Source organism: Paenibacillus marchantiae, assembly GCF_028771845.1.
Classification (GTDB): domain Bacteria; phylum Bacillota; class Bacilli; order Paenibacillales; family Paenibacillaceae; genus Paenibacillus; species Paenibacillus marchantiae.
In genome coordinates this window covers 5,190,434-5,305,776 of record NZ_CP118270.1, presented here as the reverse complement: position 1 = coordinate 5,305,776, position 115,343 = coordinate 5,190,434, and the positions used below count along the sequence as shown (strand labels likewise).

General features: G+C 44.3%; 97 protein-coding genes (1 of these 97 cut by a window edge). 69 read left to right on the top strand and 28 right to left on the bottom strand.

Annotated features, from left to right (window positions below; translation table 11 throughout):
- The first annotated feature begins 104 nt into the window (after positions 1 to 104).
- A complete protein-coding gene (locus PTQ21_RS23755) occupies positions 105 to 446 on the top strand; it encodes a class I SAM-dependent methyltransferase (protein ID WP_338020292.1) in 342 nt (113 codons plus the stop codon).
- Complete coding sequence (locus PTQ21_RS23750; protein WP_274570596.1) at positions 428 to 754, top strand: hypothetical protein; 327 nt, start codon at positions 428 to 430, stop codon at positions 752 to 754. Before PTQ21_RS23755 ends, PTQ21_RS23750 begins: the two co-directional genes overlap by 19 nt.
- Positions 755 to 832: 78 nt before the next feature.
- Here PTQ21_RS23750 and PTQ21_RS23745 read toward each other — a convergent pair whose 3' ends face one another.
- The 4 genes from PTQ21_RS23745 to PTQ21_RS23730 are packed head-to-tail and all read right to left on the bottom strand — an operon-like array spanning position 833 to position 3,120.
- Positions 833 to 1,579, bottom strand: a complete 747-nt coding sequence (locus tag PTQ21_RS23745) for an SDR family oxidoreductase (protein WP_063562763.1) — start codon at positions 1,577 to 1,579, stop codon at positions 833 to 835.
- 38 nt (positions 1,580 to 1,617) lie between these two features.
- Positions 1,618 to 2,013: a cupin domain-containing protein gene (locus PTQ21_RS23740; protein WP_274567387.1), complete on the bottom strand. Its 396-nt coding sequence runs from the start codon at positions 2,011 to 2,013 to the stop codon at positions 1,618 to 1,620.
- A 21-nt stretch (positions 2,014 to 2,034) separates the two neighbouring features.
- A complete protein-coding gene (locus tag PTQ21_RS23735) occupies positions 2,035 to 2,352 on the bottom strand; it encodes a carboxymuconolactone decarboxylase family protein (RefSeq protein WP_063562761.1) in 318 nt (105 codons plus the stop codon).
- A 36-nt stretch (positions 2,353 to 2,388) separates the two neighbouring features.
- Positions 2,389 to 3,120 (bottom strand): RibD family protein, encoded by a 732-nt coding sequence (locus PTQ21_RS23730; RefSeq protein ID WP_274567385.1) that lies wholly within the window; start codon positions 3,118 to 3,120, stop codon positions 2,389 to 2,391.
- A 404-nt stretch (positions 3,121 to 3,524) separates the two neighbouring features.
- Here PTQ21_RS23730 and PTQ21_RS23725 point away from each other — a divergent pair, with 404 nt between their 5' ends.
- Together PTQ21_RS23725 and PTQ21_RS23720 are read left to right on the top strand one after the other, a co-directional pair.
- Complete coding sequence (locus PTQ21_RS23725) at positions 3,525 to 4,040, top strand: spermidine/spermine N(1)-acetyltransferase (RefSeq protein ID WP_274567383.1); 516 nt, start codon at positions 3,525 to 3,527, stop codon at positions 4,038 to 4,040.
- A 166-nt stretch (positions 4,041 to 4,206) separates the two neighbouring features.
- On the top strand, positions 4,207 to 5,340 hold the full coding sequence (locus PTQ21_RS23720) for a serine hydrolase domain-containing protein (RefSeq protein WP_072733242.1): 1,134 nt from the start codon (positions 4,207 to 4,209) through the stop codon (positions 5,338 to 5,340).
- A 131-nt stretch (positions 5,341 to 5,471) separates the two neighbouring features.
- On the opposite strand, the gene PTQ21_RS23715 is transcribed toward PTQ21_RS23720, so the two are convergent.
- Together PTQ21_RS23715 and PTQ21_RS23710 are read right to left on the bottom strand one after the other, a co-directional pair.
- On the bottom strand, positions 5,472 to 6,437 hold the full coding sequence (locus PTQ21_RS23715) for a DMT family transporter (RefSeq protein WP_197521381.1): 966 nt from the start codon (positions 6,435 to 6,437) through the stop codon (positions 5,472 to 5,474).
- A 391-nt stretch (positions 6,438 to 6,828) separates the two neighbouring features.
- On the bottom strand, positions 6,829 to 7,140 hold the full coding sequence (locus tag PTQ21_RS23710) for a YbjQ family protein (protein WP_274567381.1): 312 nt from the start codon (positions 7,138 to 7,140) through the stop codon (positions 6,829 to 6,831).
- A 154-nt stretch (positions 7,141 to 7,294) separates the two neighbouring features.
- On the opposite strand from PTQ21_RS23710, the gene PTQ21_RS23705 reads away from it, so the two are divergent.
- The 3 genes from PTQ21_RS23705 to ppsA all read left to right on the top strand — a co-directional run bounded on the left by PTQ21_RS23705 (position 7,295) and on the right by ppsA (position 12,756).
- Positions 7,295 to 8,047, top strand: coding sequence for a response regulator transcription factor (locus PTQ21_RS23705; protein ID WP_274567379.1), 753 nt, complete (start codon positions 7,295 to 7,297; stop codon positions 8,045 to 8,047).
- On the top strand, positions 8,044 to 9,783 hold the full coding sequence (locus PTQ21_RS23700; protein WP_063562756.1) for a HAMP domain-containing sensor histidine kinase: 1,740 nt from the start codon (positions 8,044 to 8,046) through the stop codon (positions 9,781 to 9,783). Before PTQ21_RS23705 ends, PTQ21_RS23700 begins: the two co-directional genes overlap by 4 nt.
- Positions 9,784 to 10,140: 357 nt before the next feature.
- The gene (ppsA, locus tag PTQ21_RS23695; protein ID WP_274567378.1) at positions 10,141 to 12,756 is read left to right on the top strand and encodes a phosphoenolpyruvate synthase; all 2,616 of its coding nucleotides are present in this window, start codon (positions 10,141 to 10,143) and stop codon (positions 12,754 to 12,756) included.
- Between the two features lie 101 nt (positions 12,757 to 12,857).
- Here ppsA and PTQ21_RS23690 read toward each other — a convergent pair whose 3' ends face one another.
- The gene (locus PTQ21_RS23690) at positions 12,858 to 13,283 is read right to left on the bottom strand and encodes a MaoC family dehydratase (RefSeq protein WP_063562754.1); all 426 of its coding nucleotides are present in this window, start codon (positions 13,281 to 13,283) and stop codon (positions 12,858 to 12,860) included.
- A 211-nt stretch (positions 13,284 to 13,494) separates the two neighbouring features.
- Here PTQ21_RS23690 and PTQ21_RS23685 point away from each other — a divergent pair, with 211 nt between their 5' ends.
- The 9 genes from PTQ21_RS23685 to PTQ21_RS23645 all read left to right on the top strand — a co-directional run bounded on the left by PTQ21_RS23685 (position 13,495) and on the right by PTQ21_RS23645 (position 21,461).
- Positions 13,495 to 14,484: a LacI family DNA-binding transcriptional regulator gene (locus PTQ21_RS23685; RefSeq protein ID WP_072733238.1), complete on the top strand. Its 990-nt coding sequence runs from the start codon at positions 13,495 to 13,497 to the stop codon at positions 14,482 to 14,484.
- Positions 14,477 to 15,358: a ribokinase gene (gene rbsK, locus PTQ21_RS23680; protein WP_072733237.1), complete on the top strand. Its 882-nt coding sequence runs from the start codon at positions 14,477 to 14,479 to the stop codon at positions 15,356 to 15,358. Before PTQ21_RS23685 ends, rbsK begins: the two co-directional genes overlap by 8 nt.
- Entirely contained in the window at positions 15,355 to 15,756 is a 402-nt protein-coding gene (gene rbsD, locus PTQ21_RS23675; RefSeq protein WP_072733236.1) for a D-ribose pyranase, read from the top strand. Before rbsK ends, rbsD begins: the two co-directional genes overlap by 4 nt.
- Positions 15,757 to 15,771: 15 nt before the next feature.
- Positions 15,772 to 17,253, top strand: a complete 1,482-nt coding sequence (locus PTQ21_RS23670) for a sugar ABC transporter ATP-binding protein (RefSeq protein WP_063562750.1) — start codon at positions 15,772 to 15,774, stop codon at positions 17,251 to 17,253.
- 1 nt (position 17,254) lies between these two features.
- A complete protein-coding gene (locus tag PTQ21_RS23665; RefSeq protein ID WP_063562749.1) occupies positions 17,255 to 18,226 on the top strand; it encodes an ABC transporter permease subunit in 972 nt (323 codons plus the stop codon).
- Positions 18,227 to 18,240: 14 nt separating this feature from the next.
- A complete protein-coding gene (rbsB, locus tag PTQ21_RS23660) occupies positions 18,241 to 19,170 on the top strand; it encodes a ribose ABC transporter substrate-binding protein RbsB (protein ID WP_063562748.1) in 930 nt (309 codons plus the stop codon).
- Between the two features lie 186 nt (positions 19,171 to 19,356).
- Positions 19,357 to 19,722, top strand: coding sequence for a hypothetical protein (locus PTQ21_RS23655; RefSeq protein ID WP_274567375.1), 366 nt, complete (start codon positions 19,357 to 19,359; stop codon positions 19,720 to 19,722).
- 101 nt (positions 19,723 to 19,823) lie between these two features.
- Positions 19,824 to 20,396, top strand: a complete 573-nt coding sequence (locus tag PTQ21_RS23650) for a TetR/AcrR family transcriptional regulator (RefSeq protein WP_269056581.1) — start codon at positions 19,824 to 19,826, stop codon at positions 20,394 to 20,396.
- A gap of 309 nt (positions 20,397 to 20,705) precedes the next feature.
- Positions 20,706 to 21,461 carry an SDR family NAD(P)-dependent oxidoreductase gene (locus tag PTQ21_RS23645; RefSeq protein ID WP_072733233.1) on the top strand — a complete coding sequence of 252 codons (756 nt, stop codon included), beginning with the start codon at positions 20,706 to 20,708 and terminating at the stop codon, positions 21,459 to 21,461.
- Positions 21,462 to 21,556: 95 nt separating this feature from the next.
- On the opposite strand, the gene PTQ21_RS23640 is transcribed toward PTQ21_RS23645, so the two are convergent.
- From PTQ21_RS23640 to PTQ21_RS23620, 5 genes are all read right to left on the bottom strand, one after another.
- Complete coding sequence (locus PTQ21_RS23640; protein ID WP_274567373.1) at positions 21,557 to 23,272, bottom strand: extracellular solute-binding protein; 1,716 nt, start codon at positions 23,270 to 23,272, stop codon at positions 21,557 to 21,559.
- The gene (locus tag PTQ21_RS23635; RefSeq protein WP_274567372.1) at positions 23,266 to 24,999 is read right to left on the bottom strand and encodes a sensor histidine kinase; all 1,734 of its coding nucleotides are present in this window, start codon (positions 24,997 to 24,999) and stop codon (positions 23,266 to 23,268) included. Before PTQ21_RS23635 ends, PTQ21_RS23640 begins: the two co-directional genes overlap by 7 nt.
- An 18-nt stretch (positions 25,000 to 25,017) precedes the next feature.
- Positions 25,018 to 26,655, bottom strand: coding sequence for a response regulator (locus tag PTQ21_RS23630; protein WP_063562743.1), 1,638 nt, complete (start codon positions 26,653 to 26,655; stop codon positions 25,018 to 25,020).
- An 83-nt stretch (positions 26,656 to 26,738) separates the two neighbouring features.
- Entirely contained in the window at positions 26,739 to 26,975 is a 237-nt protein-coding gene (locus PTQ21_RS23625) for a hypothetical protein (RefSeq protein ID WP_274567371.1), read from the bottom strand.
- Between the two features lie 13 nt (positions 26,976 to 26,988).
- Positions 26,989 to 28,527 (bottom strand): glycoside hydrolase family 31 protein, encoded by a 1,539-nt coding sequence (locus PTQ21_RS23620; RefSeq protein ID WP_274567370.1) that lies wholly within the window; start codon positions 28,525 to 28,527, stop codon positions 26,989 to 26,991.
- Positions 28,528 to 28,839: 312 nt separating this feature from the next.
- On the opposite strand from PTQ21_RS23620, the gene PTQ21_RS23615 reads away from it, so the two are divergent.
- The 10 genes from PTQ21_RS23615 (at position 28,840) to PTQ21_RS23570 (ending at position 43,615) form a co-directional block, all read left to right on the top strand.
- Complete coding sequence (locus PTQ21_RS23615; RefSeq protein WP_274567369.1) at positions 28,840 to 30,129, top strand: ABC transporter substrate-binding protein; 1,290 nt, start codon at positions 28,840 to 28,842, stop codon at positions 30,127 to 30,129.
- Between the two features lie 75 nt (positions 30,130 to 30,204).
- Entirely contained in the window at positions 30,205 to 31,074 is an 870-nt protein-coding gene (locus PTQ21_RS23610; protein ID WP_090806989.1) for a carbohydrate ABC transporter permease, read from the top strand.
- Positions 31,075 to 31,086: 12 nt separating this feature from the next.
- Positions 31,087 to 31,923, top strand: coding sequence for a carbohydrate ABC transporter permease (locus PTQ21_RS23605; protein WP_063562739.1), 837 nt, complete (start codon positions 31,087 to 31,089; stop codon positions 31,921 to 31,923).
- Positions 31,924 to 32,125: 202 nt separating this feature from the next.
- Positions 32,126 to 34,036 carry a DUF4832 domain-containing protein gene (locus PTQ21_RS23600; protein ID WP_274567367.1) on the top strand — a complete coding sequence of 637 codons (1,911 nt, stop codon included), beginning with the start codon at positions 32,126 to 32,128 and terminating at the stop codon, positions 34,034 to 34,036.
- A 267-nt stretch (positions 34,037 to 34,303) separates the two neighbouring features.
- Positions 34,304 to 36,526, top strand: a complete 2,223-nt coding sequence (locus PTQ21_RS23595; protein WP_274567365.1) for a helix-turn-helix domain-containing protein — start codon at positions 34,304 to 34,306, stop codon at positions 36,524 to 36,526.
- 235 nt (positions 36,527 to 36,761) lie between these two features.
- Positions 36,762 to 37,748 carry an ABC transporter permease gene (locus PTQ21_RS23590; protein ID WP_420800384.1) on the top strand — a complete coding sequence of 329 codons (987 nt, stop codon included), beginning with the start codon at positions 36,762 to 36,764 and terminating at the stop codon, positions 37,746 to 37,748.
- Between the two features lie 29 nt (positions 37,749 to 37,777).
- Positions 37,778 to 38,677, top strand: a complete 900-nt coding sequence (locus tag PTQ21_RS23585; protein ID WP_063562736.1) for a carbohydrate ABC transporter permease — start codon at positions 37,778 to 37,780, stop codon at positions 38,675 to 38,677.
- A gap of 109 nt (positions 38,678 to 38,786) precedes the next feature.
- Positions 38,787 to 40,478 (top strand): ABC transporter substrate-binding protein, encoded by a 1,692-nt coding sequence (locus PTQ21_RS23580; RefSeq protein ID WP_274567363.1) that lies wholly within the window; start codon positions 38,787 to 38,789, stop codon positions 40,476 to 40,478.
- A gap of 112 nt (positions 40,479 to 40,590) precedes the next feature.
- Positions 40,591 to 42,303, top strand: a complete 1,713-nt coding sequence (locus tag PTQ21_RS23575; protein WP_274567361.1) for a DUF4091 domain-containing protein — start codon at positions 40,591 to 40,593, stop codon at positions 42,301 to 42,303.
- A 40-nt stretch (positions 42,304 to 42,343) separates the two neighbouring features.
- Positions 42,344 to 43,615: an alpha-L-fucosidase gene (locus tag PTQ21_RS23570; protein WP_274567360.1), complete on the top strand. Its 1,272-nt coding sequence runs from the start codon at positions 42,344 to 42,346 to the stop codon at positions 43,613 to 43,615.
- A 95-nt stretch (positions 43,616 to 43,710) separates the two neighbouring features.
- On the opposite strand, the gene PTQ21_RS23565 is transcribed toward PTQ21_RS23570, so the two are convergent.
- The 3 genes from PTQ21_RS23565 to PTQ21_RS23555 all read right to left on the bottom strand — a co-directional run bounded on the left by PTQ21_RS23565 (position 43,711) and on the right by PTQ21_RS23555 (position 47,563).
- Positions 43,711 to 45,915: an MMPL family transporter gene (locus PTQ21_RS23565; protein ID WP_274567359.1), complete on the bottom strand. Its 2,205-nt coding sequence runs from the start codon at positions 45,913 to 45,915 to the stop codon at positions 43,711 to 43,713.
- 143 nt (positions 45,916 to 46,058) lie between these two features.
- Complete coding sequence (locus PTQ21_RS23560) at positions 46,059 to 46,679, bottom strand: TetR/AcrR family transcriptional regulator (RefSeq protein ID WP_063562732.1); 621 nt, start codon at positions 46,677 to 46,679, stop codon at positions 46,059 to 46,061.
- Between the two features lie 278 nt (positions 46,680 to 46,957).
- Positions 46,958 to 47,563, bottom strand: a complete 606-nt coding sequence (locus tag PTQ21_RS23555; protein ID WP_063562731.1) for a TetR/AcrR family transcriptional regulator — start codon at positions 47,561 to 47,563, stop codon at positions 46,958 to 46,960.
- Positions 47,564 to 47,739: 176 nt separating this feature from the next.
- Between PTQ21_RS23555 and PTQ21_RS23550 the strand changes: the two genes are divergently transcribed.
- From PTQ21_RS23550 to PTQ21_RS23525, 6 genes are all read left to right on the top strand, one after another.
- Positions 47,740 to 48,477, top strand: a complete 738-nt coding sequence (locus PTQ21_RS23550; RefSeq protein ID WP_063562730.1) for an SDR family NAD(P)-dependent oxidoreductase — start codon at positions 47,740 to 47,742, stop codon at positions 48,475 to 48,477.
- A 179-nt stretch (positions 48,478 to 48,656) separates the two neighbouring features.
- Positions 48,657 to 51,236, top strand: coding sequence for a glycosyl hydrolase (locus PTQ21_RS23545; RefSeq protein ID WP_274570558.1), 2,580 nt, complete (start codon positions 48,657 to 48,659; stop codon positions 51,234 to 51,236).
- Between the two features lie 160 nt (positions 51,237 to 51,396).
- Positions 51,397 to 51,834, top strand: coding sequence for a ribonuclease (locus PTQ21_RS23540; protein WP_274567358.1), 438 nt, complete (start codon positions 51,397 to 51,399; stop codon positions 51,832 to 51,834).
- 15 nt (positions 51,835 to 51,849) lie between these two features.
- Complete coding sequence (locus tag PTQ21_RS23535) at positions 51,850 to 52,125, top strand: barstar family protein (RefSeq protein WP_274567357.1); 276 nt, start codon at positions 51,850 to 51,852, stop codon at positions 52,123 to 52,125.
- Positions 52,126 to 52,623: 498 nt separating this feature from the next.
- On the top strand, positions 52,624 to 53,799 hold the full coding sequence (locus tag PTQ21_RS23530) for an FAD-dependent oxidoreductase (RefSeq protein ID WP_274567356.1): 1,176 nt from the start codon (positions 52,624 to 52,626) through the stop codon (positions 53,797 to 53,799).
- Positions 53,800 to 53,885: 86 nt separating this feature from the next.
- Positions 53,886 to 55,100 (top strand): GNAT family N-acetyltransferase, encoded by a 1,215-nt coding sequence (locus PTQ21_RS23525; protein WP_274567355.1) that lies wholly within the window; start codon positions 53,886 to 53,888, stop codon positions 55,098 to 55,100.
- A 197-nt stretch (positions 55,101 to 55,297) separates the two neighbouring features.
- Here PTQ21_RS23525 and dapA read toward each other — a convergent pair whose 3' ends face one another.
- Positions 55,298 to 56,194: a 4-hydroxy-tetrahydrodipicolinate synthase gene (dapA, locus tag PTQ21_RS23520; RefSeq protein ID WP_274567354.1), complete on the bottom strand. Its 897-nt coding sequence runs from the start codon at positions 56,192 to 56,194 to the stop codon at positions 55,298 to 55,300.
- A 111-nt stretch (positions 56,195 to 56,305) separates the two neighbouring features.
- Here dapA and PTQ21_RS23515 point away from each other — a divergent pair, with 111 nt between their 5' ends.
- Positions 56,306 to 57,178 carry a LysR family transcriptional regulator gene (locus PTQ21_RS23515; RefSeq protein WP_063562717.1) on the top strand — a complete coding sequence of 291 codons (873 nt, stop codon included), beginning with the start codon at positions 56,306 to 56,308 and terminating at the stop codon, positions 57,176 to 57,178.
- 326 nt (positions 57,179 to 57,504) lie between these two features.
- Positions 57,505 to 58,218 carry a phosphotransferase family protein gene (locus PTQ21_RS23510; RefSeq protein WP_274567352.1) on the top strand — a complete coding sequence of 238 codons (714 nt, stop codon included), beginning with the start codon at positions 57,505 to 57,507 and terminating at the stop codon, positions 58,216 to 58,218.
- 17 nt (positions 58,219 to 58,235) lie between these two features.
- Here PTQ21_RS23510 and PTQ21_RS23505 read toward each other — a convergent pair whose 3' ends face one another.
- Both PTQ21_RS23505 and PTQ21_RS23500 read right to left on the bottom strand, forming a co-directional pair.
- Positions 58,236 to 59,159, bottom strand: coding sequence for an alpha/beta hydrolase family protein (locus tag PTQ21_RS23505; RefSeq protein WP_063562715.1), 924 nt, complete (start codon positions 59,157 to 59,159; stop codon positions 58,236 to 58,238).
- 15 nt (positions 59,160 to 59,174) lie between these two features.
- The gene (locus tag PTQ21_RS23500) at positions 59,175 to 60,287 is read right to left on the bottom strand and encodes a helix-turn-helix domain-containing protein (protein ID WP_274567351.1); all 1,113 of its coding nucleotides are present in this window, start codon (positions 60,285 to 60,287) and stop codon (positions 59,175 to 59,177) included.
- A gap of 528 nt (positions 60,288 to 60,815) precedes the next feature.
- Here PTQ21_RS23500 and PTQ21_RS23495 point away from each other — a divergent pair.
- From PTQ21_RS23495 to PTQ21_RS23480, 4 genes are all read left to right on the top strand, one after another.
- Positions 60,816 to 61,085, top strand: a complete 270-nt coding sequence (locus PTQ21_RS23495; protein WP_079693852.1) for a CD3324 family protein — start codon at positions 60,816 to 60,818, stop codon at positions 61,083 to 61,085.
- A gap of 232 nt (positions 61,086 to 61,317) precedes the next feature.
- Positions 61,318 to 62,289 carry an alpha/beta hydrolase gene (locus PTQ21_RS23490; protein WP_063562712.1) on the top strand — a complete coding sequence of 324 codons (972 nt, stop codon included), beginning with the start codon at positions 61,318 to 61,320 and terminating at the stop codon, positions 62,287 to 62,289.
- Between the two features lie 327 nt (positions 62,290 to 62,616).
- Complete coding sequence (locus PTQ21_RS23485) at positions 62,617 to 63,924, top strand: NtaA/DmoA family FMN-dependent monooxygenase (protein WP_079693850.1); 1,308 nt, start codon at positions 62,617 to 62,619, stop codon at positions 63,922 to 63,924.
- Positions 63,925 to 63,956: 32 nt separating this feature from the next.
- Complete coding sequence (locus tag PTQ21_RS23480; RefSeq protein WP_079693849.1) at positions 63,957 to 64,904, top strand: ABC transporter substrate-binding protein; 948 nt, start codon at positions 63,957 to 63,959, stop codon at positions 64,902 to 64,904.
- 113 nt (positions 64,905 to 65,017) lie between these two features.
- Here the strand turns inward: PTQ21_RS23480 and PTQ21_RS23475 are convergent, their stop codons facing one another.
- A complete protein-coding gene (locus PTQ21_RS23475; protein ID WP_079693848.1) occupies positions 65,018 to 65,851 on the bottom strand; it encodes an AraC family transcriptional regulator in 834 nt (277 codons plus the stop codon).
- A 228-nt stretch (positions 65,852 to 66,079) separates the two neighbouring features.
- On the opposite strand from PTQ21_RS23475, the gene PTQ21_RS23470 reads away from it, so the two are divergent.
- The 10 genes from PTQ21_RS23470 (at position 66,080) to PTQ21_RS23425 (ending at position 85,523) form a co-directional block, all read left to right on the top strand.
- A complete protein-coding gene (locus PTQ21_RS23470) occupies positions 66,080 to 67,438 on the top strand; it encodes a carbohydrate ABC transporter substrate-binding protein (protein WP_079693847.1) in 1,359 nt (452 codons plus the stop codon).
- Between the two features lie 94 nt (positions 67,439 to 67,532).
- The gene (locus PTQ21_RS23465; RefSeq protein ID WP_079693846.1) at positions 67,533 to 68,426 is read left to right on the top strand and encodes a carbohydrate ABC transporter permease; all 894 of its coding nucleotides are present in this window, start codon (positions 67,533 to 67,535) and stop codon (positions 68,424 to 68,426) included.
- Between the two features lie 11 nt (positions 68,427 to 68,437).
- Positions 68,438 to 69,331, top strand: coding sequence for a carbohydrate ABC transporter permease (locus PTQ21_RS23460; RefSeq protein WP_079693845.1), 894 nt, complete (start codon positions 68,438 to 68,440; stop codon positions 69,329 to 69,331).
- Positions 69,332 to 69,337: 6 nt separating this feature from the next.
- Positions 69,338 to 69,520, top strand: a complete 183-nt coding sequence (locus PTQ21_RS23455; RefSeq protein ID WP_256863549.1) for a DUF6903 family protein — start codon at positions 69,338 to 69,340, stop codon at positions 69,518 to 69,520.
- A gap of 14 nt (positions 69,521 to 69,534) precedes the next feature.
- Positions 69,535 to 71,709 (top strand): 1,3-beta-galactosyl-N-acetylhexosamine phosphorylase, encoded by a 2,175-nt coding sequence (gene gnpA / locus PTQ21_RS23450; RefSeq protein ID WP_079693844.1) that lies wholly within the window; start codon positions 69,535 to 69,537, stop codon positions 71,707 to 71,709.
- A gap of 35 nt (positions 71,710 to 71,744) precedes the next feature.
- Positions 71,745 to 78,992 (top strand): endo-alpha-N-acetylgalactosaminidase family protein, encoded by a 7,248-nt coding sequence (locus PTQ21_RS23445; RefSeq protein WP_079693843.1) that lies wholly within the window; start codon positions 71,745 to 71,747, stop codon positions 78,990 to 78,992.
- 98 nt (positions 78,993 to 79,090) lie between these two features.
- On the top strand, positions 79,091 to 80,017 hold the full coding sequence (locus PTQ21_RS23440; protein WP_063562703.1) for an AraC family transcriptional regulator: 927 nt from the start codon (positions 79,091 to 79,093) through the stop codon (positions 80,015 to 80,017).
- Between the two features lie 95 nt (positions 80,018 to 80,112).
- Positions 80,113 to 82,017: a class I mannose-6-phosphate isomerase gene (locus tag PTQ21_RS23435; protein WP_097115714.1), complete on the top strand. Its 1,905-nt coding sequence runs from the start codon at positions 80,113 to 80,115 to the stop codon at positions 82,015 to 82,017.
- Complete coding sequence (locus PTQ21_RS23430; protein ID WP_072733202.1) at positions 82,014 to 82,982, top strand: ROK family protein; 969 nt, start codon at positions 82,014 to 82,016, stop codon at positions 82,980 to 82,982. The genes PTQ21_RS23435 and PTQ21_RS23430 overlap by 4 nt, the downstream gene beginning before the upstream one ends.
- 24 nt (positions 82,983 to 83,006) lie before the next feature.
- Complete coding sequence (locus PTQ21_RS23425) at positions 83,007 to 85,523, top strand: glycoside hydrolase family 38 N-terminal domain-containing protein (RefSeq protein WP_274567345.1); 2,517 nt, start codon at positions 83,007 to 83,009, stop codon at positions 85,521 to 85,523.
- 202 nt (positions 85,524 to 85,725) lie between these two features.
- Here PTQ21_RS23425 and PTQ21_RS23420 read toward each other — a convergent pair whose 3' ends face one another.
- Positions 85,726 to 86,490: a hypothetical protein gene (locus PTQ21_RS23420; RefSeq protein WP_072733200.1), complete on the bottom strand. Its 765-nt coding sequence runs from the start codon at positions 86,488 to 86,490 to the stop codon at positions 85,726 to 85,728.
- Between the two features lie 161 nt (positions 86,491 to 86,651).
- Here PTQ21_RS23420 and PTQ21_RS23415 point away from each other — a divergent pair, with 161 nt between their 5' ends.
- Both PTQ21_RS23415 and PTQ21_RS23410 read left to right on the top strand, forming a co-directional pair.
- Positions 86,652 to 87,368, top strand: coding sequence for a response regulator transcription factor (locus PTQ21_RS23415; protein WP_274567343.1), 717 nt, complete (start codon positions 86,652 to 86,654; stop codon positions 87,366 to 87,368).
- Between the two features lies 1 nt (position 87,369).
- Complete coding sequence (locus PTQ21_RS23410; protein WP_274567341.1) at positions 87,370 to 88,833, top strand: sensor histidine kinase; 1,464 nt, start codon at positions 87,370 to 87,372, stop codon at positions 88,831 to 88,833.
- A 226-nt stretch (positions 88,834 to 89,059) separates the two neighbouring features.
- Here PTQ21_RS23410 and PTQ21_RS23405 read toward each other — a convergent pair whose 3' ends face one another.
- Positions 89,060 to 89,920 (bottom strand): AraC family transcriptional regulator, encoded by an 861-nt coding sequence (locus PTQ21_RS23405; protein ID WP_274567340.1) that lies wholly within the window; start codon positions 89,918 to 89,920, stop codon positions 89,060 to 89,062.
- A 127-nt stretch (positions 89,921 to 90,047) separates the two neighbouring features.
- Here PTQ21_RS23405 and PTQ21_RS23400 point away from each other — a divergent pair, with 127 nt between their 5' ends.
- The 7 genes from PTQ21_RS23400 (at position 90,048) to PTQ21_RS23370 (ending at position 98,368) form a co-directional block, all read left to right on the top strand.
- A complete protein-coding gene (locus PTQ21_RS23400; RefSeq protein ID WP_274567339.1) occupies positions 90,048 to 92,513 on the top strand; it encodes a beta-mannosidase in 2,466 nt (821 codons plus the stop codon).
- A gap of 109 nt (positions 92,514 to 92,622) precedes the next feature.
- Positions 92,623 to 93,516, top strand: coding sequence for an ABC transporter permease (locus PTQ21_RS23395; RefSeq protein WP_274567338.1), 894 nt, complete (start codon positions 92,623 to 92,625; stop codon positions 93,514 to 93,516).
- A gap of 1 nt (position 93,517) precedes the next feature.
- Entirely contained in the window at positions 93,518 to 94,414 is an 897-nt protein-coding gene (locus PTQ21_RS23390; protein WP_063562693.1) for a carbohydrate ABC transporter permease, read from the top strand.
- 76 nt (positions 94,415 to 94,490) lie between these two features.
- Positions 94,491 to 96,125 carry a type 2 periplasmic-binding domain-containing protein gene (locus PTQ21_RS23385; RefSeq protein ID WP_175382285.1) on the top strand — a complete coding sequence of 545 codons (1,635 nt, stop codon included), beginning with the start codon at positions 94,491 to 94,493 and terminating at the stop codon, positions 96,123 to 96,125.
- 170 nt (positions 96,126 to 96,295) lie between these two features.
- A complete protein-coding gene (locus PTQ21_RS23380; RefSeq protein WP_274567337.1) occupies positions 96,296 to 97,246 on the top strand; it encodes an LLM class oxidoreductase in 951 nt (316 codons plus the stop codon).
- A 66-nt stretch (positions 97,247 to 97,312) separates the two neighbouring features.
- Positions 97,313 to 97,534: a DUF896 domain-containing protein gene (locus PTQ21_RS23375; RefSeq protein WP_063562690.1), complete on the top strand. Its 222-nt coding sequence runs from the start codon at positions 97,313 to 97,315 to the stop codon at positions 97,532 to 97,534.
- Positions 97,535 to 97,729: 195 nt separating this feature from the next.
- On the top strand, positions 97,730 to 98,368 hold the full coding sequence (locus PTQ21_RS23370) for a sugar O-acetyltransferase (protein WP_090950996.1): 639 nt from the start codon (positions 97,730 to 97,732) through the stop codon (positions 98,366 to 98,368).
- A 97-nt stretch (positions 98,369 to 98,465) separates the two neighbouring features.
- Here the strand turns inward: PTQ21_RS23370 and PTQ21_RS23365 are convergent, their stop codons facing one another.
- Positions 98,466 to 99,818 (bottom strand): MATE family efflux transporter, encoded by a 1,353-nt coding sequence (locus tag PTQ21_RS23365; RefSeq protein ID WP_072733192.1) that lies wholly within the window; start codon positions 99,816 to 99,818, stop codon positions 98,466 to 98,468.
- Between the two features lie 171 nt (positions 99,819 to 99,989).
- Between PTQ21_RS23365 and PTQ21_RS23360 the strand changes: the two genes are divergently transcribed.
- The 5 genes from PTQ21_RS23360 (at position 99,990) to PTQ21_RS23340 (ending at position 104,848) form a co-directional block, all read left to right on the top strand.
- Positions 99,990 to 100,670, top strand: a complete 681-nt coding sequence (locus PTQ21_RS23360) for a TetR/AcrR family transcriptional regulator (RefSeq protein WP_090806932.1) — start codon at positions 99,990 to 99,992, stop codon at positions 100,668 to 100,670.
- A 277-nt stretch (positions 100,671 to 100,947) separates the two neighbouring features.
- The gene (locus PTQ21_RS23355) at positions 100,948 to 101,838 is read left to right on the top strand and encodes an AraC family transcriptional regulator (RefSeq protein ID WP_274567330.1); all 891 of its coding nucleotides are present in this window, start codon (positions 100,948 to 100,950) and stop codon (positions 101,836 to 101,838) included.
- 157 nt (positions 101,839 to 101,995) lie between these two features.
- Positions 101,996 to 103,060: a Gfo/Idh/MocA family protein gene (locus PTQ21_RS23350; protein ID WP_064637404.1), complete on the top strand. Its 1,065-nt coding sequence runs from the start codon at positions 101,996 to 101,998 to the stop codon at positions 103,058 to 103,060.
- 328 nt (positions 103,061 to 103,388) lie between these two features.
- Positions 103,389 to 103,883 (top strand): RNA polymerase sigma factor, encoded by a 495-nt coding sequence (locus tag PTQ21_RS23345; protein WP_274567329.1) that lies wholly within the window; start codon positions 103,389 to 103,391, stop codon positions 103,881 to 103,883.
- A complete protein-coding gene (locus PTQ21_RS23340; RefSeq protein ID WP_274567328.1) occupies positions 103,880 to 104,848 on the top strand; it encodes a hypothetical protein in 969 nt (322 codons plus the stop codon). Before PTQ21_RS23345 ends, PTQ21_RS23340 begins: the two co-directional genes overlap by 4 nt.
- Positions 104,849 to 105,019: 171 nt before the next feature.
- Here the strand turns inward: PTQ21_RS23340 and PTQ21_RS23335 are convergent, their stop codons facing one another.
- A complete protein-coding gene (locus tag PTQ21_RS23335) occupies positions 105,020 to 105,901 on the bottom strand; it encodes a LysR family transcriptional regulator (protein WP_274567327.1) in 882 nt (293 codons plus the stop codon).
- 186 nt (positions 105,902 to 106,087) lie between these two features.
- Between PTQ21_RS23335 and PTQ21_RS23330 the strand changes: the two genes are divergently transcribed.
- Entirely contained in the window at positions 106,088 to 107,071 is a 984-nt protein-coding gene (locus PTQ21_RS23330; protein ID WP_274570557.1) for an aldo/keto reductase, read from the top strand.
- Positions 107,072 to 107,097: 26 nt separating this feature from the next.
- Here PTQ21_RS23330 and PTQ21_RS23325 read toward each other — a convergent pair whose 3' ends face one another.
- Both PTQ21_RS23325 and PTQ21_RS23320 read right to left on the bottom strand, forming a co-directional pair.
- Positions 107,098 to 107,679: a YdeI/OmpD-associated family protein gene (locus PTQ21_RS23325; RefSeq protein ID WP_274567326.1), complete on the bottom strand. Its 582-nt coding sequence runs from the start codon at positions 107,677 to 107,679 to the stop codon at positions 107,098 to 107,100.
- On the bottom strand, positions 107,669 to 108,133 hold the full coding sequence (locus tag PTQ21_RS23320; RefSeq protein ID WP_063562677.1) for a VOC family protein: 465 nt from the start codon (positions 108,131 to 108,133) through the stop codon (positions 107,669 to 107,671). The genes PTQ21_RS23325 and PTQ21_RS23320 overlap by 11 nt, the downstream gene beginning before the upstream one ends.
- Before the next feature lie 109 nt (positions 108,134 to 108,242).
- Between PTQ21_RS23320 and PTQ21_RS23315 the strand changes: the two genes are divergently transcribed.
- Both PTQ21_RS23315 and PTQ21_RS23310 read left to right on the top strand, forming a co-directional pair.
- Positions 108,243 to 109,154, top strand: coding sequence for a helix-turn-helix transcriptional regulator (locus tag PTQ21_RS23315; RefSeq protein WP_072733185.1), 912 nt, complete (start codon positions 108,243 to 108,245; stop codon positions 109,152 to 109,154).
- An 81-nt stretch (positions 109,155 to 109,235) separates the two neighbouring features.
- Positions 109,236 to 109,751, top strand: coding sequence for an AAA family ATPase (locus tag PTQ21_RS23310; RefSeq protein WP_274567325.1), 516 nt, complete (start codon positions 109,236 to 109,238; stop codon positions 109,749 to 109,751).
- A gap of 59 nt (positions 109,752 to 109,810) precedes the next feature.
- On the opposite strand, the gene PTQ21_RS23305 is transcribed toward PTQ21_RS23310, so the two are convergent.
- Positions 109,811 to 110,695, bottom strand: a complete 885-nt coding sequence (locus PTQ21_RS23305) for a LysR family transcriptional regulator (RefSeq protein WP_063562674.1) — start codon at positions 110,693 to 110,695, stop codon at positions 109,811 to 109,813.
- Positions 110,696 to 110,856: 161 nt separating this feature from the next.
- Here PTQ21_RS23305 and PTQ21_RS23300 point away from each other — a divergent pair, with 161 nt between their 5' ends.
- Positions 110,857 to 111,600 carry an acetoacetate decarboxylase gene (locus PTQ21_RS23300; RefSeq protein WP_274567324.1) on the top strand — a complete coding sequence of 248 codons (744 nt, stop codon included), beginning with the start codon at positions 110,857 to 110,859 and terminating at the stop codon, positions 111,598 to 111,600.
- A 44-nt stretch (positions 111,601 to 111,644) separates the two neighbouring features.
- Positions 111,645 to 112,676 (top strand): ketopantoate reductase family protein, encoded by a 1,032-nt coding sequence (locus tag PTQ21_RS23295; protein ID WP_063562672.1) that lies wholly within the window; start codon positions 111,645 to 111,647, stop codon positions 112,674 to 112,676.
- Between the two features lie 188 nt (positions 112,677 to 112,864).
- On the opposite strand, the gene PTQ21_RS23290 is transcribed toward PTQ21_RS23295, so the two are convergent.
- The gene (locus tag PTQ21_RS23290) at positions 112,865 to 113,827 is read right to left on the bottom strand and encodes a helix-turn-helix transcriptional regulator (RefSeq protein ID WP_090806915.1); all 963 of its coding nucleotides are present in this window, start codon (positions 113,825 to 113,827) and stop codon (positions 112,865 to 112,867) included.
- Between the two features lie 106 nt (positions 113,828 to 113,933).
- Here PTQ21_RS23290 and PTQ21_RS23285 point away from each other — a divergent pair, with 106 nt between their 5' ends.
- Positions 113,934 to 114,413 carry a GyrI-like domain-containing protein gene (locus PTQ21_RS23285; RefSeq protein ID WP_063562670.1) on the top strand — a complete coding sequence of 160 codons (480 nt, stop codon included), beginning with the start codon at positions 113,934 to 113,936 and terminating at the stop codon, positions 114,411 to 114,413.
- A gap of 18 nt (positions 114,414 to 114,431) precedes the next feature.
- Positions 114,432 to 114,896, top strand: coding sequence for a hypothetical protein (locus tag PTQ21_RS23280; protein ID WP_064637420.1), 465 nt, complete (start codon positions 114,432 to 114,434; stop codon positions 114,894 to 114,896).
- 87 nt (positions 114,897 to 114,983) lie between these two features.
- Here PTQ21_RS23280 and PTQ21_RS23275 read toward each other — a convergent pair whose 3' ends face one another.
- On the bottom strand, positions 114,984 to 115,343 hold the 3' end of the coding sequence (locus PTQ21_RS23275; RefSeq protein ID WP_274567322.1) for a LysR family transcriptional regulator. 516 nt of this gene lie beyond the right edge of the window; 360 of the gene's 876 nt are visible here — the last part of the coding sequence; its start codon lies beyond the right edge, outside the window; the stop codon is at positions 114,984 to 114,986.

The following is a 115,343-nucleotide window of genomic DNA, read 5'->3' as shown; positions in this document are numbered from 1 at the left end:
AAGTATGGTAATGTAATGAGCATGAAATATGACCATTTGAGGGGGATTGGAATCAATCCATTTTACAGCAAGCGCAAATTCTCGACCAAGTCATCCAATCCAAGTTGACTCATTCTACTACCCAGACCCTTTCACTTTTGGATTGTTCATGTGGTATAGGTACACAAGCAATCGGACTGGCGAAATACGGGTATAACGTAAGTGCGACTGACGTAAGTCCTGATTCCGTAAAAAGAGCTGAGAAAGAAGCCGCATCTCGCGGAGTTAACATAAACTTTGGGGTAGCCGACTTTCGCTCGTTGGATACAGATCTAACGGGAGTTTTTGATATCGTTCTATCCGCAGACAATGCTATTCCACATCACTTACAGACGGAGATTTACATAAGGCCTTTCAAAATATATATACAAAGCTTAATCGGAATGGCTTGTTCATTGCTACTATAAGAGACTATGATGCATTGGTAAAAGAGAGACCATCAACCACGCAGCCGCGTGTTTTAGATAAGGGGAAGAGGGTTGTTTTTCAGGTATGGGACTGGGCCGAAGATGGGAAAACGTATACGACAAACCAATTTATTGTGCAAGAAATGAATGGTGAATGGAAAACAAAACATAATAGCACACCGTACAGAGCATTGTTGCGAGAAGAGATGAACAACGTATTAAGGGCGACTGGTTTTATGGATGTAGAGTGGCATTTCCCTGCGGACACAGGTTATTACCAGCCTATGGTGACAGCTCGAAAATTGTAAGTGTATACTATAAAAAAGGAACGAAGCAGCCTCGATAAGAAGCTTGCATTCGTTCCTTTTTTGAGTAAATCAATACCATTAACCGACTTGAACCGTTGGGCGAATGATCATTTCGTTAATTGCGACATCCGATGGTTGCTCAATTGCAAATGCGATTGCACGTGCGATGTTATCGGCATCAATAGCGGATTTGTAGAACTCATCTAAACCTGCTTTGGACTCAGGATCACTTGTCGTTTCCACTAACTCGCTGGTGACAGCGCCTGGAGAAATATTGGTGACTCTGATATTGGTGCCGCTCATGGCTTCTTCCTGACGCAACCCTTCGGAGATTGCTGTAACGGCATGCTTTGTTCCACAGTATACAGTTCCACCCGGATATATGTTATGTCCAGCAACAGAGGAAAGGTTCAAAATATGACCTGATTTCTGTTCTCTCATGGACGGAAGAACCGCTGCAATAGCATAGAGGACACCTTTAATGTTTACATCGATCATGTTGTCCCATTCATCAATTTTTTTCTTGAAAAGAAAGGCTTGAGGCATGATTCCTGCATTGTTGATTAGAACATCGATTTTACCAAATTCGCTTAGTGCATACTTAGCCAAGTCTTCCATTTGAGTTTGCGAAGTCACATCTGTTGGTTTGATAATAGCGTGACCGCCATTGTTCTGAATTTCTTTTTGTAATTGTACTAAACGCTCTTCCCGACGAGCTGCTAATACCAGTTTGGCACCTTTTGAAGCAAGAACTTTCGCGGTAGCTTCTCCAATTCCACTGGATGCTCCCGTAAGAATTATAACTTTACCCTCAATATTAGACATATTCAGTTCATTCCTTTCATTTGGATCAGATTCTTTCCTTAGAGCGCGTTGTACCACTCATCATTCACAGGTTCTAACCATTCGGTTTGTCCAGGTGTCATAGCCAAATGCACAAACCAACTATCGGCTGTTGCCCCATGCCAGTGCTTCGCGTTAGGAGGAATATTTACAACATCTCCGGTTTTAAGCAATCGTGCGGGTTTACCTTCTTCCTGGTACCAGCCTTCACCACCTGTAACAAGTAACACTTGACCTACAGCATGCGAATGCCAATTATTGCGTGCTCCTGGCGCGAAAGTGACATTTCCAATGCTAGTGTTAAGTGGAGTTTCATCTGTAAAGACCATCTCCAGATACGCATCTCCAATAAAATTGGCTTCTACTTTCTTTCCGAGTGGGAAGATGGTGCTGTTACTCAAATGTTCGTTTGTCATAATGGTTCCCTACTTTCTTTTTTATTTATAAATATCTTTTGCAATATTGAACGCAGACCATGCCTTCGGCCAGCCCACATAGAAGGAAAGATGAGTAATCATTTCAGACACTTCATTACGAGTTACTCCATTTTCCTTTGCTTTGTGAAGGTGTGGGGTTAATTGTTCGAAATTTCCACCGGCAATAAGTGCAGAGACGGTAATCATACTGCGATCACGACTAGATAATTCTTCTACTCTTGACCATACCTGGCCAAACAGAATATCATCATTCAACTCTGCAAATTTCGGGGCAAACTCACCTAATATATCTCTTCCAGCAGTTTGTTTTTTTTCCATAGCTATGTGATCCTCCATTCGTAATTCGGTTGAGAGTTATTTAGAATTTCCTTCTACTCGATAAGTCATCCACAATCCGTTATGTTCCATTTGTTCGACTCTTATCAATTCAAAATGAACGGGGAAGGTTTCTTTGGAACTTGAACCCTTCTCAAAGATGGTCAAAGCCGGAGAGCTTGCCTCTGCAAAAGGAACGAATACGAGACTTAACTCATCGATCAAACCTTCATTCAGGAAAGAACCATTTAAGACACCGCCGCCTTCAAGCAATAATCGATCGATGGAGAACAATGCTTTCAGTTTTTTTACAACCGTCACAACATTAAGCTCTTTCGTTCCACCAAAGATATAAGAGATGCCCAATTCCTGTAGATATGCGAGATAAGCATCGGGCACTTGTTCAGTCAGCACCTCAATAATGTGATCCTTTGTTCTGTTGCCATTCTCGTCGGATATATAGTTATGGGTCCAAGCCAATTTGCCGTGTGGATCTACGGCGATGGCATAAGTTCCAATGTCTTGTTGCGCAACATAATCCGTTCGAGGAATCGGGGACTGCTTCTCTTGATTGGGTGGAGGAATATATTCATGTGCAAAATGTTCTTGCATCGTGACTCGTCCGCACATCCAAGCATTACACTCGTAGCGGTCATGGATACGTTCATACTCTTTAATGAAGTAGGTTGACCGATCATCTTCCAGAAAATCGCCGATAATTTTGCCATCTATTGAACTAAGCATATGACAAATCGTATAGGGTCTGTCCATCGTAGCATCTCCTTTCGACATGAATGGATTGCAGGGGGAAAAGTGAATATTATTCATTACTGTAGTATTACTTTGACGTGTGATTAAAATTTACATTAATACAATAATGAACATCTATCTATTATTATATAAGAGAGAATCGTATAATCAATTGTTAGATTCATTAAATTTGTTCATTAATAAACATAGAGGTGTGGATTGTAAATAAACGTCAAGATAGTATGAACAAAAAAACGCTTTTGGGAGTTGCCTTGTATTTCAACCTGTTTCGTCTCACTTAATTTATGTTGCAAACTCTACAAAATTAGAGTAGATTAAGAACATAATGAATGTTGTATTTGCAACAAAAAAACTGAAGTGTTTTCAAATAAGTAATTGATTCATAGAAGGAGAGATACATCAGAATGACAGTGGAAATTAGAGCATGCAGTCCCGAGGATTTACTAAAACTACAAGAAATAAGTATAGAAACATTCAACGATACATTCAAAGATCAGAATTCCCCTGACAATATGAGAGCTTATCTGGAAAGAGCATTTAACGCTAAACAGTTGGAAGATGAACTGTCCAATAGCTGCTCAGACATCTTTTTCGTCTACTACAATGAGGAACTTGCCGGATATCTAAAGGTGAATCGTGATGGCGCCCAATCCGAACAAATGAGTGATGCTTCACTAGAAATTGAGAGAATTTATATCAGGAAAAAATTCCAAAAGCATGGACTGGGTAAATATCTGCTAAATAAAGCGATGGAGACCGCATTGGAGCACAAAAAGAAGGAAGTCTGGCTTGGCGTATGGGAAAAGAATGACAATGCCATTGCTTTTTACAAGAAGATGGGGTTTGTCCAGACTGGCTCTCACTCTTTTTACATGGGGGACGAGGAACAAATCGATTTTATCATGGTCAAGACACTCTAGTAATCGTACCGATCCTAAAAAATGTACAGATTGTTTAAACGTTGCTTATTATTAGATATGGTCAATGCATGTGAATGGTCGTATATTAATACTATGTGGGCCATGTGCATGAACACAGATCCACTATGTGTATTGATAACGATTCTACATAGAAGGACGGGGAAATATGGACTTTAAACCGCTTGCTTCATTTATTGATCGCATCACATCATGGAGAATTCCGTGGGCAGAGGTCCTTGTGATGCATCAAAATGATACCGTTTTCCGTTACCGGAATGGTTACGCTAATCTGGAGGAGCAAACGCCCATCGGCGATGGGGCGATCTTCAATCTCTACTCCATGACGAAAATTATGACCTGTGTGGCAGCGCTTCAACTTGTAGAGAGAGGGCAATTGCTGCTGAGCGATCCGTTATCTGACTATCTGCCGGAATATGCCGAGATGACGGTGAAGAAAACATTATCGAGCGGCGAGGTCAGATTGGAAAAAGCGACAAAGGCGATTACAGTACGTGACTTGTTTACGATGACTGCCGGGTTCTCCTATGATGTTGGCTCGCCAAGCATTCAGGAAGCTGTGAAGAACACGAACGGAACATTACCGACAAGAGAATTTGCGAAAGCGCTCGCCAAGGAACCACTTCTGTTTGAGCCAGGTACGCATTGGAACTATAGCATGTGTCACGATGTGCTCGGAGCCTTGGTGGAGGTTGTGAGTGGCAGACGCTTTGGTACGTATCTGCAAGAGGAAATTACCGGACCGCTAGGTATGAACGATACGGCATTCGATCTGAACGATGAACAGCAGACCCGTCTGATTCCCCAGTATGCTTACAATGATGAGCTTGAAAAAGCCGTACGCATGGACGGAAACGGATTCCGGGTAGGCACGGATTTGGAGAGCGGCGGTGCCGGGTTGTTGTCCACCGTTAGCGATTATGCACTGTTCCTGAACGCTCTGACTGGACGCGGGACCAGTCCGCAAGGCGTGCGCATTCTGTCACATGCTTCAATTGAGCTGATGCGCACAGACCATCTGAACGATCTGACCCGTGATGATTACTCCTGGGATCATATGGGAGGGTATAGTTATGGACTGGGTGTGCGCACGCATATCTCCAAAGCGGGCAGCGGTTCGTTAAGCCCACTTGGTGAATTTGGATGGAGTGGTGCTGCCGGCTGCATGGCCATCATTGATCCAGATTCTGAACTCACGGTCATGTATGCGCAGCATCTGCTGAACAATCAGGAGCCTTATGTTCATCGCCGCTTGCGTAATGTCGTTTACTCCTGTTTGTAATGCGGGAGTGGAATCTGACGAGGCATTTGCTTAATTCAACGACTTGATGTTGAGTATTCGTACAATTGGAAACAAACAGGGACGCGAGCAATGTCGCGCCCCTGTTATTATTTTTTCCTTTTCTTTTTGAACTAAGGTTCCAGGGTATTTGAGAACTTTCGAGAGGTTACGCGATTAACCATATAAATACCGATGGATACAAAGAGCAATGCAATTAGGTTTTTGAATTCCAAAATCGTTTCTCCCAAAAACAACGCCGATAGCAATGCACCAAAGACAGGGATAAGGAAGTTATACACAGATACTTTCCCCACTTTGTTGTATTTCAGAAGTAGATTCCATAAGCAGAATGCAGCTGATGAAAGTAAAACTAAATAAATCAAGATACCCGTTGATTCGAGTGTAAAATGTGTAACCCGGCCGCCAAGCAGGAGTCCCAGTATGGTGAGTGCCAGTCCGCCGACAAACAAGCTAACTCCAGTAATAACGAGGACGTCGATGGAGCCTGTCAAGTGCTTTGCGTAGATGGCCGTAATGGAAAAAATAAGAGCCGCCATAATAACGAAACCTTCACCTGTGAGAGAGAAGGAGAATTCCAGCAGATTGGAGTGGAAATTCACAATAATTACGCCAATAAATCCTAGCAAACAGCCGACTATTTTATTTTTGCTCAGTTTATCATTTTTATATAAAAAATGAGCTAGAACAACACTGAAAAAGGTCGTTGTCGCATTCATAATCGAACCTTTGACACCTGTCGTATTGGCTACACCCACATAAAAAAACATATACTGCAGACCCGTTTGGAACATGCCAAGCAATATTAAGCTTGAAAATTGTCGTCCAGACAGTTCAAATTTCCGTTTACTAATGACACGAAACAGGAATAGGAGCAGTAATCCTGCTAAAATAAATCGATAACCTGCAAATACAAATTTGGATGGAATATCTTCTGCCAGGATGTCAAAAGCACTATATCCAAGCTTAATAAACGGGTAGGCACTCCCCCATAACAAGCAACATAAACTTGCAACTAGTGTCACAAATAAAGGATCACTAAACTTGTTCGGGTTCTCCAATGCTTTTATTTCATTCACTTTCAATCTTCTCCTCGCATGATATGTAAATGTGTACGGGCTGATCGCACCTCACTGACCATATCACAAACTGCGAGTAGCTGTAACAAAAAAATGAAATCCCGTTTCATAACAAGACTAAGAGATATAATTAACGTTGTGAAAAATGATTGAGGGGACGAGAGTTACCCCTTTGTCTACGATCGCTGAGGATTGACTGAACTGGGTTGACTCGCCATTTAATGATACGGATATCACTTTTTCTGCTGCATGAACGGAGGGAAGCCCTGAGGTAAGTAAACATAAGGACAGAATTGAAGCCGTGATTTTTTTCATTTGCATGTAAGCTCCTTATTGTGAATTGATAAAGCGTGAGGATTATTTTGGGACAGCGCGATAATGCCGTTGAAGTTTAGATAATAACTGCCGTTCCGCTGACTGCGACCACGAGCATACCTTGACGAACAACTTCGTAGTTCAGATCCACACCGATTACGGCATTGGCTCCCATCTGTGCGGCTTGCTCGGTCATTTCTTCAAAGGCAGCATCTCTTGCTTCTCTTAGCTTGTTCTCATAGGTACGAGAACGACCGCCTACAAGATCTCTAAATGAAGCGAGAAAGTCTCTCCCGACATTGGCAGCGATGATGACCTCACCGGTTACAACGCCGATATACTGTCTAACCGGGGAACCTTCAATTACTGCTGTTGTTGTAATAATCAAATGTTTTCCTCCTAAAATAAAATAGATTTGTCGCGAATCAGATTTTTCATTTCCTATGCTAACAGCGTTACTGAAACAGAGCCTAAACGAGTTGCTGAACAATCGTTTAAGTTTGCCCAAGCCGTTTAGGTTCTGTTAATGTGAGTATGCTACTATGAAATGGGTGAAAACGATGACCAATCAAACGGATATTAAAATTGCAATTGTCGACGACGAACCCTCGATTGTCACCATGCTGCAAATGGTGCTTCGCAGGGCTGGGTTTCATCAGCTGTACGATGCTTCCACCTGTGCGGAAGCTCTCGATCTGGTACAGCGCGTTGCCCCGGATATTGTCCTGCTCGATATCACGCTCCCGGACGGGAGTGGTCTGGAGCTTTGTTCCAAGCTCCGTGAATACGGAAATCCGCATATTTTGTTTCTGACGGCTAAGGCATCCGATCTCGATGTGCTGAGAGGATTCGCCATGGGCGGGGACGATTATATTACCAAACCCTTCAATCCTTTGGAGGTAGCTGCAAGAATTCAGGCGCGCATACGCCGTTTGGAGCCTGAAGCTCCAACTGTGAGTCAGGTGAAACGCCCTGAACCAGGGGTTTACCGATTCGGACGCTTCACCGTGAATGAGGCGGAGGGCGAGTTAAGCGTGGAGGGACAGCCTGTCCCTTGTCCTGCACAGGTTTTCCATCTGCTACTGCATTTCTGCAAGTTTCCGGGAGTCGTATTTTCCAAAACACAGCTCTACGATCAGGTGTGGGGGATCAACGGACAGGGAGATGACTCGACGGTAATGGTACATATTCGGCGCATACGAGAGAAGATCGAGATCGATCCAGGAAATCCAAAGCTGCTGCTGACCGTACGCGGGCTCGGCTACAAGCTGTCAAAGGAGTTTCAGGAGCAATGAAGATACAACAGCGCATGACATTTCACTTCACGTATCAATTGATCTTTTATGCCCTGATCATTCTGGCGATTACTCTCATTGCTTGCATTATATTCTTTCAAAACACGACCAATAGTGAGTTGCGCCGGAACTTTCCGGTGGGTGCCTTACAACTGATTGCTCAAGAAGCTTCTTCAAAAGACGGGACCATTCAAATCTCCCCCAAGTGGGATAAGCTCATTGAGGAAAAAGGAATGTGGATGCAGGTTGTAAATGCCGAAGGAGGGGTCATTTACGAAGTAAATACAGATACGCATGATGGGCTGTCGCCATCATACTCAATCGCCCAACTGCTCGATATTCAGGAGACACGGACACTTGGGACGTATGCTGTTCAAACTCATCTGAACTTTGCCTTTAATGTGCCGGTTCTGTATATCCTTGGCTACCAAAGTTCTGACCTTAATCAGCTCAAGGCCTGGTTCGACGAATACGGGCAGCAAGGCATGGTATCTAGCGAAAAGCTTTCCTTTCTGGATCAGCGACTGCGTGAAACCGGTAGTTATCTCCAGGTAATTAATTCCACGGGTCATACCGAACAAGCCATCGGTGATGGAACGTATTTGCAGAAGGGGTACCGTCCACTGGACATTCTGGCAATCCAGCAATCGCCCAGCAACTATGATACCAATATAGTCGCCCATCGGGACCAGCGTAGTGGAATGACCTGGATTCTTTATACGCCCAATCCAGCGGGTGGCCCTTTGAAACATCCAGCGATGGATACGGCAACGCGCAGACTTATGTGGTTTGCAGGTCTAGCTCTTCTCTTGGCAGTACCCTTATCGATTTGGCATGGCTACCGTTACGGTCAGCCGCTGATTTTGTTCGCAGGCTGGTTCGAACGTATGGGGCGGGGGCAGTACGATCAGGTACTTACCGCCAAGGACAAACGCAAGATATTCCGCTCCAATGGCACGATGCGAAACCGATACAGGCTCTATAAGGAAGTCATTGAATCCTTCTACCAAATGGCTGATCAATTGGCCCAAACCGAGAAGGAGCGCGAGCGGCTGGAGAAAGATCAAAGAGAATGGATGTCAGGAATTTCACATGATCTGCGCACACCTCTGTCCACCATTCAAGGGTATGGATATATGCTGGAGAGTTTACCGGAACAATGGAGCCGAGAAGAGATGCGTACCATGGGGGCGACGATCCGGGAAAAAGGGGATTATATGCTTGAGCTGATCTCTGACTTTTCCATGATTCATCAGCTTAAGCAGGGCGATTCGATTATGGAGATTCGGAAAATCGATTTGGTTGAACTGGTGCGCTGCTCCGTGCTGAAGTATGTCAATGACGCTACGCTGTCTGAATACCAGTTTCACTATGTTGGGGAGGAGCGTCCCTTGTGGGTACAGGCTGATGAAACCTGGCTGCTGCGGTTAATGGATAACTTGCTGTCCAACGCCGTGAAGCATAACCCGCCAGGCGTTAACGTCACCGTCTCCATCGGCAGAATGAACAATAAGGCATGTATACGCGTATTTGATAATGGGAAAGGGATGGATGAGGAAACGCTGCAGCATTTGTTCAATCGTTATTATCGGGGAACAAATACAGAGGAATCGACGGCAGGTTCTGGACTAGGGATGAGTATCGCCAAAACGATCGTGGAAGCACACGGCGGAGAAATTCATGTACAATCCAAAGTGCGGCAAGGTACGAAAATTGAGATCTTGTTACCCTGTTGAAATGTTTACTGTCTTAAAAAGGCGATTACTGAAAAAAAGCAGCCCAACCTCATTTGAGGGCAGGTTGCTTTTTCTGTTGGCTTCAACATCTGTGGTACATAACATGTTCACGACAGTGATCTGGTTGAGGAGAGCCATGTTTCTATAGGGATTAATATTATTTGAATCAAAAAAGAACCTGGGTAATTATCCCAAGTTCTTCGATATTGTATATAAACAAACACAATGATATAATCAGATTACATTTCTTTTGACATCGAAGACATAAATATCTTATCTTATATTTAAATCTTATCATGGCGGTAAACTCTTTGTCAAATGTTTTTTTCTCAATTTATTGGTTAGGGGAGATTCGGAATGAGTTCTTTGGTTATCGGGTTTCAGGAAATGGAAAAATTGCAGCTTGCACTCGTTGGTGGAAAAGGATTAAATCTAGCGAAGTTATCAAAGATTGAAGGAATTTACGTCCCTGAAGGATTTTGTGTTACAACCGTTGGATATCAGAAAGCCATTGAACAAAATGAAATGTATCATGCTTTACTGGATCAATTAACCTTGTTGAAAGTAGAAGAACGAGAGCAAATTGGTGAAATCAGCAGGAAGATCAGGGAACTTATTCTGGGCGTAGACATTCCAGTCGATGTTGAAAAAGAAGTTGCTCATTTTCTCTCCACATTTGGAGAGGGCCATGCGTATGCAGTGCGTTCCAGTGCGACCGCTGAAGATTTACCACATGCCTCTTTTGCGGGTCAACAAGACACCTACTTAAATATCATTGGGAAAGAATCAATTATGCATCATATCAGCAAATGTTGGGCTTCCCTGTTTACCGATCGCGCGGTAATTTACCGTATGCAAAATGGATTTGACCATGGTCAGGTTTATTTGTCCGTTATCATTCAAAAGATGGTATTCCCAACGGCTTCAGGGATTTTATTTACGGCTGATCCGATCACATCCAACCGGAAATTGCTTTCCATCGACGCCAGCTTTGGACTTGGTGAGGCGCTGGTGTCCGGCTTGGTATCTGCTGATTGTTATAAAGTACGGGAAGGTGAAATTGTCGATAAGAGGATAGCCGTCAAAACGTTGGGTATCTATGGACGGAAAGAAGGTGGAACGTATACACATCAGATCGATCCCGTGCTGCAAAAGACGCAAACACTTACCGATCAACAAATTTTAGAACTGGCACGCATAGGAAGACAGATCGAAGCTCATTTTGGTTTCCCGCAAGATATTGAATGGTGTTTGGCGGATGATATGTTTTATATTGTCCAAAGTCGGCCAATCACAACGTTATACCCGATCCCTGAAGCGAGTGACCAAGAAAATCATGTGTACCTATCTGTGGGTCATCAACAAATGATGACTGATCCCATGAAACCGCTGGGCTTATCTTTCTTTCTTTTAACGACTCCGGCACCCATGCGTATAGCTGGTGGAAGATTGTTTGTTGATATTACGCCTAGGCTAGCTTCGCCTGTCATGAGAGAAAACTTCATAAATACCATGGGACAATCCGATCCGCTCCTTAAGGACGCACTTACAACTGTAATAGAGCGCGGGAATTTCATAAAATCGTTACCTGTTGATCATCCAGCACCAACTCCGCGTAATCACCATAAACAGAGCGTATCTGATGGTTTTCAAGCACATATTGAAAATGAATCGACTATCGTCTCTGATTTGATTAAGAGCAATCAAGCCTCAGTAGAAGAGCTAAAACGTAACATCCAAAACAAGTCTGGATTGGATTTGTTTGATTTTATCCTTGAAGATCTGAAAGAATTGAAGAGATTTCTATCTGACCCACGAAGTTCAAATGTATTTATGACTGCCATGAATGCTTCAGCATGGATCAATGAAAACATGAAAGAGTGGTTGGGTGAGAAAAATGCAGCAGATACGCTGTCTCAATCTGTACCTAACAATATCACTTCGGAAATGGGTCTGGCATTACTGGATGTTGCAGATGTGATTCGTCCGTATCCTGAAGTCATTGCTTATTTACAGCAAGTGAAAGAGGATGACTTTATGGATGAACTGGTTAAGGTTGAGGGTGGACAGGAAACAAGGGAAGCGATCCAGGATTATCTGGACAAATACGGAATGCGATGTGCCGGAGAAATCGATCTGACCAGAACCCGTTGGATTGAAAAACCCATTACACTTGTACCGTTGATTCTGGGTAACATCAGAAACTTTAAGCCTAATGCAAGCAAACGAAAATTTGAGCAGGGACGACAGGAAGCATTGAAGAAAGAACAGGAAATATTGGATCGATTGAAGCTATTGCCTGATGGTGAACAAAAAGCCAAGGAAACGAAACGAATGATTGACCTAGTTCGCAACTTCATCGGTTATCGGGAATATCCCAAATACGGCATGATCAATCGTTACTTCGTATATAAAAAGGCTTTATTGAAAGAAGCCGAACGACTTGCACAAGCCGGTGTTATTGCCGAAAAAGAGGATATATACCTTCTCACTTTTGAAGAACTTCGTGAAGTTGTACGCACCAATAAACTGGATGAGAAGATCATTACCCAACGGAAAGACGATTATAAAATCTATGAAAAGCTAACTCCACCTCGCGTGCTCACGTCTGATGGTGAAATCATTACAGGTCAGTATAAACGTGAAAATATGCCAGCCGAAGCCATTGTCGGCCTGCCTGTTTCTTCCGGAGTGATAGAGGGCCGTGCACGTGTCATCTTCAATATTGAAGATGCTGATCTGGAAGATGGAGATATACTAGTGACTCCCTATACTGATCCGAGCTGGACACCATTATTTGTTTCTATAAAAGGCCTAGTTACCGAAGTGGGTGGACTGATGACCCATGGAGCTGTGATTGCGCGTGAATATGGCTTGCCAGCCATTGTCGGAGTGGAGAAGGCAACTCATCGAATAAAAGATGGGCAGCGAATTCGGGTACATGGAACAGAAGGATATATCGAAATATTGTAAATGATACACGAATTGAGATTGTACAGCAGTGATCGCGCATCAGACCTGATGTGCGATCGTTTTTGTTTTCAAAGTCAACAACGGAAACGAATTGTACAAATTCAGTTGCTAATCAGAGCACTTAATTCTGCCTGAAAAACCTTCTCATTATTTTGATTAAAAGTAGTGAGCAGCACGGTAACAATTCCACCCCTGCTTCTTCTTGGAGCCAATTCAATCACTTCGGATAGAACATTGATTTCATCATCTGGAAACACAGGTTTGATAAACTTTATGTTATTCATGCCGGTTCCTGCGATAACATCTTCTCCATATATCCCGAGTTCCACCCAAAGTTTGAAGGACGTGCTCATCGTCTGCATACCCGAAGCAATGAGGCTGCCGAAGCGTCCTTCTTTGGCTTTTGCCTCATCTATATGCATATATTGAGGGTCATATATTTTTGCAAAATCAATAATATCTTTCTTTGACAATTGAATAGACTCTGTTCTATAGGTCTCGCCTATAACATACTCGTTAAATTTCAATGATGTACACCTCCAATATCTACTCTAATGGATAAGTTGAATTCAAGGCAAGTAGTCATTTTATGAAGATGCTAGGGCATAATAAAGCAAGTGTAATCAGGTCTCTTTCTGGTGACTTGGATAAATTTCCAGTAACAAAAGGATTGTCAAACTTAATAAAATATGATATTTTCATATCTGTAACCGGTTACACACATAGGAGTGAACGTTCATGACAACAATAAAAGATGTAGCTAAATTCGCTGGCGTTTCAGTTGCCACTGTATCAAGGGTCATTAATGAAAGAGGTTATGTTCATGCGGACACTCGTAAGAAAGTGGAGGAGGCGGTCAAGCAGCTTAACTTCTCTCCCAATGAGGTGGCCCGCTCTTTATACAAGCGTAAGTCCAAATTGATTGGCCTGCTGTTACCCGATATTGCAAACCCTTACTTTCCGCAGCTTGCACGCGGCGTAGAGGACCGGATGCAGGAGCAGGATTTCAGATTGATTTTCGGAAATAGTGATGAGGATGAACAGAAGGAAAAGGATTACATCCAGACTTTTATCCAGAATAATGTAGTCGGCGTAATCTCTTCAACGAATTACCCTCATTCTTCAATATATGAGAACTTGAAAATTCCCGTGGTGTTTCTTGACAGAACACCTCTGGACAGTCCCTCCGTATTTGCGGATGGCAGAGAGGGTGGACGTCTGGCTGCACGGGAGATCATCAAGCGTGGAAGTCGCCGAATTACGGTTATGCAGGGGCCGGCACATATCAAACCTGCACAGGATCGTTTTGAAGGCGCAATCGAGAGCATACGTCAAGCTGGTCTGGATTACCGCGTAATCCAAACGACATCCTTTTCCTTTAACGATGTTGGCTTATGGGCGGATGAGCTTTTTAGCAAGTACGGCGATACAGACGGAGTCATTGCAAGTAATGACATCGCAGCTATGGCGGTACTGCACGAGGCATTGCGAATCGGTAAAAAAGTTCCGGAGGATATGCAAATTATCGGCTTCGACGATATCCCGATGAGCAGCCTGCTATCACCAGCATTGTCGACCATTCGCCAACCGGCCTATGAGATGGGAAGGGAAGCAGCCGGTTTGCTTATCAAACTGGTGGAACAAGCTCCAATCGAAAACAAACACATACAGCTCCCGGTCAGTTTCATTGAACGGGGCACAACAAGAAAGGTGAATTCAGATGGCTAAAATATGCGTAATTGGCAGCAGCTCCATGGATTTAGTTGTTACTTCTGCAAGGCGGCCGGGGGCGGGTGAAACCGTCCTTGGCGACAGCTTCAAAACAGTTCCTGGCGGCAAAGGAGCAAATCAGGCAGTTGCTGCCGCAAGGCTGGGGGCCGATGTTTCCATGATCGGCCGGGTGGGTGATGATGCTTTTGGTACAGCCATTTTAAATAATTTCAAAGCAAATGGTGTAAATACGCAGAATGTGAAACCGGTTACACATATGGAGAGCGGTACGGCTCATATCGTGCTGGCTGAAGGTGATAATAGTATTGTGGTTGTTGAAGCGGCAAATCGAGAAGTTACACCGGCTTATGTCGATGAAGCGGCAGAAGTGATCCAACGTGCAGATATTGTACTGATTCAGCAGGAAATTCCGGAGGAAACCGTTGTTCGTGTCAGCGAGATTTGCGCCCAAAGCGGAACGCCCCTGTTGTTGAATCCTGCACCTGCAAGGAAAGTACCGGATGAGGTCATTGACAAAGCTGCTTATATCACGCCGAACGAGCATGAGGCCGAGATATTGTTTCAGGGCATGACTCCGGCAGAAGCGCTGCGCAAATATCCAAACAAATTGTTTATTACGGAGGGCAGCAACGGAGTTCGATATTTTGACGGCGAACAGGAAATCGTTGTACCTACTTATAAGGTGGAACCAGTGGATACAACCGGAGCGGGTGATACGTTTAACGCCGCATTTGCGGTGGCTTTGGCTGAAGGCAAACCGCTACAAGACAGCATTAGATTCGCCAACCGGGCTGCATCGCTATCCGTGACCAAGTTTGGGGCACAAGGAGGCATGCCGACACGGGGTGAAGTGGAGGAAAGCCTGAAATGAAGAAGCTGGGAATATTGAACAGTCACATTTCGAAGGTGTTGTCTGATTTGGGTCACACGGACATGATTGTCATCGCGGATGCTGGCCTTCCGGTTCCAGAAGGGGTCCCCAAAATCGATTTGTCCTTGAAACTGGGAACACCGAGTTTTCAAGAGATCGTGGAGCTTATTGCGGACGATATGGTCGTTGAGAAAGTGATTTTGGCAACAGAAATCAAGGCAGGGAATCCAGAAGCTATGCAGTTTATTACCGAGAAATTTGGCGATGAAGCCATTGACGTTTCCATTAATCATGAACAATTCAAGGCGTTGACCCGGAATGCCAAAGTGGTCATTCGTACGGGCGAAGCTACGCCGTATGCCAATTGCATTTTACAATCGGGCGTCATTTTCGGTTAAAAGGGGGACGGTATCATGCATATTCAGATGCAAGACATATATAAAGCTTTTGGCACCAACCAAGTGCTAAGCGGGGTGGATTTCGAACTAAAGGAAGGCGAGGTTCATGCCCTGATGGGAGAGAACGGGGCTGGAAAATCCACGCTAATGAACATTTTGATCGGTCTTCATGGGCGGGATCAGGGAACCATCTCCATTGACGGCAAAGAAACCTATTTTGCCAATCCGAAGGAAGCTGAGAAGATGGGGCTTGCTTTTATCCACCAAGAGTTAAACGTTTGGCCGGAAATGACGGTGCTTGATAATCTCTTCATAGGTAAGGAAATAACTTCGTCTTTTGGATTGCTGAATTCAAGACAAATGAAAGCGCTTGCCACTAAGCAGTTTGCCAAGCTTTCCGTACAGATTCCGCTGGATCGTCCTGCCGGGGAATGTTCTGTCGGTCAGCAGCAAATGATTGAAATTGCCAAAGCACTGATGACCGACGCCAAAGTAATCATCATGGATGAGCCCACGGCGGCGCTTACGGAGCGGGAGATTCAGAAGTTGTTCGGCGTAATCACTTCGCTTAAGGAAAATGGCGTTTCCATCGTATATATCTCGCACCGGATGGAGGAGATTTTCACCATTTGCGACCGGATTACGATCATGCGTGACGGTAAAACGGTAGATACCAAGGCGATCCCGGAGACCAGTTTTGACGAAGTTGTGCGGAAGATGGTCGGACGGGAACTTACGGAACGATATCCGGCACGCAATCCTTCGTATGGTGAAGTGGTCCTGGAAGTAAGGAACGCAAGCAGCAAAGGATTGTTCCAAAATATCAACTTTACGGTGAGAGCAGGCGAGATCCTCGGGTTCTCCGGGCTGATGGGTTCGGGACGGACAGAGATCATGCGGTCGATTTTCGGTTTGGAGCCTCTGGACGGTGGCGAAATTATGATTCGAGGCAAAAAGGCTCATATTCGGAAGCCTGCCGACGCGGTTAAACATGGAATTGGATTTATTACCGAAGACCGGAAGGATGAAGGTTTGGTATTAGATTTCTCCATTCGTGAGAATATGGCCTTACCTAATCTGTTCAGCTTCTCAAGTAAGGGGTTCATCTCGACCCAGAAAGAACAGGAATTCGTCGATACGCTCATCAAACGTTTGCAAATTAAGACACAATCATCCGAAACAGCGGTACGAAACCTGTCAGGGGGCAACCAACAGAAGGTGGTTATCGCCAAATGGGTCGGCATTGGCCCAAGTGTGCTCATCCTGGATGAGCCGACACGCGGTGTGGATGTTGGAGCCAAGCGAGAGATTTATCAGTTGATGAACGAGCTGACTGACCGCGGAGTTGCCATCATTATGGTATCTTCCGAACTGCCTGAAGTGCTTGGCATGAGCGATCGAATCGCGGTTGTGCATGAGGGACGCATTAGTGGTGAACTGGCAAAAGAAGAGGCAACACAGGAAAACATTATGACATTGGCTACAGGGGGACAATGATATGACAACTTTGCAGGAAAACCAACCCGCCAAAAGCGGTTTCCGCTTGACGAATCTAACACAGAAATTAGGTCCGTTGCTTGGACTGATCATTCTGATTATCATCGTATCGGTATTAAATCCAAGCTTTTTGGAACCGCTTAACATATTAAATCTATTGCGTCAGGTTTCGATTAACGCGCTGATTGCCTTTGGCATGACATTTGTCATTCTGACAGGCGGCATCGACTTGTCGGTGGGCTCCATTCTGGCTTTATCTAGCGCCTTTGTAGCCAATATGATGCTATCTGGCCTGGATCCGATTCTGTCGATCATTATCGGGGTTGCGCTCGGCGGTGTCATGGGTATGGTGAACGGACTCATGATAACAAAAGGCAAGATGGCTCCATTTATTGCTACATTGGCGACGATGACGGTGTTCCGTGGATTGACGCTGGTATATACGAACGGTAATCCGATTACCGGATTGGGCGATAGCCTGCTGTTCCAACTGTTCGGTCGTGGTTATATGCTAGGCATACCGGTTCCAGCAATCACAATGCTCATTACTTTCGTAATTCTGTGGACGATTTTGCACAAAACTTCTTTCGGCCGTAAAACGTACGCGCTTGGTGGCAATGAGAAAGCGTCTATTATCTCAGGTATTAAAGTGCATCGTGTGAAAATCATGATTTACTCCCTGGTAGGTATGCTGTCAGCGCTGGCAGGCGCGATCCTGACTTCCCGTCTGAATTCTGCGCAGCCAACGGCAGGTACTTCATATGAACTGGACGCCATTGCAGCTGTTGTTCTGGGTGGAACAAGCCTATCAGGTGGTAGAGGACGGATCGTCGGTACATTGATTGGGGTCCTGATTATCGGCGTGTTGAACAATGGTTTGAACCTGCTCGGAGTGAACTCGTTTTATCAAATGGTTGTAAAAGGTGTCGTTATTGCCATCGCTGTCCTGCTGGACCGCAAGAAAACGGCTTAAGGAGAGAAGCGAATATGAAAAAACTAACCATATTGCTTGTAAGCGTAATGATGATCGTTCTTGCAGGATGCTCTTTGGAGCCTCCGGGTTGGGCTAAGCCCGACTCTGCCGGAAGCAATGGACAGAAAAAAATCGGCCTGTCAGTTTCTACGTTGAATAATCCCTTCTTTGTTTCCCTCAAGGACGGAGTCGTTGCAGAAGCCAAAAAACAAGGAATTCAGGTCATCGTGGTTGATGCTCAAAATGATTCAGCCAAACAAACCAATGATGTGGACGACCTGATTCAACAGGGCGTGGATGCTCTGCTGATTAACCCTGCGGATTCGGCGGCAATCTCAACGGCTGTTCAATCGGCCAATAGCGTGGGTATTCCAGTAATTACATTGGACCGTTCCGCAGACAAAGGCGACGTGGCAGCATTGGTCGCATCCGATAACGTCAAAGGTGGACAAATGGCGGCGGAATATTTCGTAAAACAGCTTGGCGAGGGAGCAAAAGTGATTGAACTTGAGGGTGTACCCGGAGCTTCCGCAACAAGAGAGCGGGGGAAAGGTTTCCACGAGATTGCTGACCAAAAACTTAATGTGGTTGCGAAGCAATCTGCCGATTTTGATCGCTCCAAAGGTTTGAATGTAATGGAGAATCTGCTGCAGGGCAATCCTGACGTGCAGGCTGTATTTGCCCATAATGACGAGATGGCATTGGGGGCGATCGAAGCGATCCAAAGTTCTGGTAAAGACATTCCCGTGATTGGATTTGACGGCAATGATGATGCGATCAAATCCATTAAGGACGGAAAGTTGACAGCAACAGTAGCTCAGCAGCCAGTACTGATTGGCCAGCTGGCGGTGCAAGCTGCTCTGGATGTACTGGGCGGCAAGCAGGTAGAAAAATCAATCCCTGCTGAATTGAAGCTGTTGACCAAGGAAAACGCAAACGATTAATTCAACAAGTACGTCCCGTTCTGGACAAAATGTCTAGGGCGGGATTTTTAATTTATCCATCTGCTACGGTGAAAAAGACAGTTAACATTGAAACCTGCGGTAGTTTTTGCCCGTTATATTATTGATCGCACCTCGCGGGAAATGTAAATTAGTTGTATGCATGAGAAAAGGAGAGGTTAGCACTACATGGAAAATGTATCAGAGGAAGAACAATTGCTATCCATTCAAGCTTTCCAATCGACCATACGCAAATCCGAAAACGCCTTGACTAATTTGACTCAGAAAGGGAATAACACTACTTTATTAAAGAAACGACTTAACGCCTTATACGTCGGTTTGGCTATGCTGGAAATGGCCTGGAATCAAAAAGCTCATCAGTACACCAACGAAGAGTTAGCAGGAGCTCGAAATGTTCTGATTGGATTATTCCCATCACTTGAGAACAGTTATAATAAGTCCAAAGCGGGCAGCCCTCAAAAGACGCTTTTAAGAAGAAGAATCAAGGCATTCGAATTAGCTGTTCAAGCCATGGATGATTATGCAAATAAATAAATCTTCTTTTGCGCATGTCATCCCTGTAATCTATGCACTTGTTCATTTTCAGTTTGCCGATGGTTCACTTCAATGTATAATGATTATTCGAGGTGATGAGGATGGCAAGATCCAAAGAATTTGAAGTTAATGAAGTATTAGATAAAGCCATACAATTGTTCTGGTCCCAAGGATATGAGAAAACTTCAATGCAGGATTTGGTTGGATTTATGGGCATTCACCGCAGAAGTATCTATGATACATTTGGGGATAAGCATGCTCTCTTTATGAAAGCTCTTGAACGATATGAAACGAAGCAGACCAACAAAATGAGCTTTCTGATTGATACACAAAAACCAATCAAAGAGATCATTCGAGCATTGTTTGAGTCAACAATAAGAAATGAAGGACAACCTTTAGGGTGTTTTCTTGTAAACTCAGGCGTAGAACTGGGCGTATTGGATCCTGAAGTTGCATCTTTGGTTAATGAGAGTTACTTGCGAACAGAGGAATTCTTGAGAAACCTTGTTCTGGAAGGCCAGCAAAAGGGTGAAATCAAGGCTGACATTGATCCTGTAGTTATTTCTCATTATTTGATGAATGCATGGGTGGGCATACGTACGTTGGTTAAGACCACTACGGATCAGCAAAAATTAACAAATATTATGGATATGACATTATCCGTTTTAGATTGAAAGTGGAGTTACACCTTGGATGGCAAAGAGGGAGTTGTCTCCACAAAGGCTGATTTGTTTTAGTGATACAGGTTCTTATTCTGTTAACGTTATAAAGAACTTGTATCGCATGTCTGGCAAAACTCAGTAGTTCCATGTTCAAACATCATTATATAGTAGTCAGAAAATAATTCTTTACTGTTCGTTCTAGAAATGATATTCTAAATAGCAAGTTAGATCTAACTTTTTTTGCAATATCAAGAACGATCGTTCTAAAATTATTTTGAAAGCTTATCTATATAAAATACATGTTGATAAGGAGAAAATAGGATGAAATATACTGTTATTACGGGTGCAAGTTCAGGGATTGGATATGAGACAGCATTGGCATTTGCTGCACGTGGCAAAAACTTAATCCTGGTCGCTAGAAGAGTGGACAAATTAGAAGAACTCAAATCAGCAATTCAGAATATTGATGCTACAGTAGATGTTATTGTTCATACAAGTGATCTTTCGGATACAAGACAGGCATACACACTTTATAACACGTTGAAGAAATACCAAATTGAGACTTGGATTAACAATGCGGGGCTCGGTGAAGGTTCTTTTGTAGCAGAACAGAATTTGGAGAAAGTTGAAACGATGCTGCGTGTGAACATTGAGTCCCTAACGATCCTTTCCACACTGTATGTGCGAGATTACGCAGATGTAGAGGGAACTCAGTTAATTAACGTTGCATCCGCACTTGGATATGCCATCGCTGTTGGGAGTGTTGCGTATTCGGCATCGAAATATTACGTGAGTGCCTTCACAGAAGGGCTTGCCAAAGAACTTGAAATAAAAGGGGCAAAATTAAAAGCAAAAGTACTGGCTCCAGCAATTACGGAAACGGAATTCGTGAAGAAATCATTAGACACAGAAGAATTTGATTACAAAGCAAACATGTCTAAATACCACACTGCCAAAGAAATGGCAGGCTTCATGTTAGATCTATATGATAACAACGAAGTCGTAGGGATTGTAGACCTGAACTACAATTTCAATCTGAGAAGCCCAATCTATCCCATCATTTCAGAGCTGCATTAATTTAATATTTCATCAAACATGGCGTACAACTTACATTGTGCGCCATGTTTTTATCTGATCCTTTCAATTTTTAGATAACCCACAGAAAACAACGATTATTGATTGATTTTTTCCAGCGATTTGTACCAGTTGTTCACCTCTTCAGTGATCTTATCGCCACCTAGCTTGTGCCATCTAGCGACGACGAGATCGAAGCTTGACAACGGCTCCTGCCCGTATACGATTTTGAGCATCGCGTCATGCAGTAACTCGTCAAGGGCGTCACCGATCTTTTCCATCGTAGGCGTAGGTGCACCTGTGAAGGCATCTGTCTTGTAGACGGAGGGATTGCTTTCAACGATTTGCCAGCCCTTCAGCTCTTGAGGTGTACGGAGCAGCTTGTTTTTGATGTCATATGAGGTCTGATCGGATACACCGCTGTTGATGCGAGCAATCGATTCACTGAGCAGGTTAGGGACAGAGGGGAGAGACAGGCTTAAGAGATACTTCTGGGGGTCTGCAAAACCGCCCGGAACCTGGCTTTCCAGAAATGTCACCTTGCCATCCTCATAGCCGTAGTCGTAGCCTTCAGCGATACCCCAGCGATACGGTGAGCCAGCAGGAGGATCAATGAAGTTGTCATAAACAAAGTTCATATAGTTGAAAAAAATCTCAGGATTCGCCATATCTGCATTGATAGCAATTGCGCCATACTCTGGCGGCGTGCCACGCGTACCGGATAAACCGCTCGGTCCGACGGGGATCGGGTATGCCTCGAACCGGGCGTCCGGTACGTTCGCAGTTACGTTCCCTAGCGGCCATCCGGCCGCCCACAGCGGCGCCACAATCATGCCTGTCTTGCCAAGCTTCCATGATTCCGTCGCTTGGACCTCATCGAGAATCTCAGCATCCTTTGGTATGTAGCCTCGCTCCATCCAGCGTTTTAACGTCGTTAGACCTTGCCGAACACTTGGTTGGACCGAACCGTAAGACAGCATCCCGTCCGGGTCTGTGCTCCAGATATCCGGCATCTCCCCATAAGCCCCAAATACAAATCCCGCATCCGACATCCAGGTGAAAAACGAATTTTTCAAGCTGATGCTAAGTCCATAGGTGTCGTCTTTACCATTGCCGTCCGGGTCTAGATGAACGAACGCATCCATGACGGACTCCATCTCTTCGAGGGTGGTGGGCGCCTTCAGACCAAGCTTATCAAGCCAATCCTGACGAATGTACAATACCTCGTTCGAATTCATCTTGCCGTCGAGGATTGGTATCGCCATTTTTTTGCCGTTGATCATGTACCGCTCCCACGACTCGGGTGCCTGCGCCATGGCTGCCTTCCACGTGGGTGAGGCATACTGCTCGAACAACTCTCCTACGTCCCTGAAGGCACCGGAGCGCAGCAGCGGATACATATTTTGTCCACCCTTGAATGTGACGATGTCGGGAAGGGACTGACCGGTCGCGATCAAGGTGTTCAGTTTATTGATGTAGACATCCTCATCACCAGTCGTCGTCCAGAGGTAATTGACCTTGATGCCAAGCTTGTCCTCAAACAGTCGGCTCAGTACGTTGTTTTGCAGATCCTCACCGTTTTTGAACTCGATGTCCGGGTACAGATGCCCAACGGTCGTCAAGACGACGGGAGACTCATATTTTCCACCGATGAACGAAGGGGCAGGCCTGACAGAAGTGTTTTCTTTCTTCAGTAGTTGGGAGGGTGTCGTTGGATCTTCCCAAAAGATAAACGAGAAAATCATAACGACTAGAAACAAGATGATCGCGAGGCCAAACAGACCTGTCTGCCTCAACCATTTCCAGATTAACATATCTCTGTTACCTCCTGTTCACGGACCACTTTCCAGCGCAGCGTCACCTGAAGTCCACCCAGTTCTCCATTAGCCAGCTCCATATCGGCCTCTGAGCCGAGCATCGCTCTCATCCGCTCATATACATTGTGAAGCGCCCACGCAGTATTGGCGTCCGCGCCGTAGTAGATTGCATTACGAAGCGTGTCGAGTCGACCGGGCTCGACACCACAGCCGTTATCCGCCACAATAAGCTCACAATATTCACCGTTGGAATAGCCACGAATTCGGATGTCACCAACCATGCGCAGCGCCTCAATGCCGTGCAGAATGGCATTTTCCGCGAGCGGTTGTAGAAGCAGTCGCGGCACCTGTATATCGAGGAGCTGCTCTTCGACATCAATGGTGAAAACGAAGCGGTCCATCTGAAGGCTCTGGATCGTCAGGTATAACCGGACGAGCTCAAGCTCATCCCGCACCGTTGTATACGTGTTCTCGAACTTGATCGTTTGCCGGAAATAACGGCTTAAGCTTATAGACATGTCAATGACGGCCTGCTTCTCATCAAGCTCGGTCATACTCTTGATAAATGCAAGCGAGTTGTACAGGAAGTGCGGCTGGATCTGGGATTGGAGCTGCCGAAGCTTTGCTTCTTTGGAGCGTATCTGTTCTATGTAAACCCTTTCAATTAATTCTTTGATCTCTTTGGACATTTCGTTGAAGCGCTCAAACAAATACATGAATTCGTCATTGCTCTCTTGGTGGAGCTTGATGGAATATTGACCGGATGTGATTTTCCTCACGCCCCAGAGCAGTTTACGTATCGGAATCTGCACGTCCCGGTATAACAGCAGGGCGAGCAGGATACTGAACAGAAGTAGGAAAACGCTAGAGAAGTAGTAGAGACGCTGGTTGGCATAGATCGGATTGAGCACCTCACTGATCGGGGTATAGTCGGCGATGTACCAATCTTTAAAGTTACTCAGAGCAGTGAAATTAACGAGGTATTGCTCACCGTTCAGTTTAATAAGTCGGTTACCACTCAGTTCTTTACCAACTTCAAGTCGGCTTGTCAATTCACGGATGAAAGGAAGCTTCCCTGTGTCGCTTGCAAGCACATCCCCGGCCGTAGACAACAAGATTGTGCTGTTGTCGTTCGTTCCCTTGGCGCGGTCCAAGTAGGCGAGTACATTTTTGGTGTCGATCTTGGCCCTGACGACATAAGACACTTCCTCCGGATCAAAGCGGAAGGTGTACGGATGCGCCAAATAATACGTCAAATACGTGCCATCGCCCGTCTGCTCATACTGCCAGAACGGACGGAAGTGCGTCTCCAGGTACAGTTCGCTTAACTTTGACGAAGAGGACGTGGAGGAGAAAGATGAACTATCCTCATCGTAAATCACCATAAATTCGGCGTTCCAGTTGTTCAGGGCATGCAACAGGTTCAACTTGTCCGATACCCGCAGTTTCAACTTGTTCAGCTCAAAATCTCCTTCCAGAAAGGAAGGAGTCGCAAGCAATCGCACATCTTTGTCGAGTACGAGAAAATCGCTAAAGGACGATACTTTGGACAGATTGTTGTCGATGTCTCCGGCCAGGAAAGTAAGCTCATTCAATTTCACTCTTTGAATTTCCTGCTTGATGAGCCGCACGCTGGAGCGATTGGTCAGGTAGTACAGAAGCAGGGTAGAGACGAGCAGTAGAAAGATGACAAGTACAATTTTTGTGAAAATGGTTAGTTTCATTATAATGTCCCCGTTCGGTCAGGAGGATTGATGACGGAAGTCTTGCGGTGTCAGTCCACAATGCTCTTTGAACAACTTGATGAAGTACTGCGGCTTATGGTAGCCGATTGCCGTCGCAACGTCGCTAACCTTGAGTTCTGGTTGCTCGATAAGGATTTCCCGCGCGCGCTGCATGCGCACTTTGTACAAATATTCGCTAATATTTTCGCTTGCCTTGCTTTTGAACAGAGCGGACAGATACGCGGGATGCAGGCCGACGTGATCCGCTGCCGTCTGCAGCGTGGCGTCCGCGAGATGCGCTGTGATGAACTGCTGGACCTTACGGATGAGCGCTACTTGCTCATTGTTCCATTCGCTTTTGGTCATCTCCCGCAATCGCTCGAGCGTGAGTACTATCCAATCCTGAAGCTGGTACATATGGCGGAAACGGTTGGCTTCAGAGGCCTTTTCCAGCTCTGGAGGGATGATCTCAAGCAGGCTGAGTCCGTTTTTGTGGGCAAAAAAGCTGAAGGCGCCCATCGCGTGATAATAGAGCTCAAGGAGCGTTTCCCGTGAATCCATTCGTTTGTTTGTCACCTCAAGGAAAATGGCGTCCCACTTGGCAGAGATCGCCTCCCACTGGTAAATTTCGAACAACTGGATCAACGTGGGTGACTCGTAAAGACTATGGACTCGGTAGGGCTTTTCCGGCACTAAGGCGTCCTGCAGGCGGATTAAGAGGTCCGTCTCACCGCCAAGATGGCGGGTGAGTATAGCCAGTGCGTCCTGGTAAGTTTCACGCAGGCCATGAGCCATGACCTGCCAGTGGCTCACGACGATTGAAATGCTGCTTTTGAGAAAGTGTCTGACGTGCTGCTGCAGCCTGGCCGCCAAATGTTCGAGGGATCGCTGCCGATTAAGCTCCGGCTCCTTCTCCCGCGCTAGCCATGACTCTTCCCGTACCTTGAGAACGAAGACTTCATGCTCGTACGCATCACGCCCGTGCCAGACATGAAACAATTCCGAGAAGGTTTCCTCAGCGATATTTGCGACGGCCGAGGAGAGCAGGGACTGGTCCTTCCAGTTCAACTCCTCAGCAGACGATTCAATGCGTAGGAGGCATATTGCAGTTTCGTCGCTCGGACAGAACGGCAGCCGATAATAAGCCATTTTTTCTTCGAGAAGTTTGGGAGCAAGCTTCCTACCTTGAAGCAGATCCATAAGCAGCTTTTCTCGAAACAATGGCATATGTTCGCTGAGCATGCTCATTGCCTTCACCTGTTTTCCCCGTTCGTCCCATTCCAGATGAAGCGCTTCCGTAAGTTGGCGCAGCATGTCGGCCAGCTCTCTTTGGTCGACTGGCTTGAGCAGATAACCATCCACCTGTTGTCTGATCGCCTCCTGTGCGTAGTCCCATTCGCCGTAGCCGGATAGCAGGATGCTTTTGAAGTGTTTGTCGTATTTTTTTATATGCTCGATCAGCTCCAGGCCGGAGATCCCGGGCATTCGAATATCGGTGATGATAATATCGACGGGATAGCTCTTGCAATGTTCGAGTGCCTCTTCGCCAGAGAAAGCCTTGTGAACCTTGCCAATGCCGAGCGCTTCCCACGGCATGGTGCGTTCGAGACTGTCCACGAGATGAGCATGATCATCAACAATTAGTAGCTCATACATGCTTAAATCCCCCAGTCAGTTTTCGCTTGTTACGGTTGACGTATCTTCAACCTTTTTATTATCTGAGCAGAACTGTTCCTTTGTCAATTGCAGGCTGAAGACGCCAGAATCGTTGCCTTGAATTCGCTCATCTCGACGACTAATCCCTGCCTCAGCCTTGACGCCTCGGCAGCGAATGCCATCAGATGATTGTCAAGCGAGGCCTGAGCGGAGGCGACTGCTACGAATTCGGCCTCGTCCGAATGGGCGAGTACATAGGGAACATAGCTAGGCAGCCCTCTGGCGCTTGCTCCAATCAGGGCAAGATTTATTTTTTTCATGGAGATATACTTCCTATTGGATTTTGCGATACCAAGGCAGACGTGAGAGGGGCGCATCAACTTGAAGTTCGATTGGCCCGTTGATGATCTTCCCATCCTCGTCCTGCCATTGACCCTCAGGAAAAATCACGTTTCTGGATGTCAGTCCCTTGACGACGACTGGCGCAACGAGCAGATTCTGTCCGAGGAGAAACTGGTCATTTACGAGCTCGTAGCCGCCGCCGGGATATTCGAACTCCAAGCTGCGCAGTATCGGTAAACCGTCTGCAGCGGCTTGGCGAGCAAGCGCCAGAAGTTCGGGACCAAGCTCGGATCTTAGCTGTACAGCGTCAAGGCACCAGGTTAGCTCCTCACCTTTCAGCACGCGCCAGGGTGCCATGGAAAACTGCATCACAGGGAACAGTGCGGCACACTGGGTGTACCTTACGAACAACTCGCTGTCAAAGTGAAATTCCGGGGAGTTGATATCGCCGTCCATACCGCCGCCGATCATATCGGGGCAGTTAAATGCGTAACCAAGCAGTCCCTGAGCAATCGCGTTGGGTATGAGTCCGCTGAGCCCAGTGGCGTCCCAGGTATGTGTCTTGTCCCGCTGGCGCTGGATGAGTCCCTGGCCACCGAGTTTCCAACACATCCGCAACTCAACCAGCGAGTAGCCAACTCCGAGATTAGCATATGCTTCGCAGTCTTCAAGCTGACGCAGGGGACGAGTCCATGCAACGGGCTGGGTCGTGTCCGCTCCGCCCGGCAAGAACGGCTCGCCGGCGTCAAGCTTAAAACCATCAACACCGTAATCAGTGATCAGACGATCCATCTGCCGCTTGAACCAGGCCGCACCTTCCTCCTTCGTATAATCCACAACTGCGCTGTACCCATTCCACCAATGTCGGATGATTGGCGCGTTGTCCACGCCTATTAGAAGCAGATCACCCGCCCGCAATTCCTTAAACATGGTGCAGTCCGCACTTACGTATGGGCACATCCAGAGCATCACCTTGAAACCCATGCCATGAAGCGTATCGATCATCTCCCGGGGATTCGGGAACCTGTGCTTGTCAAAGTCCCACATGCCATAATCCATCATCCAATTGTCGTCGATAATGAGGACGCCGGGCGGTAGCCCGTTCGCTAGAATTGATTCTGCATAACGGATAATTCTGTCCTGCGTGGGGTTATAGAACATCTCGACCCAGGTACAGTACTGCGGGGCTGTGAAGACGAGAGCGTCGGGCATTTGCTTGGAAGGAGGGAAGTGTGTGCCAGCAGCATGACGGTATGCTCCCTGCAGTGAGCTATGTTCCTCTTCCACGACGACTTCACCTGCGTTATCAAAGACCGAGAGTCCATTCCCGTCCACATGGAAAGCAAACGGTTCCTCGCTCCAAATATATCTGCCTTTATTGGAGAGCAGCAAAGGCGAGGCCTGATTGTCATCCGTCACACGCAAATCCCTCGTATATGTTGTCTGGCCAAACGGCATGGAGCTGCCATCGTTGATCACACCGCCCCACCAGTACTCACCGGGCAACCGGGTGATTGAGATATTATTCATGGGAGAATTCTCCTTTGGAATTGCGGACAAAATCTTGTGGATGATTTGCCCCAATCGTTTGAATTTAGGTACGGGTTTTATTATGCAGAGATCATCCGCAGTTGGGAAGGGGATCTTAAAAATGTGGTTTGAATCTTAAAATCTGGGCATTTAAACTGGATTTTTCCTGATTTATGATGAGAACGTCAAGAGCTCACGACGATCGACTGACGGAAAAAACGCGCATTTTTTTCGTCCTCCAGCTTTTGGAGCATGATTGCTGGACATAAGAGTACAACTTCATTTTTAAGAAAAGTCGAGGGGAGTTTGACGATGAATATAAGAAAAAAAATGGCAGCAGGGATCGCCAGCTTACTTCTTGTCTCGTTGATGGTGGGCTGTAATAGTTCTAACGACGGGGGCGGGGCTACCGACGGTGGTGCCCAGAAGAACGTTACGATCTCTTATACGATCTGGGACAAAAACCAGCAGCCGGCAATGGAGGCGATCGCCGATGCGTTCACTGAGCAGCACCCGAATATCAAGGTGAAAGTTGATGCTATTCCTTGGGGCGAATATTGGACGAAGATGTCCGCCGCAGCGCCAGCGGGAATGCTGCCTGATGTATTCTGGATGCATGGCGGTCAGTTTATGAAGTACGCAGAAGGCCAGTTCCTCGAGCCGATCACGGACAAAGTGCAGGCCAATGAAATCGATCTGAACAACTACGCGTCCAACCTCGTCTCCATCTATACGATGGACGGTCAAAACTACGGTATTCCAAAGGACTTCGATACCATTGGTCTGGCCTACAACAAGGAGCTGTTCGATCAGGCGAACATTCCTTATCCAGACGATACATGGGATTATGCCAAGCTTGCTGAAGTCGCCAAACAGCTAAGTCAGCCAGACAAGGGCATTTACGGTTTTGGCGCAAAGCTGGACACCCAAGCCGGCTACTGGAACGACATGTTAGCGAACGGTGGTTTTATTTTAAATGACGACATGACCAAATCCGGCTACGACGAGTTGGCTTCGATTGAGGCACTAAAGGCCCGTTACCAGATGATTCTTGACAAGGCTTCGCCGACGCACCAGCAGATGACCGACACGGATTCGGTCGAAATGTTCAAGTCCGGCAAGCTCGCGATGATTTTCGACGGGTCCTGGGACAACGGCAATCTGGCGAGTAGTGAAATTATCAAAGGAAAGTACGATTGGGCACCCCTGCCGAAGGGGAAGGTCAAGCGTGGCAATATCATTAATGGCATCGGCAACGTCATGTCCACTAAGGGTAAGCACAAGGATGAAGCATGGCAGTTCCTGAAATTCCTCGGCTCCAAGGAGGCCGCTGAGATCACGGCAGAGATGGGTGCCGCGATTCCGGCGTTCAATAACACGCAAGACGCATGGGTGAAGAACAATCCCGATTTGAACCTGCAGGTATTCATTGATCAGGCGGGGGACGCGACTCCGTACCCGAGCGGTTCAAAATCGTACCCAGTCTGGTTCTCGAAAGAAGCAGAAATCATGTCACAGGCATGGGGCGGCGCCATTTCAATCGAAGAAGGCGCCAAGAAAGTGGCGGAAATGATGAATCAGGCGATTGAGGGCGCAAAGTAAGCGCCCTACGTCAGGCAAAATTGTCGATGGTATTCCGGTTAACGGAATACCTATGGCACAAATGAGGTGAAGGCAATGCATTCGAAAAGCAGATATATATGGGCTTATATGATGATCGCTCCGACATTGATCGGAACGCTCATTTTCTGGAGCTGGCCAGCAGTCTATTCCATCTATCTGAGCTTCCTGAAGTCCGAAAACTTCGGCCTTGTCAACCACTGGGTCGGTTGGGCCAACTACGAGAGATTATTTATGGATGAAGAGTTCTGGCAAAATCTACGTAATACGATACTTTATGTTGTGCTGTTTGTACCTACGACGATTATACTTTCGACGTTCTTCGCCGTACTGCTGAACGCTAAGATCAAGGGCCAGGCTGTCTACCGGGTCATTTATTTTCTACCGCAGGTTACGATGGCGGCCGCGGCTGCTATGGTGTGGGTCATTATTTTCGCTCAGGATTACGGACTACTAAACTCTGTACTCGGCACACACATCGCGTGGATCTCTGACAAGCGGTTCGCCATGTATGCTCTTGTCATGGTCGGTGTTTGGGGAGCGATTGGCTTTAACATGTTGCTGATCCTAGCTGGGCTTCAAGGCATTCCACGTACTCTGTATGAGGCGGCTGAGATTGATGGCGCTGTCGGCTTTCGCAAGTTTCGTTCCATTACGCTCCCGCTATTAACACCAACACTATTTTTTACGTCGATCGTGCTTGTGATCGGTGCCACACAAATTTTTGACAGTATCTATCTGATTATCGGTAAAACGAACGTTGCGCTACCGGCCGTGCGTTCTCTTGTATACGCTTATTACCAAAATTCATTTATCTATTACGATCAGAACTATGGAGCAGCGATTGTCAACATTTTGCTGGTGATCAACCTGGTTTTGACGGGTATCCAGTTCATGCTGCAAAAAAAATGGGTGATTTACGATTGAGGAGGTACAAAAGTGAGCAGAGTTGTCTCTTCGAAGCATAGAAGCAACCTTATTATTCATTTGGTTCTGATCGCTGGCGCAGCCGTCATGGTGCTTCCATTTCTCTGGATGATTCTTACGTCGCTCAAGACGACGACGGAGGCGACCCAGATTCCGATTACGATATTACCTGCCGAGCCGAGCTTGCGAGGCTATGTAGACGCCCTTAGGCAGTCGGCCTTCTTGCATTATTATGCGAATACGCTGATGGCTGCGTTCATGAAAACATTATTCCCTGTCGTCTTCAGCGCGATGGCGGCCTTTGCATTTGCACGCATTCGCTTTCCGGGTAGAGGTCTGTGTTTTTTTCTGATCATTTCGGTCATGATGATTCCCAACCCGGTGTTCTATACCCCGCAATATTTGATGATGAGCAAACTAGGATTGGTGAATACGACGACCGCACTTTGGATCACTTCGCTCGTCAGCCCATTTGCTACCTTTTTGCTGCGCCAGTTTTTCCTCGGAATCTCCAAAGAATTGGAGGAGGCGGCAGTGCTCGACGGATGCAATCCGTTCCAAATCTTTCGCTACATCATGCTGCCGCTTGTCAAGTCAGCACTGGTTGCAGTCGTCATCATCCAACTACTCTGGTCATGGAATGAACTACAGTGGCCACTTATCATCAACAGCTCACCGGAAAAATTAACGCTGTCGGCAGGCCTTGCCACACTTGTCTCCATGTTCGGTACGGATTATCCTGTATTGATGGCTGGGGCGTTCATGGCCGTTATTCCGATGCTCATACTGTTTTTTATTTTCCAACGGCGGTTTATTGAGGGTGTCGCCTTCAGTGCCAGTAAGGGATGATTTTTTGAATTACGCCGATGTAATCTGGAAAATGGATTGAGCGTACCACCACGTTTACTAAGCTTTTTGCATCAAGTAGAGACGAGGTGTGTTCTCGTTCATGCTTGGAGTTCCGAGCTGGAGAGGGGGTGAGTGAGACTGGCGAGCAAGTTCGTTGCCATATTTAATAGTTAATCTCATGCGAACAGGAGTGAAAGATGCAATGTCGAATGCAAGAATCGCAAGGCTAGGATTGATGATGGTCGTCTTTTGTCTACTTGGCTCGATAATGTTTATGAACTTCAAGCCCAACCATGCCTATGCGTCAGGGGAGTGGCAAGCCCAAACCTATGACCCGAACAAAGCAGGGCTGGAGCTAAATCCACTGAAGGGATTTTTACCCTTCTCCAAGCTTCCCTCGGAAAGTGTTGATCCGAACAACAGTTTTCCGCACAGCATGGAATGGTTCTACGTTTCACTTCGTGACCTGATGACGGATTGGAACACATACAACTGGGCACCGCTGGATGCCTATCTAAATGATATCGCTAGTCGGGGCAACCAGGCGGCTTTTCGTGTCTACGTTGACTACCCGGGGCGTACAAGCGGTATTCCGCAGTTTCTAATTAATGGCGGGCTTATGACCCGAGATTATGATCAGAACGGCAATCATGATACATCCACTCACAGTCTGGCCCCCGACTGGAACGACGCAAATCTGAATCAGGCTTTGCGACAGTTCGTCACCGCACTTGGGGCCCGCTATGATGGCGATCCTCGGATTGGCTTCCTGACAACAGGATTATACGGATTTTGGGGAGAGTGGCATACATGGCCCTACAATACAGACCCAACGAATTGGGAGATGAACCAGAGTAACCGTGACGGACTGCTTTCGGCATTCAAGAGCGCATTCCAGAAGACCCAGGTACTGGCCAGGTATCCTTATTCGGCGAGTACAGCAGATTTGAAAAACGCTTTCGGCTACCATGATGATTCTTTTTCGTACGAAACGTTGTTCGCAAATGACTGGGGATTCTGGAGTTTGATTACGCAGAACGGCCTGCAGAACATCTGGAAGACTCATCCGATTGGTGGCGAATTATACCCACCCCTCCAGCAGGATACGAGTTTTTGGCAGCACTGGCCCAACCAAAACGGTGAAGACTTCCAGACCTCAGTCGAAACGACACACGCCTCTTGGCTAATGTACGATCGTGTGTACAAAAATTCTTTGCCTGACGAGACGGCTAAGCTTAATGCGCTGCGAGCTCATAAAATGCTTGGTTATACGCTGTACAATTCATCGGTGCAGCTGAGTGATTCATCGGCGTCCTCACTGCAAGTCAACGTCAAACTCCAGAACAAGGGCGTTGCTCCGTTTTACTACAATTGGGAGGTCGAGTTCGGCGTACTGAATTCCTCCGATACATGGGTTAAGTCGCTTGGCACGAAATCGTGGAATCTGAAAAGCATCTTGCCTGGAGACACGGACTATTCCTTCTCGTATAGTGCGAATCACAACCTTCCCGCAGGGGATTACAGGTTAGTCATGCGGATTGTCAATCCACTCACCGGCGGCAAGACCATTCGTTTTGCGAACACGCGTCAGGACGCGAACCTAAATGGCTGGCTAACACTGTCCGGTTTCCACGTTTCTGGGAGTGCTACGACTTCTACTTTACTGGCTGACCCGCCCGTGACGCCAGTCACACCTCCGAATTCAGGTGTTAGCGCCTATGAGGCAGAGGCAGCGGGAAACACGTTAGCAGGTTCAGCGGTCATTACGAACTGCACGACTTGCTCAGGTGGGGCAAAGGTGGGTTATTTAGGCAACGGTAGCGGCACGCTGAAGTTTAATAGTGTAACAGTGCCGTCAGCAGGCAACTACAAATTGACGATCCAGTACTTGAATGGTGAAGCGAGCCGCTCCGCCATATTAAGTGTAAATGGAGCGGCTGGTACATCGCTCAGCTTCCCAAGTTCCGGCGCTTGGACAACAGTGGCTTCACAGGAGACGACAGTACATCTGCAGGCGGGGTCCAATACGTTGCTGTTCTCACAGCCCACGGGTTATGCCCCAGATATCGACCGCATCTTAGTGAGTGTGAACCCTACCGGTTCGGGAGGGTAAAGAAGGTCAGCCATCCCTTCCAGTTAGACAGTTAAGAGAATGACTCTTACTGTTGAGTGAAGTGAACCCCTTAGAATGGACATTGGAAAAACCCCTGGGTTTGGCCGATGAAATTCTAGGGGGTGCATTTTTGTATGGCTAAAAAAGAGGCGATTAATCTACATACTGTTGAGGGGTGGACATGCCGTATTGTATGGACGTCTTCAGATGTAAGCGTGTACAATATGTAAATATATATCATTCCGTTTAAAAAATTGGGGGCTGGATATGAGGAAAACGTTATTTAATCGATTGCTGTTTTCTTATATGCCGATTTTTATTGTCGTGATCACGTTTACGTTTTTTGTTTTTTTTCAGATATTAAGCGAACAAAGCCGTAAGGAGGCGCTTAACGCCAACAAAATGCTATCATTACAGGCGATGCGTCTGATCGATACTTCCCTGAAGGCGATAGACAATATGATAATGTCGGAAACCATAAATAATAAGCAGTTGATTGATTTCTTCAATAATGAAGAGAAGAATAACATTTTCATCAACATAAGCGCAGTTAAAAAAATGCAGGATATGATATCCTATTACCCCATGATTGATTCGATCTATTTTGTGCGTTATGAAGATAATTTCGTGCTTAGTAATGCGACAAGTGATCAACTTAGCAACTACAGAGACGAGCCATTTATTAAAAAGGCTATGGATCCGCTCGCACCCAAGCAATGGTCGGGCATAAGAACCTTCGAGCAGTTTTCTACAAAAGGGAGTAAGCCTGTCGTTAGTTTGGTACGGGGAGCGCCATTTATTACAGGCAAGAAAGGCATGATCGTCGTCAATGTGGCAACTGATTCGTTGCAGAACAGTATTGCTGACCTATACGATTCAAAAACAAGCTTTATCGGAATTCGGGACGCCGCGGGAAACGATTTGTTTAGTGACTTGCATTCTAAAGAGCAATCAAAGATTTTCTCCAATTATGTATCGAGCTATACCGGATGGTCCTACCAAAGCGGACTCATAAATGGAAAGTTGTTCCATGTAATCTCTTCATTATATAATGTCTGGTTTATCATCGGTATCGTGACGATCGGGGGTGGTTTTGTATGGCTGCTCTATGTTACCAGACGCAATTCAAGACCGCTGGAACAGATTGTGGCGCGAATCCGCGGTTACCGTCTACCTTTGTCCAAGGAGTTGGGAGATGAATTTTCCTTCATCGAATCGGCCTTGTCCAATATTATTGAGCAATCGAATCAGTATCAGCAAAAGCACGATGAAGATCTGCATCTGCGAAAAAGGTACTTGTTCCACCAACTCATTGAAGGGGACATGGGTTTAACCCATGAGGAATGGATAGGAGAAACAAACAGTCTTCAGCTTCCATACTCGTTTAATAAACAAGTCGTACTTGTGATCGAAATGGATAAATACAGTGATTTTTGCTGCCAATACTCCCGCAGAGACCAAAACCTTCTTAAATTCGCGCTACGCAGTGTTATTCAAGAGCTTGCTCCAAAATATGAGCTCGCGCTTTGGTCCGAGTGGACTTCGGCATTTCAGCTAAGCGTCATGGTAATTATGAACAGCGAGGAGGAAGCAAGTACTTCCATAACACTCAAACTTTTCGAGAGCGTTCGTGTGTGGGTACAGGAAAATCTGAAGTTTACGGTAACGGTAGGTATCGGTGAGCAGGTTGAAGAGCTTTCCAGCGTCGCAAATTCTTATAAAGAGGCGCTTAGGGCGCTTAAATATAAAATAGTGTTAGGAGAAAACAGGCTCATTACTAGCGAACACATCGCAAATCACGGTCAGGTTGAGGTGTTCTCACAATTAAACGTAATTCGATCCATCATCCAGTCGTTCAGACTTCTTGAGGACGAATGGAAGACGAAGTATGACAAGCTCATGAATGAAATGAAGCTAGGATTGTTAACGAAAGATGAAATTACAAATCTGATGAACTATTTTATTTACTATTTGGGATTGGAAATCTCCGGGATGACAAAAGAGGTCCAAGAAATATGGATGCGAGATGGGTTACCAAGGCTCAGTAAAATCATAGATGAGTGCCATTCACTCGAGCAAATGCGGGAAGAATCTTTGAGCGTGTTGAACAGCTTTTTCACAGATTTGAAGGAAGCGCAAAACAGGCGTCTGCATGCAGCTACCATTCGAGATATGCGGAAAATGATCGAAGAGGAGTATGCCAATCCGAACATGTCGCTTGAATATCTCAGTTCAATCTTTAACATTAATGGGAAATATGTAAGCAAGCTGTTCAGGGAAGAGACCGGACAGAAATTCGTCGACTTCTTGATTGACATCCGCCTGCAGGCCGCAAAGCGCTTGCTCACGGAAACACAAGGTTCCATGCAGGAGGTAGCTGAGAAGGTAGGTTATACAAGCGCGATCTCATTCAGCCGTGTGTTTAAGAAAGTGGTAGGCTACTCCCCAAGCGAATTCCGCGAAGAAGCAGCACGCAGACAGATCGGTTGAATTTGGTTAACTGGTTGAAAATGGTTTGCTACGCCTGCTTACCCAGCAGTTTCATAATGTATTTCATGCAGCAGCTCCGGCTAAACACCGGAGCTGCTGCGCATTTTCAGGCCATGCGAAGACGGTTAAGTTAACGATTATTGTTTCTTGCTGCACCTCGTTATCCTACTTTACTATGTAGAATGTAAGCGCAAACAATCAGATCGAACGAAAGGAGAAGGAGCATATGTCAAGCATGCAAAAGAGAATCAGGAAACCCGAAACTTCAATGCAAGGCCAGCCACATGAACCGGCATTGCCTGACAGCAAATCATCATTACGCTTCATTGGGAAAAAAATGAAGCGTCACTGGCAGTTATACTTGGTCGTATTTCTGCCGGTGCTGTATTTGGTCATTTTCAAGTATATACCTATGTCTGGCGTTGTCATTGCTTTCAAAGAGTACAACGTCATCCAAGGTATTTGGGGTAGCCCATGGGTCGGACTGAAATATTTCGAACAATTTTTTGAATCACCGAACTTTTGGCTGTATTTGAAGAACACGCTTGGCATTAATATGTACGGTTTGCTTGTTGGTTTTCCTGCTCCGATTCTATTGGCACTTGCATTAAATGAAATTCGTAACGGTTTTTTCAAAAGCAGTGTACAAATGATCACCTACGCGCCTTACTTTATTTCAACCGTTATCATGGTTTCTATTCTCATCGTAACTTTGTCGCCAAGTGTTGGGATTATTAGCAAGTTCACACAACTACTAGGCATTGAAAATACAAATTTCATGGGAATTCCGAGCTTGTTCAAATCGATTTATGTCTGGTCGGATGTATGGCAATTTTCAGGTTATGGTGCGATTATCTACATTGCAGCTTTGGCAGGAGTCAATCCTGAACTATATGAATCGGCAAAAGTGGATGGTGCGTCCCGGATGCAGAAAATTATTAATATTGACTTACCGAGCCTTATCCCTGTATCCGTCATTCTGCTCATATTGAATTTAGGGAATTTCATGAAAGTTGGCTTCGAAAAAGTATATTTGATGCAAAATCCCCTAAACATCAGCACTTCTGAAGTCATTTCTACCTATGTGTATAAGGTGGGACTGCTCAGCTCCAGCTTCAGCTTTTCGACTGCAATCGGTTTCTTCAACTCGATCATCAATCTGATTCTTCTTGTGAGCGTTAACTACATTGCCAAGAAATTATCCAATTCGAGTTTATGGTAGCAGCAAATCAGCAGAAAGGAGGAACAAATATGTTCAAAGCGTCAAGGATTCGGGAATCGTATGGTGATCGTTTGTTTCTACTCGGTGTCTATGCTTTTTTGAGCGTAGTGACGATTGTCGTCCTTTTTCCGCTCATCTTTATCATTTCATCATCGTTTAGCTCACCGCAAGCCGTCGTATCCGGCAAGGTGTGGCTGTTACCCGTCGACTTTACGCTGGAAGGCTATAAAGCGGTGTTTCGAAATCCACAAATCGTTTTCGGTTACTTGAACTCGCTCTATTATACAGTCATAGGTACAGCAGTCAACGTTGCTTTGACTGTTATGCTTGCTTATCCGCTCGCCAGAAAAACGTTCTACGGCCGTAATTTCATCATGGTCCTTCTAGTCATCACGATGATGTTCGAAGGAGGGCTTATCCCCTTATATCTCGTAGTAAAAAACCTTCATATCCTCGATACACGTTGGGCGATGATTTTGCCAGGAGCCATGGCGGTGTTTCAAGTGATTGTCGCTCGGACCTTTTTTCAGACCACGATTCCCGAGGAAATTGCGGAAGCTGCCGAACTCGATGGCTGTAGTGACATCCGGTTCATTACCAGTATGGTAATTCCGCTCTCCAAACCCATTTTGGCTGTGCTGACGTTGATGTATGCTGTGGGCCACTGGAATGCTTACTTCGATGCATTGATTTTCCTGAAATCTCCAGATTTGTTCCCGTTACAGATCGTGTTGCGTAACATTCTTATTCTAAACTCGATCGATCCGACTATGGTGACCAATGTTGATCAGATGTTGGCGCAGCAAGGATTGAAGGACTTGCTTAAATATTCACTTATCGTTGTCGCAAGTGCACCTGTCCTGATCATTTATCCGTTCGTGCAGAAGCACTTTGTTAAAGGTGTCATGATCGGTTCATTAAAAGGATAGTGACGGGGAGGTAGCTCAACCAGCATTTAAAGGAGGTGAGGGGTTGAAGACCAGATAGAATGCTTCCGTAATTGAAATTAATGTTCGATAAATGGGAGGGGTCATAACTATGAAAACATGGAAAAAGTCATTCTCTTGCGTCCTCGGAGCTGCACTCTGTTTATCACTCGTCTTGAGCGCCTGTAGCGGGGATTCGAGCACAACTACGAATACACCTTCTGCTAGTGCACCAGAAGCAAGCGACGTGTTTACGCCCGTTGGAGAATATCCGATTGTCAATACGCCCATGACGATCAAAATGTTTGCTCCGCAGTACGCCGTCATAGAGAATATGGAAACCAATACATTCACGAAATACCTCCAGGACAAGACGAATATTCAAATAAAATGGGATCTCGTACCCGAAAAAGCGCTAAACGACCGCAAACAATTGATGCTGGCAAGCGGTGATTATCCTGAAGTAATTTTGCATGGGAGCTTAACCAAAGAAGAGCAGATGAAGTACGGCAAAGAGGGTGTGTTTATTCCACTGAACGACTTGATTGATAAATATGCGCCTAACTTCAAAAAAGCAATGGCTGAACTGCCGTACCTGGAAAGCTCTATCACTTCACCGGACGGCAACATTTATGCTCTTCCGCAAGTGAACGAGTGTTATCACTGCAACTATGCACAGAAGCTATGGATCAATCAGTCTTGGCTGGAGAAGCTTGGGTTAAAAATGCCGTCAACAACGGACGAGTTTTATGAAGTACTAAAAGCTTTTAAAGAAAATGATCCGAACGGTAATGGTATAAAAGACGAAATTCCGCTTACCGGCGCTGACGACATGTGGGCAGGGAACGTCGCTTCCTTCTTGATGAATTCGTTTATCATCGACGATCAGGTGGACAAAGACAACGGGACTTTTCTCCAGGTAAAGGACGGCAAAGTGGATTTCGTCGCCAATAAGGAAGAATGGAAGCAGGGATTATTGTACCTGAACAAGCTCTATACGGAAGGCCTGATCGATCCAGCATCATTCACACAGAACTCCGATGCCATCCAGCAGTTGGGCAACCGTCAAGACGCGAATGTGATTGGCAGCATTACAACCGCTCTAATCAGTTACGCCCACAGCCCCGATGACAAACACCCGCGCCATAAAGAGTATGTCACCGTGCCTCCCCTTAAAGGACCGAACGGTGTGCAGCAAGAAGGATACTTTGCGGGAGTAAGTGTGTCGCAAATGGCTATTACGAACAAAGCGACCGATGAACAGAAAATCGCCGCAATCCGTTTGGCCGACTATTTATATACAGAAGAAGCCATTGTGAATCAAGAGCATGGTCCAGAAGGTGAAGGATGGCGCAAAGCAGAGGAAGGCGAGCTGGGTATGGACGGCAAACCGGCAACTTATGCAATTATTTCTGATGGTGAAACCAAAATTACGTATAACGATCGCTGGGATCAGCTTGGACCGTCCCTCCGCACATACCAGTATCGTGACTCATGGGCAGCTCTGCAGGATCCGCTTGCTGAAGGCGCTTACGAGGTTCGTCTGAAGCGTGAATCAGCCAAATATGAGCCGTTCCAATCGAAGGAGAATTATCCGTCCAGCGTATTCATAGCATTGGAAGACACTCAGGTTGCGGCTCAACTAAAAACATCAATCCGAGATTACGTCAAGTCAAACATGGCTCAGTTTATTACGGGCAGCAAGGACATCGAGAAAGAATGGGATTCTTATGTAAAAGGTCTGGATGGTCTGCAACTTGGTCAGTATATAGAAATTTACCAGAAGGCAATTGATACGAAATAATTCGAAATTTCCCCTAAATAATTCTACCTTCAAGTCTGACCTGGAGGAGGACCTGGAGGATTTCAGATTAGACTCGGAGGTGCAGTTTAAAGTGAACTGTGGTTTGCAAAACATGTTCTATAAGTATATGTGGTCGTCCAATTGGTGGAATCAGGGACGTGAAGACACGCAGGTGAAACACTTGGAACTTCGCTGCTGTAAAAATGACAGCGCCGCCTTCCAGGCATTGGTCAGCTCAGATCAAGAGGATATGCTCGTTACGATTAACCGGGATGCATTGTTATGGAAGGGCGGGCCGATCAAAATCGTGCGCTGTGAGGTGGAGACGGATGCTCCCTGCAAGATCGATCTTCAGCTTATCGGGTTGATAGAGGACGATAATCGCGTTATGACTTCAGATGTTCTGCTGGATGAACCCTACCAATGGCTTAGGAAGCGTCAGATCCAACCTTTGTGGGTGGAGCTTCATGCCGATGATTCCGTTGTAAGCGGTCAATATGAAGGCAAGCTGAAATTCTACACGCATACGATGTTCGAGGATGAGGTTTTGGAGAAAGAACTGACGTTTCGTTTAACGATCAGTGAACAAGTGCTGCCAGAGCCTCAAAATTATACTTTCGTTTTGGACTTGTGGCAGCATAACTGTAATATTGCAAGAAAATATGATGTTTCCTATTGGTCCGATGAACATTTTACGCTTCTTGATTCGTATCTTCACAGCTTGTCTCAGCTCGGACAAAAGGCGTTGACGCTTGTTGTTTCAGAGGAGCCATGGAGCGGACAACGATCATTTATCGATGCTGAGCCATCCGACTTGAATGAATACAGTATCGTTCAAATCGTGAGACGGAGCGACGGTCGATTTGACTATGATTTTACGCACTTGGATCGGTATGTTGAGATAGGAGAGAAGCACGGAATATGCAAAGAAATAGAAGTATTCGGCTTGATCAATATTTGGAAGCATGAGGATGAAGGGTTTGGGGGAGTTGTGGATGATTACCCCGATGCCATTCGCGTCCGCTATTATGATGAAGAAACCGGGAGCTATAAGTTTATCCGAAATAAATCAGATCTTAGCGCTTATGTAGTGGCATTAGAGCAGCATTTTATCTCGAAAAAGTGGATTGACCGCGTTCGTGTTGTTGCGGATGAACCGGCTGATATCTGCTTATTTGAGGAAAGTTTAGCATGCTTACGCGAGATGGCGCCATCATTCCGCTATAAAGCAGCAATCAATCATACCGAATTTATTCGTAAACATATTAAAGGAATCGTTGATTATGTGCCTGTCCTTGACTGTGCTGCAGAGGAATTTGAACAGCTAGAGCAATTAAGAAAGGACGTGAAGGGGACATTTACGTTTTACGTTTGCTGCTCGCCAGAGAAACCCAACACGTTCCTCAGTTCGCCGTCAATTGAGTCTCGGGTGATCCCTTGGCTCGCAGAAAAGCTGAAATTGGATGGCTTTCTACGGTGGAATTATACCGTGTGGCCCGACAAACCTCTGGAGAGGCTTTCCTATCGTCCTATGATTTGGAAGGCTGGGGATACCAATTTCGTTTACCCGGGAAAAAGGGGCAAACCGCTGCTTTCACTGCGTTATAAGTGGCTGCAGCGAGGCATCCATGATTATGAATATATGCAGATAGCAAAGCAGAATGGACAGGAAGAGCAGGTTGAAAAGATTCTCCAGCGAGTATTTCGATTCAATCATCCGAGAGAGCTTGCACCCTCCTCTGGCAAAACGGCCATGCAATTATACAGTTTTAATATCGAGGACTACGATCGACTATATGAGATTGAGAACGGACAAACAGAATGAACAGCTGTATTAAACAATGGGGTGAGAAAGGTGTGATCATATGAATTTTGTTCAAAAATTAACGCCATCAGCCAAACAACTTGCTTTTCAAAAATGGGAATTTGGATTGTTTCTTCATTTCGGACTTCGCACCTTTTATGAAGGATATGTCGATTTCGATGAAAGGCAGATGGATCCGGCTGCTTTCAATCCTGTTGACTTAGACTGTGAGCAGTGGATCCGGTCGGCCAAAGAAGCCGGAATGAACTATGCTGTGTTAACTGCGAAGCACCATGACGGCTTTTCCAATTGGCCTTCCGACTACAGTCGATTTAGTGTGGCGGCTTCTCAGTGGAAGGGTGGGCAAGGGGATGTCATACGCGAATTTGTTGATGCTTGCCGAAAATATGATATGAAACCAGGCTTGTACTATTCACCGTATGATGGTTCAGCTGACTTTTACACCCAAGATGCGAAGGCCTACGACGATTATTTCGTCAATCAAATCACAGAGTTGCTCACGCAATATGGCGACATCGATATTCTGTGGTTTGACGGTTGTGGCTCTGAGGCACATTCATATGATTGGAAACGTATTATTGATGAAATTCGCCGCTTGCAGCCTCATATTTTAATTTTTAATATGGGTGACCCCGACTTTCGGTGGGTTGGGAATGAGGATGGTATTGCACCTATTCCATGCTGGAATGAAGTTGACTCAACGGAGTTTTCAATTATGACGGAAAAGAAAGAGCAATTGCTTGAACACCTATGGCTGCCAGCGGAATGTGACGTCCAAATAAGGGGAGATTGGTTTTATAGCGATAGCAATGAACTTACCCTGAAAAGTACGGAAGAACTTATGGGCATTTATTATCATTCCGTTGGCCGGGGTGCAAACCTGCTCCTGAATATTGGACCGAATCGCAACGGTCTGCTTCCGGAGAAAGATGTAGAGAGACTGTTGGAATTCGGTTCGGAAATTCGCCGTTTCGAACGTCCATTTGCAACAATTGAGCAATGCAGAAGATCTGAAAAATCGTGGGTTTACGAGACAGAGGTGCCCCAGTTAATCGACCACGTTATCATCCAAGAGGATCTTACATCTGGTGAAAATATACGAAGCTTCAAGATTGACATCATTACTCAAAAGTCAAGACGACCTGTGACCATTTATGAAGGGCAGCATATAGGTCATAAGGCAATTATTCGTATCCCTGCGATCAAAATTCGGGGTGTTATTGTTGAAATCACCGAAAGTGACCAAGAGGCAGTACTTCAGGAACTAAGCTTCCATCATGTTGGTGGCGGAACTCCAGATCCATTAAGCTAAATTAATATGAAAAAAAATAAGAAACAGTAACCAGAACGTGGTCGCTGTTTCTTATTTTTCATCCAAAGGAATTCAAATCTAAATAATTTGCCGCATCAAGACTTGTGATGTTCGTTATCTTTAGCATTGAGTGAAGCAATCAGTTTCTCGCCTTCGACATCAAGGTTTGGCAGAATACGGTCCAGCCATTTCGGAAGCGCCCACGCTTTATTCCCGAAAATAGCCATGATGGCCGGGACCAATCCCATTCGAATAATGAAGGCATCGATCAAGATTCCTACAGCTAACGTAAATCCAATTTGTTTGATCATGACATCATCCGTGAAAATAAACCCTGCAAAAACAGAAACCATAATTACAGCGGCTCCAACTACGACACGACTCACTTGTTTGTACCCGTGAACGACGGATTCAGTCCCCCGATGACCATGAACATACGATTCCCGCATGGAGCTGACAAGGAAAACCTGATAATCCATTGCGAGTCCATAAAGGATACCCGTAACAATGATCGGCATAAAGCTTAGCAGCGGACCACCTGTATCGAAGCCGAAGAGAGAGTGGAGCCAGCCCCACTGAAACACAGCTGTCGTGATTCCGAACGTAGCAAGAATACTAAGAAGAAAGCCGATGGTTGCTTTGATTGGCACGATGATTGAACGAAATACCAAGAGTAGAATGATAAGGGACAACAGAATAATAATTCCTACATATACAGGGAATACCTCTGCCAGCTTAGTCGACATATCGATATTTACGGCAGTGAATCCGGTAACTCCAAGTTTAACGTCATACGTCTGTGCAATACTCGACTCAGAAGAACGTAAATCATTTACCAGGTTTTTGGTGGTTTTATCATTAGGGCCAGTTTCAGGAATCAGACTAAAAATAGCCATATCCTCAGTCATGCCTAAAGGTGAAACCTGCGCAACATTCTTTTGACTTTGAAGCTCTTTCACAAGATTACCTACGAGTTCTGGAGAGACCTGCGTTGAAGAATCCTTGGGCTCAGCGACCAGAATAAGTGGTCCGTTAAAGCCTTCTCCAAAGCCTTCAGAAATTGCTTCATAACTTTGTCTTGCAGCCGTGTCCAGATTCGCTGAAGCAGCTCCAGGAATGCCCATCTCCATTTTTGTAATCGGAATTGATGCGACACCAAGAAGTACGATGATGGCGACAATTGTGGCCCAACGATACTTGATAACGAATTTAACCCATCTGTCAGCTACGCCACGACCAGCCGCTTTGTTAGATTTTGCGCTTTTCTCACGAGCTTTAGGCGAACAGATACGCTCACCCACCAACCCGAGCAGCGCCGGTAAAAGGGTTAAGGCAACGAATACGTTGATGAGCACGGTTGCAGCAGCTACCAACGCCATTGTCGATAAGAACGTAAGACCGATTACTAGCATACCGCATAGAGCTACGATAACCGTCAAACCTGCAAAAAATACAGCACTGCCCGATGTACCAATTGCTCTGGCAGCAGCTTCTTGTGCACTCAAACGTTGATCGATAATCATCCGGCGTTGACGATTTACAATGAATAGAGCGTAATCGATTCCAACTGCTAGTCCAACCATAAGAGCCAAAACCGAAGTGACACTAGGCATTTCAATGAATTTGGAAATGGAGAATGCTCCGCCCACTCCGATGCCGACACCAAGAAGTGCAGTTACAAGAGGCAGTCCTGCCGCTACAACGGACCCAAGTGTGGCCAGCAAAACAACCGCGGCAATAACAAGTCCAACGATTTCGGCGGATCCTACACCGATGGATACGGTTTTTAGTGTTTCGCCTGGGAGGACAGTAATATTGGTTCCTTTCTCAACAGTCATGACGGAATCTATTACGGAGTCAAAAACATCCTGCGTGATAGCAGACTGCTCAATGGTAAACTGAAATTGGAACAAAGCGATTCTGCCGTCGGGAGAGAGAAGAACACCCGGCACAGGAACACCATCCACCATCAGAGGACCATAGGAGGGAGTAGCCACTGTTGCAGACTGCTCTGTATTAGAAGCCTGAGCCATCTCAGCAGTTGAGCCGCTGGCTTCAGCAGCATAATCTGCAGGGTTAATCACATCTTTTATCCCGTAAACATCATTAACACCCTTTGTGATTGCTGCCAATCGTTCTGGCGTATCTAGACGCTCGTTTGGAGGTGCTTCAAACACAACACTCCCTTGACCGCCTGAGGCCGCAGGTAATTCTTTGGCTAACTGGTCCAGAACTTTTTGAGATTCTGTGCCTTCAATCTTCATTTCAGAACTGATATGCACACCATTCACACTGATCATCGAGACGACAATTCCTAAAATTAAAATCCATCCGAGTATAAAGTACCCCGGTTTGCGAAAAGCGGTTTTCCCCACTCTATATAATAATGTAGACATATCTTTGTTTTACACTCCCTCTATGGTGAATATGGATTGCTACTGTATTAGAATCCTTTGCGCAAGTGACCAAACATGTTTTCTAAAAACTCATCGAACGATACAGCCCCAGTTCTTTGGTGGTCACTTATGTTTTGTCCTGGTAACAGCACATTAAGTCTTCCGTCAATTAATGGAAGAATGGTTCCGTAGGCCGCGTTAATAAGTAGATAAGTATATACCTCGTCATCATTCCCGTTTGATAAGTCTAATAATGTCTCTTGAGCAGTCGTCTGCATTTGGTGTACTACTCCAAGGAAATGCGGTTCGAGAACAGGATATTTTTGGGAAAGTAACAGAAGTTCACGCAATCTTCCTATAAGGTCTGCTGTAAGCTGCATCTGGATTAGTTGATACAAAATGTCAAGCAAAGAGGCATTTGGTGGAATTTTGGTGATCAAATTCTCAAACTCAGTTGTGTTATTAACTGAAGTAGCTCCAATGGCTACTGCTTCTTCCTTGCATGTGAAATAGTTTGCGAAAGTTCTTCTGGAATAACCGGCTTTTTGCACGATATCTTCGACAACAAAACCGTCCAACCCATGTTCAAGTGCTAGTTCAAATGCTGTAGTCGCTAGCGCTTTTTCAGTAGCTTCTTTTTTTAAATGTCGCAGGGTTTGCTTGGCCATCAGATGCGTACACCTCCACATGCATGCTTCTGGAGAAAATAACTCTCTCGATAGTAGATTGTTTTCATTTGGTATTCACTCAACTCCTTAGTATTTACTCGAAATTATCATAACTTTAATTTGCTCATTGTGCAAATTTACTCAAGAGGCAAATTTATAGATAAGCAGATTGAGAAATAATCATTCAATAAATTCCATAAGAAAAAGAGGGGGAAAGACAAAAAAAGACAAAGAGTGGAGGATACGATTCCTCTTCTTTGTCTCTAAATGCAATTTAACTAATTGTCCCCCACATAATGAAAAGAATGAATATGTGTTTTTGATAGTTCGATTACGTTCTTGATAAACATATCACGTGATTCACGAAAATCGCTTAATATCCAATTGTTCAATATTCCAAAAAAACCGTAAGCCGTATAGTACTTAAAATACTCCATGTTAACGGGGGAATCGTTGATCGTCTCGAAGATAAACTGCTCCTCATAGATTTTCAGGATAGTCTGAGGAAAACCTGTATGCAGACCAGGTAACGTATCATCATATCGAATCAATTCGAAGAAGTCTCGGTTTTCATAGATATAATCGATGATTTGAAAAGATTCAAAATTAAGCTTGTTGGTGTAGACCTTTTGGCCATGCGAATATGGCTTGCCTACGGCGAGTCTCAAACCTTCGAGCTTCGTATTCAACAATTCTTCGGCGAGCACGAATTTATCTTGGTAGTGTAAGTAAAAAGTACTGCGATTATAACCTGCCTGATCAACGATGTCTTTGACAGAGATGGCATGATAGCCTTTTTTCTTAATGAGTTGGATCAGAGCGCTTTTAAGATGCTCTTCTGTTCGATTGCGCTGTTGAGATTTCATAATTTGTTCATCATTCATACATAAAACTCCTATAAAAATAGACATTGTTTTACCAAGTGTCTATGTAGTAGACATATCATCGTATCTTAATGATTGGATTGTTACAATTTTAAGCATACAATTATGTTTGTAAACGTCATATAGCACATATGCAAATAGGTGCTATTCAAAATAGTATACTGGAGGATTTAATCATGGGCAAACTTCAAGACAAAGTGGCAATTATTACGGGAGGGGCATCCGGAATCGGCGCAGCGACAGCACGCTTATTCGTTTCAGAAGGAGCCAAAGTGGTCTTGGTGGACCTGAATGAAGAAAAAGGTAAGGCGTTTGAGCAAGAACTGAAAGCGCTTAAAGCTGACGCTCTGTTTATTAAAGCGAACATCACGAGTGAGCAAGAGGTTGCTGAGATTTTCAAAAAAACCGTAGAGGTTTTCGGTAAAGTGGATATCGTATTTAACAATGCAGGAATCGGGCGTGTTCATCCTTCGCATGAGCTTGAATATGCTGAATGGCGCAATACGGTGAATGTAGATCTGGACGGCGTATTCTTGGTCGCGCGTGAAGCAATCCGAGAAATGCTCAAAATTGGCGGAGGGACTATCGTCAACACGGCTTCCATGTACGGATGGGTTGGTTCACCTGGTTCTGCAGCCTACAATGCAGCAAAAGGTGGCGTTGTGAATCTGACTCGTTCACTCGCGCTGGAGTATGCTGAGAAAAATATTCGGGTGAACGCACTTTGCCCAGGCTTCATCGATACACCGATTATTCCAGAAGAGAGCAAACAGGCTCTTTCTTCGGCAACACCAATGAAGCGGCTTGGTCAAGCAGATGAAATGGCCAAAGCCGTACTGTTCCTAGCTAGCGACGATTCATCCTATATGACAGGAAATAGTCTAATCGTGGATGGTGGATACACCGCCCAATAAGAGGATTAAATTTTCCGAAAATGAATGGATGAACATATTGAAAGCCGCAAATTGCGGCTTTTTTTCGTCCATATATTTGCAAAACTTGATACATATGCTATGTTTACAATGAAAGCGCCATCATGAGTAAACAGAGGGATCATTCTTTATCATATTTTAAAAAGGGAAGGAAGATGATGATGATGATTTTGCTCAAAAAGACAGGCGTATTAATGCTGGCATTGACTCTGCTTCTTGGATTGATGACAGTACCCGTTCATGCAGATTCCCCACTTTTTACGATCGAAAGCGAAAACGCTTTACTTTCCTCCGATCTTCAAGTGACGACAGAAATTTACGGACAACCCAAGCCCGGATTTTCTGGAAGTGGATTTGTCTGGATGCAGAATTCCGGCACGATAACCTTCACTGTGACTGTCCCCGAAACAGGCATGTATGCAATTTCTACCCGATACATGCAGGAGCTTAGTGCCGACGGCCGACTTCAATATCTATCCGTTAATGGTGTTACCAAGGGCTCATATATGCTGCCATACACAACAACATGGTCTGATTTCAATTTTGGTTATCAGAAGCTGAATCAGGGAAGCAACACGATTCAACTGAAGGCTGGTTGGGGCTTCGCTTATTTCGACACCTTCACTGTGGACTATGCCAATCTTGATCCCCTGGATGTTCAGCCTGTCCTTACTGATTCTCAAGCCACACCGGAAACACAACTTCTGATGAATTATTTAACGGAGGTTTATGGCAATCATATTATCTCAGGTCAACAGGAGATATACGGTGGTGGAAACGATGGCAATACGGAGTTGGAGTTTGATTGGATTCATAATTTAACCGGAAAGTATCCGGCTATCCGCGGATTTGATTTTATGAACTATAATCCGCTCTACGGATGGGAAGACGGCACAACCGATCGAATGATCGATTGGGTGAATAACCGGGATGGAATTGCGACAGCTTCCTGGCATATTAATGTACCCCGAAATTTCACGACCTACCAGCTTGGTGACCATGTGGATTGGAAAGAGGCTACTTATAAACCAACAGAAACCAATTTTAATACAGCCAACGCCGTAATTCCTGGTACGAAAGAATATCAATACGTAATGAGTACGATTGATGATCTGGCGGAACAACTGTTGATTCTGCAAGATAACAATGTGCCCGTTCTTTTCCGTCCTTATCATGAGGCGGAGGGCAACGGTGGGTTAAATGGAGAAGGCGCATGGTTCTGGTGGGCTTCCGCAGGTGCAGATGTGTACAAACAACTGTGGGATATGCTCTACACTGAACTTACAGAGACCTACGGTTTGCACAACTTGATTTGGACTTACAACAGCTACGTATATAACACTTCTCCTGCATGGTACCCTGGTGACGATCGGGTAGATATTGTCGGCTATGATAAATACAATACGATCTACAACCGCACTGACGGGTTGTCCGGCGTACCGAATGAGGATGCCATTACCTCGATCTTCTATCAACTGGTTGATTTAACGGGCGGCAAGAAAATGGTGGCCATGACGGAGAATGATACCGTCCCAAGTGTACAAAATCTGACAGAGGAAAAATCAGGATGGCTCTACTTCTGCCCATGGTACGGCGAGCATCTCATGAGTTCAGCCTTTAATTATCCGGCAACTCTGAAAACGCTTTATCAAAGCGATTATGTCATTACGCTGAATGAACTGCCTAATTTGAAGGTTAACAATCCAACATCAAACGCGTCCCTCACACCTACAACCGTTGAATTTGACAAACATACGCCCAATCCAAGCGACAAGGCCATAACCGTGAACTTTAACGGTAATACGTTAACCGGTCTACGGATAGGTACCTCTGCATTGACTGCTAATCAGGATTATACGTTAAGCGGAAGTACGTTACTGCTGAAAAAAGAATTCTTAGCCGGACTGCCGGTTGGCGAACATTCCATCGTTTTTGATTTTAATCAAGGGCAAGATCCTGTATTAAAAGTTAAAATTGTTGATTCAACACCAAGCACAAGCGCTGTAATTTCGCCCGTGAATGCAACATTTGATAAAGCAGCGAATCTAGCACAGGATGTTTCCTTGACTCTTACCTTAAACGGAAGACAGCTTACAAGCATAACGAATGGGAATTATACGCTTGTATCGGGCCAGGATTATACGGCATTAAGCAATGCCATCGTTCTGCGCAAATCCTACCTTTCCACGCTGCCGCTAAGCCAAAATACGATAACGTTTCATTTTAACGGAGGAAATAACGCTGTTCTTACAGTAAACGTAGTGGATAGCAGTATTTCTGTACCCTCTGGGAATTTGACGATCCAAGCCTTTAACGGTAATACAAGCGCGTCCACCAACGGAATCTCACCTAAATTCAAAGTGGTCAATACCGGTAATTCGGCGATTCAGTTAAGTGATGTAAAGCTCCGGTATTACTATACGATCGACGGGGAAGAAGCACAGAGTTTTTGGTCTGACTGGGCCAGTATCGGAAGTGCAAATGTAACCAGCAAATTCGTTAAATTGGCAACGCCAGTTGCCGGAGCGGATTATGTTTTGGAAGTTGGTTTTACGAGTTCTGCCGGAACGCTTAATGCCGGACAAAGCGCAGAAATTCAAGCACGTTTCTCCAAAAATAACTGGTCCAATTACAACCAGGCTAACGATTACTCGTTTAAGGCATCGAGTACTCAGTTCGCAAACCATGAACAGGTTACCGGCTATATCAACGGTCAACTGGTTTGGGGAATTGAGCCGTAAGCAGGCAAGCATAATAAAGGTTGGAGCGGGGATATCCCTACTCCAGCCTTTTTCTGTTGGGATGGCTGAAAGCCGCGAGAAACGAATATAAAGAGGAGTATACGAAAGGAACATGTTATGATAGGGAGGATGCTAATTTTTCAGAAGGAGATCAAAATCAATGGTTGTAAAAAAGTGGTTAGGTGGTTTACTTTTTATTCTGGCGACCATCCTGTTTACAGGCTGCTCACTCGAAACGGTTTCATTAAATGGCTCATCTCAAGAGAATGCAACTCTAACGCCATTTGATGAAGTAGCCAAGTATATTTCGGAGCATAATGAACTCCCGGAAAATTATATAACCAAGAAAGAAGCTAGAGAATTAGGATGGGAGCCTAGCAAAGGTAATTTGGAAAAAGTGGCTCCAGGCAAAAGCATTGGCGGTGACGTATTTCAAAATCGAGAAGGGCTGTTGCCCAAGAAAAAAGGAAGGACTTGGTACGAAGCAGATATTAACTATTCGGGAGGAACGCGGGGCAGTGATCGGATTTTATACTCCAATGATGGATTAATCTATAAAACAACCGATCATTATCGTACGTTCGAGCAAATCGAATAGAGAAAGGGTGATCATATGAAGACAGTAGTCATCAATGGAAAGGACATTCATGGAAAAGAAGAGTTACATGATGTCCTTCAGACCAGTCTTGAGTTAGGTCAAACGTATGGGCGGAATTTGGACGCATTATGGGATTGCCTAACTGGATTTCTTCCTATGCCACTTACCATTCAGTGGATTGATTTTGAGGCAAGTCGGAAGTCTCTTGGAGAGTACGCAGATCAGTTGCTGGACCTGATGCATGAAGCGGAAGAAGAAATGGAAGGATTTACATTGGACTTAAAAAATTAATTACTTGGTGCGAGGCAATAAGATGGACCCATTGAAAGTCGCTATTTTAGCGGCTTTTTTTTGTTTTGTTGGTACGAAATCTTGTCCCAAATGAGAAGATCAACACATGTCTGGATTTTTTATAAGCAGAAGACATAATGTGTTTAAACGGATTGTGAATAGCATTTTTGTTCATGTAATTTAGTTAACTAGTTTACAATAAAACAGATTATAATATGAAATATTTTATGAGCACATGAGTAGCATTTAAATTGGATAAAGGAACCAAAGCGATAATTTATCAGCTTCAGGTCAAATGAATAGACAAAATGGTTCGTTTCGCTTAATTCTAGCATGATTTTTAAAACAAACGTTAGTATTCTAAGATATAGACATTATCACGTTAACATTTGACAATGATAATCTTTATCAATTATTATTGTTTACAGGTAAATAATAATACGTTTGACGGCATTTTATTTATCTTAACTATTAATATGATTGAAGGGAGATTTTCTTATGTCAAATAAAAATGCCCGTATTGCTATCATTGGTGGAGGTCCTTCTGGATTAACGCTTGCTCGAATTCTGCAGCAAAATGGAATGAAAGCTACTGTATATGAGCGTGAACCATCCTCCAACTCTCGTCAACAAGGCGGCACACTTGATATGCATCCTGAGTCAGGTCAATATGCATTGGAGGTAGCTGGACTGATAAAAGAATTCGAAGTGAATGCTCGTTATGAAGGCCAAGACTTAAGGCTTCTGGATAAAACCGGAAAAGTCTATTGGGACGAAATATCAGGTCCCGAAGATAACCATAGACCTGAGATAGATCGTGGCGTACTTCGCAAATTGTTATTGGATTCTATTGAACCAAACACAATAAAATGGGGCCATCATCTAAAAAGTATAAATTCACTAGACAACGGTCAGCTTGAGTTGCATTTTGAGAATGAGCATACAGAACTTGTAGATCTTGTTGTTGGTGCTGACGGTGCCTTTTCAAGAGTTCGCGAGTTTCTCTCGGATGTGCAGCCGATCTACACAGGAATAAGCGCGGTTGAGATGGGGATATCAAATGTTGATGAAATTCACCCAGATTTAGCTGAATTCAACGGGAAAGGGAGTATGTTTGCATTCCAAGATCAAAAAGCGATTATGGCTCAGCTTAATGGTGACGGCCGCATCCGAGTTTATTTGGCTTTCAGGATTGAAAAAGAATGGCTGGATAATTGCGGTATTAAATTTGAACAACCAACAATGGCAAAAGAATCTCTGCTCCAATTATTATCCGATTGGAGTGATGACTTGAAAAATTACATTCGTTATTCTGATGGCGAGATGTTGCCTCGTAGAATCTATATGTTGCCAATCGACTACAGCTGGACGCATAAGGACGGGGTCACTCTCATAGGAGATTCTGCGCATTTAATGTCTCCATTTGCAGGAAAAGGAGCGAATATTGCCATGCTTGATGCAGCTGAGTTAGGCTTATCTCTTGCTAATCACAGCGATCTAAAAACGGCTTTAGAGCACTACGAGAAAAAAATGTTTGCATATAGCTCTAAAGCAACACTGGAGTCTGATATGAATCTTAAGCTCAGCTTCTCACATAATGCAGCACATAAGTTTCTGGATATTATCCTTAGAGATTCGACAGGGAAACTTAGAGAGGTAAAAACAAGATCTTAATAATTATCTTGATCTAGATCAGAGCCAGCATTATTCTGCAGCAATTGGTAAATAATATAATTTAAAACCAAGGGAGAATAACTGGCATGCATCGTAAGCAAAATTTAAAAATGAAAAAAGTAGACTTATCACATTTAGAACAATATAGTCAACTGTTACGCTATGTATTTCAAGTTACTCATAATGATCTTCACAAACATGGCTGGAAAGAAAGCGAAATTCTCCATGAAAAATCACCTGTCTTACAACAAGCAGATGTACTTGGATGGTTCGATGGAGAAAAACTGATTTCTCAGGTATCCATATATCCATTTGAAGTTCGGATATTTAACGAAACATACGCTATGGGTGGCGTCACTGGTGTGGGGACTTTTCCGGAATATTCGGGTCAAGGCTTAATGAATAAACTGCTGCTGCAAGCTCTCACCAATATGCGTGAACAGCAACAATCCATTTCTTACTTGTATCCTTACTCCATACCGTATTATCGCCGTAAAGGGTGGGAGATCATTTCTGATAAAATCGTGTTTGAGGTTCAAGACTTCCAATTACCCAAAAACAAACCTGTTCCTGGTGATGTGGCACGTGTAGAACCCGACAGCGAAGATGTGAAGGTGGCTTATGAACGCTTTTCAATGCAAACCCATGGAGCCATGCTGCGGAAAGAACTGGCGTGGAGTGAGTATTGGCGATGGGATTCAGATGATTTAACTGCAGCTGTCTATTATGGAGAAGACGGTCAACCGGAGGGCTACATTTTATATTGGATTGAAGAAGAAGTGTTCCACGTCAAAGATATGATCTTCATTCATGAAGAGGCACGAAGTGGACTGTGGAATTTCATTAGTGCGCATTTTTCAATGATATCTAAAGTGGTAGGCAATATTCATACCGATGAACAGCTTGCCTTTTTGCTGGAAGATGCGGATATTAAGGAAACCATTTCACCTTACTTTATGGCACGGATCGTGGACATTGAGCAATTTATCTCAAAATATCCGTTCAAACCCGCAGCGATGGATAGAGAGTGGACGTTTACGTTGCAAGATCCGTTGCTGTCTTGGAATCAAGGCACATTTACTCTACAGATTGAACCGAATGGAAGCGGAAGAGTAATTCGGAGTCAAAGTCGACGTAGTGAAGATAGCATAAGTATCCAAACCATGACGACCATGTTGTTAGGTTATAAGCGTCCTGAGTATTTGCATAAGATTGGCCGTATTAAATGTGATCCAGAAACGCTTGATTTGTTAGAAGATGCTATTGAGCAGCAGGCGCCTTACTTTTCGGATTACTTTTAATATTCAAAGTAATGATCAGCATTCCCTGATGAATGATGAATTGGCAATATCTCGTTCTCCGTCTGGAGACCTCTGTTTAAAATTAAAACAACCAGTATAGATGTTATCCATACTGGTTGTTTTTTGATTTTCATTCCATGATGTCTCAATAAATCAGACTGGATATATACATAAATCGTAGCAAGATATGCGCTTGTTTAAGAAGGTATGACCATCTCTGCGAGTGTATCCGACAACCTTTGTTTTGCTTTTTCCGATGCGGCAGTCAGCGGCAGACGCAGTTTTGCAGAAGCAATCAGCTGTTGCTGAGCCAGCCACCATTTGATCGAGGCTGGAGCAGGCTCTGCAAACACGTCACTAATCAGCGGTTGCAGTTGCTTAAAGCTGTCTCTTGATGCATTCACGTCACCAGATACAAAGCGTTGATACACGTCCACATACCTTTGGGTATGAATATTGGCAGAGGCCACCATCCCGCCTGCGGCACCTTGACATAGCATCGCATGGAAATACGCATCCTCGCCGCAAAGTACAGGCTTCGTCTCATATTGGGTTAGCGCCAGCAGCAGATCCAAACCGCCAGTGCTGTCCTTCAGGCCAATAACCCCATCCAGATCCATGACTTTTCTCATTGTATCCAAGGTCATGCGACTACCGGTTCGAGCCGGAATCTCATAGACTAGAATCGGCAATCCTGTCCGGGACGCGTTGGAAAAATGCTCAAGAATTCCTTCTTGCGTCGGTCTGTTGTAATAAGGAGTGACCACCAGAGCAGCATCTGCTCCTAATTCAGCGGCCATTTCGGTCCGATGAACCGTCGAATAGGTATCATTGGTTCCTGTTCCCACGACGAGGGGAATGGTTTTGTTCAGACTTATCAAAATCTCTTTCGTTACTTCCACCATCTGCTTTACTTCATCCCAGGAGACAGTCGGAGATTCTCCTGTCGTGCCGTTTACGACCAATCCCTGAATGTCGTGTTTGGCAAGATGGGTAACATATTTGCGATACGATTCAATGTCGAGTTTGTGGTCATCCGTAAAAGGGGCAATTACCGGTATATAAATTCCTTGAACATGTTGTTCGTTCATCATAATCAACTACCTCTTCCCGTTATATTGAAACTAATGTAACATAGGAACCAGCATCACAGTTACCTATAACAAATGATAGTTGTCATCAATATTTTCGATGAGGTGAGCAAGTTGGATTTAATCTATCTTCAGACGTTTAGAGAAGTCGCAATTCGCGAGAGCTTCACCAGAGCTGCAGAGGTGCTGGGTTATGCACAATCCAGTGTTACTACGCAAATTCAGAAGCTGGAAAAAGCATATCAAGTCAAACTGTTTGAACGCTATAGCAATAACAAGATTCGTCTGACTTCTGCCGGGGAAGAGCTGTTCAAGCTTGCCGGACAGATGTTGGAATTGTTTGAGCAGTCCAAGGAAAAAATGGCGAAGCAGGGTGGTGGCTCCTTAACGATCGGTACGATGGACTCTATCGCTTCTTACTTTTTACCTCCATATATGCAAGCCACCCGTAAGGAATACCCGGATCTGAACATACGACTGCATACGAATCGTGAGGGGTTAATTTTGCATCAGGTCAGGGAAGGTGAAGCCGATATTGGACTTATTCTCGCAGATGATTCGAGCGATCCGGCTTTGCAGTGGATTACCATTCGCCAAGAACCGCTTTTGCTGATCGTCCATCCGCAGCATCCGCTGATCGCCAAAACGCAGATTGAATTGAATGATCTAAAGGATATGGAATGGATCATGCCTGAAGATACCTGTAATTACAGGCAGCTGCTTGAAAGAGTGCTTCGCGCAAATTCAATCCCTTATCGGATCGGTCTGGAACTTGGCAATCCGGAAGCGATCAAAAGAAGTATTAAGTCAGGTGAGGGTATTTCGATTCTGCCGCAAATGGCTGTAATGGAAGAAATCGAGCGGGGGGAGCTGAAAGCCTTACCCCTTGAACATGCAGAGCTTCAACTCGAAATTCAACTCGTTCTTCATCCGAAAAAGTGGGTATCCAACGCACTGCACGATTTTATGGAAAGCTTGAAAAAGTAAAGAATTGATCGCTGTTTAGCAGCATTATATCCGCTTTTTCTGTAATTTCTTTAGCCAACTGCAGGATAAATATGTTAATATAAGATCCCATAAAATCAGCGAGCCACATCAAAAGGGCTCGCTGATTTATATTTGAACGCAAATAAAGGAGGCGCTACATGAGTTCCATTCTAAACGTTATAGAAAAGCTGAAATTGAATGTCTTGAATATTGAAAATGTTCCGGAATCATTTAGTTCTGATGTATATAAACTTACTCTTCGTAGTGGAGAAGACGTATATGTTAAGATTCCATATAACAAGGATAAGCTATTTCGCTAATTTCAGATGCTTGAAATATTGAAGGACGTCATACCTGTTCCTAAGGTATTGGACATTTGGTATGGGGATGAAAGTAATACTGGAGCATTGCTTCTCTCTGCAATTCAAGGGGTGCCTTGTTCAGAAAATATGGATGAAAAGCTATCTTTTCAAATGGGTGTATATCATGCAATGCTTCATGAGGTAAAAACTCCAGGATATGGATACCATTCAACCGATGGATTTAATATTCTTGACCAAAATAATTGGAGACTACATATCAAAAATAATTTTGAAAAGTGGAAAGAGCCCTGCAAAGAGCTCCTCGAACCAGCATTGTATGAACGATGTATTCTTCATTTTGATGGCGTGTTCTCTGCTTTACCTGATCCTGACGGACCCTGTTTGGTACATATGGATTTTCGACCTGGAAATATATTGGTGAATGGTAACAAGGTTACTGGCATTATTGATTTTGAGAGTGCTCGGGGTGGCTCCTCTGAAATAGACTTTACTAAAATCAATAGATATATTTGGGAAGTAAACCCGAGAACGAAGTCCCCGTACTTCGAAGGTTATCAAACCATTCGGAACATGTTAAATCTCGAAATCGTATTGCCGTTTTATAATTTCTATGATGCTTTCAGTGCCGTTGTTTGGTGTAAAAACAGAGGAGTTGAAAGAAATCAATCGTTCCTTCAGGAAAGTATAGAAGTATTGAAGAAATCAGTCAGTTACTGATTATTGATGGCTTTTTCCTAAATTGAATGAATCCATTCGGAAATGTCATTGATCACGTTCTTATCTACATGTTGTGCAACTTTGTACTCTTTTTTCATTTTTAATATTTCTCCATAAACAGCTGGCATAAATAAATGATTTAAGTTGGGATAAAGTTTAAACGTTACGTTTGGTTTTTCACCCAATAGGTCTTTGTAAACCTTAAAATCTTTGTCTACGGATACATGGAAATCTTGATCTCCTTGCAAAATGAGTACGGGTTTATCTAATACGTTAAGGTAATTAATGGAGGGATGTTCTCCCATCTCTTTGAAGTAGAAGGCTCTAGAATATTTCCCCAAAACCACAGTTGATTTCGCTTCTTCATCACTTAATTTATAAATTTTATCAAACTTAGCTGATAGTGCTGCTATTTGTTTCTTCGCAATCATTTTCAAAAACTTATTTAATGAGTCTAAAACATCGTTGTTTTGATCCATTAGAATCTCTTCTAACTTGCGTGGAGACCCACCCATAATAATGATCCCAGCAAAATGTCCACCTTCTGCATCAATTCGTGGAGCTAACATCCCGCCTAAACTATGACCTATAATGAATATTTGGTTGGTATCAATACGTGGGTCTTTGCGCAATAAATCTGCTGCGAGGATAGCATCTTCAATCGTTTCTTCTTTAACGGATAAGCCGGTATCGTTTTTCATTTCTTTTCCATAGACGAATGTTCTTTTGTCATATCGCAGCACGGCGATTCCTTTGTCTGACAACCCTTCGGCGAGGTCTTTAAAAGGGAAGTTATTCCCCACCTTTTCATCCATATCTGCAGGGCCAGAGCCATGTACTAGTACCACTGCCGGAACTTTTGATGAGCAATCCTCCGGCAGTGACAAAATTCCATTTAGAGGATAATTCGTTTCTTTGCCAATGATTAGTTTTTCGTTCATTCCCATAACCTCCAATTAACATGTTTCTTCTAAAAAATGATTCATTTTCTGAACTAGTCGTTGATATTCGGGAACTTCACATAAAGAATCGAATGCTGGATTCATCAGCACATCCCTCATCATGCTATTCTTTATAACCTGCTCGCTGCGGGGAGCGGCGACGTCGAAATCTTTCAGCCACGGATCAATCAGATCAAAAAAGGAATCTCCATGAAGCTCAAAAGGAAAGAATCCTTCCATGCAGGTTTCCACATATTTTTCAAGTAGTTCAATCGATTTTTCGGGTGATTTGTTCACGCAATATAGATGAGCGCCTAGTGCGTAAAGCAGAATGACATTGTTGGGATTTAGCCGTTTCATATCAAAAATCCGTGCAAAATCGGACGCTCTCATAAAAGCTGCTTCGGCTTTTTCGATATTATTAATATTTAGTTGTAGGACGTTCAGTAGCCCTTGAAAGACTGCCATTACGTGTTGATACAGTTCAGCCTGCAAGGTTTCTTTGGCTTTGCCGATGTTGCCCATAAGCTGATATGCCTGTGAAATTAACACACCCTTTGGCATCACGGGCCGGACAGTCTCCCCAAGTAAATCGAAGACCCGCTGCGGGCTCCTTAACGCCAAACAACAAACCGATTGATACAAAATCGCATCGTTGGAAAGGTGCATATCGCCACTTTCGCCCTGAATCCGTTCACACAGGGTCACGCTTTCGTTAAGAAGAGTCTCTTTTTGCTCTTGTGTTCTCGCCAGCGTGAAGTGATTGGTGTACAGCTTAACCATTTGCAATAAAAGCGGAAAGCAGGCGTAATATTTTTTGATGATCGCCGTACATTCAGCGATTACCTCATCAAAAGGAAGGGCAGCAAAATCATTGGCCAGTCGGGTGTAAAGCTTTGCGATGTCCGACTGCTCCATTTGCGGGGAATAACCCATCAATTCATCAATGCTAATATTAAAATAGGCCGCAAGCCGTGGCAGAAATGTGATGTCAGGATAGCTTTGTCCCGTTTCCCACTTGGAAACAGACGCTTTGGAAACACCGATAAATGCAGCAACCGCATCCTGTGTTAATCCTTTTTCTCTGCGTTTTGCTACAAGGATCGATGCTAAATTAATTTCGTTCATCAACGTCACCTCTGCTTATGATTATACGGTTTATAAAATAAACTCCCAAGCGACTTGTCGTTGACTTGTGTTAAAAAAATCAACCATTGGGAAACTTGATAGGTAAGGGTATCTTTGACGTTACTTAATCCGTCCATACAAATGGCGATTACTCAGTATTATCAAAAAATTCAGAAGCCGCAACCAAGTTATGGTTTAGTCCACACAATCCTCCAAATGCGAAGGAGTTTATTACATTCGACATCGATACACGTAAGGTTAAGTTAATCAAATATATCCATAGGAGCGACTAACTATTGTTCATGAGATGGTCCGAAGTAATTAGAAATATGCTATACTGGCAACGTAAAAGGGAGGTGCTTTACTGATGGAGAATCTGTTAAGATTGTCTGTGACTTGCTTCACTTGTGCAAAGCCAGTATTGGAGAAGCGTTACTTTGCATGGGGTTAAATCTTTTCTAACGCTAAATAAGCTTATCTAATATTTTGGCTTTGCACCTTATTTTCAGAAATAAGGAGTGAAGCAGAGTGAAATATACAAACGCTAAAAAAATATTGCCCGAAAAGTTAATAATAATGATTCAAGAGTATGTCCAGGGAGAGACGATTTACATCCCAAAACAGGAAAAGGAATATAATCATTGGGGAAGTTTGAGTGGCGGAAGGCAATGGTTAGATCACCGAAATGCCACTATTAGACAAGCCTTTAAGAGTAATAGCAGCATTGAGCAACTTGCTAAGGACTACTTTCTCTCTGTTGAAACCATTAAGAAAATTGTTTATTCCAAAAATAAGTAGTACACGGCACTGATGAAGAAATTCATCAGTGTTTTTTATGTCAAAAACGATTCTAACTTATTGTTTTCATTTAAATAGCTTATTGCACTCTTTACAATAGGATTAGGCAGAAGAGGAGTCGATACAGTGAGAGAAATGTAACTTTTGATCTGGATTCAAATCGGGAATACTGGACCATTGGAGAGAGCAGTACTTCATTGGACATAATTAAGAGAGCGAGGAAACAGTAAATATGAATGAACCAAAAAGCAGAAGCAGACATCTGATCGATCAGGAGATAATAAGTGCAATTGATTTAATACCAGCCACCGATCTTTCCGCTGCCACACTAATGGAAGCACGGAAAAGTCAAACAAAAATGATGCAGCAAATCGATGTAACGCAGCTGTTTCCAGTCACATTCGAAGAAAGGGCGGTTCCAAGTTATTTTGGTGGTCCTGATATTCGTATCGAAATTATTAAACCCCTCCAACCAAAGAACAGTAAGATGCCGTTATATTATTCGATTCATGGTGGGGGAATGGTTATGGGCAGTCCGGTCGGTGAACGCCAAAGCAATGCGGCACTGGCTGTGCAACATGGTTTTTGCTGTGTATCTGTTTACTATCGGCTAGCGCCAGAACATATTCAGCCAAGTCAATTACAGGATTGTTATTCCGGCCTGAAATGGTGCATCGAGCATGCCGAGGAATTAGGGATAGATACCGAAAAAGTCGCTCTTGCAGGCAGCAGCGCCGGTAGTGGATTAGCAGCGGGGTTAGCCCTGTACATTCGCGACCAGAAGGAATTCGACATCCATCATCTAAGACTGCGCAGCCCAATGCTCGATGACCGTACAAGTATTTTGCCAGACCATCCTTATGCCGGCGAGTTTGTTTGGACCAAAAAAAGCAATTATTTCGGCTGGAAATCTGTCTTAGGTCACGAACCCGGACAAGAGGAAACAAGTGAATATTACGTGCCAGCGCGTGCAAAATCTCTTGCCGGTTTACCTCCCACTTATATGAGCATAGGCAGCATTGATTTGTTCATAGATGAAACCTTATTATTTGCCAAACAACTTGCCTTTGACGGTGTTTTGATCGAATTGCAAGTACTTCCTGGATATCATCATTTGGCGCCAATGTTTCCGAATGCACATTTTTCTCAAATAGGTGCCACCTCTAGTGAGTATGCCTTGTTGAAAGCTCTGGAGTTACTTTGATTATAAGACTAATTTAGAGGTCGAATCGGAACCGAGACAATAGGGTGGAAGCAGTACAAATGACACAAGTTAGAGTGTTGAAAGATAAAGTCGCATTGATGCGGCTTTTTTTGTTTTGTCGTGGGGCAAGAACCAGACCTTTTGCCGTCCAACCATAGTTTAGATAATTGTGCATATCGAATTTGTAACTTGTGTATTTAAATTTGCTTGAATCCTTGCTAAACTTTGTTTTGATAATGAGAATCATTATTATTTGGTGGGGGCAAAATTTGTCCGGAGGGCTTTCTAGAGCAAAACAATGATAAGAAATAAGAAAGGTTGGTAGAAATGACTTCAAACAGACAACTATGTATTGGATTGTCCTTAAATGCAACATGGAATAAAGGTGACGGTTGGCGGCACCCGGATAGCGGAGTAGAGCAGACAGGAACCATTGACTATTATATTCATTGGGCAAAAATGGCGGAGAACTCTAAGCTCGATTTTCTTTTCAGAGCTGATTATCTGTATATTAGCCCGCAGATGTTAGGCGATTCTTCCAATTTCGGCAGCACAGATCCTACTTTGTTTTTTGCAGCAATAGCTCGTGAAACCAACCGCATCGGACTCGTTACGACCATTTCTACCACGTTTAATCCGCCTTATGTTGTTGCCCGGCAGCTTCAGTCCTTAAACTGGCTAAGTAATGGGCGTGCCGGGTGGAATATTGTCACTTCTATTGAAGGCGCCGATAATTTCGGGAATTCGCCAATGCCATCACCGGAAGAACGGTATGCAAAGGCAATAGAATTTACGGAAGTGGTATGCAAGCTTTGGGATAGTTTTCCGAATGAGGCTATTGTTATTGACCGTGAGTCAGGCATGTTTTCAGATAAGGAAAAAGTGACTGCTATTCATCATTCCGGTGAATTTTTCAATGTAAAAGGGCCACTCACTTTACCTTCTCATCCATCGGGAACCATTCCTCTGTTTCAAGCTGGTGCTTCGGATATTGGACGGAATTTTGCTTCTTCCGTAGCGGATGCTATTTTTGCGGCAATGCCGGATCTTGAATCGGGCGTGGAATTGCGAAGTGATTTGAGAAAAAGAGCTGTAGAACATGGGCGCGATCCGAACACGATTAAAGTTTTGCCGGGGTTATTTTTTTTCCTGGCCGATACGCACGAAGAAGCGCTTGAATTACATAAGGCTGCTCATGCCCATTTAAGTCTTGAGCGCAGACACGGATCTTTGAAATCGTTGATGGGTCTTGATTTAAGCAGTTTCCCCTTAGATCAACGCGTAACCGAGGATATGCTGCCTGATCCTGATCAGGCTGTTCGCAGTCGCACACATGCTGAGCTGTTGCGCCGTTATATTACAAAATATCAGCCTACAGTAAAAGATATCCTGAATCGGCCTGAGGTTGTCGGATCTGCCCATTGGGTATCTGTGGGAACAGTCGAGACTGTAATGAATGATATTATTGAGCGGGTTGAGGCTGGTGCTATTGATGGATTCATCGCCCTGCCAGGCGGTTCAGAAAAATCGATGGAAATATTTTTTGAAAAGCTGATTCCAAAGTTAGTTGAAAGAGGTCTGTTCAGAAGTGAATATACCGGGGAAACGTTGCGAGATCATTTAGGAAATTCATAAAACACTGCATACACAGTAATTGGGGAGGACATATGAAAAGACTAACTGGATTGATTTTAACTGTAATTTTACTTGCAGGGGGGATACTGGCTGGTTGCTCCGAAACGCCCGTTGCAGTTACTCCTGAGGCCAGCAAGATCGAGGGTGAAGGATGGCCAAGAACCATTGAGGATGCCAGCGATAATGGGGTGATGCTTGAGAAACGACCAGAGCGTATAGCGGTGCTGCATCCATTATACTTAGATTACTTTTTTGCTCTGGATACACCTCCAATCGCATCAATAAGCGCTTCGGAAGCGATGGAGAAGTTTGCAACTTTACAGCCTTACGCCGGGTCTACTGATATTATTGATTTGGGTAGCGACTCAGCGAATTTGGAAAAGATTATTGAGGCCCAGCCTGATGTGATTGTAACCTTTAAGGGGTCTGTGGATACCATCTATGATGAGTTGAACAAGATTGCTCCAGTCATCTTAATCGACTACACCGATACCTGGGAAAAAACAACGATGCTCCTCGCTGAGGTTGTTGGAAAAGAAGAGCTCGCAGAACAATTGATTAAGGAAACCCAAGAAATGATAGCACAAACGAAAGAACATTTAGGTACTCTTGAGGATAAGACCTTTGCCTTGTTACGGGTTGATGGAAAAGCTAATTTTATTGCTCAAGGATCTAAAAATACAATGTACTACAATCAAACTGCAGGCTTTGGATTATTGGCACCGAAGGGATATCCTGAGGGTGGCGAGGCGCTTACGCTGGAGGGACTATACGACATGAATCCCGATTATATTATTGTCCAGCATGATATTGATGTCGCAAAGGCAGCCGTTAAGGAAAAGGAAACTTCGAAGGTGTGGAACTCACTGGAGGCAGTAAAAAATAACCATGTTGTTATCTTTGATAATTCCCTCAATAGTGCGAGTATTCTGGCTGTTCGTTTGGCTTCAGAGTATTTCCTGAAATTAGCTGAACAATAATTCATAATACAAGAAGTCCGATTGCTGATACTGAGCGCAATCGGACTTTTTTGCTCTAGGGAGACAAGCATATAGTTGCATTAGAAGTTACCTAGTTGGCGATTAATTTGAGCTCATTTTTTTGTCTGAAGACGATAACCGCTTGGAGTTAGGCCACAGCACCGGCGGAAATTTTGTGAGAAGTAGCTTTGAGAGGAAAAACCAGTGGATTCCGCAACTTGAGCAATGGAAAGATCTGTGGTTTCTAGTAGCTCCTTGCTCGCACGAATCCTGACCTCATTGAGATAATTAATAGGTGACATACCGTAATATTTAGCAAAAGTATGTGCCAGATAATATTTGCTGATATGCGCCTTTTCTGCCAGAGAGTGGAGCGAGATTTCCTCCGCATAGTTCGAGTCAATATGTCGCTTAATCCGACTGCATATCTTGTCAGCCCTTTGCGTGGTTACAACAGAGAAGGGATGACCAGATCTTCGCATTAAACTAATGATTACAATCTCAAGTAAGTTTTGACAGACGTCCTCATAGTTCTCATTCTTGTTTTCGGTTTCCGAGAGCATAGCGTTGAAATACAACAAGAGTTCATTCCTCTGTTTTGAATAATTGATAATTTCATGATTACGGGTTCCACTTTGCTTTCCAAAATCAAAACTCATCCCCTCAACCCCAAGCACTACATACTCCAAAGGGTCACTCCCAATGGATACTTCGGTATGCTCTACGTTCGGGTTCACGATGACAAGATCGTCCTGCTGCACCGAAAAAATCTCATCCTCTACGATGAAATTCCCTCGTCCACTTCGGACATAAAACAGCTCCGCGAAGTTATGAGAATGACGAATGCTGAACCAATCTCCTTCATAAATGGAAGTGCTAACATAGATTAGCTTTGCGGGAATCTCTCCACGTCCCTTTCCGGGAAGCCAATAGCGTACATTTCCCATCTGCAGTCCGTCCTTTCCTCAATCTCATTTAGTGAACTACAGTTAAACCAATTTCAACGTTTTATGTTGTGAAAAAATTGTTAATTTATAAATTTATTATATTAGCAAGATATATAAAATCAACGACAACATGTATGTAGATATAAAGAGGCCGTTAAGATAAATTAAAAGGGCGAGAAAGAATGTAAGCGGTTACGTATGATCACTAAATATAGGGGGAATGGATTTATGAAAAAAATTCTTAGCCTTGCGATCACGGCAGCATTGACTCTTAGCTTGGCAGCCTGCGGCAGCTCTTCTGAAAATGGCTCTAATTCAACAAAGGATTCAACCGGCACGAACTCGGCAACATCTACGGAACAACGTACTCTTAAGCTAGCTGCTTTGGAAACCGCTTACGGGGCTGATGTATGGAAAGAAATTACGGCTGCCTTCGAAAGCGCCAACCCTGGCGTGAAAGTCGAAACGACGATTGACAAAAATATTGAAGATGTCATTGGACCCGGCATGAAATCTGGTGAGTTTCCTGATGTTATCCATTTGGCAACGGGCCAGCCGAAGGGCTTGACTGAAACCTTTGTCAAAGATAATAACCTAACTGACCTTTCAGATGTGCTGTCCATGACCATACCCGGCGAAAGTGTAACCGTCAAGGATAAGCTGATTCCAGGCTTCACTGATACAACGATCACGAATCCGTATAACGATGGAAAGACCTATCTCATGCCTATGTTCTACAGCCCTACCGGTTTGTTTTATAACGAGGGTTTATTTGAACAAAAAGGTTGGAAAGTTCCTACGACTTGGGACGAAATGTGGGCTCTAGGTGATCAAGCTAAAGCCGAGGGTATTTCACTATTTGCTTATCCGACGTCAGGTTACTTTGACTCTTTCTTCTATGCTTTGCTCAACGAGGTGGGCAGCGCGGATTTCTTCACTAAAGTGACGCATTACAACGAAGGCATTTGGCAAACCCCAGAAGCTCAACAAACGGTTGAACTGATCGGTAAACTGGCTACTTACACCGAAAAAACGGTTCCCGCAAATGCCAACAAAGATAACTTTACCAAAAACCAACAACTGATTCTGGACAATAAAGCACTCTTCATGCCTAACGGTACTTGGGTCGTTGGCGAAATGAGCAAAGCTCCGCGAGCAGAAGGCTTCAAATGGGGCTTCACAGCTCTTCCGGCAATAAAAGACGGTGGCGACCGTTATTCGTATACCTTCTTCGAACAAATTTGGATTCCTGCCAAAGCGGAAAACGCAGATCTGGCAAAACAATTTATTGCTTATCTTTATTCCGATGAGGCAGCAGCCATTTTTGCAAAGGTTGGCGCGATTCAACCGATCAAAGGTATGTCCGACAAATTGGATGGAGACAACATGCTTTTCTACAGCATCTATGACAATGGGGCAAAGGCTGCTATGGGTGCATTTGCAACAACAGACCCTGTCGAAGGGGTGAATATATCGGATGCAGTGTTTGCTTCCATTGACTCCCTTGTCACAGGTGCTAAAACACAGCAACAGTGGGTTGAGGGAATCATTAAAGCAAGCGACGCCTTGCGGGGAGCATTGAAATAATAAAGAGGCCGAGGGCCTTGAGAATGTATCAGGATCATGGCGGGCGACCTGGGCTGACCACCATGATCTGACCTTTGGGAGGAGAGAGAAAGCCATGGATATGAAAAAAGGAAGAGGACGTTTTATCTTCTTCTGTCTAGCACCCGCCGTCCTCCTTTTTGCAATTTTCTTACTTATTCCTACGATCGATGTCTTTCGGATGTCATTGTACAAGTGGGGCGGCTATACCGATAACAAAACCTTCGTAGGTTTGCAGAATTTCAATAGACTGTTTCATAGCGATAAGTTTTATCAGACCTTTCAAAATAGTGTTCTGCTCATTGTTCTGGTTACAATCGTGACCTTTGCTCTGGCACTTCTGTTTGCATCGATGCTCACACGTGAAAAACTCAAAGGGCAAAATGTTTTACGCGTAATCTTCTATATTCCTAACATTCTGTCTGTGGTTGTCATCAGTGCAATCTTCTCAGCAATTTACGATCCGAACAGTGGGCTTTTGAATTCATTGTTAAAGCTATTTCGAGGGTTACAAGCAGAGCCTGTCCTATGGCTAGGAGATCAGAAAATGGTTATTTTTAGTCTTGCAGGCGCTATGATCTGGCAGGCCATCGGCTATTACATGGTGATGTATATGGCTAGTATGGCCAACATTCCAGAGAGCTTATATGAATCGGCAGGACTTGAGGGGGCAGGGCGAATGGCTCAGTTTTTCCAGATAACCATTCCGTTAATCTGGACGAACATACGGACGACGCTCACCTTTTTCATCATCAGTACGATTAACATGAGTTTCTTGTTCGTGATGACGATGACAAGCGGCGGTCCAGACGGTGCCACCGAAGTGTTCCTCAGTTATATGTATAAAGAAGCTTATACTAATTCCTCTTATGGCTATGGGATGGCCATCGGTGTAATTGTGTTCCTGTTCTCGTTTGCGCTTGCTGGGATACTAAACGCAGTTACCAGACGAGAGCATTTGGAATTTTAGGAGGGAATAAGATGAATACAAACAACCGCTCACGGAGAGGTGTTAGCGACAAATTATATAAAGGCTTCATTTACGTGATACTGATCGCTTTAGCTATTCTCATCCTCATCCCTGTTCTATGGGCATTCATGGCCTCCATCAAACAAGACAGTGAGTTTTACGGCAGTCCCTGGGCACTACCAGCCGGGATGCATTTACAGAACTTTGCTGATGCATGGCTCAAGGCAAAAATGGGTTCTTTTATGCTCAATTCCGTATTGGTGACGGTAATCGCACTGGTGCTTCTACTTATTGTGGCATTGCCTGCGTCCTATGTACTTTCTCGTTTTAAATTTAGAGGGAACGGATTCTGGAATATGATGTTTATGGCGGGTTTGTTTATTAATGTAAACTATATCATTGTTCCTATCTTTCTGATGCTTAATAACGGCGACAAGATGCTCCGCGGCATACTGGGACACCCTTTTTTGCTGAACAACCTGTTTGTTCTCGCGGTGGTTTATGCTGCGATGGCACTGCCATTTACGATCTATCTCATGTCGGGATATTTTAAATCGCTGCCCAAAGAATTTGAGGAAGCGGCCTCGGTGGACGGTGCTGGCTATTTTCGTACTATGGTGCAAGTCATTATGCCTATGGCCAAACCCAGTATCGTAACGGTTATTCTGTTCAATTTCCTGTCCTACTGGAACGAATATATTATCTCTATGACGCTCCTAACCAAACCGACCCTGAAGACATTACCTGTCGGCTTAATGAACCTGATGGCGGCGCAAAAATCCGCAGTTCAGTATGGTCAGATGTATGCAGGTCTGGTGCTGGTCATGCTTCCAACCTTGATTATATATATTCTGGTACAAAAAAAGCTAACCCAAGGTATGACGATGGGCGGGCTGAAAGGATAAGGTGCGATGATGGAAGACTCTACAAAGAATTATTTGCGTAATTTGTTGATGCTGATTGTTTTTATCGTCGGTATCGGATTGGTCATTGTCGGCCAAAAGAACATTGGAGCTCCCGGACTAGGTCTCATGTTGCTTGGGCTCGCTATGCTGATCGGTCTGCTATGGCTATATAACCGAAAATATAAATAGAGGAGTTTTCAACCATGAGTACAAAAAGAGGACGTGTAACGATCCCTACTGATTTAGACGTTATTCCGCAAACCCTGGAGATCATGAAACGCTGGGGAGCCGACGCTGTACGTGATTGTGATGGAACTGACTTTCCCGCCGAACTGCGGGATATCGATGCCAAGGTCTATTCCACTTATTATACAACCCGTAAGGATAACGTATGGGCTAATGCCAACCCTGAAGAGATTCAACAAATGTATTTGATGACTCCCATTCATACGGCTGAAGGCCAAAGCATTTCCATTTCCCTTATGAAGGGGATTTATCCCGACATGCTCAAAGTGAATTGTCGCGACGATATTCAGCGCTGGTGGGAAGTCATCGATCGTACAACCGGAGAGGTCGTTCCGACCGAACAATGGAGCTATGACGACAAAATCGGCGATGTCACCATCACAACCCAGCCGTTCCATGACTATACCGTTAGTTTTTTGGCTTATATTATGTGGGATCCGGTTCATATGTACAATGCGGTCACCAATGAATGGAAAGATGTCGAGCATCAAATTACCTTTGATGTTCGTCAACCGAAGACTCGTAAGTATACGATGGAGCGAATTCGCAAGTTTATCGAAGATCATCCTTATGTCAATGTGATTCGCTATACAACCTTCTTCCACCAATTCACCTTGGTTTTTGATGAGCTCGCTCGTGAAAAATATGTGGACTGGTACGGCTATTCAGCCTCAGTTAGCCCTTATATCCTCGAACAGTTTGAGGAAGAGATCGGGTACAGGTTCAGACCTGAATTTATTATCGACCAAGGATACTACAATAACACCTATCGAATACCTACGAAAGAGTTCCGTGATTTTCAAGCATTCCAGCGTCGGGAAGTGGCGAGCCTTGCCAAAGAAATGGTCGATATTACCCACGAATGTGGTAAGGAGGCCATGATGTTCCTGGGTGATCATTGGATCGGCACAGAGCCTTTCATGGAGGAATTTGCATCAATCGGTCTGGATGCCGTAGTTGGCAGTGTAGGAAACGGTTCAACACTAAGGCTGATCAGCGATATCCCGGGCGTGCAATATACGGAAGGCCGTTTCTTACCTTACTTTTTCCCGGATACCTTTCATACAGGCGGGGACCCCGTAAAGGAAGCCAAAGTAAATTGGGTCACCGCGCGACGTGCGATTCTCCGCAAACCGATCGATCGGATCGGCTACGGCGGATATCTTAAGCTAGCCCTTGATTTTCCCGAGTTTATTGATTATGTAGAAAGCGTTACGGATGAGTTCCGTACGCTCTATGACAATGTACAGGGAACCTCGCCGTATTGCGTCAAGTCAGTAGCCGTGCTCAACTGTTGGGGCAAAATGCGGGCCTGGGGGAACCATATGGTCCATCATGCACTTTATTACAAGCAAAATTACAGTTATGCCGGTATTATTGAAGCTCTCTCTGGTGCACCTTTCGAAGTGAGCTTCATCAGCTTCGACGATATCAAAGAAAATCCTTCCGTTTTAGATGATATTGACGTCATATTAAACGTCGGAGATGCAGATACGGCCTATACGGGTGGAGAATGGTGGCTGGATACGGATATTGTTACCGCCGTAAAAAGGTTTGTTTATGAAGGCGGTGGATTTATCGGTGTTGGCGAACCCACAGCGCATCAGGCGAATGGGCGCTTTTTCCAACTGGCCAACATCCTCGGTGTAGAGGAAGAACGTGGCTTTACGCTGGGTTATGATAAATATAACTGGGATGAGCATGAACATTTCATTACGGCAGATTGTAAAATCAATCCGGATGGAAGCAAGGAAATCAACTTTGGAGAAGGCAAAAAAAATATTTTTGCCCTTGAAGATACTACGATTCTCCGTCAAACGGACAAGGAAGTTCAACTTGCGGTGAACGAATTCGGCGACGGGCGAAGCGTATATATAAGCGGTTTACCATATTGCTTCGAGAATAGCCGCTTGCTGTACCGTGCGATCCTCTGGAGCGCCCACAGCGATCAGGAGCTGAACAGCTGGTTCAGTGAGAACTATAATGTTGAGGTTCATGCTTATGTGGAAAAGGACAAATTCTGCGTCGTGAATAATACGTATGAGCCACAGGAAACAGTCGTTTACCGCGGTGATGGCTCCAGCTTCTCACTGAAGCTGGATGCAAATGAGATCAAGTGGTACGAAATATAAAAAATCCAGCATTCTATTGTAGGAGGAATGATTTGATGCGGAAAAAAAATAATAAAATGATATTCAAATTATGGATTTGGATGATGGTTTTATTGGTTGCTTCAAGTCAGTTGATGGTACTCCCTAGCAATACTGCTTATGCTATTTCAGGAGAATTTGGTGAATTGCCAATTGAGCCACAGGAAAAAACGATCGAGAGCATCCCCCCGATTAAGGTTGAAACATACGTTGATGAGCAGCCATCAATTCCATCGGTAATACAGGCAGTATACAGTGACAGCACTACCGCAGAAGTCATGGTGAGCTGGGATCCAATTGAATCTTCTGACTATGCGCAGGTAGGGACATTTACCGTAAAGGGATCTGTAGAGGGAACGAGTATTAAAGCTGAAGTTGCAATCACGGTGTTTGAAAAGAGTAAGGAAACAACAGGAAATGTAGATATAGATACATTCTTGGCAGAATTAAAAAATAATGTTCCAAGTAATCAAGAGGTTGTTTCTTATATGAATAACTATCAGTCTATGGAACCGGAAGCCATGACTTTCGTCAAAGGAAATGGAAATACTTCAGTAAACAATGGATTGACAGTAACGATTAACAATCTGGGTGGCAGTGGAGCTATAGCAACATGGGATAAGGCTCCTTGGCTCTCCGGCGGAGTCATAGATACAACGATGCGGTATACCAGCACAAATCAAAGCAATATTGGATTTGTTCTAGGATCTAATGATAGTAACCAAGGCATAGCTATTCGTTATGATGCCGGCACAACCTGGGTTATTCAGAGTCCGGATGGTACAAGTAAGTGGGAAACATTTGACGGACCAGAACTAAAAATGGACACAGATTATCACATTCAGATCGGCTTTAATGGTATGAAGCTTCTGATCATTGTAGACGACGTGACTTATTACAATAAGAATACTGATTTATTGAGTTCGTTGTCTGGATTAGGTCAAGTCGGGCTGTATAAGCGCTATGCTACAGGAGAGATTGCCATCAAGAGTGTGAGAATTGAAGGTGTGGGCACGAGGGAGAAGCCTTCAAACATTGTTAATTATGTTCAAGATTATGAAGACCCCAATTATACACCCCATTGGTCGGGGCTGAAAGCAACGGTCGTGACGGATATTACGGGCAATAAAGTTCTCTCCCTTAAAAAAGGATCTAGCGAACGAGGTGTGGATCTGGATTCGCCACGAATTCAACAAGGAACTCTTTCATTAGATTTCAAACTGGTAAATCCGGACAAATTGGTTAGCGGACAAGGATTTGCTTTTGGTTTCAGAATGAATGATTCAGCAAGTATTTTCAATGAACTCGGGGTTGATCCGAGCAGTTGGATACCGGAGTCCAATACGGGCTGGGGAGATAAGCAAGAGATTCCTTATCCGATTCAAGGGCGTTGGAACAATCTCATGTTTAATTTTAATGGTAAGAAAATAACGGTTTTTTTGAATAAAAAGCGGATTGGCGACATTACGTTTGAACAGTATTCTGAAGCAGCTGGGCGTTTCGGACTTCGCATTAGAAGCACTGTAGAGCTACAAATCGACAATGTACAATATACGAATGAGATCATTGAACCCAAACAAATTGCACAATACAGTAATGATTTTGAGGATGGAATTAAAGGTACTTGGACTGGTGCTGATTCTACTATTATTACAGAAGGCAGTAATCGGGTATTGAGACTATCCAATATCAAAGACAATGTAATGAACTTGGATGCACCGTCCTTGCAAAGCGCCACATATATGTTGAATGTGAAGCCAGCAACATCGGATATCGGATTTGTTATAGGCGATGGTGCTATTGTGAAATATGAAGGCACGAAATGGGTATTGTTGAATAAGGATGGGACCAGCACTGACTTTGTCATTTCTGATGCGATGGAATTCAATCCTTTACCTAATACCTGGAACAAAGTTGGACTTCAATACTCTGATCATTCTGTGATCTTAAGTATTAATGGCGCTACATTGCAAGCAAACTTACCGACAGGGCAGCAACTCGGGGAAGGGTCTTTTGGGGTAGTTGCGCAGAATTACATTTATATTGATAATGTTGTTTTTACTGAAGAATTCCTTGATATGAATACGTCTTCATCCCATGTTGGCAAGCTGAGATATGAAGAGTACTATGAAGGTGATTCAATCGTAAATTGGGAAGGCTTCAAGGATACGCCGCAAGTTTCTAGTGGATATTTGCAAGGGATGTTGGATGCTGGAACGGCTGCTATCAATAAGGATGTAACACCAGTAGCCAACGGCATATATCAAGTGAAAATGCAGTCGGATGGAGCTACTGGGATTACACTTGGAAATATCGTGATTTACGAAGAAAGTCCGGGGAATTGGAAATACAAGCTGGAAGGCAGTAATGATGCCTTTGCGATTGGTGCTACTACTGCACTTGCTTCTGGCAAAGATTACACGCTACGTGTAGAAATGATCGAGAACGAGCTAGGCCTTTACGTGAATGGAATTAGGGCTGGCAGTGTGAATGTAACTGGATATACACCAGGTTCATTTGGCATCTACAATTCTGTGACCCATGCGATTCAAGCCAAGATAGACGCGATCACTGCAGAAGAGGTTCGGGTGTATGCACCAGATTATAATGCGCAGAACTGGGGTCCTCTTGATAACAGTAAACCAGAGGTTCTCGCCAATGGAGACAGCCAAATCCGATTGAACATGCCAGGGGTTTCATTAGCCGTGGATAAGGATAGCCCTAAATTCGCTGATCAGGCAATCATTTTTGAATTTAACACCAATGTTTCCGCTGGAGCAGATGGTGGCCGTTATGGTTTTATCGTGAGAGGTTCGGCAGCTGACAAATATGTAGGTGTCGTTCATGATATTAATGGGAAGTGGAAGGTCACAACAAGTAACGGGAATGAGATAGCCTTTCCCAATACGTATCAGATAAAGGCCAATACAAATTATCATATTGAGCTTCGTTTGGTGGGAACAACGGTTAGTCTCAACATTACGGGTCCTGATGGCGTAGCAACAGATATGGGTTCGATATCTGAAGAATCGATGGCTGTTGTGCCGGGTTGGTTTGGTCTTCGTTCATGGTATGGAACCAAACAAATGACGGTGAGAAACCTCAAAATGGTCGAACTTGAGTCGCTACCTAAGCTGAAACTGGCGCAAGAGACAGATACGATTGAGAATGATGGTATGACCGTTACTGTATATAAAGATTTTCCAGGCATTGTAGAGTATCAAGTGAATCATCACACGCTACAGGCCGACGTGGAGCAAACGAATAGCGTGAAGATTAATAATAAGGATTATGTACCGCGTACAGTATCGAAGAAAGACAGTGCTAGCACATATCAGTACACGATGACGTTTGATGAGATCGGCGTTGTGATTGATGGACATCTCGAGGCAAAGGCGAACAATGTAGTGCGATTTGAAATTGATAAAATTTCCGACGGCCCGGATTTCTTAGTGCGTTCGATTCAAATGAACAACGCTCTGATCCATGTGAATAGTTCAATGAAAGATGCATCGTATGCATGGAGTAAGTCAAACGGGGAGTGGCACGGAGTCTCAGAGGAACTGGTTGACGATATGTCTCTTATGAAGCAAAGCGGTACGACCGGTGTAACGATGGTTATGGTGAGTGGAGATGGCTTGGCAACATCGGCAGAGGACAACGTCATGAGTGGTGGCAATAAATTGATAATCACCACAGAGAAAAAACCGCTTGTCAATAAAATAACGGTGAAGCCAGGCAGTTGGACGTATCGACATCTTCAAAGTAGTGAGACTGAAGAGTTGCCATGGTATGAAGTGGTCGTCACTGGGGAACGCAATAACGACGAAAAGACAGATTGGCAAGATGCGGCTGTTGCTTACCGAACGGAAATTTACAATGAGCCATTTGGCGCACAGGATATGAAGAACAATATGATGTACATTGCTTTCAACTTTGCGAGTCAAGCCAATGATCCGTTCTTGAACAGTTTGGATACGGGGAAAGTTCTGTACAATTTTACAGACGGTTTTGGACAGATGATTCTGCATAAGGGGTATCAGGCGGAAGGGCATGATGATGATATTCCTTCCTACTCTAATATTGGTGTACGACAAGGTGGATTGGATGATTTCAATTATTTGATCGATGAGGGGGATAAGTACAACCTTCACGTCGGCGTACATTTGAATGCAACCGAATATCATCTCGATGCCAACGAACTGGATTACTCCAATTTAACTGGGGCTACAGCTAATGGACCGAAGACAGATAAGCTCTCCAAAGGTTGGGATTGGATCGATACGGCTTATTATGTAGATCAAACGAAGGATGTCCTGAGTGGTGAACTGAAATCACGGTTAACCAATCTATATAATCTCACGAAGGACGCCAACGACCCTAATGATCCTGCGTTAGATTTCTATTATGTAGACGTGTATACCGGCAATGACTACAATGCCTATAAATTGTTGCAATATGCCAATGGTCTTGGAGTCAAAGTAGGAACAGAATTCTCAGGTCCGATTGAACCAGGTGTGGATTTCGTTCACTGGGGTCCGGATTTAGGATATCCCAATAAAGGGAACAAGAGTATCCTTTCTAGAATGGTGAAGAACAATCTCGATATTTTTGTAGGGAATGCTTTATTTAAAGGACAAAAAATCCCTGGTGTGACCACTTGGGGCGATTCTAAGCCAGACGTACAGCAGGGTGTAACAGTATTCTTCAATGAAGTATTGCCGACGAAGTATATACAGCATTTCGGTGTACTGAAATATGAAGAGGACCAAGTAACTTTTGATAATAATGTCGTCTCTAAGAGAAATAAATCCACTGGTATGATTGAGCTTACCAAGAATGGCAAGCTGATCTCTTCTTGGAAAGATACCGGAACGACTACCGATGAATCAGTGCGCCATACAGGTGAGGCTAACTCGTTAATTCCATGGGTTTGGGATATCAAAGCTAATCAAATCTTGGGTGTTAACGATGGTGCGAAGCTGTACCATTGGAACACAACAGGTAACTCTACCACTTGGCAGTTGACGGATGAATTTAAAGATGTGAAACAGTTTAATATGTACGAATTGACCCAACAAGGTAAAGTTCTGGTGGATACGCTGGTCGCTCGGAATGAATCTCTTACGATTACGAAGGCAAAGAAAAATACGCCTTATGTATTGTATCCAGCAACTGCTGATGCCCTGACTTTGGTGCCTAATGCAGGGAATTGGGGAGAAGGCAGTTTGATCAAGGATTTTGCCTTCAATTCAGAGAAGTTCAATGTTCCAGGTTCATGGACAGTCGATGATCCAGCAAACATTACAATCAAGACTGTTCAAGGGGATACAGAATACGATATCACTAAAGAAATGAACAAATCGAATTGGAACAGATACGCAGAGGTCGGTAGTAATTCAGGTGTAATCTCACAGGAGATTACCGGATTGCAGCCTGGTCAGGATTACACCGTCGGAGTGTGGACACAGACTGAAAAGGGGAGGGAATCCTCGCTTCAGGTCACGATTAATGGTCAAACCTATTCCAATCATGTGACAGGTCAGGATGGCATCCATAAATCATCCTTCAAGTACGTGGACACCAAATGGCAAAGAATGAATGTTGAATTCAAGGTTCCAGCAGGCATTAATTCCGCGACAGTTAAGCTTGTAGCTGATCCGGGAGCGGGTACTGTTCAATTTGATGATGTGCGAATTTGGAAACATACAACTGTAGAGAAAGACCCTACGAATAAGAGCTATGTTGTATATGAGGATTTTGAAAATGTGTACGAAGGCTGGGGTCCTTTTGAGTACGGTGGTGGGGATAGGCAAATTCATATTGCAACCGATCAAAGTAATAAACAGGATAACAATCCCGTTGTATCCGCATCTGAGAACAAGGTTGGTCCTGTAATGACCTGGGTTCTGGATGGTGAGAATTCGTTGAAAGTTAATGAAACCGATGTTGGTAAATTAATAAAAACGAATGAATCCAGCGTGAAAATGGAACCAAACACAGAATATGACTTAGGCTTTATTTACACCTTAGAAAAGTATGCTGGTTATGAGGTTTCTGTACAATCACGCTCCACTGGTGAAATTGTGCTGAAGGAAACACTGAGCACGCTACCTAATCCGGGTAATAAAGCGGGTGAAGATGGGGGTTATATTCGCTTCCAGAAAAAATTCACAACAGGTGCTCAAAACGATTACCAAGTTATTTTCAAAATGGTATCCAAAGGCGCTGGAGGCCCTACTTCTGATTACGCCTTCATTCTGGATGATTTCTACATTAAATCAGAATCGGAAGTTAATATCGTATCTATTGAGAATGTACAGGTTGAAACGGAAGCTGGTTCTACACCGATATTGCCTTCGCAAGTGACTGTGACATTGAGTAATGATACGACTGAGAATGCTACCGTTGTATGGGAAGCGATTGATCCTTCCCTTTATGCACAGGCAGGTACTTTTCAGGTGAAAGGCGCGGTCAATGGGACGGACATTAAAGCGATTGCGACTGTCAAAGTAAAGGCGAAAGACAACAGCAATCCGGGTACAAATCCAGGAACAGGATCAAACCCAGACACCGGATCAAATCCAAGCACTGGTACGAAACCCGATACCAAGCCTAATCCTGGTACAGGAACAAATAATGGGTCTGATCAGGATAACCAAACTGGAGCTAAGCCGGATACGGGTAACACCAAACCCAAAGCATTTCTCGATACGGTTGGACACTGGGCAAGCAAGGAAATTGAAGCTCTTGTGAGCAAAGGGATTATCAAGGGCATGAATGATCAGAAATTTGCTCCAGATCTGACGATAAACCGTTCTGAAATTGCAGCGATGTTAACCCGAGCATTTGGTCTTAAGGCTGAAGGGTCATCATCATTTAAAGATGTAACCGAAGATAAGTGGTATAAGGATGATGTTCGTGCTGTGGCGGATGCAGGTTTGTTTAAGGGGTATGCGGGTAATTTATTTGAACCTATGAAACCCTTAAACCGTGAAGAGATGGCCGTTATAATAGTAAGAACCCTTGAGATGAAAGGGAGGTTGCCAGAAGTCTCCGATACAACGCAAATGGTACTGTCTAAATACAAAGATGCGGATAAGGCTGGAATCTGGTCCAGGGAAGCATTAGCGATTTGCATTGAGCTTGAACTCATTCAAGGAACACCAGATCACAAGCTTAATCCGAAACGTAATCTGACCCGGGCTGAGGCAGCAGTTTTATTTAGCAGATTATTAACGTATTGTGAAAAGAGCATCATCTGATTTACCTAGTTGAAAAATATTCAAAGAGGCAGACCGACTTCCGGTTTGCCTTTTTGCCATGCAAACGTATAATGAGAGCTTGAAGGGAGAGGAACGCCATGACCATCGAAGCCAGCTTCCGCCGGGCCAATCAAATATGCAATCGTTATATTACAAAAGTGGAGCAAACAGGGCTTTCATTGTCCATTTTGTATTGGGGATTCATGCCCGATCATTTCGACAATGCCTTCCACCGGCATTCCTTTTTTGAGGCTTGTTATGTGGTAGACGGTGAAGGAAGCTACATAGAACAAAACCAGCATTATGCTTTAAATAAAGGAACAGCATTTCTATCTCTTCCGGGCGTATGGCATCAAATCCGCAGCCAGACCGGATTGACGCTTTCTTATGTGGCTTTCGAACTGGATGAGACCCACACAGATGCTTATTATACTGAATCCTTCCGTCGCCTTGCCGAGCTTGGACAAAGCGTAGCCCAGCAAGCGGACCTTACGCCAACTGGCCATTTATGGCAAGCGCTCATTACTTCTTTCGACCAGCCTGGGGCAACCCTTCCTCTTGCTGTAAAGCAAATTTCCGCTTCTCTGTTGTTATCGATAGCAGATTTGCACGTTCCGACTCGAACAGACTCGGCTGACACGGGAGAGCAGCCCGTGGAACCAAATACGTTGTTCCGACAGGCCAAACGGTACATTGATGATAATCTGATCAATGAGCTTACGCTTATGACGGTGTCAAGGCACCTCCACATTTCATCCCGTCACCTGACCCGATTGTTTCAGGAAAATCTGGGGCAGTCCTTCGTTCATTACATTCAGGAACGGCGCGTGCGGCAAGCCGCTGGGCTGTTGTTAAATGAACAGACACCAATTAAAGATATCGCCATCCAGTGCGGGTTCCAATCCGTGCATTATTTTACCCGGATATTCACCCGCGAGCTTGGTGTTTCCCCGGCCAAATTCCGACGCAATCAGTTTGCCGAAGGCCGCTCTGGCAAAATGCATTACCCACCCCGAATGTCCTGATTGTACAAAAACACAGCTTGATCGTTTAAAGACAGCACCTCCAACTCCCTATACAATGATGAACATAAATCGATATAGAGTTGGAGGTTTTAAACATGCCCCGAATAGCCCCTTTGGCCTTTCAAACCAACCCAATTAATTTCATTCAGCTTCAGCCCGACCAAGAGGCAGAACCGGGGATCTGGAATGCGTATGAAGAATGGCTTGATCTAATTTGGCCCGAATGTGTACAGAATGATTTGCTTCCTTTTTATATGGTCATTGACGGTACGCATGGTGCCGCATTCAGCGAATGTCTGGAAATACTTCGGTCGCGCTGCCACCTAGAGAGCAGGGCTTTAATTGAGATTGACAGCGCTGATTATTTAAAGTCTTCTGCAGATTTGCTTCAGCAGTTTCACCCTTATCTGACGGATAACCGTGCTTTTGGCGTTGTAGCCTCGGACGTCAGCGTTAAGGATTATTTCCGACCACGTGCACAGTCGGTCTGGCTCAGTGATGTAGACGATCAACTTCGGCTTTATCATTCCGCTGAACATGCAGAGGCCCAGTCGCCGAACGTAGATCAGTTAGCCCCCATCGTTGTGACCTTTGGGCCTGGCTCTGGTTTCCTTTCTACAGCATCAGGTTTAACGAACGTTTCTCTATTTTGCGACTTATCGAGAGAAGCACAGCAGAAACTGCATCAGCAGGGGATGGGGTCTCTGGGGTTAGGTCCTTGCCTGGATACGGTCGAAACCTATAAACAGGCCTTGTTTCTGGAGTGGCCCGTCTGGGAGGAATATCGCAAACGCCACTTGTATGACTTTGACTACTACGTGGATACGAACAACCGGGAACGACCCATTTTGGTCACCGTTCCTATGCTGCGCCGACTTTTGGCTTCAACAGCCCAGCAGCCTTTTCGAGTAAAGCCGTTTTTTGCACCGGGGATTTGGGGCGGACAGTATTTAAAAGAACTATGCGACCTACCTAAGGATTGGAATAACTGCGCATGGGGGTTTGAACCTATCGCACCGGAAAACACGATATTAATCGGTTATCGGGATTTTATAGTGGAGCTTCCTTTCCCGCTATTACTGTCTGCTCATCCAGAAGCAATTATGGGCGAGCGCAATGTGCAACTGTTTGGCGACTATTTTCCGATCCGGTTTGATTATCTCGATACGATTGACGGGGATCATCTGTCTTTGCAGGTCCACCCCCAGCAGGCTTACATCGAGCAGAGCTTCAACGAAACGATGACGCAGCAGGAATCCTATTACATTATGGAACAGAAGGAAGGCACCAAACCTTTTGTGGGACTGGGTTTCACAGAGGGTACAACCGGGGAGGAGCTGCTTCAGGCGGTTGAATCGGCCCACACCTTGGGACAACCGCTGAAGATCCCAGAATATGTGAATATTTGGGATGCGAATAAGGGTGACCTGTTTCTGATCCCGCCGGGAGCCGTACATTTTTCGGGCAAAAACAATCTGGTGCTGGAGATCTCTTCGACAACCTGGTGGTTTACCTTCAAAATATACGACCATTTGCGGCTAGACAGAGACGGGCGGCCGCGTCCGATCAACGGCGATCATGCCAGAGCCAACATGCAGGAACAGTTTGACACGGAATACGTTCAGAAGCAGTTGATAGCGGTTCCAAAGGAAAGCCGGGTACAGGGAGACAGCAAGGAAGAGCTGCTGGGCGAACGGGAGGATCTGCTTTTTCAGATCAAAAGATTAAAACTGGACGGAGAGTGGATCGACGACACGGCTGGAGAGTTTGTTATGTTCAACCTCGTAGAAGGCGATCGTGTGCGGCTGACTCCGCTGGATGATGAGGCAGCGGCTGTGGAGTGGGGGTACGCGGAAGCGTATATCGTTCCTGCCTCCGTCGGAGGTTTCCGTCTGGAGTCTCTGGGTGACCGATCGTGCACTCTGATCCGGGCACAGGTTTCCCCAGACTGGAACACGCCTCTGCTTCCGCATCACTGGAAATCTGGTGAACCTTTATGAACCCTGACGTAACGATTGCCATTGATGCCGGGGGGACCTTTTTGAAGGGTGCCGTTGTACTGAGTGACGGGAATCTTCTACCACAACTTTATGTCAAAAGGTCATCGCACTCCGACAGTAGCGCGTATGAAATCGCCTCCAATCTGGCTGGCGTGATCCAGGAGCTTGCCGCGGCATACGTCGCCTACATGGAGAGGCTAAGTACCGATAAAGGGACCCGGGGCACTTTTGCCAATTTTCACATCGGTTTTGCTTTCCCCGGCCCTTTTGAATACGACACAGGCGTTTCCCGTATCCAGGGATTGAATAAATACGAGCAGCTTTATGAATTCAATCTAAAAACACTGCTGCGGTGTGAATTAACGGCGCTTGCAGCGGAGCCCACTGCTCCTACATGGATGACCCAGCTTGCCGCCGCAGATATTCGTTTTGGCAATGATGCTGCCCTGTTCGCTCTGGGGGTCAGCAGGCTTTTTCCACAGGACAGATTGCTTTGCCTTACATTGGGAACGGGTCTTGGCTCCGCTTTCGTTGAGAACCGGTCCATTGTCAGTGGAAAATGGGGAATTCCCGACTCAGGCATGTTGTATGCCGAGCAATACAACGGAGGAACCGTGGATGATCTGTTCGGAAGCCGAGGGATTTTGGCCTTGGCAGATAGCCATGATGCTCGAAGGCAGGGAGAGGACGTGTACCATCTGGCCATAGCGGCCAGACAGGGAAATTCCTCCGCCATCCGTGTATGGCAGCTTTACGGCCAGCGGCTTGGGGAAATGTTGCGTCCGTACGTGGCAGAGTTTCGCCCCGCTCGTCTGATCCTGGGGGGACAAATTGCCGAAACCCATGATCTATTTGGCGGCGCGCTTTCGGAAGCGCTCTTGCCCGAGAAGATTTCTCAGCATAATGAGAAACAAATGCAAGAGCATGTGTTCCACGGGATTTTCCAACTCGTAAAAGGTACCTAATCCACCAATAAAGGAGAAAAAAAGATGACACTCGAACAACAAATCAAACAGGCCGCCATCCCGACGCTTAAACGGAAATGGAAAATATATGTCATTCACCATTCCCATACTGACATTGGTTATACTGACCGGCAGGAGAAGATTGAACAATATCATATCGATTTTATCCGTCAGGCGCTGCGTATTGTTAATGATGCCCATAACGGTGTAAACCCCGAGTGGAAAGGGTTCCGTTGGACCTGTGAGACCTTCTGGGCTGTGGAGCAATTCCTGAAGCAGGCTCGAGACGAGGAAAAAGTTGCATTTGCTGATGCCGTGCGGCGCGGCGATATCGAGCTCTCCGGCACGTATTTGAATATGACTGAGCTGCCCGACCTACAGTTGTTGAACAAAATACACAGCAAAGCTCAGACATATGCCAAATCTATCGGTCACCCAATAGACAGTGCGATGACGGCGGATATCAATGGCTACAGCTGGGGATATGCCGATAGCCTGCTAAATAACGGAATCGGACATTTATTCAGCTGTATACATACTCATCACGGCATGTATGCGCTGGGCCGCAAGCAGTCCCCTTTCTGGTGGGAAGCTCCAAGTGGGGAACGCCTGCTGGTCTGGAATGGAGACCACTACATGCTTGGCAACGAGCTTGGTTTCTGTCCTGGTGCGCTTGGCAAATACATGATTCGTGATGAATTCGGCCACAGACTTGTGGAAACAGCGAACATTCATAATCAAATCGCCAATATTCGCATCCACCGGTACTTGGCCCAGCTTGAGGCGGAGCAGTATCCATACGATTTCGTGCCGATGATGCTGTCCGGATTGCCCACAGACAACGGATCGCCCAATAGCGCAATCATGGAATGGATCGATGCATGGAACCGTCAAAACGGCGAGGGGATTTCCGTGGAGATGAGTACGTTGAGTGGCTTTTTTGCCCGCTTGAAGGAGGAAGGGACGGATGGTCTGCCTGTGCATAAAGGGGATTGGCCTGACTGGTGGTCGGACGGTGTAAGCTCCACACCGATGCACACTCAGATTTACCGTGACGCACAGCGGACACTTCGCAAGGTGGAAAAGCTCGACCCTGAACAGAAAAGTGTTAGTCTCCAGGAAATCGAGGCTGTAGAGCAGGCGCTTACTCTTTATGCCGAACACACTTGGGGGTATCACTCCTCTGTTTATGAACCGTGGCACAAAAATGTGCAGATGCTTGAGGTTCGCAAGACAGCTAACGCTGCAGAGGCAAGCAAGCTTGCTTACCGCGCGCTAGATCAGGTGCTGCTTGCCGATAATGCCGCCACCTTGTACCCGGGGCGTCCTTATCGCTTCAAGGTAACGAATCTCTCGGAGCGGGAGGTAACCGAGTTGGTTCAGTTGAAGCTTGAAGGATGGGAACCGGATGAGCTATTAAACGGAGTAGAAGTAATCCGTGAGGACACGGGACAGGTGCTGATCCAGCAGTCAAGCCACCCGCAGACGATTATTGCGGAGCTTAAACTCCAAGGCATGGAGAGCTGCATACTGATTCTGCGCCCACTCCTGGCAGCGCAGAAGAGTCATTCTTCCTTAACGTCAACCTCCAATTCAAAGCTGATCGGCGCTGACCAGGTGTACGATATGGAGGATATGTATTCCTTAACGACAGGCGGACAGCAAGCGCCGATCTCCGTTTGCCAAACTGGGCTGGAGTCCCCTTTTGTACGCTTGACTTGGTCGAAAGAGCGCGGCATTGTGTCGTGGATCGATAAGGAGACAGGACGCGAACTGTTGAAAGCGGATGATCTGTATGGGGCATTTACACCCATCTATGAGGTGACCAATCCGGCGAACCCTGCGGATGCATCTCAGGTATGGAGCGTCCGTTCCAAAATGGGACGCAACCGTAAAGGCTTGAACGTGGAGCGTTCGGTTGGTCAGCTTATCTCCGTGCGAGCGGTGGATAATGGACCGCTGTATGCTACCGTTGAGCTTGGTTATCAGCTCAAGGGTATCGCCTATTTTTCACTACACTTGCGGATCTATACCCGTCAAAACCGGATGGATATTTCGGCGCGGTTCCATAAAGAGAGCATCTGGAATCCGGAGAACGTTTATCTGGCCCTGCCGTTCAACCCGGGAGGCACTGGGCCGGTTACCCTGTTTGCCGACAAGCCAGGAGGCCTCGTTCGCCCCTGGAAGGATCAGATTCCGGGAACTTGCCTGGATTATTCCGCTGTACAGTCGGGCATTGCCTGGCGGGATCATGACCGCAGTCTGCTGCTTGCTGTCCCGGACACACCTCTCGTGCAATGGGGAACGCTGGATTACGGGACCAGAAAGGTCCACACCCAGCAAACGCCTGACGCTCAACCGGAAGCCTATGCCTGGCTGATGACGAATTATTGGGAAACGAATTTCAAAGCGACCTTGGGCGGCTTCTATGAGTTTCAATATCATATTTCGGCTGGCAGCAGACTTTCAGCTGAAGATATGGCCGCAGCTCTGCAGGCGTTGAACGAGCCATTTGTAGTTACCCGGGTTAACGAAAAATAAACCGAAGAGCAAAAGCCCTGACTCATTTAAGATCAGGGCAGGCATTAGATAACACGTAGCAGATATAGCTTATAGCCAACAAAACAACAACCAGCAGGCTTCCATGTGGAGGCTTGCTGGTTGTTGGCGTTCGGTCTTTTAGTTCGTGTAAGATTTGGCGTTTTTGCTTAATGATGTAGTTAAAGCTGAAATGTATTTAAACCTACTCTTGAGCTGCCTCTAGCTCAGTAATTTGCGCTTTGTATTGCTTCAGAAGGTCGGCAAGGGAAGTCTTGATTGCCGCTTCGTCCTTTGCTGTTACAGCATTATTCAAATTACTTTGTGCTAAGAAGAATGCACTGGCAGCTGTAGTACCGCTAAATTGAAGACTTTCAGCATTTGCTATAACCGCGCTTGTTGTTCCGGTTGATTTTTCGTCAAGATTCAGAGGGCTGACGGCAATTGCCACTCCAGATTCTGCATTCTCAACTAATCCTTTCAGATCCGAACTGCTTGTGGTAATGGAGAAAGACAAGGTGTTCTTATTTTCGGAATTAGGTAATTTTTCGGCTTTTACACTCTCAACTGGGGTAAGTTTGCCTTCCTCAACCTTTAAGGCCTGCATTTCTTTGATCTCACCTGGTTTGGCGTTCTCGGAAACTTTCTTCCATTCGTCAGAGTCTACGTCAACAGCAACCAAAGTGGCCATTACTTGGGATGTATAGTTTTGTGAAAGCAGTTTATTGTAACGGGCTAGCGTTTTTTCCCATTCGCTTACTGTTTCTGGCGCGTACTTTTTGGCCTGCTCCACCGGATTAGCCAATGTAAAGGTCGCAATGGCGGATTTAGCTTCTTTCAAGGTAGCAGTTCCATTTGTAACAGCATTTGCGTTAGCGGCGCTGTCGGCATTCGCGACAATCGGTGCGGAGATCGCAGTGAGCAGCAGGGCGGACAGGGCAACATTTCTGAATTTAAAACTGTAGTTCATTTCGTAACACTCCTTATGGTTTGGTTTGTCTTACAGTTATCAATTTACCGAAGGAGTGTGGCACAATATTGGTGTAATTGTGGAAAAACAATGGCAAAGCTCTTCCCATATATATACCTTTGGTATACTCACTATAGAGAAAAGTACAGGAGGCCCCGTTCATGAATAACGATTACCTCATCGCGGTTGTAGATGATGACGAGAATATACGCACACTGATTCAAGCTTATTTGCACAAAGAGAACTATCGAACGATAGGCCTTGCTAATGCCGAGGATGCCTGGTCTTTATATAGAATAAGTCCGCCGAGCATGTGGGTGATGGATATTATGCTGCCCGGAATGGATGGCTATGAATTGTGCAAACGCATCCGTAGTGAAGGAGAGGTACCCATTATTATGATCTCGGCGAAGGATAATGAGGTGGACAAAATACTTGGCCTTGAGCTAGGCAGTGACGATTATCTAGTGAAGCCTTTCAGCCCCCGTGAGCTGGTAGCCCGCATCAAGCGGCAGCTGGAACGTTGGATTAGACTTACCGGTGCGGAAGAAAGAGCTGTTGTAAGCGAAGCTGCGACGCCAAGAATCGATACCGGTGATCTTCAATTAATGTTGGAAGAGAGGCGGGCCATATGGAGAGGGGAAGAAGTGGAGCTGACCAGCAAAGAATTCACCATGCTCAAGGTACTGGCTGAACATCCGAATCGTGCGTTTACGAGGGACGAGCTGCTCAGTTTTGTCTGGGGAGAAGATTATTTTGGCAGTGACCGTGCCGTGGATCATTTAATTAAGCGGATTCGCAAAAAAATTGAGGAACTTCCCGTCGAGTCGGTGTGGGGACACGGGTATCGTATGCGTACAGATCGGAGTGAAGTTTAATATGAAACTTGTTCATCAAATTAACCTTGCATTCGGATTGTCACTGGTTCTGATCCTCTCCGTCACGGCCGTTTTACTTCATTATGTGCTGCTGGATCATTTCATTGGGACAGAGAAGAATGATCTCAAGACGTTAAGTGCGGCGATGTCCGCTTCTATAACGAAAGCAGGGGATATCACAATGAGTCCTGTACTTTCCACTGGAGCTGCGATCACGATGCCTAATTCGAATATTACGGGTATGCAGTCCGTCCAGTTGGTAACGGGAGAAGTTACGAGTGCTCCTTCAACACTCATTCCTGCGGATGTTGAAGCCTTTGTCACTGATTTTAACGGAAATGTGCTGTCAGGGACTTTGTCTGTGAGTGGTACAACCGGAATGGCGAGCAGTAACACATTGACTGAAGCTGTACCAGCAAACTTGTCGAAATACACAGCGGTCACTTCGTCCAGCATCAAGGATCTGTGGAAGGGAACGGATGGGCGTTATGTGATGGATGTCAGTCCCATCCCCCAAGGAACCCTGACTCTGTTGACGCCCATGAGCAAGATCAAAGCAATTGAACAGGCGCTTCTGGGGCGTCTCATCCTGGTGATCTGTATCGTTGGAGCCATTATGTTCCTGCTCAGTTTGTTTATTACGAAAAAGCTGATTCAGCCATTGATGAATCTGAAGCAGGAACTTAAGAAGGTCAAACAACGTCATTTCACGGATGTGCAGCTGGTCAAGGCTGGCGGTGAGATTGGAGCTGTGGCACAGACGGTATACGAGATGGCTGGCGAACTGAACAGGTTCAATGAGGTGCAGAAGCAGTTTTTCCAGAATGCTTCTCATGAGCTGAAGACCCCTCTGATGTCCATTGCAGGCTATGCGGAGGGCATTCGAGATGGAATCTTTGAAGGTGAGAACGTTCGTAAAGGGTTGGACGTGATCCTGGGGGAGAGCGGTAGATTAGGCAAGATTGTGACCGAAATGACGCTGCTTGCGAAGCTGGATAGTGAAGAGGATATCTTCAAACCTTCCAAGGTCAGTCTGAACGAATTGTTGACGGAAACATCCGAACGTGTCAATCCGCTGCTTGTAAAGAAAGGACTTACACTCCATATCGCTTGTCCGGAGAATAAAGAGCTGTTCATCATGGCTGATCAGGATAAACTGCTGCAGGCACTGCTCAACGTCGTGACGAATGCCGCAAGATACGCCAAAGAAGAAATTCACATCACTGCGAGCTTGGAAAAAGGGAAGATCGCGCTATCCGTTTCGGATGACGGTCCCGGCTTTCCGCAGGAGCTGCTGCCCACCTTATTCCACCGTTTTGTCAAAGGAAAAGACGGTGAGTCCGGACTGGGCCTGGCGATTGCCCGGGCCATTGTTGAACGCTGCGGCGGGCTGATTCAGGCCACCAACCATAAGGAGGGAGGAGCTGTAATTTCGTTCGGCTTCCCTGCGGCCCAGCGTGTCTGAAAGAAAAAGACGACAACTATATCCTTCTAGCTGCACCAAACCTCAAAGTGAGAGAAATAGAGGAGATGCTCGAAGGGGTTCGTGTCGCCAATCGCCAATATAAATACTCCGCTTAATTTGCTTTGTGTTTACTCTGCTCTCCCTGCATATAGGGAGAGATTTTTTGAGTTTTGGGTACGGATATGATGGCATGCTGCAGATATCACCATATGGATGCTTTGGATCCTTATGTCAGCAGCGATTCCTTATTCATTGTCGCGTTTTTACGGAAATCTAGCGGAGCTTGATTATAGTATTTTTTGAACTGATGGTAGAAGTGGCTGACGTTCTCAAATCCCGCTTCCAGTGCAATCTCAAGCACGCGAAGCTCAGTCGTGAGCAGCAAGTTTTTGGCTACATTCAGCCGAAGCTGATTAATATACTCTGTTGGTGTTTGATTCAGATATTGACGAAAGGCACGGTTCACATGACCAACGCTTCGACCTGACAATTCATAGAGCGCATGAAGACCACGAATCATGTTTTCTTTCAGCTGCATTTTGGAGATCGCATGCTCAAGCCACAGCGGGAGAATGGGTTGTTCAATGGTATCCAACTCAAAGAAATGCTGCGTAAAAATCTGAATAATCAGCCCTTTTGCGTATACGCGAGCCTTCTTCTTATCCACTGTGGAGAGCATCATAATCCGTTCAAAGCTTCGAACCATCTCTGTCATTTCTAACTGAGATAACATGGCAATCTGGGGAACGGGAGCCTGCAAGAGTCCTTGCGCATAATTCTGTTCATTCAAGTAGGCCAAAGCTTCATCTATTACTGCGGATCGACAAGGGCTATTCAGAAAACGGCAGTCCTGAGTGCCTTCCGGCTCATAACGGTGAATATCATGCGGTCGAATAAAGACAAGGCAGCCCGGCCTTAAATGCTGGGTTGTTCCATTGACGATATGTTGGCACTGCCCTTCACTTAGAATGAAGAACTCGTAAAAGTCATGGGTATGCTCGGGTGATACTTTCGATAAGGAATCGACCCAGAACGGATCTACGAGCAGGTCGGAATGGATGTGAGTAGACGCTGTGTATTTGATCATGGCTCTAACCTCTCCAATTATTGTTAATATCAAAATAGCACACGAATTCCGTGAACACAACATAAGAAAGAATGGAGGCCTCTTGATAGAATGAAATAGATTACAAAGACATCAGGAGGTATCACAAATGTTGCTTATCGATCTCAATGGCAGGTGGCAAATGAAGAGAGTGGATCATGCCGAATGGCTTCCGGCGACGGTCCCAGGTTCGGTCTTTAATGATTTGCTACAAGCTGGACAAATGGAAGATCCCTACTACCGCGAGCAAGAGCAGGCGGCACTTAAACTGTGTAATTATGATTATGAATACAAACACTCTTTTGAAGTAAGCGTAGCGGATCTCAAGCATGACCGGATCATCCTGTTATGTGAAGGGTTGGATACGATTGGCGAATTGTTTCTGAATAGAATCAATATCGCGAATGTAAGTAATATGCACAGTACTTATGAAATCGATATTACCTCCTTTATCAAACAAGGTGAAAATACCATACACATTATTCTTCGTTCCCCTGTGGAGTATGTACTGCGTAAACAAGCCGAGCGCCCGTTGATTAACTGCAGTGATGCAGTAGAAGGAATCTCCCATTTGCGTAAAGCACACTCCATGTTCGGTTGGGATTGGGGTCCACAATTACCTGATTTGGGAATCTGGCGGAATATCTCCATTCAAGGCTATGATCATGCCCGTTTGGAAGATGTCTACATTACACAGATGCATAGCGAAGGTAAGGTAACCTTAGATGTTCGCGTAAGGGCATCTAGTTGGGTCCAAGAAGAGCGGGAGATCATGGTCACATTAGATACACCTTCCGGGGAGACATTGAAAGGATGCACGTCTGTCGTGAATGATGGGGATCATCGTATCTGGATTGAAGTGGACCATCCCGAGTTATGGTGGCCGAATGGTCTGGGCAAACAGCCATTGTATCAGCTGAGCGTTGCGCTTATGGAACAAGGCGTGGAGTTGGATCGTGATGATAAGCGCATTGGACTGAGAACATTAACTGTGAAGCAAGAGCAGGATCAATGGGGTGAGTCCTTCGAATTCGAAGTGAACGGTGTATCTTTTTTCTCGATGGGTGCTGACTATATTCCGGAAGATAACATCTTGCCGCGCTGTAACCCAGATCGGACAGAACGATTGATCAAGAGCTGTGCGCAAGCCCATTTCAATACAATTCGTGTATGGGGTGGCGGACATTATCCAGAGAATTACTTCTATGATTTGTGCGACGAATACGGCTTGATTGTATGGCAGGACTTGATGTATGCCTGCGGTGTATATGAACTGACTGAGGAATTCAAGCAATCGATTACAAAAGAGACCATCGATAACATGAAACGCTTGCGTCATCATGCTTCATTAGGAATCTGGTGTGGAAACAATGAGCAGGAGATGGCTTGGGTCGAATGGGACTGGGCGAAGAAAACATCCTTACAGTTACAAGCAGACTATATTAAGCAATACGAGGTATTACTTCCGGCTATTGCGAAGGAATATGATCCGAACACGTTCTATTGGTTAGCTTCACCTTCATCCAAAGGCAGCTTCGACAATCCAAACGATGAAAATTACGGAGACATGCATTACTGGGATGTTTGGCATGGCAAGAAACCTTTTACCGAATTCCGCACATTGTTCCCGCGCTACATGTCCGAATTCGGATTGCAATCCTTCCCGAATCACAAGACCATAGAGACGTTTACGTTGCCGGAAGACCGCAATATCTTCTCACCGGTCATGGAATCTCATCAGAAGAATGGTACGGGCAATGAGAAAATTCTGTATTACATCGGGGAGACGTATCGCTTGCCAAAAGATTTCAATTCCCTGTTATACGCTTCACAGCTCATTCAGGCTGAAGGTATCTCATGTGGGGTAGAGCATTGGCGCAGACATCGTGGACGCTGTATGGGTGCACTGTACTGGCAATTGAATGATTGCTGGCCTGTTGCTTCCTGGTCCAGTATCGATTACTTTGGTCGCTGGAAAGCACTGCATTATGCAGCCAAACGCTTTTTCGCACCTGTTCTTGTATCGGCTCGGGAAGATGGTTCGAAGGTAGAAATTCACGTGTCGAATGAGAGTAGGAGTGCTGTAAAAGGAGAATTGAAATGGAGTCTCATGGATTCGCAATCCAATGAAATCGTAGCTTCTTCAAAAGTGATTGAGTTGAAAGCGTTATCAACCTCATTATTCGAACATCTTGATTTCACTGAGATGCTCGATACAACTACAAAAAAACGGAATACGTATTTACAGTTTTCCTTTGTGGTGGATGGTGAAGTTGTCAGCGAAGGTACAGTGTTATTTGTGAAGCCAAAGCATTTTGGTTTTATTGATCCTGCAATTGAGACCACGATGACAGAAGAAGAGGATCGTTTTGTTATTACGGTTGATTCGAAAGCTTTTGCACGGTTTGTGGAGCTTGATTTCAGTGAATTAGACGGTATTTTCAGTAACAATTATTTTGACTTGTCAGCAAGTGGAAGAAAGACCATTTCTCTGAAGAAAGATGATCTCAACAAACCGACATCCCTTGAAGAACTGCAATCACAGCTAATCGTACGCAGTGTATTTGATTTGTAAGTTGTTACTTCGCCTTTTCTGATATTGCCAATCCAATCGATAGATATCCGATCGTTATTATATGTTACCGCTTTCAATTGATCTCTATACTGATGGCAGAGGTGGTTAAATGATTGAACGACTGGCAAAATACCGTTGGCAATATGTAATGATTCTACCTGGTGCAATCCTACTGCTTCTCTTCAGCTACATTCCGATGGTGGGCATCCAGGTGGCATTCAAGGATTTTCACATCGGCAGCACGATGTGGAGTAGTGCATGGGTTGGTTTGGAAAACTTCTCATTCTTGCAAGATGAACAGTTCTGGATTGTGGTGAAGAATACAATTTACATCGCGATTCTCAAGTTTGTGTTCGGATTTCCAGCTCCTATTATTTTGGCATTGCTCATCAATGAGGTGAAAAACAACAAATACAAGCGGTTTGTCCAATCCGTAAGTTATCTTCCGCATTTCTTTTCGTGGATCGTGGTGGCTTACATTCTGCAATCCCTGCTGACGTTGGACGACGGATTGGTCAATCAGTTGATAGAGAAGCTCGGGGGAGATTCAGTCTTTTTCTTGGGATCCACGGAGTGGTTCCGGCCCATGATCGTAGTGAGCGGTCTATGGAAGGAGGTAGGCTGGAATACGATCTTGTATCTGGCGGCAATTACAACGATTGACCCGCAGCTCTATGAAGCAGCTAGGGTGGAAGGAGCAGGACGGCTCGCACAAATTCGCAACATTACCCTGCCGGGTATAATGCCGACCATCTCCATCGTGTTGATTCTCAGTATGCCTGGACTGATTGCAGTAGGCATGGATCAAATCTATCCTCTGATGAATCCGGCCAATCAGCCAGTCGCGGATGTGCTAGACACATATATTTTACGCAATGGCTTGCAGCAAGGTTATTTTGGAATGGCCACTGCAGTGGGTCTCCTTTCTTCGGTCATCAGTCTGGTGTTGGTACTATGCACCAATCAGATAGCGCGAAAGTTCAACGGAGAGGGGCTTTGGTAATATGAGAACTTCTATGAGGGAACGGGTGGGTCAGACAATTATTGTGTTTCTATTGGCACTTCTCTGTATCTCGGTAATCTATCCATTCACGTATATGCTTGCCGTTTCCTTAAACGTTGGCAGCGATGCGGCAAAAGGCGGTGTCTATCTGTGGCCTAGGGAGTTTACTTTGTACAATTATGAGGTTGTGCTTGGGAATTCGGTTATTCAACATGCCTACTTAATTACGATATCCCGAACGATCGTAGGCACTTTTGTCGGCTTACTCATCACACTACTGGCGGCTTATGGCTTGTCCTATCGGCAGCTTCCTTTCAGGAAATCCCTCCTGGGATACGTGCTGATTACGATGCTTTTTAGTGGCGGATTAATCCCTTTGTATATCCAGCTTAATCACTTGTCATTATTAAACTCATTCTGGGTGTATATCATTCCGTCCGCTTTCTCGGCGTGGAATATGTTTGTGATGATGAAATTCATCCAGGGGATTCCGGAAGCACTGATCGAATCGGCTGAGATTGATGGTGCCAATCCTGTCCGCATTCTCTTCGTTATTATTATGCCGCTTTCGAAACCCATGCTTGCAGCCATTGGCCTTTTTACTGCAGTGGGGCACTGGAATGACTGGTTTTCTGGCGCATTTTATGTTTCAGATCAGAATCTGATTCCGGTTCAAACGTTTTTGCAACAACTGCTGTCTGCCCAGGATATCTCGACTGTCCTCGGGTCCAACAATAATCAGGAAGCGCTTGCCCGGGGCACCATGCTCTCTAACGTTACACTGATGTCCATCAAAATGGCGACAGTTATGGTAAGCGCGCTTCCGATCCTGTGTGTGTACCCATTCCTGCAAAAGTATTTTGTAAAAGGTGTGCTTATCGGCTCAGTAAAAGGATAACCCAATGAAAAATGAAGCAACAGAATGGGTTTTCTAATCCTATACAATTTCAAAATAACCGAGGGGGACGTATCTGATGAGTTTACGTCAACAAAAGGGAAGAAAACTGGTGCTATTATCCTTGGCTCTACTGATGTTTGGGATAACGGCATGCTCAAGCAGCAGCACAGAGAGTGGCAGCAGTTCTGCAAATTCATTTAAGCTATGGCTGGGATGGAATGCAACAATTAATAACCAAAGTATGGTCCAAATGTATTGGAAAGAAAAGGAGCCGGGCATAGACGTTCGGCTGGAGGCTACGCAGGGCGATGTAATGACAGAGCTGAACCTGAAATTGAATACTGGTGGCTTTGATGATGCAGCTCTGTTCTCACGTAGTGATGTCGTGACCACTGCGATGACGCGTTCGGGCAGCGTTCTTCCGCTGGAGCAATACTTCGATATGCCGGATAAATATCCTGGATTGGCCTCCATTCCGAAAATCTATCTGGATCAGATGAAAGCTTCGGACGGACATATCTATTCCATTCCGACATGGTTTGATCAAAATCCCGATGATCCTTGGCCTGGTTGGGCTTCCTATGGCTGGTTTGTCCGTACAGATGTACTGGAGAAAACCGGCATGACGATGGATGATCTGAAATCGTTGGATGGTATAGAGAAGTATTTGAGATTGTCGGCTAAGCAGAAAGACGCAAACGGGAAACCGTTGATTCCCCTTAGTTTTCTCTCTGACGCAAGCGATGAAAATGTCATCCTGAGTACATTTGGCGTTACGGTCAGCACAGCGGGCGGCGTCATTCCAGTAGAGAAGCAAGGTAATGACTATCAGTTTATCTATGACAATCCACAATATAAAGCGGCTTACCAATGGATGAACAACATGTTCCGGGAAGGGCTTCTGGATCATGAAGCAATTACAGACAAGAAGGAGCGTTACAAAGAGAAAAACAAATCCGGACGTGTAGCCATGAATGCAGGTGGGTTCTTTAATATGGACGCACAGTTATGGGAGGTTCTTGACGGGCCAACCGATCCGGCATGGTACTATGATGTCATTCCCTATCCGAAAGTGGATGGCGTGAGTGAGATTGGCGCTAATCAGATTATCAATCCTTATCCTGCCAATGACGTTTTTATCAATAAAAATACTAAAAATCTCGATTCCATTCTTGCTTTCTTTGATTACACACTACAGCCTAAGCCCGAACAGCAGCAGGTTGTGAATGAAGGTCCGCCAGGAGTGTTCTGGGACTGGGTGGATAAACCGTTGGGAAAATGGGTGTACACGGATGAGAATTACAAGGCCTTGCATGATTCCGGAGATCAAGCGAAGAAGGCAAGCACGACGCCAGAGCTTTATGCGGCATCTTCCTATAGTAATGACTGGTACCCATGGTGGAATTATGGGGTTACTGATCCGAAAGGAAGATTCAAAACGATCGAATTCACCGAAAAGATTGGCAAAATGGGTGGGACCCGGGTTGCTGAAAACTACGATATGGTGAAGGCCAAACCGGGTGGCTTATGGGAGAAATATTTGCCTGAACTTGATAATGTGCGAAAAGAGTATAAAGCCAAGCTGATTATGGCTAAGGATGACTCACAATTTGAACAGGCTTGGAGTGATTTTCAGGCTGCACTGGAAAAACGAGCACATTGGAGTGAGCTCAAACAGGAATGGCATGAGGAGCTTCAAGGCAAGCAGTAAATAGGAGACGGGGACTGTCGAACGTGACAGTTCCCGTTTGGTATAAAAAAGTATACAATATCACAAATTTTATCCTATAGAACAAAATAGTGCGTACTATTTTCTGAAGGTTATATGGTTTATCATTGCCTTTGCAAATGAATATTGGATATTTATGCGGAGGTCAGGAAATGAATAAATTTGAATCACATCTGGGCTATACAAACATGTTTAAAGAAGACCAACTTACGCTCGGGATATATTTTCCAATAGAGTCTTATAAGGGTAGTATCCCAGAGATGCAGTTAGAGCAACAAATGCAATTGGCGAAAAAGGCAGAAGAAGCGCGCTTTGCTTCCTTATTCGTTAGAGATGTTCCTTTAAATGTTCCAAGCTTTGGGGATGTGGGACAAATATATGATCCATGGGTTTTTCTTGGATTCTTAGCAGCTCATACGAAAAAGATTTCATTGGGTACCGGAAGTATGATCACCACACTACGCCATCCGTTGCATGTAGCAAAAGCAGCAGCTTCTGTTGATCGAATTTCCGGAAAACGACTTGTGCTGGGCATTGCTACAGGGGATCGACCTAGTGAGTTTTCAGCGTTTTCAGTGGACCGAGAAAAACGTGGTGAATTATTTCAAGAATCTTTGCATGTCATGAGAGAAGTCTGGAATGAGGAATTCCCGGTAATTCATTCACCAAGCCTTAACCTTCAGGGTGGCGATTTGTTACCCAAACCGGAATTAAAGGATATTCCTATTTTAGTAACAGGCCATTCTTCACAGACACCGGAATGGATAGCAAAACACAGTGATGGCTGGCTGTATTACCCACGAAATATCATTGATCAAGCATCACTTATTCAACAATGGCGTACATTAACGGATGAATTTAAGCCTTTTAATCAGTCTTTATATATCGATTTATCAGAAAATCCAGATGAAGATCCAATTCCTATTCACTTAGGGTTTAGGAGCGGATATAAATTTTTAATTGAATACCTCAATGCTTTAAAAGGAATCGGTGTGAATCATCTTGCATTCAACTTGAAATATGGAACACGTCCGGTTGACGAGGTGATTCAAGAATTAGGGGAGGAAGTGGTTCCATATTTCCCGGCGTTATCTAATAAATAGGTGCAATGTATGCATTTCGGTGCTAGACTACCAGTAAGATTAATTGTAAAGAAGGAGAGGAAAAGGATGATTAAACATTTAGGTCGCATTAATGAATTGGCGAAAAAAGAGCGTGAAGAAGGTTTGACCAATGCGGAACGAGTTGAACAACAAGTATTAAGAGAAGACTATTTACGGGAAATTCGTGGGCAAGTTCTAAACACTTTTTCAGTGCTTACCATACTTGATGCAGATGGAAATGATGTAACACCGGACAAAGTACGAAATGAAAAGGGAATCAGTTTGTAGGGAAAATAAACTTTTTGGGAAGAACGAAAAGCCTCCGAGTATTCATTGACAGAAATGGTGTGGTTAAATACACTTGTTTTGTAGTTGATTTCGTAGGATGCTTTTTATACACTTTATAAATATTCATTATAAAGATATTGTACAAAGTGTTAGGTTGATTCATGTATCGAAGTATTTATAACAGGAGTTGATAACATGACTGAAGAAGAACGAATTTTTAATGGGATCTTATTTAGTCCCGGCCATCCAGACCTTAAGGCTATTAAGCTTCGCTCTCACAATCTAAGTAGTCAATACAGTCGTACTTTTGAGGATCAAACGGAGGAACGTGAAGCATTACTCATGCAGATTCTGGGTCGAAAAGGAGAGCGTTGTTTTATACAAGGCCCCATTTTCTTTCATTATGGCGTTCACACAGAAATCGGTAACCATTTTTTTGCGAACTACAATCTGACCGTCCAGGATGATGCTAAGGTTACCATTGGTGATCACGTCAGCTTTGGACCTAATGTGACTATTGTTACACCGGTTCACCCATTCATTGCTTCAGAACGTCGACAAATGCTGGACCAAAACGGGGAACCTAAGTCGCTCTGTTATGCTAAACCTGTCACCATCGGAAATGATGTTTGGATTTCGGCTAACGTCACCGTATGCGGCGGTGTTACCATTGGCAACGGATGCGTCATTGGTGCTGGAAGTGTAGTAACCCAAGATATCCCTGAAGGCTCTTTTGCAGCGGGTGTACCCTGCAGAGTCATTCGTCCCATCACAGAATCGGACAGCATGCGTTATAAACCGGAAGTTCTGGCTGATTGCAGCGTAATTGAATAAAACACATAAAAAAGAAAACCGTTCCTAGACAAGAGGAACGGTTTTCTTATTTTGATTAGTATTTCGTTGATTAGGTGGAAAGCTTATTAACTGTTTTCTAGTGCACTAGATTCTCTAAATCTGGCTGCAATTTGTTGCGCAGAATATACAGCATGATAGCTCCAACAAGGAACGCGACGAGATCCGCAATGACGAGTGACCATACCACCCCATGGAAGCCATTCAATCGGTTGGCGATATAGAGTACAGGAATCAGAGTAATTCCTTGAATGACTGACATTACAAACGCGGCGGTTCCTTGCGCTGTTGCTTGGAAGATCCCCACAAACAACGAGGTCATTCCTGTAATGAACAAGGATAGGAACGTCACATGTAGAATGTAGCTACCCATTTCAATTAATTGCGGGTCATTCGTAAATAAACCAATTAAGTGGTCGGAAATCAAATAGACGACAACGCCGAACACAACAGCTAACGCAACAATCGTTTTGATCGTAAATCCAATGGTATGCTTCATGCGTAATTTATTTGCTGTAAAAGAGAAAGCAATCAACGGCACAACTCCCTCGCATAAGCCCATCAGAATAAACTCAGGAAATTGCAACAAACGTGATGAAATTCCGTACCCCGCTATGGCCTGATCTCCATATTCGACAAGAAAATGGTTCAAAATGAGCGACATTGCACCCAAGAAGATACTCATGATAAAGACGGGAACTCCGATTTTGAACACATTACTCATAATTTCCTTGGAAGCCTTAAACCATTTTACGGAGACAGTCAAGAATTGGCTTTTATATCCCATATGGTATGCGTAAAAAACACTGGCAACCAAGTTAGAAATGACCGTTGCAGAAGCAACGCCGATTACACCCCAATGGAAGATGAAGATGACAATCGCATCAAGAATAATATTTACAACCACGCTAAGAATCATACCGATCATGGATGTGATTGCTGCACCCTCCGAGCGCACGATGTTCTCCAGCGTGAAGAATAATATGACGAATGGTGAACCGATAAGCATAATCGTGACATAGTCTTTTGTGAATCCGAAGGATTCAGCCGTTGCTCCCAAGCTATGAACGATTGGATCGATCAGCGGGAGGCCGATGGCTATTACGATAAGACCAAGAACTAAACTGCTGTAAAAGGCGAATGAGGAAACATGTTTTAGGTCATCATATCTTTTTTCTCCTAACAAACGGGAGATGAATGTACCGCTACCCATACCAATCAAGTTGCCGAGCGCCATAATTACCGCGAATAATGGCAAGGTTAGGGCGAGTGCGGTTAACATGGCAGTATTGCCTAATGTACCAAGGAAATAGGCGTTCAGGATAGAGTAGATGACACTCATCGACGTACCTAACATCATCGGTACAGCGAAGTGAGCTACGGCTTTTGCGATCGGTGCTTTTTCAAAATAATGGAGGTTTTCTGCATCCATGTGTGAGTCACTACTTTCTTCATTTATTTTTTGAACTGATTTGAAATTCGAACGATATTCCAATTTTCAATCTAACAGTGTTAGTTTGTGCCTTACAGTGTTAGATGTTATCATGAACTTATGAACCTGTAAAGCATAATCTTACACTGTTAGATAAAAGGGCGGATACGGATGAAAAAACAACAGCCTCAGATTTCGGAGGATAAGATTTTGGAAGCTTCTTGGGAGCTTCTTGGGGATGAAGGCATTGAGAAATTCAGTATGAGGCGATTGGCCGATCGGCTGGGTATTCAGGCTCCTTCTCTGTACTGGTACTTTAAGAGCAAGCAGCATCTCTACCAGCATCTGGCCAACCAGATATCGAAAATGATCCTGAATGAATTCCAATCCGACGGGGACTGGAAGGTGCAAATGGAGGGCCTTGCGATATCGATACGGAGTGTACTCCGCCGGTATCCCTGCTCCACGCAGCTTATGATGCAGACGCTGCCCCATGAGCCGGACATGATTCGCTTCACCAACCGTATGCTGCTCTGTATGGAATCTACGCCACTTGAGCAAGAGCAGAAATTGCAAGCCGTTCTTACGCTTGTGAACTATGTTTTCTTCTTTGTTCTGGATAATTATGAGCACCAGCGCACGGTCTCCGTAATGATTAAGAACCAGGGAGAGCTTCCGGGCGGGGAGATGATCCAGCTACTGGACTCCATGAGCGAGACGGAAGCAGGACTGTTCCGGCGAATGCACAAGGGCGGGCTGTTTGAGATGATGGGGAGCGACGGAGCGTTTGAGTTCGGCTTGAAGCTGATTTTGTCGGGAATTGAGCAGGTGATAAAGGAACAAGAAAATTAGAATGTAAAAAAACCGTACATCAGGATATCGGATGTGCGGTTTTTGATAAGGCTTATTGTTAATCTTATAATGCACCGTTACCTTCAAAATCGACTTGATGACGCAGGGCTACTCAGCAACAATTCTTATGAGAAAAACATTTATAAACATATCCTTTTGAATTATTATTAGGATCTACAGAGAATGAACAGAAGGAATTTGCACAGGAAGTTTTTATGAAAACGATTACAAGATATATTATTGAATGCAACACATATAAGGAGGACTGCTAGCGTACATGAGTTTATATCTAGAGATCCCGGAACTCGACAAAAGACTCCCATTTCGAAGCTTTATTCATAAAGGAGATGTGCTCTGTTATCCTCACTGGCATAAGGAAATTGAAATTATTTATGTTACCCAGGGAAGCCTGGATTTGGGGTTGAATGACAAGGTAATCCGTCTGAAGCAGGGGGAAGTCCAATTCATTAATGGCGGTGACGTCCACTTTTTTTTGTCATCCCCTGATAGTGAGCGAATTGTTATTCAATTTGATCTGAGCCTGTTCCAAGACGTATCCACACTAATTTACGATGATCGGTCGCTTCGTGACATTTTTACTCAAATAGAGCAATCCAGCAGAAACTGGCCTCATGAAACGGCAACCAAGCTTCTTCCTCTTCTTCAAAACATAAGCACAGAAGATTACGAGCGCAAAGAGGGCTATGCATATATGATCAAGGCCAAACTTTATGAAATGTTGACTTTTATTCTAAGAGAAGTACCAAGGGGGAGTGAGAAACATCGACCCCAAATCTCGGGAAATATCCTGACTCCGACCAAAGAAATGCTTTTAAAGCTGGAACGGATTTTTGAATATGTAGAAAGCAATTACCAGGAATCAATTATACTAAAAGACGTTGCCGACTATATAGGGTTCAGCCCTTATTATTTCACTAAGTTTTTTAAGAAAAATACAGGAATGACCTTTGTAACTTTTCTAAACGAATATCGACTTAATAAAGCGAAATGGATTTTGCTCAATGAAAATTATTCGATTACCGAAATAGCAGAGCAAGCCGGATTCAATAGCGTTAAGACATTTCATCACTTCTTCAAGGAAGCGACGGGGACATCGCCTTTAAAGTATCGCATGACAATATCCGGGAATAAAACAGCAAGAAAATAGGAAGATAGTCTTTTATGAGACTTGTATGATAAGGGTATTAAACAAGTTGAGGTGCTATACATCTTGCATAAATCAAGGTCGCAGCCACTCATCTTTTTTACATAAAGTTTGCTGTGAGAAATCTAACATGTAGGCATATTCAAAAAGGGAAAGGACGATGAAGATGAATAACCGAATTTATAATATAGCAATTGTTGGCTTTGGGGGGATGGGCAGCTATCATTGCCAGTTAATTGAGCCTGTATCACAGATTTCCGTAATCGGGGTATACGATACTGTTGAATATCGGATGGAATTGGGAAAGGAAGCCGGCTATAAAACTTACGCAAGTCTGGATGCTGTTCTGACAGATGAGCTGGTGGATATCGTTTTGATTGCTACACCTAATGATGTTCACAAAGATATAGCAATTCAAGCTCTGCAGGCTGGTAAACATGTAATTTGCGAAAAACCGGTTACAATAACCAGCAAGGATTTTAATGATATTGTCAAGGTAGCGAACGAGGAGAAACGTGTATTCACGGTTCATCAAAATCGTCGCTGGGATGAAGATTTCCGGACTGCCAAGGACATCATCGATAAAAAGACATTGGGCGAGCTGTTCCATTTGGAATCTCGGGTTCAAGGAGCCAATGGCATTCCTGGCGACTGGCGCCAGCTGAAGGATTACGGTGGAGGTATGCTGCTGGATTGGGGCGTGCATTTGCTGGACCAACTGCTACGGATTACAGATAGCCAAATTGAAAGTGTGGCGGCTAATTTAAGTTATATTTTGGGAACCGAAGTGGATGATGGCTTTACGAGTTATATAACATTTAAAGATGGCCTTACGGCACTTATTGAAGTGGGAACGACCAATTATGTGAAGTTACCGAGATGGTATCTCAAAGGAACGGAAGGTACAGCAGTGATTAGGGACTGGGATTTAAGTGGAGAGATTATCACTCGAAATCCGGATGTTGCTCATATAGAGCCGAAACCTATCAAAGCGGGGCAGGGATTGACCAAAACGATGGCACCGCCGTCCGAACAGTCCACACTAAAGTTTGCGATTGAAAAGCCGGATTTGGAGGAGCAAAGCTTCTATGAAAATTTCGTCTCTGTACTCGAAGGGAAATCTGAAATTGCAATTAAGAATGATGAAGTTCACAGAGTACTTGTACTGATTGAGACCATTTTTGAGGCAGCAGAGACCAAAAGTGTAATCCATAGAAGTATTTAACACACTTTCTGTTATTGCTGTAACTACCATAGATGTGTTAAATCGTGTAAGCCGTCATAATGACGGCTTTTTGTCTGTCTAAATTTCCGTAAGTTTAATTGTGGCCAAAAGGCTCGCTATATGATGAATCCCAATTGGATTTTAATCTTCAAAGTCGCTATTTTAGCGGCTTTTTATTGTTTTATCTTATAAATCTATATCCGTCCTTGAGAACAAGAGGTTGATCTGGTCACTCGTTTGAAAAATATCTAAATATTAAATTTACAACAAAATGTGACCAAATGCCGTCCTTGAGAGTGTTAGAGATATAAAGGAGGGCAGAACAACCATGCAGCGATCAATGCCCCAACGGGGAGATCATATGATGAAAGTCTATGAGACTTACGCGGATACGCTGTTCCGGATTGCCATGGTGCACCTCGGCAGGAGAGAGGACGCGGAGGAAGCCACTCAGGATACCTTCATCAAGTTAATGGAAAAAGCCCCTATATTCAACGATGCAGAGCATCAGAAAGCATGGTTGATCCGGGTCATCACCAATCATTGTAAATCCTTATTAGGCAGAGGCTGGCGCAAACGGGAGGTCAAGTTGGAGGGAGCAGATCCCCTTACGACAGACGACCCCGAAGATCAGGCACTGATCGAACTCGTGTTGTCACTGCCCGTCAAGTATAGATCGGTGGTTCATTTGTACTATTACGAAGATTATCTGATCCGGGAAATCGGCGAGATTCTGCAGATCAGCGAGTCTGCAGTGAAGATGCGATTGAAGCGGGGAAGACAGCTGTTAAAACTGGAGCTGGAAGGAGAAGAACCCCAATGAACGAGGGACAATTCAAACGAAATTATAAGAAAGCGGTGGACCATATGAAAACAAATGACCAAATGAAAAAACGGATAGAGCAAACCTTGAACACACAACGCCATGAACAAAAGCGCCAGCGAAAACCTCTATATATTGCAGCGAGCGTCGTCATTGCTGCCAGTGTTGGACTCGCGGCGCCAAGCATATGGCAGCAAGTGAGCGGACCGGCCGCGCCAGCGACGCAGGTGGCACAGGTCACTCCGGGCGCATCATTCGACCCTGTGGTGATTCCGAAGACAGAGCTGCCGGATTCAAAGAACGGCGTGAAGGCCGATATGCTTCAACTGGTGGTTTATCAGGGCAACGTATATACACAGTCTGCTACATCGCTTGACGGTACGGATGCGCTTGCCCTGCGAGGCGAGAAGCTCGGTACTACAACAGGGGGCATTCATGAGCTGAGCGACAAGGGTGAGTACACGGAGCTGGCCTCCAACATTGGAGAAGCGGACATCTATGCGGTCAACGGCTACGACACGAATTTCCGTATCATGTCTTACACCGAGATCGATGGTCAGGTATATGCCCAACTGTTTGACCAGAGCAACGGCATCACTATCGGCAGCGGCGAAGACCTTATCGGCAAGCTTCATCTCGAAGGCAACGTCACTTCGGCGCAGTGGGAGACCTTCGCCAGCTGGAACAACGGCTTGCAGCAGCTGCAGCCGCTCGCAGCGGACAAATCGCTTAACAGCTTTATCTCAGCGCTTTACGCGGCTAAACCGATAGCAACAAGCCCTGAACTGGAGGAGCGCCTTTACGGGCAGGAAAATCGCAAGATCATCTACCTGACGCTCGAAGATAAGACGCAGGTCCAATTAGTTCTGTTTGGGGAAGGTCTGGTGCGTTACGGCAATGTACCGGTATTCTTCGAAATCGAGAAAGGTGCCTTCCAAGCGTTCTGGAACAGCCTGGGCGAGTAAGGCGAAGCTAGCGATTGATGAACATTTAGGATTAGGGAGATGACTTCATGCTGAATCCAAAATTACCGGAGAAGGTCACCTAACTGTTCTTGAATTAAGATCGTAAAAGCCCATGTATTGCTCAAGTTGGAGCAGTACGTGGGCTTTGGGCTATTTAAATAATCATGGAGATTAAGTTTGATAGGTATCTTTTATAAACTGAATAAAGTGTGCAGTAGCTGAACTGAATATTTTATTCTTTTTCCAAGCGAGTACATGACTAGTGGTTCGTTCAGGTTCAAATGGAACAAAACAAGTACGACTACTTTCCCGGATCGTATAAGATCCACTCACACAAATGGCATATCCAAGTTTCCGTTCTACCAACAGCATAGCATTCGTCAGTAAATTATGTGATGCAAAAATAGACAGGCTATCATTCTCAACTCCAAGCCAGCTTGCAATCTCATTTTGTACAATTGTGCGTCGGGGCGGAATTAAGGGTAAAGCAAGAATATCTTCAATACCAATAGATTTTTTCTGAGCAAGAGGATCATCACGTCTCATTAGAATCCCCCACTTTTCCTCATAAGGTAATCGAATATATTCATACTTTGCAGCTTCAATTGGTTCCAAAAATATACCGATATCGATATTCCCTCGATCAAGTTTCTCTCTAATGTCATCTCCATCTGCGCTGTACAATTCATATTGTACCCTAGGGTGCCGATTGGAGAATTCCTCTAATAATTCTGGCAACGCTCTAGAAACGGCGGACTCAACACATCCAATAGAAACAACGCCACCAATCAAATCTTTTTGTTCTGCCAGATCTCTTTCTGTCTTATCTAGAAGGGAAATAATTTCTTTTACCCGTTGTTGAAAAAGTAGCCCGCTATCGGTCAGCGTAATTTGCCTCTTGCCCCGTACAAACAAACGAGAACCCATCTCTTCTTCAAGATCCATAAGCTGTCGGCTTAGTGTTGGTTGTGTAATGTGAAGGATTTCTGCTGCTTTTGTTATATTGCCTACGTTAGCCACAGTTAAAAAATACTTCAAAACACGAATATCCATTCTAATCATCCTTCCATAAGTACACTAATGGATAACTTACAGATTATTATACGATACATATTAGGCATGATAAAACATTCATCATAGGTATTAGAAATCTTTCACTTTGGAAATTACCATAGGAGTAGATACTCTTAAACAAATTTTTAAGCCTGATAAAAAATACGGTTAAGAAAGGAAAAGATGATGAAGAAAAGAATTTTGGGAGTTAACGGTTTGGAAACCTCTGAAGTTGGATTTGGATGTATGGGGCTGAACTACCATCGGGGACCGGCAAAAGACCGGGGTGAAATGATATCCGTTGTACACTCAGCTATTGATGCTGGCATCACGATGTTTGATACAGCGGAGGTTTATGGGCCTTACACCAATGAGGAGCTTGTTGGTGAGGCGCTCACAGGGCATCGGCATAAGGTACAGATTGCAACGAAAGGAGGCCATAAAATAGCTAGCACAACAAATGAACTGGACAGCCGTCCAGAATCCATTATTCGTTCGGTTGAAGGATCATTAAAAAGATTAAAAACAGATTATATCGATTTATACTACATCCACCGTGTTGATCCAAAGGTTCCAATTGAAGATGTGGCGTTGACGATGCAAAAGCTGAAAAAAGAAGGTAAGATTCTCCACTGGGGTTTGTCAGAGGCGAGCGCTACAACGATTCGTCGTGCGCATAACGTTGAACCACTGACGGCAGTGGAAAGTGAATACTCGATGTGGTGGCGAGAGCTGGAAAGAGACATTTTTCCCGTACTCGATGAATTGGGGATCGGTTTGGTAGCCTATAGTCCCCTGGGTCGTGGATTTCTTACCGGGAAATTAGACAAGAATGCTTCATTCACGGAGAACGACAACAGGGGCGAGCTTCCGCGGTTTACAAAGGAAGCGATGGAAGCAAATCAGGTGGTTGTTCAGTATCTGAACAAGCTTGCTGAGAAGAAAAATGTAACCACAGCGCAAATTGCACTAGCATGGATTCTTGCTCAGAAACCCTCTATTGTACCTATCCCAGGCACAACAAATGTCAGTAGAATCTCAGAAAATGTTGCAGCATCTGATATTGTCTTCACCGAGCAGGAATTGATGACAATTAATGATGAGATTAGCAAGATCCAAATTGTGGGTGACCGCTATCCCGAATCTGAGAAGAAAAAGACAGGCATTTAACAGGTTAAACACCTCACCTTGAATATTCAAGGTGAGGTGTTTTGGTTGTATAGGCGCCCATTGTCATTCCAATTGCCATACATTTTATTTTGTTTGGTGTTTGCTATAAACTTATCTAATCTTTTGTTAAATAACGCAGGTTGAGTTTTATAGCTTTGGATGGTGTCGATTCGAATTCTTTTATAAAGATCTGGGAATGCCGCAAAATTCTGATATACATCCGTGTCCTCTTTCAACCTCTGCTCAATAATAGGGTCAATTTTAAATGATTCGTAACTGAGATCAGGGAGAGTCTTTCGACCTTCATCTGTCATTAATCCCAACGATTCAAGGCGACGGGCTCGTTCTTTATTCAATTCAGTCCACGAACTTTTTTTGCTTCTCGGAGATAGTCTTTGAGCTAATTGAGTCTCGGAAATTTTCTTTTTTTGTCCATCAATCCATCCAAAACACAAGGCTTCTTCAACAGCATCCAGATATAGCAACGTACCTGGTGTTGATTTCATACTCACCACGACCCAGCAAGAATTTTCAGTCAGGCAATGTTCTTGAAACCAAAATCTCAATTCGCTTTTTGACTTTGCTGGAAGCAGTTCATTAAGTAGCATTAGAAATTACGCTATCCAGGAATGTGTAAGCATCGCTATTAAACTTCCAAACGATACCAAATTTATCAACCAACATTCCGAAGCAGGAAGACCAAGGCATCTCTGATAATGGCATGATCACATAGCCGCCTTCAGACAAATTAGTAAAGTAGTTTTTCATTGCCTGTTTATCATCAATAATGATACTAATGATTACATTGTTACCTTTAACCAGCTCACCCGTTACATTCTTCATCGAAGGAAGAACATCCGACATCATTATTTTCCCACCAGCGAATTCTAACGATGACTCCATAATCATATTCAACTCATTTTCTGGCAATGGATAGTTTGGATCTTGTGAAAAATCCTTGAATTTCACTTTTTTCACCTTACTTGCGTTTAAAGCTTCTGAGTAAAACGCGATGACCTGTTCTGTGTTCCCATCAAAATTTAAATATGCAATAACTGACATGATAAAACCTCCTTCTTGTAATACATGAAGTGTAAGCTATAATAGGTGACAGCTAGATTGTCACCTATTATAGCTATGTTCGAAATTTATTTACCTAAAGAGGACTATCATGAACAAAATTGAAAGATTAATATCGATCATAATGATCTTGCTGCAAAAGAATGTCGTATCAGCTACCGAATTTGCAAAATTATTCAATGTGTCCAAAAGAACGATTCTACGTGATATGGAAACACTTGGATTATCTAACATTCCCATTTATTCTATAAATGGAGTGAACGGTGGATATGGGATTATGGATGAATACAAAATAGACAAACGACTTCTAAGTAGCAATGATTTAGAAAATATACTAACTGCACTGGGCGGATTAGGGAAAATTCTCTTTAGTGACGAAGTAGAATCAACGCTTAAAAAGATTGAATCGATGATAGGTTCAACGATTTCGGGAGGTACAATTCAACTGTCTTTTTATAATTGGGATGGTCGTCCTGAAATTGTCCAAATCTTAAAGACCTGTCAGGAAGCAATAGAGCAAGGAAGGTTACTTACATTCGATTATATAGATCAAAGTGGGGTCAAGTCACAGAGACGGGTCGAGCCATACCAACTTCATTTTAGTGAAATGAGTTGGTATTTGAAGGGGTTTTGTTTAGATCGAATGGAGTATCGAACGTTTAAACTGTCCAGAACGGATAATCTGAATATCGATATTAAAACATTTATTGCTAGAGATTATATGACTGAACAGAAAACAGAGCAATATTATCAACCGAATCTAATTACAATTAAAGTATTGATCTCACATCGAATAAAAGATCAATTTATTGAAAGATACGGTCAAAAAAGGATTGAGGCTCACAATTCCGAACTGCTTATAGCCGAAATAGATATGCCGCAAAACCACTTTGGATTCCGGTTTTTAGCTAGCTTTGGAACGGATTTGGAAATCATAGAACCTAAAGCATATGTTGAAGAATTTCGAGAGTTTCTAAATGCCATGATAAATAAATATGTCTAAGAACCCATATCTTAATTCTGTTGAATGTTTCTTCTTTGTATAGGCCGGTCTCTTTTTATGATAAGAAGGAGGTATTTAGTTATGGAAAAAGCGATCTACTTAATTACAGGCGTAATGGCTTCTGGTAAGTCAACAGTGTCGGAGCTGCTGGCTTCCAAGCTGGGAAAAGCCGTGCATCTGCGTGGTGATATATTCCGTCGCATGATTGTATCCGGCCGCGAAGACATGTCCGCTGAACCGTCGGAAGAAGCATTCCGTCAATTATATTTGCGTTATCAGTTAGCCGCAAATGCCGCAAAAACCTATTATGAGAATGGTTTTTCTGTTGTTTTACAGGATAATTACTACGGCGCGGAATTAGTCTATATGATGGAGCAGTTAAAGGATTACCCGGTTCAGTTAGTTGTGCTGTGTCCGAAGGTAGAAGTGGTAAAAGAGCGTGAAAAAACAAGAGGAAAAGTGGGGTACACTGGCTTCACGGTAGAGAATTTGTATTCAGACTTTTTGAAGGAAACGCCTCAAATCGGATTTTGGCTGGATAGTTCGGAGCAGTCCGCTGAACAATCAGTGAACGATATTTTACTGCATTTTAGATGAAAACCAATGACTAATTTCAAGTCGCAAAAAGTCACAGAATGCTCCGAATATGTAGTTTTTTAAACTTTGTACAATGCATAATGATCATTAAAATATGCAATAATAAAGTCCCGGAAATTTCTGGTGGAGGAGGATAAATGTCTATCCTTCACCCAAGATAGCCCCACTGGATAGGTGGGATTAATATCTGCGATTCTGACGTAATTCAAATCCAACTTTCTACAGACCGAGATAGGGATTAACGAGATACCCTGATTGACCTTAATAATTTCCGCGAGTAAATGAGAGTCCACCTCGAATATATTCTTGGGAGTGAATCCTGCTTTTTTGCAAAGCTCGGTTGTAAAAAAGCTATATTCCTCATTATTAGCAAGGGAAATAAAAGATTCTTCGGCCAATTTGCTTAACGAAATTTCAGATTTTGTCGCAAACTTGTGTGTGGAAGGTAAAACCAGCACGATATCTTCATTAATAAGGACACAACTCTCAATCTCATCGTCCGCTATAGGTGGACCTGCGATCCCCAAATCTATATCCCCTTTTTTTAAGCTTGCAAGGATGTCATTTCTAGCTCCAAGTCCCTGTTGTATATTGGTATCCGGACACTGGGTAATATACCTGGTAATCAGTCCTGATAGGAATCTGGGATTTGAAATCGATATTTTGATGGTATGGGCCATTTCGTTATCCTGCGTTTGTATTTCCATTCTTGCATTTTCAATTTCGGTGAAAATCCTGTTGACATGTTTCAAGAGGATTTTTCCGGATACATTCAATTGAATATTTCTTCCTTTCCGATCAAATAAGGTTGTACCCAATTCATCCTCAAGTCTCTTTATCGTCAGGCTTAAAGAAGGCTGAGCAATATTTAATTGTTCGGCAGCCTTAGATATATGTTCTGTATAAGCGACGGTCTGAAAGTATTTCAACTGAAGCAGCTCCACTATAGTGCACCTCTTATATTTATTATAATAAATGAGTTTATATATTATCATGTATTAGATTAAATGTAAATTGAGATGTAAAATGGGTTTTGTAATCATCATTTCGGTAGAGAAATCAGACAACAGAATGAAGAAATTAGAGATCGGAAGGTGTCGTTCAGATGAGAAAGGAAGAAGTGGTTAAGCAATTTACAACTCCGCTGGATGCAGGGGCATTTCCTTTGGGACCATATCGTTTCTATAATCGCGAATACTTGAACATTTTATATAGAACCGATCTGGAACGCTTAAGAAAAATCGTTCCGGAGCCATTGGAAGTTACCTCTCCGCTTGTAAGGTTTGAGATTATGAAAATGCCGGATGTAACAGGCCTTGGTTCCTATACAGAGTGTGGACAGGTGATACCTGTTAACTTTGAAGGGGAGGAAGGAGATTATCTCCACGCAATGTACGTAGACAGTTTTCCTGCAATCGCATCAGGCAGGGAAATAGGTGCCTATCCTAAAAAAATGGGCAAACCCAGTTTGTATGTAGATTCCGACACATTGGTTGGACTTATGGATTATGGCTCTTTAAGAGTGGCTACCGCGACCATGGGATATAAGCATTTTCCACTTGATCATTCGGAGGCGCTACAAGAGATTGTTAAACCAAATTATATGCTGAAAAAGATGCCTGATTATGACGGATATCCAAGAATCTGTGAATTGGTACGGAGCCAAATTACGGATATTAAAATTCAGGGCGCCTGGTCAGGTCCTGCAAGACTGGAGCTATTCGCTCATGCTCTTGCGCCAATGGCAGATTTGCCTGTACTTGAGGTTGTTTCAGCTTCCCATATCATCACAGAGCTTTCGCTGCCTTCTCCAACAGTTATATATGATTATTTAGCTGATGAAAAATAAACGTCATTAAAAGCAATCAAACATAAAAGGTAGGGGAATTCCATATGAGAATTGCAATTTTAGGAGCAGGTTCCTTAGGAACCATCGCTGGTGCATATATTGCTGCCGGCGGACAAAATGTAGAGTTGATCGATGTCTATCAAGCACATGTTGATGCATTAAACCAGACAGGGGCCCAAATTACTGGCACTACGGATTTCCAGGCAAAGGTGACTGCCATTACTCCTGAGGATATGTCAGGAACATATGATTTAATCTTGCTTTTAACTAAACAGCTATATAACGAGTCTGTCCTTCAAGATCTGTTGCCGTTTTTAAACGACCAAAGTGTTGTGCTTTCCTTGCAGAACGGTATCCCTGAAGAGAAGGTGGCTTCCATTGTTGGCCGAGAACGGGTCATTGCCGGATCTGTTGAATTTGGTGCTACGTTTATTGAACCAGGAGTATCAAGACTTACAACAGAGTTTAGCCGCTTTAAGCAGTATGCTTTTCAAATTGGTGAATTAAATGGTGAAACAACCGAAAGAATTCAACAGATCAAATCTATACTAGACCTTGTGGGTGGAACACATATTTCCGATAATCTGGTGGGCACGAAGTGGTCTAAATTGCTTATTAACAATGCATTTAGCGGCCTATCTGCAGCACTAAACGTGGAGTATGGCGTTGTGCTTGACCATGATATTAGTATCGTAAGTGCCGTCCGTATTGCCAATGAAACGATCAAAGTTGGACACGCAAATGGTGTGAAATTTGCCACGATGAGCGGCTTTGATATTGAATCTTTGGAAATACAAAGTGAAGAGGATATCCCGGAACGAATTAAAACACTTCGGGTTCTCATGGAGTCGTCCAGACTGTTAAAAGCAAGCATGCTACAGGATCTCGAAAAGCAACGGAAGACCGAAATTGATTATATCAATGGAGTAGTTCCGCGCTCAGCTTCAGGCAAACAAATCTCAACACCTTATAATGATATGGTTGTAAGATTAGTCAAACAAGCTGAAGAATCTCAAACTGTGCCTAATTTCGAGATTAATATTAAGTTCTTTGAAGAGCTTAACAATAACAGATGATGTGAGTGAGTTATAGATCGCCAGAAAACGTGTTGAGGAGATAATTCCTCAATGCGTTTTTTTATCGCTAAACGTTTCCTTAAAGTTAAGGGCAATTGGGATAATGTCCCATAGTAGATCTCAGTAGAAACAGCAGATAATAAAAACACGGCCATGCTCAAAGTTATTTGTTTTTAACTATCCACTACTTACGGGCAATATAAGCTTAATCTCTTTTGTACACCTGCTAAGATTTCTTCTGGCATCTCCTTGATCTTGATATCTCCACCTAAGAAAAGCAACCAATTGGTTATTTCGGTTAATTCTTCTGCATGATGAACATTGATGAAGGTCTTTATAACGGCTGTGGTTTGGTAAGGGTTCGTATAAGAAAGTGAAAGCTTTAAAGGATGGTATTTCTTGAATTGGCCAATCGCTTTTGGACCCAGTTCAAGGACAAGGTTAATCATTTCCTCCTGCTTACTTAGTTGTTCTAAAATCTTTTTCTTACTTAACTTTTTTTTCACAGGGAATAATTCTATATGGGTGAGATTATCGACAGATAAAATCCGTCTCTTTTCTTCCTCTAAGTCAAAGCCTTCAATGAGCCATAGGCTTTTTTCACGATAAAGGTGCAAAAGATAAATGGGATAAGACTTTATTTCCATCTCTTCTTGGACGGTAACCAACAGATAGTTCTCTATAAGAAGAAGCTGTATGAGTTTTTCCAACATAGGGTGGGGCAGGTCTGACAGATCAAGCAAGTCGGGATTATGGGGGTTGGTTCCTTCAAAAAGCAATATTTGATTTAAAAGAACAAGGTCATCTTGCTGATTTTCGGAGATGAGGCCCAGTAACTTTTCGGTTAAAGTTTGACGACTCTTCAGATAAGGAAGTTGTTGATTTCGGGTTGCCATAAAGGCGAGAAAAAGAGCTTTGATTTCATTATCCGTAAAGCGGACCGTAGGCAGGACAGAGTTGTTCATGACAAAATAACCCCCATCCCTCCCAACTTCAGCGACAAGCGGCATACCCATAGCTTCAATTTCTCGGATATCTCGAATAGCGGTCGAACGAGAGATGTTAAATTCCCGCATGATTTCGGAAATGGTAAAGTGGGCGCGGTTATTGATATACCTCATGATGATATTGATCCGTTCAACTTTTTTCATGGGTCCCCCTAAACAGTATCATAATTTGACATGATTTAAGGTTATTATAAACCCATCAAGTGAAAAGACAAATCCATTGATAAATTTAAAGAGGACGGTGTTAGGAATGAGTAATTACAATATTGAGGAAAAAGACAGCTTTATCGTTTTAGGTATAGGAACTGAGCTTAAGAGCCACTACACCGACTTTGCTGGTATTAACAAAGAAAAGGTGGATTTTTGGTCGGCTGTGAAAGAAGATGGAAGCCTGGATGCTTTAAAAGCTATAGCGACAAATGACTATATTTTTGCCGTGAACGAAGCGGTGAATAACAAGATGATGCATTATGCGGGCGTCATGACAGAAGAAACACTGCCAGAAGCAACCAGAGTAATCCAATTCCCCAAGGGAGAATACCTGGTCGTTAAAGGGGAAGGGACAACATCTGATGAGTTGAGTAATAACCTTACTGGCGTTGCATTCGGACAAGTTCTACCAGCGGAAACGAATTATGCATATGTTGGTGGGCCAAATACTACGGTTGAGATGGGACAACAAAACGGCTTGTTATTTGGTGAAATATGGATTCCTGTTGTTAGGAAATAAGGTAAAGGAGAGATCGGAATGTCATATATCGTTGATTTTAAAAATGTGTCTACAGTCGGTCTAGAGTCCTCACCAGTAGCAGCAGCGCTTGCAGGTTTGCGTGCAAATGAAGCCCGTTATTTTATGAACAAATATAAGCATGAATTTACGGTTGTTCCTGCTAGCGAAAGTCAGGACACCCTTGACTATGTAACACGAATTTTGAAGGAAGAACGTGATATTGAGTTTGCAGCCAAGCCCTTGGAAACATCAGCTTTTCAAGTGGAAAACATTCGATTCTCCTACGTCTTTTATGAAGATGGTCTTGGACTCAATGTCATGTATACGGTGGATGACCCTAAGAAGCGGGCCGTGGGTTTTAAGCTTTCTGAGGGGATGGAAGTTCCAGCAGAGTTAGAAGGCAAGTTTAAGTTTGCCAGACAGAAATCTAAGTTAGCTGGAACGATTCGGGGCTCATTTTTTGTAATCAAGAGAGAGTATTGAAGTGGGCAAAAGCGTAAGTGGAGGAAACAGAGCATAGCCCCATTGAAAGTCGCTGTAATAGCGGCTTTTTTTGTTTCATCGGTGCAACTAGCTTTGGAGAATCTCTTTCTTAGTTTCATCTAAAAAAGCAGATAGCGCCGGTGTAATGAGGGTGTCTTTTCGTTTAACAAACATGGTCGTTACTGAAGAATATTTCTCCGGTAAGGAGTGGCAGGTTACCTTGTCACGGACTTCATAATCCGCAATGATGGAATAAGGCAGTAAAGTAATACCCATACCAGCACTAACACAAGCAATTATCGTTTCGAGGGTTCCAAATTCCATTAATTTCACAGGCAATAATCCTTCTTCTTGCAGGAGAGTGTTAAGTTTGGCTCGGTATGAACATCCTTTGGGAAAAACCAGCATCGTATGATTTTGTAAATCATGGATCGATTGTATCAAGGG

What these genes read in the sequence shown, in the direction of transcription:
- PTQ21_RS23700 (WP_063562756.1), top strand. Translation starts at nt 8,044, where the DNA reads ATGAAGATACAACAGCGCATGACATTTCACTTCACGTATCAATTGATC.
- rbsB (WP_063562748.1), top strand. Translation starts at nt 18,241, where the DNA reads ATGAAAAAACTAACCATATTGCTTGTAAGCGTAATGATGATCGTTCTT.
- PTQ21_RS23620 (WP_274567370.1), bottom strand. Translation starts at nt 28,527, where the DNA reads ATGAATAATATCTCAATCACCCGGTTGCCCGGTGAGTACTGGTGGGGC.
- PTQ21_RS23370 (WP_090950996.1), top strand. Translation starts at nt 97,730, where the DNA reads ATGACTGAAGAAGAACGAATTTTTAATGGGATCTTATTTAGTCCCGGC.
- PTQ21_RS23410 (WP_274567341.1), top strand. Translation starts at nt 87,370, where the DNA reads ATGAAACTTGTTCATCAAATTAACCTTGCATTCGGATTGTCACTGGTT.
- PTQ21_RS23445 (WP_079693843.1), top strand. Translation starts at nt 71,745, where the DNA reads ATGCGGAAAAAAAATAATAAAATGATATTCAAATTATGGATTTGGATG.
- PTQ21_RS23560 (WP_063562732.1), bottom strand. Translation starts at nt 46,679, where the DNA reads ATGGCCAAGCAAACCCTGCGACATTTAAAAAAAGAAGCTACTGAAAAA.
- PTQ21_RS23295 (WP_063562672.1), top strand. Translation starts at nt 111,645, where the DNA reads ATGAGAATTGCAATTTTAGGAGCAGGTTCCTTAGGAACCATCGCTGGT.
- PTQ21_RS23650 (WP_269056581.1), top strand. Translation starts at nt 19,824, where the DNA reads ATGGCAAGATCCAAAGAATTTGAAGTTAATGAAGTATTAGATAAAGCC.
- PTQ21_RS23460 (WP_079693845.1), top strand. Translation starts at nt 68,438, where the DNA reads ATGAATACAAACAACCGCTCACGGAGAGGTGTTAGCGACAAATTATAT.
- PTQ21_RS23565 (WP_274567359.1), bottom strand. Translation starts at nt 45,915, where the DNA reads ATGATCAGTGTGAATGGTGTGCATATCAGTTCTGAAATGAAGATTGAA.
- PTQ21_RS23290 (WP_090806915.1), bottom strand. Translation starts at nt 113,827, where the DNA reads ATGAAAAAAGTTGAACGGATCAATATCATCATGAGGTATATCAATAAC.
- PTQ21_RS23555 (WP_063562731.1), bottom strand. Translation starts at nt 47,563, where the DNA reads ATGAATGATGAACAAATTATGAAATCTCAACAGCGCAATCGAACAGAA.
- PTQ21_RS23360 (WP_090806932.1), top strand. Translation starts at nt 99,990, where the DNA reads ATGAAAAAACAACAGCCTCAGATTTCGGAGGATAAGATTTTGGAAGCT.
- PTQ21_RS23485 (WP_079693850.1), top strand. Translation starts at nt 62,617, where the DNA reads ATGACTTCAAACAGACAACTATGTATTGGATTGTCCTTAAATGCAACA.
- PTQ21_RS23385 (WP_175382285.1), top strand. Translation starts at nt 94,491, where the DNA reads ATGAGTTTACGTCAACAAAAGGGAAGAAAACTGGTGCTATTATCCTTG.
- PTQ21_RS23480 (WP_079693849.1), top strand. Translation starts at nt 63,957, where the DNA reads ATGAAAAGACTAACTGGATTGATTTTAACTGTAATTTTACTTGCAGGG.
- PTQ21_RS23510 (WP_274567352.1), top strand. Translation starts at nt 57,505, where the DNA reads ATGCTTGAAATATTGAAGGACGTCATACCTGTTCCTAAGGTATTGGAC.
- PTQ21_RS23390 (WP_063562693.1), top strand. Translation starts at nt 93,518, where the DNA reads ATGAGAACTTCTATGAGGGAACGGGTGGGTCAGACAATTATTGTGTTT.
- PTQ21_RS23625 (WP_274567371.1), bottom strand. Translation starts at nt 26,975, where the DNA reads ATGAAAAAAATAAATCTTGCCCTGATTGGAGCAAGCGCCAGAGGGCTG.
- PTQ21_RS23455 (WP_256863549.1), top strand. Translation starts at nt 69,338, where the DNA reads ATGATGGAAGACTCTACAAAGAATTATTTGCGTAATTTGTTGATGCTG.
- PTQ21_RS23745 (WP_063562763.1), bottom strand. Translation starts at nt 1,579, where the DNA reads ATGTCTAATATTGAGGGTAAAGTTATAATTCTTACGGGAGCATCCAGT.
- PTQ21_RS23470 (WP_079693847.1), top strand. Translation starts at nt 66,080, where the DNA reads ATGAAAAAAATTCTTAGCCTTGCGATCACGGCAGCATTGACTCTTAGC.
- PTQ21_RS23670 (WP_063562750.1), top strand. Translation starts at nt 15,772, where the DNA reads ATGCATATTCAGATGCAAGACATATATAAAGCTTTTGGCACCAACCAA.
- PTQ21_RS23310 (WP_274567325.1), top strand. Translation starts at nt 109,236, where the DNA reads ATGGAAAAAGCGATCTACTTAATTACAGGCGTAATGGCTTCTGGTAAG.
- PTQ21_RS23705 (WP_274567379.1), top strand. Translation starts at nt 7,295, where the DNA reads ATGAAATGGGTGAAAACGATGACCAATCAAACGGATATTAAAATTGCA.
- PTQ21_RS23340 (WP_274567328.1), top strand. Translation starts at nt 103,880, where the DNA reads ATGAACGAGGGACAATTCAAACGAAATTATAAGAAAGCGGTGGACCAT.
- PTQ21_RS23380 (WP_274567337.1), top strand. Translation starts at nt 96,296, where the DNA reads ATGAATAAATTTGAATCACATCTGGGCTATACAAACATGTTTAAAGAA.
- PTQ21_RS23600 (WP_274567367.1), top strand. Translation starts at nt 32,126, where the DNA reads ATGTCGAATGCAAGAATCGCAAGGCTAGGATTGATGATGGTCGTCTTT.
- PTQ21_RS23500 (WP_274567351.1), bottom strand. Translation starts at nt 60,287, where the DNA reads ATGAACGAAATTAATTTAGCATCGATCCTTGTAGCAAAACGCAGAGAA.
- PTQ21_RS23720 (WP_072733242.1), top strand. Translation starts at nt 4,207, where the DNA reads ATGGACTTTAAACCGCTTGCTTCATTTATTGATCGCATCACATCATGG.
- PTQ21_RS23490 (WP_063562712.1), top strand. Translation starts at nt 61,318, where the DNA reads ATGAATGAACCAAAAAGCAGAAGCAGACATCTGATCGATCAGGAGATA.
- PTQ21_RS23440 (WP_063562703.1), top strand. Translation starts at nt 79,091, where the DNA reads ATGACCATCGAAGCCAGCTTCCGCCGGGCCAATCAAATATGCAATCGT.
- PTQ21_RS23535 (WP_274567357.1), top strand. Translation starts at nt 51,850, where the DNA reads ATGAAGACAGTAGTCATCAATGGAAAGGACATTCATGGAAAAGAAGAG.
- ppsA (WP_274567378.1), top strand. Translation starts at nt 10,141, where the DNA reads ATGAGTTCTTTGGTTATCGGGTTTCAGGAAATGGAAAAATTGCAGCTT.
- PTQ21_RS23740 (WP_274567387.1), bottom strand. Translation starts at nt 2,013, where the DNA reads ATGACAAACGAACATTTGAGTAACAGCACCATCTTCCCACTCGGAAAG.
- PTQ21_RS23630 (WP_063562743.1), bottom strand. Translation starts at nt 26,655, where the DNA reads ATGTATGAGCTACTAATTGTTGATGATCATGCTCATCTCGTGGACAGT.
- dapA (WP_274567354.1), bottom strand. Translation starts at nt 56,194, where the DNA reads ATGATGAACGAACAACATGTTCAAGGAATTTATATACCGGTAATTGCC.
- PTQ21_RS23475 (WP_079693848.1), bottom strand. Translation starts at nt 65,851, where the DNA reads ATGGGAAATGTACGCTATTGGCTTCCCGGAAAGGGACGTGGAGAGATT.
- PTQ21_RS23320 (WP_063562677.1), bottom strand. Translation starts at nt 108,133, where the DNA reads ATGTCAGTTATTGCATATTTAAATTTTGATGGGAACACAGAACAGGTC.
- PTQ21_RS23730 (WP_274567385.1), bottom strand. Translation starts at nt 3,120, where the DNA reads ATGGACAGACCCTATACGATTTGTCATATGCTTAGTTCAATAGATGGC.
- PTQ21_RS23545 (WP_274570558.1), top strand. Translation starts at nt 48,657, where the DNA reads ATGATGATTTTGCTCAAAAAGACAGGCGTATTAATGCTGGCATTGACT.
- PTQ21_RS23350 (WP_064637404.1), top strand. Translation starts at nt 101,996, where the DNA reads ATGAAGATGAATAACCGAATTTATAATATAGCAATTGTTGGCTTTGGG.
- PTQ21_RS23525 (WP_274567355.1), top strand. Translation starts at nt 53,886, where the DNA reads ATGCATCGTAAGCAAAATTTAAAAATGAAAAAAGTAGACTTATCACAT.
- PTQ21_RS23285 (WP_063562670.1), top strand. Translation starts at nt 113,934, where the DNA reads ATGAGTAATTACAATATTGAGGAAAAAGACAGCTTTATCGTTTTAGGT.
- PTQ21_RS23550 (WP_063562730.1), top strand. Translation starts at nt 47,740, where the DNA reads ATGGGCAAACTTCAAGACAAAGTGGCAATTATTACGGGAGGGGCATCC.
- PTQ21_RS23665 (WP_063562749.1), top strand. Translation starts at nt 17,255, where the DNA reads ATGACAACTTTGCAGGAAAACCAACCCGCCAAAAGCGGTTTCCGCTTG.
- PTQ21_RS23355 (WP_274567330.1), top strand. Translation starts at nt 100,948, where the DNA reads ATGAGTTTATATCTAGAGATCCCGGAACTCGACAAAAGACTCCCATTT.
- PTQ21_RS23425 (WP_274567345.1), top strand. Translation starts at nt 83,007, where the DNA reads ATGACACTCGAACAACAAATCAAACAGGCCGCCATCCCGACGCTTAAA.
- PTQ21_RS23725 (WP_274567383.1), top strand. Translation starts at nt 3,525, where the DNA reads ATGACAGTGGAAATTAGAGCATGCAGTCCCGAGGATTTACTAAAACTA.
- PTQ21_RS23395 (WP_274567338.1), top strand. Translation starts at nt 92,623, where the DNA reads ATGATTGAACGACTGGCAAAATACCGTTGGCAATATGTAATGATTCTA.
- PTQ21_RS23430 (WP_072733202.1), top strand. Translation starts at nt 82,014, where the DNA reads ATGAACCCTGACGTAACGATTGCCATTGATGCCGGGGGGACCTTTTTG.
- PTQ21_RS23435 (WP_097115714.1), top strand. Translation starts at nt 80,113, where the DNA reads ATGCCCCGAATAGCCCCTTTGGCCTTTCAAACCAACCCAATTAATTTC.
- gnpA (WP_079693844.1), top strand. Translation starts at nt 69,535, where the DNA reads ATGAGTACAAAAAGAGGACGTGTAACGATCCCTACTGATTTAGACGTT.
- PTQ21_RS23530 (WP_274567356.1), top strand. Translation starts at nt 52,624, where the DNA reads ATGTCAAATAAAAATGCCCGTATTGCTATCATTGGTGGAGGTCCTTCT.
- PTQ21_RS23415 (WP_274567343.1), top strand. Translation starts at nt 86,652, where the DNA reads ATGAATAACGATTACCTCATCGCGGTTGTAGATGATGACGAGAATATA.
- PTQ21_RS23330 (WP_274570557.1), top strand. Translation starts at nt 106,088, where the DNA reads ATGAAGAAAAGAATTTTGGGAGTTAACGGTTTGGAAACCTCTGAAGTT.
- PTQ21_RS23280 (WP_064637420.1), top strand. Translation starts at nt 114,432, where the DNA reads ATGTCATATATCGTTGATTTTAAAAATGTGTCTACAGTCGGTCTAGAG.
- PTQ21_RS23465 (WP_079693846.1), top strand. Translation starts at nt 67,533, where the DNA reads ATGGATATGAAAAAAGGAAGAGGACGTTTTATCTTCTTCTGTCTAGCA.
- PTQ21_RS23405 (WP_274567340.1), bottom strand. Translation starts at nt 89,920, where the DNA reads ATGATCAAATACACAGCGTCTACTCACATCCATTCCGACCTGCTCGTA.
- PTQ21_RS23640 (WP_274567373.1), bottom strand. Translation starts at nt 23,272, where the DNA reads ATGTTAATCTGGAAATGGTTGAGGCAGACAGGTCTGTTTGGCCTCGCG.
- PTQ21_RS23595 (WP_274567365.1), top strand. Translation starts at nt 34,304, where the DNA reads ATGAGGAAAACGTTATTTAATCGATTGCTGTTTTCTTATATGCCGATT.
- PTQ21_RS23345 (WP_274567329.1), top strand. Translation starts at nt 103,389, where the DNA reads ATGCAGCGATCAATGCCCCAACGGGGAGATCATATGATGAAAGTCTAT.
- PTQ21_RS23315 (WP_072733185.1), top strand. Translation starts at nt 108,243, where the DNA reads ATGAACAAAATTGAAAGATTAATATCGATCATAATGATCTTGCTGCAA.
- PTQ21_RS23420 (WP_072733200.1), bottom strand. Translation starts at nt 86,490, where the DNA reads ATGAACTACAGTTTTAAATTCAGAAATGTTGCCCTGTCCGCCCTGCTG.
- PTQ21_RS23400 (WP_274567339.1), top strand. Translation starts at nt 90,048, where the DNA reads ATGTTGCTTATCGATCTCAATGGCAGGTGGCAAATGAAGAGAGTGGAT.
- PTQ21_RS23645 (WP_072733233.1), top strand. Translation starts at nt 20,706, where the DNA reads ATGAAATATACTGTTATTACGGGTGCAAGTTCAGGGATTGGATATGAG.
- PTQ21_RS23580 (WP_274567363.1), top strand. Translation starts at nt 38,787, where the DNA reads ATGAAAACATGGAAAAAGTCATTCTCTTGCGTCCTCGGAGCTGCACTC.
- rbsD (WP_072733236.1), top strand. Translation starts at nt 15,355, where the DNA reads ATGAAGAAGCTGGGAATATTGAACAGTCACATTTCGAAGGTGTTGTCT.
- PTQ21_RS23540 (WP_274567358.1), top strand. Translation starts at nt 51,397, where the DNA reads ATGGTTGTAAAAAAGTGGTTAGGTGGTTTACTTTTTATTCTGGCGACC.
- PTQ21_RS23325 (WP_274567326.1), bottom strand. Translation starts at nt 107,679, where the DNA reads ATGCTACTTAATGAACTGCTTCCAGCAAAGTCAAAAAGCGAATTGAGA.
- PTQ21_RS23590 (WP_420800384.1), top strand. Translation starts at nt 36,762, where the DNA reads ATGCAAAAGAGAATCAGGAAACCCGAAACTTCAATGCAAGGCCAGCCA.
- PTQ21_RS23575 (WP_274567361.1), top strand. Translation starts at nt 40,591, where the DNA reads ATGTTCTATAAGTATATGTGGTCGTCCAATTGGTGGAATCAGGGACGT.
- PTQ21_RS23585 (WP_063562736.1), top strand. Translation starts at nt 37,778, where the DNA reads ATGTTCAAAGCGTCAAGGATTCGGGAATCGTATGGTGATCGTTTGTTT.
- PTQ21_RS23300 (WP_274567324.1), top strand. Translation starts at nt 110,857, where the DNA reads ATGAGAAAGGAAGAAGTGGTTAAGCAATTTACAACTCCGCTGGATGCA.
- PTQ21_RS23375 (WP_063562690.1), top strand. Translation starts at nt 97,313, where the DNA reads ATGATTAAACATTTAGGTCGCATTAATGAATTGGCGAAAAAAGAGCGT.
- PTQ21_RS23735 (WP_063562761.1), bottom strand. Translation starts at nt 2,352, where the DNA reads ATGGAAAAAAAACAAACTGCTGGAAGAGATATATTAGGTGAGTTTGCC.
- PTQ21_RS23335 (WP_274567327.1), bottom strand. Translation starts at nt 105,901, where the DNA reads ATGGATATTCGTGTTTTGAAGTATTTTTTAACTGTGGCTAACGTAGGC.
- PTQ21_RS23635 (WP_274567372.1), bottom strand. Translation starts at nt 24,999, where the DNA reads ATGAAACTAACCATTTTCACAAAAATTGTACTTGTCATCTTTCTACTG.
- PTQ21_RS23685 (WP_072733238.1), top strand. Translation starts at nt 13,495, where the DNA reads ATGACAACAATAAAAGATGTAGCTAAATTCGCTGGCGTTTCAGTTGCC.
- PTQ21_RS23615 (WP_274567369.1), top strand. Translation starts at nt 28,840, where the DNA reads ATGAATATAAGAAAAAAAATGGCAGCAGGGATCGCCAGCTTACTTCTT.
- PTQ21_RS23505 (WP_063562715.1), bottom strand. Translation starts at nt 59,159, where the DNA reads ATGAACGAAAAACTAATCATTGGCAAAGAAACGAATTATCCTCTAAAT.
- PTQ21_RS23610 (WP_090806989.1), top strand. Translation starts at nt 30,205, where the DNA reads ATGCATTCGAAAAGCAGATATATATGGGCTTATATGATGATCGCTCCG.
- PTQ21_RS23365 (WP_072733192.1), bottom strand. Translation starts at nt 99,818, where the DNA reads ATGGATGCAGAAAACCTCCATTATTTTGAAAAAGCACCGATCGCAAAA.
- PTQ21_RS23655 (WP_274567375.1), top strand. Translation starts at nt 19,357, where the DNA reads ATGGAAAATGTATCAGAGGAAGAACAATTGCTATCCATTCAAGCTTTC.
- PTQ21_RS23570 (WP_274567360.1), top strand. Translation starts at nt 42,344, where the DNA reads ATGAATTTTGTTCAAAAATTAACGCCATCAGCCAAACAACTTGCTTTT.
- rbsK (WP_072733237.1), top strand. Translation starts at nt 14,477, where the DNA reads ATGGCTAAAATATGCGTAATTGGCAGCAGCTCCATGGATTTAGTTGTT.